Here is a 110,863-nt window from a genome sequence, read left to right as displayed (position 1 = left end):
GGGCCCGGCAGTGGAGCGGGAGGTGGTGCGCGGCATCATGTTCCTGCGCGCCAAGACACTCGCGTCCGGCCGTACCGGCGTCCGCCCCGTGGTCCTGCAGACCATGGTGGACGTCCTCAATGCCGGGATCACCCCGGTGGTCCGCGAGTTCGGTTCGCTGGGCTGCTCAGGCGACCTGGCGCCGTTGTCACACTGCGCCCTGGTCCTGATGGGTGAGGGTGAAGCGGCAGGGCCCGACGGCGTCACGTACGGCGGGCGCGGCCAGCGGCCCGTCGCCGAGCTGCTGGCAGAGCACGGCATCGAGCCGGTCACCTTGGCTGAGAAGGAAGGGCTGGCGCTGGTGAACGGCACCGAGGGCATGCTGGGCATGCTCCTCATGGCCATCGCTGACCTCCGGCAGTTGCTGGCGACGGCGGACATCACCGCCGCGCTGAGCGTCGAGGCACTGCTGGGCACCGACCAGGTGTTCCTGCCCGAGCTGCACGCCGCGCTGCGGCCCCACCCCGGCCAGGCGGCCAGTGCGGACAACATGCTGCGCGTGCTCTCGGATTCGCCCATTGTGGCCTCCCACAAAGTGGGCGACTCAAGGGTCCAGGACGCCTACTCCCTCCGCTGCGCCCCGCAGGTGGCCGGCGCCGTCCGCGACACGGTGGACCATGCCGAACTGGTGGCTACCCGGGAACTGGCGGCCGCCATCGACAACCCGGTGGTGCTCCCGGACGGCCGCGTCAGCTCCAACGGCAACTTCCACGGCGCACCCGTGGCGTACGTCCTGGACTACCTGGCCATCGCCGTCGCGGACCTCAGCTCGAGCGCCGAGCGCCGCACCGACCGGATGCTTGATCCGGCCCGTTCGCACGGCCTCCCGGCGTTCCTGGCAGCGGATCCAGGCGTGGACTCAGGCCTGATGATCGCCCAGTACACCCAGGCCGGCCTGGTCTCGGACAACAAGCGGCTGGCCGTTCCGGCATCCGTGGACTCCATTCCGAGCTCCGCCATGCAGGAGGACCACGTATCCATGGGCTGGCACGCGGCGCGGAAGCTGCGCAAAGCCGTGGAGAACCTCCGCCGCGTCCTGGCCATCGAACTGGTGACCTCGGCCCGGGCATTGGACATCCGCACCCAGCTCTCCGGCGGAGTCCTCACTCCCGGACCTGCGGGCACCGCAGTGGTGGCAGCGCTCCGCGGCGTGGTGGAAGGGCCGGGGACGGACCGTTTCCTGTCCCCGGAACTGGAAGCGGCTGACCGGTTGGTCGCCTCAGGTGACGTCCGCGCGGCGGCCGAATCCGCCGTCGGGCCGCTTGCCTGAGGCCGAAGGATCTTCAGGGCCTGCGGCGCCTGCGTCCGCAGTGCGGAATATCCGGCGCCACGGCACGCCGTGGCGCCGGGAGTGTAGTAGAACTGAAGATGTAGTGAAAGTCACATCAAAGAGGCTGTGGCGGCAGAACGATACAAAGGGGTAGAAGTTCAAATGAAAGCACGTGGGGCAGTCCTGTCGAGGCGCAATGCCCATTCCGCCGCGGTTTCCAACTGGAGGGCCCTCCAGGCCGGGGATCGTGTCGAGATCGTCAAGCATGCGCATGTGGTGGCAGCGGGGGAGGTGGAAGAGGTGTCGCAGAGCGGCAACGTCCTCTGGCTGGTGCCGGCGGGCCCGTCAGGTCCGGCGGAAAAGCAGCTTTTCCTGAAGTCCGACGGCGTGCAGGTCCGCCGCGGCTGACGGTCCGGCCAGGCAGTACCCTGGAGCAACAAGAAATCCCCGCACTCCCCATGGGAGGGCGGGGATTTTTGTGGTCTTGGTCAGGCGGCGATGGACTCGTAGGTTTCGCCGAAGGGGACTGATTCGTCCAGGGCCACCATGTAGCGGCCCGGGTGCAGCCTGGTGACCAGGATTCCGCAGGCAGCGTCCTTGGCTGCAACTTCGATCAGTTCTGCCACCGCTTCTTCCAGTCCGGCGTGGACCTGGCTGGCGCTGGAAAACTCCAGGCTGATGGACCGGGGGGCAGGTCCTTCGGCGGTCTGGGCGGTGGGAACGCGCTCCAAGGTGGCTGTAGTCATGTACTGAACTTTCTGTGTTTCGTGCCAGTATGGCTCCAACATTCTACCGACTGATGACGTTATATGTCAGATGACTGCTCTTTGGCCGGCTCCTGAAGCGGTCACAAAGCGTTCCGTTCCGGGCGCCGCGGCCTTATCGAGGACCATGGAAGTGGGTGCCCGGAGGGCCCGGAAAGCCCGTCGATACAGCTGAGGAGAACACGGTATGAAGATCATGCGCCTGGGCGAAAGCGGCCACGAGCAGCCGGCCGTGCTGGTCACCTTCCCGGAGGGCCCCGACCGGTACTTCAGCCTGCTGCCCCTCACCGCCGACGTGGACGGCGCCTTCCTTGCCGACGGCGGCCTGGAAAAGGCCCGGAAGGCGCTCGAGGCAGGGGAGCTGCCGGTCCTGGAAGGCGCTGCGGCGCTGCGGGTTGGTTCCCCGGTGGCCCGGCCCGGCTCAGTGGTTGGCATCGGGATGAACTACGCCGCCCACGCAGCGGAGTCGGGTGCGGAGCCGCCCACCATTCCCGTGGTCTTCCTCAAGCCGAGCAACACCGTTACGGGCCCGTTCGACCCGGCCCCGCTTCCGCCCCGCTCCACGCAATACGACTGGGAGGTGGAACTGGGAATCGTGATCGGCAAGGAGGCAACCTACCTCGGCTCTCCCGATGAGGCTGCCGGCTGCATAGCCGGCTACGTCACTGCCAATGACTTTTCCGAACGCGAGTACCAGCTGCCGGGGGCTGCCGGCCAGTGGACCAAGGGCAAGTCGCTCCCCGGATCCACGCCCCTGGGTCCGTGGCTGGTTCCGGCGGACCAGATCGACGGCGGCAACCTGCGGCTGCGCAGCTGGGTGAACGGTGAGCCGCGGCAGGACTCAACGTCGGCGGAGCTCATTTTCGATGCGCCCACCCTGATCCACCACTGCAGCCAGTACATGCGGCTGGAACCGGGCGACGTGATCCTCACCGGAACCCCGCAGGGGGTGGCCCTGAGCGGCCGTTTCCCCTACCTCCAGCCCGGCGACGTGGTGGAGGTGGAGGTGGCAGGCCTGGGCCGCCAGCGCCAGGAGCTGTTCCGGACGCGGGCGGCCCCTACGGCTTAGCCCGCTTTTACAGCCAGGACCGGGCAGTCCGCTTCCAGCAGGATGCGCTGGGACGTGCTGCCCATGATCAGCTTGCCCACCGGGGTGCGGCGGCGCAGGCCGATCACAATCAGGTCGGCGTTGTGCTCCTCGGCGGCGTCCAGCACTTCAGCTGCCGCGTCGTGGCCGCGGACGGGCCGCTTGACCAGGTACTGGATGCCCTGGTTGGCCAGCCGCTGCTCGATGTCGTGGATGTCCCGTTCCTGGGCGAAGCGGGTGTCCACCGTGGTCTCGCCCTTGGAGGAGTTGATCAGCACCAGGGTGCTGTTGCTCTTCCGGGCTTCGGTGATGGCCTGGGTCAGGGCAGCTTCGCCCTCGGGTGTCGGGACGTATCCCACAACGACCGTCATGGTGTCTCCTTGCTTCTGCTCGATGTGCGTGGATGGCTTTGGTGCGGCTGCTTAGTCACTGTAATCCGCTGCACCCGAGTTGGCCGGGAGCAGCGGCCTGCGCTCCGGACGGTTGCGGCGGTACACCTTGTAGGCAAAGGGCCAGAGCAGGATGAGGCCAATAATGACATAGATGCCGACGGCGATCGGCTCACCCAGGAGCCCTGCCGGGTCGCCGGCGCTCAGCTGGAGGGTCTTGCGGAGCTGCCCCTCGATCCGCGGGCCAAGGATCACGCCCAGGATCAGCGGCAGCACGGGAAGTCCGAAGCGCCGCATCATGAACCCGAGTGCGCCCAGGACCAGCAGGATCACCAGGTCGAACGCCTGCAGGTTCACCGAGTAGGCGCCCAGGGTGGCGAAGAACAGGATGCCCGCGTACAGGTACGGGCGCGGCAGCTGCAGCAGCTTGGCCCACATCGGTGCCAAAGGCAGGTTGATGATCAGCAGCAGGAGGTTGCCGATGAAGAGGCTCGCGATCAGCGCCCACACCAGGGGACCTTCGCTGGTGAAGAGCTGTGGACCCGGCTGGATTCCGTAGCTGGTGAAGGCGGCCAGCATCACGGCTGCGGTGGCATTCGTGGGCAGTCCCAGCGCCAGCATGGGGGTCAGGGTTCCGGCGGCCGCAGCGTTGTTGGCTGCTTCCGGGCCGGCCACGCCTTCGATGGCACCCTTGCCGAATTCTTCGGGGTGCTTGCTGAGGCGCTTTTCGGTCACGTAGGACAGGAACGTGGGGATCTCGGCGCCACCGGCCGGCAGCGCGCCGAACGGGAAACCGAAGGCGGTACCCCGCAGCCACGGCTTCCAGGAACGCTTCCAGTCGGACTTGCCCATCCAGGGCTGGCCCACCGGGATGGCGTGCAGCGGAGTGCGGCGCAGGTGTGCCGCCACCCAGAGGGCCTCGCCCACGGCGAAGATGGCCACGGCCACCACCACGATGTCCAGGCCGTCCGCCAGGAGCGGCTGGCCGAACGTCAGGCGGCGCTGGCCGGTGACGGAATCCATCCCCACCAGGCCGATGGCCAGGCCAAGGCCCAGGGAGGCGAATCCGCGCAGCCGCGACGAGCCGAGCACGGCCGTAACGGCCAGCAGGGCCAGGACCATGATGGCGAAGTAGCTGGGGGCACCCAGGCTGACGGCGAACTTGACGACAATCGGTGCGCAGACGGCCAGCAGGGCCGTGCCGATGGTGCCGGCGACGAACGAGCCGATGGCCGCCGTCGCAAGCGCCTGGGCGGCACGGCCCGCCTTGGCCATCTTGTTGCCTTCGATGGCGGTGACCACCGAGGACGATTCGCCGGGGGTGTTGAGGAGGATCGAGGTTGTGGAGCCGCCGTACATGCCGCCGTAGTAGATGCCGGCGAACATGATGAAGGCGCTGGTGGGTTCCAGGGCGTAGGTGACGGGGAGCAGCAGGGCCACGGTCATGGCCGGGCCCAGGCCCGGGAGGACGCCGACGGCGGTACCCAGGATGACGCCGATGACGGCGTACAGGAAATTCATGGGGGTGAGGGCGGTGGCGAAACCGTCCATCAGGGAGGACCAGACGTCCATTTAGAGGATTCCTTCCAGGAGGCCGGCCGGCAGTGCGATGCCCAGGCCGAGGTAGAAGCCGTAGAAGGTCAGCAGGGACAGGGCCACCGAGATCAACCCGTCCCGGACATAGTGGCGGCTGCCCAGGGCCAGGACGCTGCCCCAGAACAGGACCGTTCCGGAGACCACCCAGCCGGCCCAGTCGATGAGCAGGATGTTCAGGATGAAGGCTCCGGCCAGGGGCAGGACGGTTTTCCAGTCGGCGGGGTGCGCCAGGTCGACGTCCTCGCCGCCCTCAGCCTCACCTTTGCCGCCACGGAGGACGTTGATGGCCAGCAGGACGGCGCAGACCACCAGCATGCCTGCAACGATGAACGGAACCGTTTTGGGCCCGACCGGGTCAGACTTCGAATACGGGGTTACCAGGCCGTTGGCGTCGAGGAAGACGACGACGCCGGCCGCCCCGAGCAGGAGTGCAACCCCCAGCTCGGAGCGGCCTTTCAGACCTGTGGTCAGGGACGTCACGCCAACCCAAGCTTGGTCAGGACGTCCGCCACCCGCTTGTCCTGCTCGGAGAGGAAGGTCTTGAACTGGTCTCCGGTAATGAAGGCATCGGTCCAGCTGTGGGTCTTCAGCGCTTCCTTCCAGCCCGCGGTGCCGTGCATCTTCTCCAGGGCTGCGATCAGTGCCGCCTTGTCCTTGTCACTGATTCCCGGAGGGGCCACCACGCCGCGCCAGTTGGTGAACACCAGGTCGATGTTGGATTCCTTAAGCGTGGGTGCGTCCACGCCGTCAAGGCGCTTCTCGCCACTGGTGGCCAGGACACGGACCTCGCCGGATTCGATCTGCTTCAGGTACTCGCCGGCGCCGGAGGCGGCGAAGCCGAGCTTGTTGCCAAGGATCGCCGGGAGAAGGTCGCCGCCGCCGTCGTAGGAGACGAAGTTGACCTTGGTGGCGTCGATGCCCACGGCACCCGCCAGCTGCATGGGCAGCAGGTGGTCCGGTCCGCCGGGGGAGGAGCCGCCGCCTACAGCAATAGAACCGGGATCGGCCTTCCAGGCCTTCACCAGGTCATCGATGGTCTTGTAGGGCGAATCCTTGCTGACCATGATGGCGCCGGGCTCTTCGATGAGGCGGGCCAGGGGGGTGGTGTCCGTCAGCTTGGACTCGGACTTGTTGGTGTAGCTGGCACCCACAACGCCCAGGCCCATGAGCATTGCAAGGTCGCCGTTGCCCTTCTCGTTGACAATGCGGGCAAGGCCCACGGTGCCGCCGGCACCGGCGAGGTTGAACACCTCGGTATTGGTGGAGATCTTCTCGTCATCGAGGACCTTCGCAGCGGCGCGGGCGGTGGTGTCGTAGCCGCCGCCGGGGGTGTTGGGGACCATGATCTGCAGGCCGGTGATCGGTCCGGCGGCGGCGCCGGAGCTTTCCGGGCCCGTGGAGCTCTTGCTGGTGGCACCGCAGCCGGTGGCCATCAGGGCGATGCAGGCAGCGACGGCGGCAACTCGCAATGCGCGGATCTGGCGCATGTGTTCCTCTTCTCTCAAACTTCTCGCAAAAAATCTGGCCAGCATCGGCTGACTCGTGGTTCCGATGCCTTGTGGTTCCGATGCTAGGGGCGGCCGTGACGCCGATCACTCTTGTGTACGCAGAGAAAGTTGTGTTCATTGCGTTCACGTTTCCGGCATCCCACGGCGGCCCTGCTCCGGGCTTTGGGATATAGTTCCCGGTACACCACCCCAGACCCTGCGCAGATATCCTGCGCGCTACAAGGCCTCCACAAGCGCCGGACCTCCGTTGCCCTGCCCCGCAAATACCAGGAAGACCATTGTGACTCGACGACGAGGAATGTCCCTTGCGGGGCAGTACCTGCTGCTGCAGTTGCTCATTGTCCTGGCCGTGCTGGTGGGCGTGGTGGCCATCTCCCTGGCGCAGTCAGCGGCGGCTTTTGAACGGATTGAGGGCCGGCGCGCCCTGTCCGCAGCCGAAGCCCTGGGCGGCAACCCCGTGGTGCGTGAGCTCCTGCCTGAGACGGAACCGCGCGGCGGGGCAGTCCTGCCCGCGGTGGCGGAGTCCGTCCGGATCGTCTCCGGCTCATCCCGGGTGGCGCTCGCACGCATCGACCGCACAGTGGTGGCGTCCTCGGATCCGAGCCTGCTGGGCTTGCCCTTGGAGCTTGGTGCCAGCAGGGTCATGGAGGGCCGTGCCTGGACGGGCGTGGTGGGCGGGACCCCTGCGCCGTTGCTGTCCGCGCACGTCCCCGTCCTGGATGACACCGGGCGCATGATCGGGATTGCCTCCATCAGCCGGAACTATCCAACGGTGCTCGAACGCCTGGGCGACGCCGTGCCCAACCTCCTCACTTACCTGGGCGTGGCGAGCGTCCTGGGCATCGCCGGGTCCTTTTTGCTGTCGCGCCGGGTCAAGCGGCAAACCCTTGGCATGGAGCCCAGCGAGATCACCAGCCTGGTGGAAAACCGCGAGGCCATGCTGCACGGCCTCAAGGAGGGCGTTGTGGCGCTGGACCTGCATGAGCGGATCACGGTGGCCAACCACAGCGCGCGTGCCCTGCTGGGCCTCCCGCCTGACTGCGTGGGCAAGCGGGTGGCGGCACTCGCCGTCGAACCCGCACTCAAGGAAGTCCTGACCCGCGAGCAGCCCGGGCCCGACCAGTTGGTGCTGGTGGGGGACCGGCTGGTGGTGATGAACCGGGTACCGTTCCAGTCCCGCGGCCGGGTGATCGGCTCGGTGACAACCCTGCGCGACCGGACCGAGCTGTCGGAACTGGAGCATGAGCTCGGCACCACCCGCACCGCCACGGACACCCTCCGGGCCCAGGCGCACGAGTTCGCCAACCAGCTCCACGTCATTTCGGGCCTGATCCAGATCGGCGAGTACGATTCCGTGGTCCAGTTCGTCAACGGTGCCACCGTGGACCGGACCCGGCTCAACGACGAAGTGTCGGCCCGCATCAAGGATCCCGCGCTCGCCGCCCTGCTGATCGCGAAGTCGAGCCTCGCCACCGAACGGGGCGCGGCCCTGCAACTTGACCCGGACTCCGTGCTGGACAGTGTGGATGACGGGCTGTCCCGGGACCTCACCACCGTGGTGGGGAACCTGGTGGACAACGCGTTCGACGCCGTCACCGGGCTTCCGCAGGCAGCGGTCAGGGTGCTGGTGGAGGGCAAAGGGGCGGGAGACGTTGTGGTGACGGTGCGGGACAACGGTCCCGGCGTTCCCGGGGGTGCCACCGACCGGATCTTCCGCCAGGGCTTCACCACCAAGGACCCCGGTCCGGCAGGCAGCCGCGGCTTCGGACTGGCGTTGTCCCGGGCAGTGTGCCGCCGCAGCGGCGGGAACCTGACGGTGGCGAACGATAATGGTGCAGTCTTTACCGCTGTGCTGAAACGAGGGAGTACCCGGCCGTGATCAAGGTTCTGATCGTCGATGACGATTTCATGGTGGCCAAGGTGCACGCCGGCTTTATCCAGCGCACGCCCGGCTTCACCGTGGTGGGGGCCGCCCATACCGGGGCGCAGGCCGTCGCGGAAACCGGGCGGCTCCAGCCGGACCTGGTGCTGCTGGACATCCACCTTCCGGACATCAACGGCCTGGACCTGATGCAACGCCTGCGCGCTGTGGCTCCGGAGCTGGACGTGCTGGTCATCAGTGCCGCGCGCGAGGTGGAGACCGTCCGCAAGGCGCTCCGCGGCGGCATTGTCCATTACCTGATCAAACCCTTTTCGCAGACGGACCTGCAGGAGCGGCTGGAGCACTACCGGAACGCCTACCAGGGCCTCGATGCGTCCAAGGACGTGGCCGAACAGTCCGACGTGAACCGCGTGTTCGGCCTGGACCGCGCCGAACGGCCGTTGCCCAAAGGCTGCAGCATCGAGACGCTGAAGCTGGTGGAGGCAGCGTTGAACGCCGCCACCGGAGACGTGTCGGCGGCGGAAGTGGCCGAGGAACTTGGAACCTCCCGTGTCAGCGCCCGCCGCTACCTTGAGTACCTGCACGATGAAGGAACACTGGACGTGCGGCTCAAGTACGGGGTGGGACGGCCCGAACGGCGGTACGTGCTGAAGGCCTGACGGGACCATCGCCGTGGGCGCGTTGCGCGGGCCCCGCCGCCTGGGACCAGCTCTTAGCGCAGCAGCGTGTCAATCAGCCGGGCGGCAGTCCTGGCGGTCCGGCCGTCAATGTCGAACACCGGATTCAGCTCTGCCACGTCCAGGTGCAGCAGCTTCCCGCTCCGGGCCACCTGCCGGCAGACGGCCGAAATGACGGGCAGCGGGACACCGTAGGCTGCGGGCGCACTGACGCCGGGGGCCACCGCGGCGGGCAGGACGTCAAGGTCGATGGTCAGGTACAGGACGTCGATGTCCGCCAGGAACTCCGCCACGAAGTCCCGGGTCCGGTCCGCGTCGCAGTCTTCGTCCAGCAGGTAGCGGACCCCCAGTTTGTCCGCGGTGTCGAACAGGACCCGCGTGTTGTTCGGCTCCGAGATGCCGGCGACGGCGTACCGGAATTCGCGTCCGGCGTCCGCCTCCGCGCGGGCCATCTGCAGGAATGGCGTGCCGGAACTGGGCACCGCCTCGTCCCGGAGGTCGAAGTGCGCATCAAGGTTTAGGACTCCGAGGCACTGCCCGCTTTGGACAGCCGACGATGCGCTGACACCGAGGTAGCTGGCATAGGCGGTTTCGTGGCCGCCGCCCAGCACCACGGTTTGGTGGCCGGCATCCAGCAGTTCCACCAGAACCTGGCCAAGCCGTTCCTGGCCGGACTCGAGGTCTTTCCCGGACACCACCACATCGCCTGCGTCGGCCACGGTACGGTCCAGGTGGAAAGCCAGCGGACCCAAGGCTTTCCGGAGCGCCGCGGGCGCGGCCGCCGCGCCTGTCCTGCCCTTGTTGCGGCGAACCCCCTCATCGCTGGAAAAGCCCAGCAGGGCGGCGGGCCTGCGTCCGGGCGCGGCGGCCTGCAATTCATCGGAGGCATTGACCGCCTGCCACCAGCGGCGGTGGCCGGGCCCATCGCCGTCGAACCTGCCTGTCCAGGGCTGGGGCGGGACGTCGACGGCGGGAAGCTGGAGGGACATGCTCCAAGCTCACCGCATGACGGGGGCGAAAACCAGCGCGGCCGCCGTCGTCCTGTCCGGAATCCAAGAATCCGCAGGCGCCGGGCATTCGCGGGGGAACGGCCCGCCGGTGGTTGCGGGGGATAGGGTGGGACCGGGCCGCTCCGCAGGCGCAGGCAATGGCTGCGGGCCGGCAACGAAACAATTCCAGGCTGGAGAGCCCATGTTTGAAGCCCCCGACATCCTTTTTGCCGCAGCCGGCCTGGCCGTCTTCATCGCGGCGGTCCTGCCCAAGCTGCTGCGCGACATTCCGCTGTCCATGCCCATGGTCTTCCTGGGCGCCGGGATGGCAGCCTTCGCGCTGATCCCCTCGCTGCCAAGTCCCAACCCGGTGGAGCACAGCGACTTTGTCATGCATCTTGCCGAGGTGTGCGTGATCATCTCCCTGATGGGCGCCGGGCTTGCCCTGGACCGCCCCGTTGGACTCCGGCGGTGGTCCACAACGTGGCGCCTCCTGGGTATTGCCATGCCGCTGTGCATCGTGGGGCTGACGTTGCTGGGGATGTGGCTCCTGGGCCTGGGGCTCGGTGCGGCACTGCTGGTGGCCGCAAGCCTGGCCCCCACGGACCCCGTCCTGGCGTCGGAAGTGCAGGTGGGTGAGCCAGCCGACCAGGACGACCACACCGACAAGGAAGACGAGGTCCGGTTCGGCCTGACGTCGGAGGCCGGGCTCAATGACGGGCTGGCGTTTCCGTTCGTCTACCTTGCCATTGCCATCAGCGTTGCCGGAGCGGACCCCGCAGCCTGGTTCGGTGAGTGGTTCGGACTGGACGTGGTGTGGCGGCTGGCCGTCGGGCTCGTCGTGGGGTTCCTCACCGGAAAGCTGCTGGCCAGGCTGTTCTTCTCGGCCCGTGCCGACAGCCTTCGGCTCTCCAACCACTCGGAGGGCTTTGTGGCCCTGGCGGCGACATTCCTGGCCTACGGACTGACCCAGATGGTGGAGGGCTACGGGTTCATTGCGGTGTTTGTCTGTGCCGTGACCATCCGCGCCGCAGAACGCACCCATGGTTACCACCGGGTGCTGCACTCCTATGTGGAGCAGCTGGAGCGGCTCCTGACCGTGGTGATCCTGGTCCTGCTCGGCGGGGCCATCGCCCGCGGGCTGCTGGCAGGGATCGGGCTGCCGGAACTGCTGGTGGCTCTTGCCTTCCTCCTGGTGGTCAGGCCGCTGGCCGGCTGGCTGGGCCTGCTGGGAGGCAAGACCGGTCCACGGGAACGCGTGGCACTGTCCTTCTTCGGCATCCGCGGAATCGGGTCCCTGTACTACCTGGCCTTTGCGTTGGGGGAAGGCCACTTCACCGACCAGGCACGCTGGCTCTGGTCCTTTGTCGGGCTGGTGGTGGCCCTGTCCATCGTGATCCACGGAGCCACCACCTCGCCCCTGATGAACCGGCTGGACCGTTTGCGGCAGCGGAAGGCGCTGGCCGTCTCCGGTGACGAGGGGCTCGCCCCCAACACCCCGGTGTAGGCGCCCGGCCGGCAAAGCCCCGGGCAAAGCGAAAGGGCTGGTACGGCGGACGCCGCACCAGCCCTCTTCCTTGGACGGGGGTTACTTCATACCCAGGGCCGCCTCGATGGGGCCGATGGCGAAGAACAGCGCGAACGCTGCGGCCACGGCCCACATCAGCGGGTGGATGTCCTTGATCCTGCCCTGGACGGTGCGGATCAAAACGTAGGCAATGAAGCCTGCGCCCAGGCCGTTGGCGATGGAGTAGGTGAAGGGCATCAGGGTGAAGGTGAGGAACGCGGGGATGGCGATGCCCCAGTCCTGCCAGTCGATCTTGCCCACCTGGGAGACCATCATGAAGCCCACCACCACCAGCGCGGGGGCCACGGCCTCAAACGGGACCAGGTTGATCAGCGGAGTGAAGAACATGGCCACTAGGAACAGCAGGCCGGTGACGATGGACGCCACGCCCGTGCGGGCGCCCTCGCCGATGCCGGCGCCGGCTTCAACGTAGATCTGGTTGGAGGAGACGGAGGCGCCGCCGCCGATGATGGCGCCGAGGGCGTCCACCTGGAGTACGCGGTCGACGTCGGGAATGTTGCCGTTCTCGTCCACCGTGCCGGCTTCGTTGGCCAGGCCCACCATGGTGCCCATGGCGTCGAAGAAGATGCTGAGCAGGATGACGAAGGCCAGCAGGGTGGCGGCCACGAAGCCCAGGTGCTCGAAGGCACCGAACGGGTTGGCCTTGCCGATCAGGGAGAGGTCCGGGGCAGCCCAGCCGGAGAACGCCGGGGCCACCAGGGACCAGCCCTGCGGGTTGAAGTTCTTGCCGTCGAAGCTGGGGCCGATGTGCAGGGTCGTCTCGAGGATGACGGACAGCACGGTGGAGGTGATGATGCCGATCAGGATGGCGCCTTTGACCTTGCGCACCACCAGGGCGATGGTCAGGATCAGGCCGAACACGAACACCGCGGTGGGCCAGCCCAGGAGCTTGCCTTCGAAGCCCAGGCCAACCGGCACGGTGGTTCCCGCGACGTCCGGGATGCGCCGCACGAACCCGGCGTTGACCAGGCCGATCAGGGCGATGAACAGGCCGATGCCCACCACGATGGCCGTCTTGAGCCCGTCCGGAACGGCTTTGAAAACGGCGGTGCGGAAGCCGGTCAGGACCAAGATCAGCATGGTGACACCGGACAGGACCACCAGGCCCATCATGTCCGGCCACGTCAGTCCGGGGTTGGTGGCGACGGTGACGGCCACGAAGGCGTTGACGCCAAGGCCGGTGGCCAGGGCGAAGGGATGCCGTCCCCAGGCCCCCATGAGGATGGTGAGGACGCCGGCCACCAGCGCGGTCACGGCGGCGACGGCGGTGAAGCCCAGCGTGGTGCCGTTGGAGTCCGCGCCGGACAGGATGAGGGGGTTCAGCACCACGATGTAGCTCATGGCGAAGAACGTGGCGAACCCGCCGCGGATCTCGCGGGAAAGGTTGGAGCCGCGCTCCGTGACCCTGAAATACCGGTCCAGGGCAGAGCCTTGCTTAAGCATTAGTCCTCCGGGGAAGTGTGTGGGGATACCTGCATCCTAAGGGAGCAGCGGGGAGTGGGCAGGCAATTTCGCCTAGTCTGTAAGGAAGCCAACACGAGGAGCAGCCCGCAATGCGCCAAGTCCCCCGCCAGTTGCTGAGCCTGGTGCTCGGTATGTTTGTCCTTGCAGGCGCTGCACTGGGCCTGGCCGCCCCGGCCTCCGCCCATGATGCCGCTGAATCAACCAGCCCGGCGCAGGGGGCTGCACTGGCTGCTCCGCCCGCCGAGGTTTCGGTGACGTTCAGCAACAAGCCGCTGGGCATCGGGTCGTCCTTCTCCGTCAAGGACGCCGGTGGAACCGAATGGGCTGACGGCTCCGTGCAGATCGTGGACAATGTGGCCATCCAAAAGCTGCGGCCGGGCGGCCCGGCGGGAACGTACACGGTGGCGTGGCGCGTGGTCAGCTCGGACTCACACCCCATCGAGGGAACCTTCACCTTTTCGGCGGCGTCCGGCGCCGCAGCGTCAGGGACGCCCTCCGGGGGAAGTTCGACGGCGGCCGGGGCGGTCCCGGGCATGGGCACCGCACAGCCGGGAACCACGGAAGAGCCGTCGGAGCCCGCGGGCGCCGGCGAGCCGTTCCAGTGGAGCATTGTGATTTTTGCGGTGGTCGCCGTCGGACTGCTGGTAGCGCTCGGCGTCATTGCCAGGCGCAGGCTCACCGGTGATGGCGACGCCGGGGAGGACGGGGAGTAGTCCCGCCCGCCGGGGCGGTTAGGTCCTGCCGGGCGCCTAGCCGGCGGACGCTCAGCAGGTGAGTACCGCAAAGCCGCCCGCGGCCGGGAAAGCGCCGCCGGAGAGCTGGCCGTTGGACGCCTGTCCGCTGGCCGGGTTGACCTTGGCGGAGATGGCCTGGCCCACGGTCTTGGCCTGGCGCAGAACTTCCTTGGGTGATGGCGTGATGAGTTCGCCCACGCCTACCAGGTAGATCCCGATGGCCCGCATGGCGGCTGCCACGTTCCGGCCCACGGCAATGCCGAAATCATTGAGCATGCGCCGCAACTGGCTGTGGGCGCAGCGGGTGAGCACAATGTGGTCTGCCACCAGGATGCCGGTGGGAGTGTGTACCTGCCACTGCGGTGCCGCCTGGTCCGGCGTTTCAAGCATGGTCAGCTGGACGGCCCGGGTGGTATTCCGGACATCCACGCTGTGGCTGGCGGCGTAGTTGCGCAGGTGGCGCAGGATCTCGTTGCGCTCCCGGAGGGTATCGCTGTCCGCCGCGTCGCAGCGCTGCAGTGAAGTAGTGTTCGCCGGCTGCGCCTGGCCGAGGATATCGAGGCCGTCCACCACGATGGAGTCCACCCCATGGCGGCGCAGTTCAGCGGCCACGGCCAGCCCGGACAGGCCAGTGCCAATGACCACAGTGGTGGTCTGTTCGGTCCCGGCATTCCCAGGCGTGCTTGACACTACAGTTTCCCTCCTTTGGAGCTTCGGCAGGTGCCGGCGTCATCGCCGGCTCGCGTTCCGTTACCCCCAAGTACGGCCGCAGCGCATGGCTCGGGACCGTCCTGGCAGGAAGATGCGGTTGGCGTCCCGGACCAACAATGTCCTGAAGACTACAGAACAAACGCGGCCGTGGATAGCCCAATGGAGAAAACAATTCCGTCCCGTGAAGGCGCTTTCCGGAAACGGTCCGAAAGCCTGTGGATAACTTCGCCCACCTGCCCCTGAACAGGCTTGCTAAGCATCAGGGGACGGAGAATAGTGGGGAGCAGGAGCGGTCCTGTTCCTGCCGGCGCCGGTGGTGTGCCGGGTGCGTAGGAAGCGGCCCGTTTTCTGGCAGAATAGCCGCAACATCAGGCGTATCGCGAGGAGGCGGCCCCCATGGGCTCACGAGAGTTGCATCCGGACCCGGCCCAGGACGGTGGCGGCAGACGTTCCGCTCCGCAGGGCATCGTGGTCGGCGTGGATGGTTCGGACCATGGCCAGTGCGCGCTGGTGTGGGCCGCGCGCGAAGCCCAGCGCCGCGGGCGTCCCCTCCATATCGTCACCGCCTACTCCGTACCGATCTTCGCCGCGTCCGGCCTGGACGGGGGTTACGCCACCGTGGACGACTCCGTGATCCGCGAAGGTGCCGAGGCCATTCTCCGGCAGGCACTGGAAAAGGTCGCAGCGTACGACGTCGACGTCACTTCCGCGGTGGAGAACGGCGACGCCGCAGGAGTCCTGCTGGAGATCTCCGAAACCGCTGAACTCCTGGTGGTGGGAACCCGCGGCCGCGGCGGCTTCGTGGGACGGCTCCTTGGTTCCGTCAGCAGCGCCCTGCCCGCCCACGCCAAGTGCCCTACCGTGACGGTCCCCTTGTTCTGCTCGGACCGGCTGGGCGAGGCCACGGAGGACCGCCGCGTCAAGGCTGAACAGGCCAAGTCCGGCCACCGGCCGGTGGAGAACGTGGTGGTGGTCGGTGTGGACGGCTCCGAGCAGGCCCGCGTCGCCGTCCTTGAAGCAGCCGACCAGGCCGAGCGGCTCGGTGCCTCCCTCCGCGTGGTCTGCGCCGTTCCCCAGTACAGCGGCTCCCTGGCCTGGGTTCCCGCACCCATGGACCGCAAAGCCCTGTTCGACGATATCCGCGTCACCCTGGAAGCCGGCATGGCATGGCTCCGCAGCCATTACCCCAGGCTGCAGGCAGAGTACGAATTGAAGGACGGCTCGCCGGTGGACGTGCTCGTCGAGGAAAGCCGGCACGTTGAGCTGGTGGTGGTGGGTACCCGCGGCCACGGAGGCTTCACCGGAATGCTGCTCGGATCGACGTCCGACGGCGTTCTCCACCACGCAAAGGGCCCTGTCATGGCTGTCCCGGACCGGGAGGACCCCCGCCTGGTGGACCGTGGACGGTTCGGTCCCATCCTGGGCGACGCCGCGTAGACCGCGCATTTCCCGGGCAGCCGGCGGAAGACCGCGGACATGATGCAGCGCACCCCAACCGATGACGGATCCGGCGGGTTGGTGCTGGACCTCACCCAGCTCAACGCCGGAATGCTCGCGCTGGTGGGCGGCAAGGCTGCCAACCTTGGAGAGCTGTTGTCGGCCGGGCTGCCGGTTCCGGAGGGGTTTTGCCTCACCACCGCCGCGTACCGGCAGGCTACCGGTGCCCCGGATGAACTTCTCCCCGCACTGGCCGGTGTATACGCGGCCCTGGGGGATGAACCGGGGCTCGGCGGGGCGTCACCCAACGTGGCAGGACTCGCCGGCACCGCCCGCGCCGCCATCCTTGCCGCTCCCATTCCCGCGGAAGTTGCCCAGGCGGTGGAGCACGCTTACAAGGCCATGGGGTCCGACGTCCCGGTGGCAGTAAGGTCTTCGGCCACCGCGGAAGACCTGCCTTTCGCCAGCTTTGCCGGCCAGCAGGACACCTACCTGAACGTGGTGGGCACCGCCGCGGTGCTGGATGCCGTCCGGCGGTGTTGGGCATCGCTGTGGACCGACCGCGCAACCGCGTACCGGGCAACCCTCGGAATCGACCCGGCCGCCGTGGCGCTCGCGGTGGTGGTCCAGCGGATGGTGGCCGCGGAGACTGCGGGCGTGATGTTCACCGCGAATCCCGTCACCGGCAGCCGCCGGCAGGTGGTGATCGACGCCAGCCCGGGCCTGGGCGAGGCCGTAGTCTCCGGCGCGGTCAACCCGGACCACTTCGTGGTGGATGCACTGACCGGAAGGGTGCTGGAAAGCACGCCTGGCGACAAAACCGTGGAGATACGGCCGGCCGCCGGAGGCGGGACTGAGCTTCGGGAGATGCCGGGCCGCCAGGGTGCCGCCTGCCTCACGGACCGGCAAGTGGCCGGCCTGGTGCGGCTGGGGTTGCGGGCCGGGGAACATTTTGGTGCCGCGCAGGACACCGAATGGGCGGTGGACGGCGATGGCGCCTTGTGGCTGACTCAATCGAGGCCCATCACCACGCTCTATCCGGTCCCCAGGAGCAACGGTGCCGCCGGCCGGATTCGCCCAGGTTCCACCGCCGGCGGGACCCGGGCTTACCTCTGTTTCAGCCTCGCACAGGGCCTCACCCGGCCGCTTACACCGATGGGCCTCGCGGCTGTCCGGCTTATCGCCTCATCGGTGGCCACCGCTGCCGGTTTTCCCGTTCCCGCCCCCCGGGGAGGACCGTCCCCGTACGCCGAGGCGGGGCAGCGGATCTACATCGACTTCACCACGCCCATCCGCAGCAGCGTGGGCCGCCGCCTCGTTCCGCGCGTCTTTGACATCATGGAAGCCCGGACGGCAACGGTCATGCGGCAACTGTTCTCGGACCCCGCCTTCTCGGTGACCACCAGGACGCCTTTCGGGCTGCTGCGGCACGTTGTGCCCGCGGCGGTCCGTGCAGAGGTGCCCGCCAACTTCCTCCGTGCGTTGTTCCGGCCCGGGGCGGCCTTCCGCAGGCTGGACCGTTTCATCGGGGAGTTCGACGCGTCCCTGGCTCCCGGTGACGGTGCCACCGCACTGGCACGCCTGGACCATGCCGAGGCGCTGGTGGGCTCGCGCCTGTTCCCGATCGTTCCGGCGATCCTTCCGCTTCCCGCCCTTGGGTTCGTCATGCTGGGTGTTGCCGGAAAGCTGCTGGGCGGGGATGCCTGGGATGAGCTGCAGCCCGTGATCCGGGGCCTGCCCAACAACGTCACCACGGAAATGGACCTTGAACTGTGGCACTTGGCGCAGGCAATCCAGGAGGACGCCGAATCACGCACCGCCCTGATGGAGGGCGACCCGGCCGCCCTGGCTGCCGCCTTCCAGGCGGGCCGGCTGCCGGCGCGCCTGGACACGGGCGTGGCAAGGTTCCTGGATAGGTACGGCCACCGGGCAGTGGGCGAAATCGACGTCGGACTCCCGCGGTGGTCGGAGGAGCCGGCCCACATCCTGGGGATCCTTGCCAACTACCTGCGGCTGGACAATCCAGCACTGGCACCGGACGCCCAATTCGGCAAGGCTGCCGAGGACGCGGAGGCGCAGGTGGGCCGGCTTGTGGCCAGGGCATCCGCCCGCGGCAAGATCCGGGGCTGGCTGGTGCGTGCCGCGCTCCGCAGGGCACGGCTGTTCGCCGGACTGCGCGAGCTGCCGAAGTACCAGCTGGTGGTGGCCCTCGGGGAAGTCCGGCGCCAACTGCTCCTGGTGGGCAACGAACTGGCGCAGGCGGGAACGGTGGAACGGCCCGACGACGTATTTTTCCTGGACTTCGCCGAGGCCCGGCAGGCCCTGGCCGGAACAGACGGGAACAGCGGGGCTGCCGTCCGGGACCTGCGGACCCTCGTGGCGGCGCGGCGCCAAGACTATGCCGTGGAGCTCAGGCGCCGGCACATCCCCAGGGTATTGCTCTCGGACGGCACGGAACCCGAAGCGGTGCGTACCGCCGTCGGAATCGCAGGGAACGGAAACCTGCCCAGTGGAACCCTGGCCAACGGAACCCTGGCCGGCAGCCCGGCCTCGGCCGGGAGGGTGACCGCTGCGGCACGGGTCATCCTGGACCCGGTTGGAGCGCGCCTGGAACCCGGCGAGATCCTGGTTGCCCCGTCCACGGACCCGGGCTGGACGCCGCTGTTCCTGACGGCAGGAGGACTGGTGATGGAGATGGGCGGGGCCAACTCCCATGGCGCCGTCGTGGCCAGGGAATACGGTATTCCCGCGGTGGTCGGGGTACCGGATGCCACCGGCCTGATCAGCACCGGCCAAACAATAACGGTCGACGGCGGTGCGGGAACCGTCGTGCCGGAACGCCCCGGTAACCCCCGGAATGGACCCGTTCCCAAGGGCACGGACCCCCCTGAGCGGGCGTAGTCTTGGACTATGGGCTCCAACAGGCTGGATTCCGGCGGACAGTCTCAAAACATCCACGTGCAGCGAAGCAGCACCAAAAGCCGCAAGGCGTGGCTGCGATGGCTTCCGGCCGTCGTGGCTCCGGCGGTCATCGCCTCAGCAGCCCTGGTCGGGTCCCTCCCGGCCGGCGCCAGCAACCCGCTCCCAGCCAAGACGCCGGCCCAGGTCCTGGAGTTGGCCGCCAGCCACCAGGTGCGCACATTCTCGGGCACGGTGGAACAGTCAGCTGACCTGGGCTTGCCGGAACTTCCGGCCGCCGGGAAACCATCCGGGTCCGCGTCCGGTCCTGCGTCCGCCGGCAGCGTGGCTTCGGTAATTGAGCTCCTGACGGGCAAGCACACCGCGCGCATCTACGTGGACGGCAAGGACAACGCCCGCGTACAGGTGATGGACCAACTGGCCGAACGGGACGTGGTACGCCACGGAAACGACGTCTGGTTCTACTCCTCAAAGGACAACTCCGCAGCCCACCTGGCCGTGCCCCAACGCACCGGGGACCCTGCCCACACAGCGGATCCCGCGCTTCCGAACGACCCGCACGGCACACCCGGGATGCACACTCCCGCTGAACTGGCCCAACAGTTCCTGTCAAAGGTGGACCCGGGTACCGCCGTTTCCGTGGGCCCGGATGTATCCGTTGCGGGGCGTGCCGCCTACAACCTGCTGCTTGAGCCCCGCACGGACGGGACGTTGGTGGGCAAGGTGGCCATCGCCGTCGACGGTGAGAGCGGGATGCCATTGTCCGTCACGGTGACGGCACGCGGCGCGGATAAGCCTGCCCTCGCCTCCGGGTTCACCAGCTTCTCGCTGGACGCGCCGGACCCGTCAGTCTTCGGCTTCAGCCCGCCCCCGGGCAGCACGGTGAAGGAGCTCCCGGTCCCGGACAAATCCCACGATCCCGCCAACTCCCATGATCCCGCCGATGCCCATGGCCCGGGCGCCATGCACGGTGATGCCAAGGGGAATGTGGCCGTCACCGGCACCGGCTGGGAGACGGTGGTGGGCACGGCGGCTGGATCCGCTGCGGCGGCCGAACCACTGCTCCAGGACCCGCTGCTGTCCCAGGCCGCCATCGCCGTACCCGGCGGCCGGCTGCTTTCCACGGCCCTGCTGAATATCCTGGTGACCGACGACGGCCGGATCTTCGCTGGAATGGTGCCGCCTGAGGGGCTGCAGGCCGCAGCAGCAGCGCGGTAGGCATTGGACGGACGGGGGAGTGGCGGCCGGGCCGGAGCACGCCAGGTGACCGCGGAGCTGGCGATTGAGACCCGGGGCCTCAGCAAGCACTTTGGCCAGCAGGCCGCCGTCGACCAGGTGGACCTGGCCGTCCCGCACGGGACGGTCTTCGGATTCCTGGGGCCCAACGGGTCCGGGAAGACCACCACCATCCGCATGCTGCTGGGACTGGCTGCCGCGTCCGCCGGTACCGTGACGCTGCTGGGCCAGGAGATGCCGGACAAACTCCACGAGGTGTTGCCGCGCGTCGGCGCCCTGGTGGAGGGCCCCGCGTTCTATCCGTTCCTGTCCGGCGCCGCCAACCTCCACCGGCTCGATTCCGCCAGCCCGCACACTGTGCCTGCCACGCGCAAGGCCCGCGTGCAGCAGGCCCTGGAGCGTGTAGGCCTGGAACACGCGGCGGGGAAGCGCGTGCACGCGTACTCCCTGGGAATGAAGCAGCGGCTGGGCATCGCCAACGCACTGCTTTCGCCCCGGGACCTCCTGGTCCTGGACGAGCCCACCAACGGCCTGGATCCGCAGGGCACCCGCGAAGTCCGCAACCTGGTGCGCTCGCTGGCGCACCAGGGCACCACCGTTTTTGTTTCCAGCCACCTGCTGGCCGAGGTGGACCAGATGTGCACCCACGCCGCGGTCATGAGTGCCGGCAAGCTCGTGGCACAGGGCCCGCTGGCCGAGCTGCGCCAGGCTGGAACTACGCGCCTGCGGCTGGTAACACCCAACGGCGGTGCGGCGCGGCAGGTCCTGGCGGGGCTGGGGCTGGTACCCGGGCAGGGGGAGGCCGAAGCGCAGGCTGAACGTCCGGGCCGCCCAGGCCAGCAGGGGCTGCCGGAACCACGGCGGCCCCAGCCGGACGGGGAGACCATCGTGGCCGCGCTGGATGCAACCGGGCAGCCCGCGGTGCTGCCGGAGGACGTCGTGGCGCGCCTGGTCCAGGCGGGGGTCCGCGTCCGGGGCTTCGCCGTCGAACGTGAAAGCCTCGAGGACCGCTTTGTTGCCCTGACCGGGGAAGGATTCGACGTTGCCCAGTAGCGTTCCCGCCGACATTCCGGAAACCGCCAAGACTGCCCCGGCCGCCTCAACGCCGCGCAGCTCAGGTCTGTCCCTCCTGGGGTCGGAACTCAAAGTGCTGTTCGGGCGGCGGCGGACCTGGGCGCTGCTGCTGGCGCTCGCCGCCATCCCCATACTCATCGCAGTGGCCGTAAAGGTTTCCTCCGCGGTCCCGCCGGGGCGGGGCCCTGCATTCCTCGACCGAATCACCCAGAATGGCCTGTTTGTGGCTTTCACCGCCATGCTGGTGTCCGTCCCGTTGTTCATGCCGCTCGCGGTCGGGGTGGTGGCTGGCGATACGATCGCCGGAGAGGCCAGCCTGGGTACCCTCCGGTACCTGCTGGTGGCGCCGGCCGGGCGGGTGCGGCTTCTCCTGGTGAAGTACGCGGGGGCACTGGCCTTCTGCATCGTCGCTCCGTTGACCGTGGGCCTGGCAGGTGCGGCCATTGGGGCTGCACTGTTCCCCGTGGGCCCGGTGACCCTGCTCTCCGGAGGTGTGGTCCAGCCCGGCGAAGCCTTCCTGCGCATAGTGCTGATCGCCGCCTACCTGGCCCTGTCCCTCGCCGGACTCTCGGCCATCGGGCTGTTCCTGTCCACGCTGACCGTCGTTCCGGTTGGGGCGATGGCCGCCACGGTGGTGGTGTCTGTGCTTTCCGAGGTCCTGGACCAGCTTCCGCAGCTGGAGTGGCTGCACCCGTGGCTCTTCAGCCATTACTGGCTTGGTTTCGCCGACATGCTGCGCCAGCCACTGGTGTGGGACTCGTTCGGCAGCAACGCCCTGCTCCAGGCCGGCTACGTGGCGGTGTTCGGGGCGCTCGCGTATGGCCGGTTCGTCACCAAGGACATTTTGAGCTGACGACGGCGGCGGGAGCCTTCATAACCTGCAGCCCCAAGGCCGCAGCCCCAAGGTCGCAGCTCAGTAGCGGGCTGCGTACGGGTACAGGTCCATGCCCACCATTGAACTGATGGTGGAAACGGTGATGCCCTCCTGCGGGTTCAGCGCCTGGACCACCTGGCCGTTCCCCAGGTAGATGGCCACGTGGTAGAAGTTCGGGGCGGAACCCCAGACCAGCAGGTCGCCTCGCCGGGCCTGCGAAATCGGAACGTGGACCGGGGCTGCCGCGTACTGCTGGGATGCGGTGCGCGGAAGGTACGTACCGGCCGCGGCGAAGGCATTCTGCACCAGGCCCGAGCAGTCGAAACCATACGGCCCTGTGCCACCCCATTGGTAGAAGTACGGTGCGCCCACCTTGCCCAAGGCGACGGAGATGGCTGCCTCATACGTGCCTGAGCTTGCAGGAGGTGCAGGTGAAGGTGCAGGTGCAGGCGCAGGGGCGGGTGCAGGTGCCGGGGCAACCAGAGCAGGAGCGGGTGCCGGTGCGGCGGGGGCAGGTGCCGCGGCAACGGGTGCCGGCGCGGGTGCAGCGGGCGGCGCGGCAGCCACCGGTGCGGCAGGGGCGGGGGCTGCCGGGGCCGGCGCGGCGGGAGCGGGAGCCGCGGGGGCAGCCACCTGGCCGCCGCCGTTCTGTCCCGCACTGTTCTGGCTCGCGGCCTGGTCCTTGGCTGCCTTGTCCTGCGCTGCTTTATCGGCAGCTGCTTTGTCGGCGGCCGCGGACAAAGCAGCAAGGCGTGCCTCTTCGCGTTGCCGGTCAAGGGCATCCACCCGGGCGGATTCGAGCGCCACGGTGGTGTTGCGGAGCTGCGCCAGTTGATCCACCAGGACGGTCCGCTGCGCCTTTGCATCGGCGACCGCCTTGGCCTGCGCGGCGTTGGCCTCCTCCGCCTGGGATTTCCGTTGCTCGGCGGTCTTCGCTGCGTCATCGGCAGCCTTGGTGGCGTCCTCCGCCGCTGCGGTCAGGGAGCGGTAGGCGGTGGCCGCGGCGTCCGCAGCTTCGAACGCGCGGCTGCGGCTGGCGGAAAGGGCCTCAAGGGTGGCGGCCTGCTGGAGGCTGTCGGTGCCGCTGGCCAGGGTTCCGAGGGTGGGGTTCAAGCCGCCGTTGCGGTACAGATCACCGGCGAGCTGCCCTACCTGCTTCCGGGTCCTGTCCTGCTGGTCGCGGGCCGACGCTGCTTTGGCGGCGGCAACGGAAGCCGCTTCAGTCCGCTGCTGCAGTTCCACGAGTGCTTCACTGTAGGAATTGTTAGCCTGCATGGCCACCGCGAACGCCGCCTGCTGGGCAGTGGACGCATCCGCCAGAATCCGCTCGATCGCGGTGACCTGATCCGCCGTGGCGGACTCACTTGCCTTTGCGGCGGCGATGTCGTCCGGGGACGGGATCTCGGGTGATGCGGGAAGGGCCACGGGTGCGGATGGTGCCGGCACCGCCAGTGCGGGCGGGGCCACAGAGGCAAAGAGTACGACGGCGGCGCACAGCGCAGCAGTCCTGCGGCCGGATCCGGGTAAAGCCATCTGCAGAGACCTCGCAACGGTAGGGCTGGGAGTGAGGTTCTGGATGCGGCACGACGGTGCCCCTCAGCTGCTCGCCAGCAGTCCGAGGTTACGTGACGATATGCACATTGGCAACAGCAGTCACATCAATAACATAAACCACAATCATGTCATTCCTCGCGGAATTTCATGGGGGTGTGTCGGGGTCAGGCGTGCTGGTGTTCCTCGTGTTCTGAATGGCTGGCAGGCTCCAGCTGGAAGGTGCAGTGGTCCGTATCGAAATGGGAACCCAGGCAGGTGATGAGCTTGTCCAGCAACTGGTCGGCGCCCCGGGCGTTGAGCACCCCATCCTCCACCACCACGTGGGCCGAGAAGACGGGAACACCTGACGTGATGGTCCAGATGTGGATGTCGTGGACGTCGGTCACGCCGGCTACCGACAGGATGTGCTCGCGGATCATCTGGACTTCCACTCCTTTCGGGCTGGCCTCCAGCAGGACGTCCACCACGTCGCGCAGCAGGCTCCAGGCGCGGGGGAGGATCATCAGCGCAATGAGGACGGAGGCGATGGTGTCGGCTGCCTGGAAACCGGTGGCCATGATGACCACGGCTGCGATGATGACGGCCACCGAGCCCAGGAGGTCGCCCAGCACCTCCAGGTAGGCGCCGCGGATGTTCAGGCTCTCCTCCTGCGCCCCACGCAGGATCAGCAGCGATACCAGGTTCGCCACGGCGCCGAGGATTGCGGCGAACAGCATGATGTCCGTCTGTACCTCGGGGGGTGCGCCAAAGCGGCGGATGGCCTCCGTGAAAATCACCACGGAGATCACGATCAGGATCAGCGCATTCGCCAACGCCGCGAGCACCTCTGCCCGCTGGTAGCCGTAGGTCCGCTGGTCACTCGCCGGGCGGCCGGCGATCCAGGCGGCAAGCAGGGCGATGGTGACACCGGCCGCGTCGGAGAGCATATGCCCCGCGTCCGCCAGCAGGGACAAAGACCCGGACAGTACCGCGCCGACGATCTGGATGACCACAACGCCGAGCGTGATCCCCAGGACCGCCACCAGCCGTTTCCGGTGCCGCCCGGTGGCAGTGATTCCGTGGCCGTGGTTGTGGTCGTGTCCCATGCCTACAAGGCTAGCCCCAGCCCAGCTCGTGCAGCCGGTCGTCGGAAATCCCGAAGTGGTGGGCGATCTCATGGACCACGGTGACGGCCACTTCGTGGACCACCTCGTCCCGGGAGGCGCAGATTTCCAGGATGGGTTCGCGGAAGATGGTGATCCGGTCCGGGAGCGAGCCGGCGTCCCACCATGAATCGCGTTCGGTCAGGGGGACGCCTTCGTACAGTCCCAGCAGCACGGTGTCCGGGTCTTCCCCTGGGCCCGGCACGTAATCGTCGTCGATGAAGACTGCCACGTTGTCCATGGCGCGGGCCAGCCGGTCCGGGATGCCGTCCAGGGCATCCTGGACGGCGGCCTCGAATTCGTCGGCTGACATGGTGAAACCCGACGGTTCATGCTGCCCGTCAGGAATGATGGGCAGTCCCGGCGGAAGGCTGGCTGGCATACCCCGACTCTAGCTGGCTGGCCGGCCCGGCCCGTTGCGGGAGGGGCGCGTCCTGCGCCGGGTCAGTCCCACTCCCACCAGGCAGACCAGCCCGCCCACCAGCCCCCAGGCTGTGGGGATCTCCCCGAGCAGCAACCAGGAGATGAGCACTGTGGTCCCGGGCACCAGGTAGGTGGTGGCAGCCAGCTTCCCGGCGTCCACCAGCGAGAGCGCGTATGCCCAGGTTGTGAAGGCGATTGCAGTGGGAAACACACCCAGGTACGCCAGCGCCCAGGTGGCCTCCGGAGGGGCGGCCTGGACTTCGGACACCAGCTGCCCGGCGAACGGCAGGCAGCACACTGCGCCCACGATGATGCCGAACCAGGTTGCCTGCGCCGCCGGGAACTTCCGCACCACCGGCTTCTGGATGATGACGCTGACTGCGGCGAGCACCGCCGCGAGGAGGCAAAGCGCCACGCCTGCCAGGTCCGCCGTCGAACTTTCCCCGGGGCCGCGCGGCTGTCCGGAACCCAGGGCGATCAATGCAACCCCCGCGAACGCCACCGTGCTGCCGATGAGCAGCCAGCGGGGAAAGCCCTCTTTGAGGAAAATGCCGGCCATGATGGCCACCAAAATCGGGTTGACGTTGATCAGCAGGGCGCTGGTGCCGGCATCAAGGATGTGTTCGGCGGCGTTCAGGGCAACGTTGTAGCCGCCGAACCACATCACGCCATAGGCGAGGATGGGCAGCCATTCGCGTCCCTTGGGCAGTATCCGGCTCATGAGCAGTTGCGGCACCACCAGGAAAGCGAGGACGACGGCGGCAACCGCCAGCCTGCCGAGCGTCAGGGATCCGGGGGAGAAGTGCGGCCCGATGGCGCGGATGCCGACGAACGCGGAGGCCCACAGCACCACGGTAACCACCATGGCCGCCACGCCAAGGGCCTTCACGGGTGTGGGTGCTGCAGCGGGTGAAGCCAGGGGCTGGCGGGCGGGGCTGGTGGAAGGCATGAGTCAAATGTACGGCTGCTGCAGGCACCGAACTGGCGGAAATCGGCCATGTGGGTGCCCCCGGGCTAGGATGCGGACCATGTCCTCTCCTTCGGTTCCCGGCCGTGACACCCCGCGCCTTGTCAGGAAGATCATCTGGATCGCGCTCGCCCTCATCGTCCTGGGCGGCGTTGCCTGGTACGCGATCTTTGCCGCGACGAAGCCCCAGCAGGCGGCGCCTCCGGCCGCGGATGCTGGGCAACTTGTTCGTGCCGACAGCCACCGCCTCACTGCGCCTGCCGAGGAGAAGGCCCAATTGGTGGAGTTCTTGGATTTCGAGTGCCCATCCTGCGCTGCGGTCCATCCTTTCGTGGAGGAGCTCAAGGCGGAGTTCGGGGACAGGATTACCTTCGTCAACAGGTATTTTCCGCTCTCTGCACACCCCAATTCCGGCCCGGCAGCCCTGGCAGCGGAAGCGGCCGCGCAACAGGGCCAGTACCAGCAGATGTCCGCCAAGCTTTTCGAAAGCCAGTCCCAGTGGGCCGGCAGCCAGCAGTCCCAGGCGCCGCTGTTCCGCACCTACGCTGGGCAGCTGGGCCTGGACCTGGCGCAGTTCGATGCGGTCGTGGCGGACCAGGACACCGAGGAACGCGTCCTGGCCGACATCGCGGACGGCAATGCCCTCGGTGTCAACGGCACACCCACGTTCTTCCTCAACGGCGAGAAGCTCACGCTGTCCACCAAGGCGGACTTCCACCAGAAGCTGGCAGACGCCGTGAAGTAGCGGCGTTCAGCCCCGCTGACGGTTCCAGGCGCAGCCTAGCCCTGCGAAGCCCAGGCGAGGAGCTTGTCCACCGGCCACGTGGTGATGATCCGGTCTGCCGGAACGTTGTTGCGGGCTGCGCGTTCGGCGCCGTACTGCAGGAAATCCAGCTGCCCGGGGGCGTGGGCATCGCTGTCAATCGAGAACAGGCACCCGGCTTCCAAGGCCAGCTGGATCAGGGCATCGGGCGGGTCCTGCCGCTCCGGGCGTGAATTGATCTCCACGGCGACGTTGTGCTCCGCGCACGCTGCGAAGACTTCCTTGGCATCGAAGTCCGACGGCGGCCGCGTTCCGCGCGAGCCTTCGACCAGCCGTCCGGTGCAGTGGCCCAGGACGTTGGTCCGCGGGGCCGTGATGCCCCCAAGCATCCTGGTGGTCATGGTCTTCCGGTCTGCCCGGAGTTTTGAGTGGACGCTGGCCACCACGATGTCGAGGCGGTCCAGCAGGTCCGGTTCCTGGTCCAGCTCGCCCGATTCCAGGATGTCCACTTCGATCCCGGCCAGGAGCCGTGTGCGGCCGCCATTGCTGTTGATGCCTGCCACCACGTCCAGCTGGTCCCGCAGGCGTTCAGGGGATAGTCCGTTGGCGATGGTGAGGTTGGGCGAATGGTCGGTCAGGGCCAGGTACTCCCTGCCCAGCACCTCTGCGGCCGCCACCATCAGCTCAATGGGGGAGCCGCCGTCGGACCATTCACTGTGGCTGTGGAGGTCTCCGCGCAGGGCCCCGCCGATCTCTGCGCCGCCGGCTGCAAGCGGCTCGGCGCCCTTCTCCCGAAGGTCCGCCAGGTACTCGGGGACCTGGCCATCCACCGCCTGCCGGATCACCGTGAAGGTCCGGTCCCCGATCCCCTTCATCGATTTGAGCCGCCCGTTCCGGGCACGCACGTCCACTTCCGCCGGGCCGAGCGCGCCGATGGCGGCGGCTGCCTTTCGGAAGGCCTGGACCTTGAACGTGGCCGCACGTCCGCGCTCCAGCCAGAAAGCGATCTCGTTGAGCGCATCGACGGCATCCATCCGTCCATCTTGACCCGTCCCGGGGCCAAACGGCGGGGTTTTTCGCCGATTTTGGAATATTCCGGGTTAGCCCCTATAGTTTTAGAGTCCAGTTCGGAGAAACGCAGAGGACAAAGACGGAAAGCCCCGCTTGACGCCTTTTATTTTGTTCCGAACGGGTTCTGGCCCCCATCGTCTAGCGGCCTAGGACACCGCCCTTTCACGGCGGCGGCACGGGTTCGAATCCCGTTGGGGGTACGCAAGGAACTGGTCAAGCAGGCTAAAAAAGTCTGGTAGGCTGGAAGCCTTGAAAAAAGCGGTAGAGATACTGCAAAAGCAAGAAACGCAAGGCCCTGTAGCGCAGTTGGTTAGCGCGCCGCCCTGTCACGGCGGAGGTCGCGGGTTCAAGTCCCGTCAGGGTCGCTCTGATTGTTGGAAGAGATTCCGGCTGTCATGGTGACTAGTCACCTAGGCTCTGTAGCTCAGTTGGTAGAGCGTTCGACTGAAAATCGAAAGGTCACCGGATCGACGCCGGTCGGAGCCACCACTGGGAAGCATCAGTTCTTCGGAACTGGTGCTTTTCTGCTTTAACACCGGCCTTGGCAACCACCGACCCGGTTTCCGGGCTGCCGCGTCTCGACCTGCCGTCACGCATGGGTTGCAGTCCTGTGGTGAACGCAACATCGCAGCCACCGCCTAAAGAAATCTCTGGCACCCGGCGAAACATTTGACCTCTGCTGAAGGAATATGGCACGCGCGCGCCTTGGGTTGTGTAAGCGCTTGCACTCTACTCGCCGGTAACCGGATTTGGCTTATGAAACAGGGTTTGAACTGCCCGTTCCACCCCGTCTACGGTGGAGCGCGGCCGGAGGACAGCATGCTTTCCAACGGCCGGCCAGGCCCTACCCAGGCCTGTCTCTCCCGCAGCACAACGGCGTCCCCGATGACGCCTGAGGTGTTGCCGGGGCCGCGGTGTGTTTCGGGAGCATGGGCACACGCCCGCCTTCCACGAAAAGTCATAACTCCGCGAGAAGAGCAAGAATGCACAAGCACCCCCAACCCCGGCTGCTGCGGTGGCGCACCGCCGCCGCAGCGCTGGCGGCGACCCTGGCCGCCTCGGCCTTCCTGGCCGTCCCCGCGGCACAGGCCAATGAGCCCTCCGACCCTCCTGCAGTCCAGCAGATGCCTGCCCCCACGCCAGGCTTCCCCCTGCCGACGCAGCACACGCAGCAGGCCTTCGACCCGGCGTCGGACTTCACCTCCAAGTGGACCCGTGCGGACGCCAAGCAGATCATGGCGCAGAGCGACTCCACCGTCCAGCCGGGCACAAACTCCATGAGCCCGGACGTCACCATGCCGGAGATCCCGCAGGACTTCCCCACCATGAATGACGACGTCTGGGTGTGGGACACCTGGTCCCTGACGGACGCAAACGCGAACCAGGTCAGCTACAAGGGCTGGGACGTCATCTTCTCCCTGGTCGCTGACCGGCACGCCGGATACGGTTTCGACCAGCGCCACTGGAACGCCCGGATCGGGTACTTCTTCCGCAAGACCAACGCTGATCCGGCCAAGGACAAGTGGAACTACGGCGGGCACCTGTTCCTGGACAACACGTCCATCGGAAACACCGAGTGGTCCGGTTCCACCCGCCTGATGCAGGGCAACCACGTGAACGTCTTCTACACCGCCACCACCTTCTACGATGTGGCCGAGCGGAACGCCGGGGGCGGCGGAATCGCCCCCGACGCGGTCATCGCCAAGGCGTTGGGAAACATCCACGCCGACCAGAACGGCGTTACCTTCGACGGCTTCCAGCACACCAAGCTGCTTGAACCGGACGGAAAGATGTACCAGACCAAGGCGCAGAACGCCGGCTTTGCGTTCCGCGACCCGTACACCTTCCAGGACCCGGCCCACCCCGGCAAGACCTACATGGTCTTCGAAGGCAACACCGCAGAAAACCGCGGCGACTACCAATGCAAGGCCGAGGACCTGGGCTACCGCCCCGGGGACCCGCACGCAGAAAGCGTCACGGACGTCCAGAACAGCGACGCCTTCTACCAGACGGCCAACGTTGGGCTGGCGGTCGCGGACAACAAGGACTTGACCAAGTGGTCCTTCCTCCCTCCCATCCTTTCCGGGAACTGCGTGAACGACCAGACCGAACGCCCGCAGATCTTCATCCAGAATGAAAACGGCAAGAACAAGTACTACCTCTTCACCATCAGCCACCAGTTCACCTACGCGGCAGGCATGCGGGGTCCCGACGGCGTCTACGGGTTCGTGGGCAACGGGATCCGTTCGGACTACCAGCCCATGAACAACAGCGGCCTGGCCCTGGGCTCGCCCACGGACCTGAACCTTCCGTCCGAGTCTCCGGAGGCACCCACACCGAACCAGAACGGCCGGCAGTTCCAGGCATATTCGCACTACGTGCAGCCCGGCGGCCTGGTGCAGTCCTTCATCGACAACGTCAATGGAGTCCGTGGCGGTTCCCTTTCGCCGACGGTAAAGATCAACTTCCGCGACGGCGTGTCCCAGGTGGACAGGACGTTCGGCCGGAACGGACTGGGTCCGTTCGGCTACCTGCCCACCAACGTCAGGGTCGGCGGCGAGGGCCTCTACAAGTAGGCCGAGGCGCCGCGGCAGTACCAAGCAGAACGTGACCCAGGCGGGGAGCCCCACGGCTCCCCGCCTGGTTCCTTTAACCGCTTTCAGTCAACCACTCCTTGACCCGGGTCGCGTGCAACGGCGCCGACGGGTTTCCAGCCCATCTGTCGCAGCCTGGGGATAGGGTGGAACCAACAGAAGGGGGAGTGCCTGATGGAATACCAGAACCCACAACCCGTGGTGCCCAACCGTCCTGCCGCCAGCCCGGCTCCCGGCCCGGGCCGGACAGTCATTTCCGAGACCGCCGTGGCAAAGGTCGCGGGGATCGCCGCCCGCGCGGTTCCCGGCGTCTACTCCCTGGGGTCGGGCCCGTCCCGTGCCTTGGGCGCCATTCGCGACGCCGTCGGCAGCTCCGACCACGCCGCCGGCGTCCACGCGGAAGTCGGCGAAACACAGGTAGCCGTCGATATCACCCTGGTGGCCAGCTACGGAACGCCCCTGCACGCGCTGGCCAACGACGTCCGTGCCGCCGTTTACCGCGCGGTCGAAGAGCTGGTAGGTCTGCAGGTGATCGAGGTGAACGTCGAAATCACCGACGTCTACGTCCCACCGCCGGTAAAGACGGCTACTCCGGCCGCTGCCGAACGGGAGGCGCTGCTGTGAACCTCACCGTGGCAGGCACGGCCATGGGCGCATTCGTGGCGTTCATGTCGCTGCAGTTCGGCCTTTGGGGCTTCCTGGTTTCCCTTCTCTTCATGGCCGTTGGAGCCCTCCTGGGCCGTGCCGCCGAAGGAAAGCTGGACCTGCGCGGCATTTTCGATGCCATCATCGGCCGGCGCTCGTCCTCATGAGCTCGCCCGCGCCCGTTGTGCGTGCGCAGGCGCTCAGCGGCCATAACCGGATCAGTACCCAGGCTTTGACCAGCCTCGCCAAAGCGGCGGCTGCGCAGGCGCTGGGCGTCGACGCCCAGGACATCCGTGCGGACTGGACGGACGACGACGGCCTGCTGGCTTTGTCCCTCGTGGCCCCCATCAGCATCCCGCCGCTACAGGCCGTGGCAGCGGACCGGGCCAGAATTGGCGCCGTTGGAGGATCCATCTGGGACCGCACCGTGAAAGCCAAGGAGAGCATCCTGGCAAAAGTGTCGGAACTGAGCGGTTCACAGGTAAGCCGGGTGGATATCCGCATCAGTGGGGCAAGGATCAGTACAGAAGGGCGGGTACGGTGAGCAGCAGCGTGGGAAGCCGCCGGGCCGGCAGCGGATCCCGGAGGGGCAACGGCCCGGACATGCGCAGGGTGGTCTACCGCGAGACACATTCCGGCAGGGCCGTTGTGTCGGTTGTGGCCGCCGTCCTGGTCCTGGTGTTTGCCGGTTACGGAGTCCTTGAATCCGGTGTGCACGCGGTGGGGCAGCCGGCGTGGCTGGTGGAGCCGCAGGTGGCGGCCCAGCGCATCGTGGACCTTCCCGCCGGGATACCCCCGCTGCTGCTGGCGGCAATCGGCGCCGTGCTCGCCATGCTGGGATTGATTTTCCTGCTTAATGGGATCCTCCCGGGGAAGCGCGCGCGCCATGTGCTGGCCGGCGCGTCCGGCGAAGGACTCCCCGCCGTGGTGGTGGACGACGAGGTCATCGCGTCCTCCCTGGCCCGCCGCGCACGCCTCGCCGCCAATGTCACGCCGGACCAGGTCATGGTGGTTCTCTCCCAGCGGCAGGTGCTGGTGAATGTCCGCCCTACCTCCGGCGTCCCGGTAAACCCGGAAAGGGTACTTGAGGCCGTACGGGATGAGCTGGACCAGATGTTGCTGGAACCGGCACCCGTTCCGCGCGTCAATGTGGCGCCCTCGGGGGTGATCGGGGCATGAACAGCACCCCGGTACTGCTCAACCGCATCCTGCTCACCGCGCTGGGCCTGCTCCTGCTGGGGGCCGGGCTCCTCCTGGTGCTGCTGGCCACCGTTCCCCCCGTGGGCGCCTGGTGGCATTCGTGGTCTTCCGGGGCCTGGGGTGGCATCAACCGGGTGTTTGATTCCACCCGTTTCCCTGGGCGGCCGGAAAGCTGGTTATGGATCGTAGTGGCCTTGGCCCTGCTGGCACTGATGGGGCTCATGGTGGCCTGGATGGCCCAGCAGGGCAAAGGCAAGTCAAGCCTGCTGGCCGCCGAATACGATCCCGGTGAGACCGCCGGCGACGTGCGGATCGGTGGCGGGGTGGCAGAACAGGCTCTCCGGCATGCCCTCGAAGGGCGCCCGGACCTCGCCGGTGCCACCGTCACCACCTACGAGGTCAAGGGAGCGCCCGCCTTGAAGGTCCGGCTCCTGCCGCGCCAGGGCGTGGCCCCGCACCTGCTGGCCGCCGAGGTCGCCGGACTCGTGGACGCCCTGGAGGCCGTGGTGGGCAAGGAGATTCCCGTCCTTATCCACATCGGCGCCGGGGCACGGACACGCTTCGGCAGGGCTGAGCGCGTCCGTTGACATGCCGCCGGAGGGCGTCCGGGCGCAAGGATTCTACCTGCCGCCCATGAGGTACACGGTGGTGTCCACGGGAACCTCCCGCATGCCGGTCCATTCGTCGGAGGGTTCGGGGCCGCTGGAGAGCACCACGGCCAACCCCTCGGGCACGGGGGCGGAAGCAAAGCCCATGTTGGACAGGACCGTCACGGCTCCATTCCGGAACGCCAGAAGGCCGCTGTCCGGAGCGTGTTCATCCGTCCACTCCACGCTGCCGCTGCCCAGCTGTTGTGCCGCCCGAAGGGCCAGGGCTGCCCGGTACAGCTCAAGGGTTGAGCCGTCCTCGCCGTCCTGCAGGTCGGCGGCCAGGGGCCCGAAGCTTTCCGGCTGGGGGAGCCACGGCCCTGGCGCCTGCCCGGACAACTCACCCGAGAACCCGTACCCGGGTTGGTCCGCAGTCCATGGCAGCGGGACCCGGCAGCCGTCGCGGCCGATTTCGGCACCATGGGTTCGGAAGAATGTGGGGTCCTGCCGGGCCTGGTCAGGAAGTGAAGTGTGCTCAGGCAGGCCCAGTTCCTCGCCCTGGTAAAGGTAGGCGGAGCCAGGCAAAGCCAGCGCAACCAGCGTCGCGGCGCGGGCCCGCGCCAGGCCCAGGGCAGGGTCGGGCTGTTCGTCGGCCGCCCCGATGCCCTTGGGGAACGTGGTGGGATCCTTGAGCCCGAACCGCGTGGTGTGCCGCACGGTGTCGTGGTTGCTGAGCACCCAGGTGGACGGAGCCCCCACGGATGCTGCCGCCGCCAGGGAGGCGTCGATGGCGTCAGCCATGCGTTCGGCATCCCAGCCTGCCAGGAGGAAGTCGAAGTTGAAGGCCTGCTGCATTTCATCCGGCCGGACATAGCGGGCCAGGCGCTCGGCCGGTTCCACCCAGGCCTCAGCCACCATCATGCGGTCTCCGCCGTACTCCGCCAGGACGCGGTTCCAGTCCCGGTAGATGGCGTGGACGCCGTCCTGGTCGAAGAACGGAGACGGCGGATACATGGGGGAAACGGCCCTGTGGGGTTCTTCTGCGTCGGTGTGGGCATGGGGTGCATCCCCGGGCAGATGGCTCTCCAGAGGGGGAGCGGAGGTTCCCTCCACCATGGCGGCAACGCCGTCCCAGTCCGGAAGTCCCGCTTCCTTTACCAGGCCGTGGGCAACATCCACGCGGAAGCCGTCGGCCCCGCGGTCCAGCCAGAAGCGCAGTACCGCACGCATTTCCTCCTGGACCTCCGGGTTGTCCCAATTCAGGTCCGGTTGCTTGGTGTCGAAAAGATGGAGGTACCACTGGCCCGGCGACCCGTCCGCCTCCTGCACGCGGCTCCAGGCCGGCCCGCCGAACACGGATTTCCAGTTGTTGGGAGCCCGGCCGCCGTCTCCCGATCCCGGCACCTCATCCTTGCCGTCCCTGAACATATACCTGTGCCGCGCAGGGCTCCCCGGGGGTGCCGCCAACGCCTCCCGGAACCAGGCGTGCTCGTCAGAGGTGTGGTTGGGAACCAGGTCCACGATGACTTTCAGCCCGCGTCGGTGAGCTTCCTGCAACATGGCGTCGAAGTCTTCCAGGGAGCCGAAAAGCGGGTCGACCTGGCGGTAGTCGGCGACGTCGTACCCGCCGTCTGCCTGCGGCGACTTGTAGAACGGGGAGAGCCAGATGGCATCCACTCCAAGGGCCTCCAAGTAGGGAAGCCGGCCCGTGACGCCGCGGAGATCGCCCATGCCATCACCGTTACCGTCCGCAAACGACCGGGGATAAATCTGGTACACCACGGCGTCCGCCCACCACGCAGAGGGGGCTGGGTCCGGCACCGGAACGGCTGGATCGGTCATTTGGTTCCCCTCTGATAACTTTTTGATGTAAACGCTTGCATTGCAGACAGCAACCTTACTAGTGTGACTGTCACCACATCAACCTCACCTAGCAAGCGCACTGTCGACTTACTTGTCACTCAGCGAGGAGCTTCAAGCTAATGAAAACCCCGAGATTCCTGCTTCCGGCTGCCACAGCCGGCATTCTGGCCCTGACGTTGTCCGCCTGCGGCGGCGGAGGTGGAGGCGGTACCACAGGCGGTGGCAGCGACGCTGACGCCAACCTCGATTCCCGCGGCCCGATCACTTTCGTGCAGGGCAAGGACAACAACAATGTGATCCGCCCGCTCATCGATAAGTGGAATGCAGCCCACAAGGATGAGCAGGTCACTTTCAAGGAGCAGACCGACCAGGCAGACCAGCAGCATGACGACCTGGTGCAGCACTTCCAGGCCAAGCAGTCGGACTACGATGTGACGGACGTGGACGTCGTCTGGACCGCTGAGTTTGCGGCCAAGGGCTGGCTGCAGCCGTTGAAGGACAAGATGGCTGTCGACACGAGTGCCATGCTTCCGGCAACGGTGAACAGTGCCACGTACAAGGGCACCCTGTATGCCGCTCCCCGCACTTCAGATGGCGGTATCCTCTTCTACCGCAAGGACCTGGTCCCCAACCCGCCCAAGACCTGGGACGAGATGATGGGCATGTGCTCCATTGCCCAGCAGAACAACATTGGTTGCTACGCCGGACAGTTCAGCAAGTACGAGGGCCTCACCGTCAATGCCTCCGAGGCCATTAACTCCGCCGGCGGCTCGGTCCTGGACAAGGACGGCAAGCCGAGCCTGAACACTCCCGAGGCAAAGGCTGGTTTGGGGAACCTGGCCAAGGCGTACGCCGACGGCAACATCCCGAAGGAAGCCATCACCTACAAGGAAGAGGACAGCCGGCAGGCCTTCCAGAGCGGCAAGCTCCTGTTCCTGCGCAACTGGCCATATGTCTACAGCCTGATGAGCACTGAAGGGTCTTCCGCGGTCAAGGACAAGTTCGGCATGGCAGCTCTTCCGGGCAAGGACGGCCCGGGTGCCTCCTCGCTGGGCGGCCACAACACCGCGATCAGCGTGTACTCCAAGCACAAGGCCACCGCCCTGGACTTCGTAAAGTTCCTGACGTCCGCCGAGAGTGAGAAGTTCTACGCCACCCAGGGCTCCCTCGCTCCGGTCCTCGGATCGCTGTACTCGGACCAGGAGTTGGTTGCCAAGCTGCCTTACCTGCCGGTCCTGAAGACGTCGATCGACAACGCCGTTCCGCGTCCCGTGACGCCGTTCTACCCGGCTGTCACCAAGGCAATCCAAGACAATGCCTACTCCGCAATCAAGGGAGAAAAGTCAGTGGAAACAGCACTTTCTGACATGCAGAAGTCCATCGAATCCGCCGGTGCGGGATCGTAGTTCTGCCATGGCAACCGAACTAGGCCCGACGCCGGTCAAGGCACCGGCGTCGGGCGGGACCCCCGTCCACCGCGGGCCCAAGGGCGTAGGGGAGGACAACAGGATCGCCAGCCAGGGCCGCTGGGCATCCTGGCTGCTCGCCCCCACCATCATTGCCTTGGGCACCGTGATCGTTTACCCCATCATCAGCGCCATCGTGATGTCCTTCCAGAAGGACGCCGGCCTTGATCCAGCCACCGGCCTGTTCACCGCAGGCGGCCCGGCAGGCATCCAGAACTACGTGAACTGGCTCGCTCAGCAGTGTTCAGCCCCGGCAGGCGGAACAGTCGCCTGCCCGCCAGGCACGCTGGGAGGCCAATTCTGGTCCGCCACCGCTACAACCTTCTTCTTCACCATCGTCACGGTGTCGCTGGAAACTGTCCTGGGCTTCTGGATGGCCATGATCATGGCCCGGGAGTTCCGCGGACGCAGCCTGGTCCGCGCAGCTGTCCTGGTGCCGTGGGCCATCCCCACGGCGGTAACGGCCAAGCTCTGGTTCTTCATCTTCGCCTTCGAGGGCATTGCCAACAAGCTGTTCAACACCACCATCCTGTGGACGGGCAGCGAATGGCCGGCCAAGTGGGCCGTGGTCATAGCCGACGTCTGGAAGACCACGCCGTTCATGGCGCTGCTGATCCTGGCGGGCCTGCAGATGATCCCGGCGGAAGTCTACGAAGCCGCGAAGGTTGATGGCGCCACTGCCTGGCAGCGGTTCCGCCTGATCACGCTTCCTTTGGTCAAGCCCGCACTGATGGTGGCCATCCTGTTCCGTACCCTGGATGCGCTGCGCATGTTCGACCTGCCGTACATCCTCACCGGCGGGGCCAACAACACCACCACCTTGTCCATCCTGGTGATCAACCAGATCAGGCAAGGATTCAATGCGGCGGCTGCCCTGTCCACCATCACGTTCATCATCATCTTCCTCGTCGCCTTCATCTTTGTCCGCTTCCTCGGGGCCAACGTTGTTGAGCAGAGCGGCGCCACAGGAAAGGGGAAGAAATGACCACGGCAACAGCAGACGCCTCGGCGCTGCGGGCCCAGCAGGACAAGGGCCGGAAGGCCGCCCAGAACCGGGAAAAGTGGGCACAGGGGCGCACGTACATCAGCGCCCTGGTCATCCTGCTTTGGTGCCTGGCCCCGGCCTACTGGATGGTGGTGACGGCGTTCCGCGAGGTCGGCTTCACCTACGACACCTCGATCCTGCCCAGCCATGTCACCCTGGACAACTTCAAGACCGCCTTCGATACGTCCTTTGGCAACAGGTTTGGGCAGGCGCTGCTGAACAGCGTGTTCATCGGCGGCGTGGTGACGTTGGTGTCCCTGCTGATTGGCGTGTTCGCCGCGTACGCCCTTGCCCGCTTGAACTTCAAGGGCAAGTTCCTGGTCCTCGGCTTCATCCTGGGTGCATCCATGTTCCCCGGCGTTGCCCTGATCACCCCGCTGTTCCAGCTGTTCACCAACATCGGCTGGATGGGTACGTACCAGGCGCTGATTATCCCCAACATCTCCTTCGTGCTCCCGCTGACGGTCTACACCATGACCTCGTTCTTCCGGGAAATGCCGTGGGAGCTCGAGGAATCAGCCCGCGTGGACGGCTGCACACAGGGCCAGGCATTCCGCAAGGTCATCATGCCGCTGGCTGCTCCGGCAATCTTCACCACCGCAATCCTGGCCTTCATCTCCTCGTGGAATGAGTTCCTGATTGCCAGCCAGCTGTCCAGCGACGCAACCCAGCCGGTGACGGTGGCCATCGCCAACTTCGCCGGTGCACAGCCCAACCAGATCCCGTACACGGCCATCATGGCCGCGGGCACCATCGTCACCATCCCGCTGGTGATCCTGGTGCTGGTCTTCCAGCGCAAGATCGTAGCCGGCCTCACGGCAGGTGCGGTCAAGTGACGGACGCCGGTTCCCGCCCCCGGACCCCGGGGGCGGGAAACCGCAGCCGGTTGGTCCGCTCGGGTGAGGACTTCGACATCATCATCGGCTTCCTTGCATTCTGGGCGCTGGTTCTCCTGGTGATCACTGTGTGGATGGAAGTTACAGCCCAGCCTGCCCTTGGATGGGCGCTGGGCCTCCTGGCCACCCTGCTGGCCCTGTATGGCATGGTACGGCTGCGCCGGAAACTTCCAGCCCGACGATAGGGAAGTCGACGCCGGTTACCGGCGGCTGTGACCTGGGACGCAGCCGCCGGGCCGGTTATCACTGCCCGTCTCCGGAATGGAAAAATACAAGGCCGGGGGTAAACGCAGGGCCAGCCGGCCCTACGCCGAAAAGGAGTTAAAAGGGGGACACGGTGGCACGGACAACGGAAAGGTCCCAGCGCGGCGGCCATAACGGCGTCAGCATCGAGGACGTGGCGGCCGCCGCCGGAGTCTCAACAGCCACCGTTTCCCGTGCGGTCCGCGGACTGCCCAGGGTCTCTCCAGCCACCAGGGAGAAGATCCTGGAAGTGGCCGGGAACCTGGGCTACGTGGCCTCGTCCTCCGCCTCCGGACTGGCCACGGGGCGCACCAAAACCATCGGCGTCCTGGCCCCGTTCGTCAGCCGGTGGTTCTTTTCCAAGGCTATCGAGGGCGCAGACCGCGAACTGCACGCCAGGCACTACAACCTCTCCCTCTTCAACCTTGGCGGCCACGGGAGCAACCGCGAGCGGCTCTTCAGCAAGACCATGGTCTACAAGCAGATCGACGCCCTGCTGGTGCTCTGCATGGCCCTCAGCCACGATGAAATTGAACACCTGCAAAAGATCGACATCCCCCTGGTGGTGGTCGGCGGGCACGTCGAGGAGTGCCCCTACATTGGCATCGACGACTACGCTGCAGCGTCCACAGCGGTCCGGCACCTGATCGATTTAGGCCACCGCGACATCGCCCTGCTGCATGGCGACGACGAGACAGACCTGAACTTCGACGTTCCCCGGGTCCGCATCCTGGCATTCAAGGATGTCATGGCCGCCGCCGGGCTGCCCACCCGGCCGGAGTGGGACGAATGGGGCGACTTCACCGTGCGCAGTGGCCAGGAGGCCTTCCGCCGGCTGTGGTCGGGTCCGGGACAGAAGCCGACGGCCATCTTTTGCGCCTCGGATGAAATGGCCATGGGCGTCATTTTCGAAGCCAACCGCATCGGCGTCAGCGTCCCCGGCGACCTGTCCGTGGTGGGCATCGACAACCACGATTTCGCCGCTGCCATGGGTTTGACCACCGTGGGGCAGCGCCCGGACGAACAAGCCGAACTGGCTACCAAGATGCTGCTGGATGAACTGGACGGCCAGGACGGGGCCGTGCGCTCCGCGGTGGCGCCCCATGAGCTCATCATCCGGCGCACCACGGCGCCTCCCCAAACCTGACAGATCCCGCCCGTAAAGATTCCACGCTGACAGAGCGGATGTGAAACAGCCGCCCTGAACAACCAGGAACCTGGCGTCCGCTACGAAGCGCGGGCCAGCTGCCGGATGGGGATCCAGCGTGAGGCCAGCCGCCGGTAGGCCGCGGCGGCGCCGGTCATGTCACCCTCGGCCAGGCATTCGATGCCCAGCCTGATGTCCATGGGGGACTCGTCCGGGTACACCTTGTCAGCCACGGCCCCGTAGTCCAGTTCAACCATGGAATTCACGTGGAACAGTTCCAGCCACTCCGTTAGCTGCGCCAGGTCATCGAGCATGTCCAGGTCCGGGGCGGCGAGGGCCAGGTTGGCCACCGCGTAGCGGGCCCGCTCCAGGGCATCGGTGATGGGCGTCCAGACGCGGACGGTGAGGATGCGCCCGGCGGCTTCCACCACGTCCTTGCGGTCGGACTCCATGAACAACGAGAACCAGCTGAACGGAATGCCCCAGGTTGAGGCCCGGGTATGGACGCGGACGGAACCGTCACGGGCCTTCACCAGGTCGATCCGCTCCTGGTGCCGGTCCCGCTGCTCCTCTGGGATCAGCAGCTCAGCCAGTGGGCCGTGGATTCCCTCCATCAGGGCGTTCGCGGCCAGCCCGGCGCGGAGGACCAGCTGGCTGGGGCAATACAACAGGACTGGCTCAACGCCGGCGTCAGCACCGTCGTCGGCCGTTCCACCGTCCGGCCCCGGCGCGGTGGTGACACGCACCAGGTCGGTGCGTCCGGTGGGGAAGGGGTCCCCGCCGGAGCGTGTGATCCGGCCCAGCGAGGCGAGCAGTTCAGCGTTTTCGACGGCGGCGCGGGACACAGCCTGCGCGCCAGCCGCCGCGATGGCCGGACGCTGTTCTTCCGGGAAGGCCTCCAAGGGCTCGTAGACGCGCAGCGTGGAGGAGAAAGGCAGGCCGGCCTGGCCCCGGTAGAGGTTCCCCGTCACGACGGTCTCCTTGCATGGGTGCCGGGCGCGGTCATCAGTCAGCCAATTCCACCAGCACGGGGGCGTGGTCAGAGGCGCCCTTGCCCTTGCGTTCCTCGCGGTCGATCGAGGCGCCGGTGACGCGGGCGGCCAGGGCGGGGGAGGCCAGGATGAAGTCGATCCGCATGCCTTCCTTCTTGGGGAACCGTAGCTGGGTGTAGTCCCAGTAGGTGTAGACGCCCGGGCCGGGGGTGTAGGGGCGCACCACGTCGGTGTAGCCGGCCGACTCGAAGGCGTGGAAGGCCTCCCGTTCCGGCGGGCTGACGTGCGTTGCCCGGTTGGCGATGAACAGGTCGATGTCCCAGACGTCATCGTCGAACGGCGCGATGTTCCAGTCGCCCATCAAGGCCACCTGCGCCTGGGGGTTCTCCGTGACCAGAGCCTGGGCGTGCGTCTTGAGGCTTTCGAGCCACTTGAGCTTGTACGGCATGTGTTCGTCGTCCAGGGAGCGGCCGTTGGGGACGTAGAGGCTCCAGACGCGCACGCCGCCGCAGGTGGCAGCCATGGCGCGGGCTTCCTGCACTGGATCCTTCCCGGCCTTGCCGAACGAGGGCTGGTCCAGGAAGGTCCGTTCCACGTCCTCGAGGCCCACCCGGGAGGCGATGGCCACGCCGTTCCACTGGTTCACCCCGAAGTGGGCCACCTCGTAGCCCATCCGTTCAAAGAGTTCCCACGGAAAGTTGTCGTCCTTGCATTTGGTCTCCTGGATGGCCAGGACGTCGCAGTCGCTGCGCTGGAGCCAGGCTTCAACGCGGTCGGCGCGGGCACGGAGCGAGTTCACATTCCAGGTAGCTATCTTCACGGTTCCTAACTTACCTTGGCGGCCGCGCGCCGGGTAAAGCCCCCGCGCCCCCGGGTCCCGCCGTCCGGCCATGGTTGGTCCCGGGCAGCAGGCGGCGGGTATATTCGCACCAGAATGGCCTGGATCACACGCCCGGCCACCATGCGAAGGAGCACCAGCCGATGACCGCAGCCACGGGCACCACAACGGACAGCAGCGCAGGAGACGGCGACGCGGAGGTGCTTTTTGGCCACCGCGGCCGGCTCGGTGTGATCACCCTCAACCGGCCCTGGGCCGTCAATGCGCTCACCGCGGGAATGGTGGACCTGCTCCTGCGCCAGCTCACCGCTTGGGCCCCGGACGACGACGTGGCCGCCGTCCTGGTGCAGGGCGCCGGGGAGCGGGGCCTGTGCGCGGGCGGAGACATCGTGGCCATCTACCGGGACATGCTGCACGGCGGAACCCAGACTGCTGACTTCTGGCAGACCGAGTACCGCGTGAACTCGCTCATCGCCCGGTACCCCAAGCCGTACGTCGCCCTCATGGACGGACTGGTCCTTGGCGGCGGGGTGGGGATCTCGGCGCACGGGAACGTCCGCGTGGTCACCGAACGGACCCGGATGGGGATGCCGGAGACCACCATCGGGTTCGCGCCCGACGTCGGCGGCACCTTCCTGCTGTCCCGCGCGCCGGGCCAAACGGGAACCCATGCGGCCCTGACCGGGGCACACCTGGACGCGGGGGATGCCTTGTTCCTGGGCCTGGCCGACCATTACGTCCCCTCGCACGCGCTGCCCCGGCTGGTGGCGGCGCTTGAGGACGAAAGCCCGGAAGCCGCCGTCGCCCGCTGCGCTGAACAGCCTCCGGCCTCGGCACTGTCCGGGCAACGGGACTGGATCGATGCCTGCTACGCCAGCGACGATGCCGGGGAAATTGTGGCCCGGCTCCGCGCCTGGACCGGGCCGGGCCGGGAAGATGCCACGGAAGCGGCGGACACCATCGAAGCCAAGTCACCCACCTCGGTCAAGGTCACCCTGGCGTCCCTGCGCCGGGCCGCAAACCTAACCCTTGATGAGGCCTTGGCCCAGGAATACCGGGTAGGAATCCGCCTCCTGGCCGGGCCTGATTTCCGCGAGGGCATCCGCGCCCAGGTGGTGGACAAGGACAGGAACCCGCAGTGGAAGCCGGCCACGCTGGCCGAGGTGCTGCCGGGCCAGGTGGACAGGTTCTTCCAGCCGCTGGACGGCCCGGAACTGGACCTGCAGCCTGGGCCGGACCTGGAAGTGACGGATCTGGAAATAACGGAGGCGGACCATGCCTGAAAACGGCAGCGTGGCATTCCTGGGCCTTGGCCACATGGGCGGTCCCATGGCCCTGAACCTCGTCCGCGCCGGTTACCGGGTGACCGGGTTCGACGTGGTGCCCGCAGCCATGGAAGCAGCCCGGGCGCAGGGTGTTCCGGTGGCGGCCAGCGCCGTCGAAGCACTTGCCGGCGCCGACGTGGTGCTGACCATGTTCCCCAGCGGCCGGCACGTCCTGGACGCCTACCGGGGCACCGCCGGACATGTCGGAGAACCGGGCGGGCCCGGACTGCTGGCCGTCGCGCCACCGGGAACCATGTTCCTTGACTGCTCCACCATCAACGTCGACGAGGCACGGGAAGCTGCCCGGCTGGCCATTGAAGCCGGCCACCGTGCTGTTGATGCCCCCGTTTCCGGCGGCGTGGTGGGAGCCGAGGCGGGCACGCTGACCTTCATGGCCGGCGGCGAAGCGGCAGGCTTCGAGGAAGTGCTGCCGCTCCTGGAGGTCATGGGCAGGCGGGTGGTGCACTGCGGCGCCCACGGAGCCGGGCAAGCCGCCAAAATCTGCAACAACATGATCCTGGGCGTCTCGATGATCGCGGTCAGCGAAGCGTTCGTGCTGGGGGAAAAGCTGGGGCTGACGCACCAGGCGCTGTTCGACGTCGCTTCTGCCGCGTCGGGGCAGTGCTGGGCGCTGACCACCAATTGCCCCGTACCTGGACCGGTGCCCACCAGCCCGGCCAACAGGGACTACCAGCCCGGTTTTGCCTCGACCCTCATGGCCAAGGACCTTAACCTTGCCGTGAACGCCTTGGACAGCACCGGGGTGGCGGGACAGATGGGAGCGCTCGCTGCCCGCATTTACGATAGGTTTGCCGCGGAGGGCGGAGCGGGCCGAGACTTCTCCGCCATCATCACGGACATCCGCGGCGCATCGGAGCGGCAGGCCGGGGATGGCCCCGCAGGGGCCGGTGGCACGGAGGTGCCGGGCCGGCGTCCGGCCACAACAGCACACGACGACGGGAGTCCCGAATGACGGAGTACGCCAACATCCTGGTGGAGCAGCAGGGCAGGGTCGGGCTGGTGACACTGAACAGGCCCGCGGCATTGAATGCGCTGAACAAGGCCACGATGGAGCAAGTGGTGGCCGCCGTGACGGCCATGGATTCCGACCCCGGAGTAGGCGCGGTGGTGATCACGGGCTCCGGAAAGGCCTTCGCCGCGGGAGCCGACATCAAGGAGATGGCGGACCAGGGCTACATGGACATGTACGTCGCGGACTGGTTCCGGGGGTGGGAGGAGCTCACCCGCCTGCGGATCCCCACCATCGCGGCGGTGTCCGGCTTCGCCCTGGGCGGCGGCTGCGAACTGGCCATGATGTGCGACCTGATCATCGCCGGGGACAACGCAAAGTTCGGCCAGCCGGAAATCAACCTTGCCGTCCTCCCCGGCATGGGCGGCTCGCAGCGCCTGACCAGGGCGGTGGGCAAGGCCAAGGCCATGGACATGATCCTCACCGGACGGTTCATCGACGCGGAGGAAGCGGACCGGTGCGGGCTGGTGTCCCGGGTGGTTCCGGCGGCAGAGGTGGTGTCCGAAGCACTCAAGGTGGCCGGCGTCATCGCCGAAAAGTCAAAGCCCGCGGCAATGGCGGCCAAGGAAGCCGTAAACGCTGCTTTCGAAACCGGACTGGCCCAGGGAGTGGTGTTCGAACGGCGGCTCTTCCACTCCCTGTTCGCCACAGAGGACCAGAAGGAAGGCATGGCTGCGTTCACCGAAAAACGCCAGCCGGAATTCAAGCACCGGTAGACCTGGCCAGATGACGTGGAGAACCGTGGCCGCAGCCGGCCCCGCTGAAGGACTCACGGGAATTGTGGGCTTCGCTGCCAGGGCCATCGACACGCTGGGCGAGTGGGGCGTGGGGGCCTTTACCTTGGCGGAGACCGTAGTGCCTCCCATCCCCAGCGAGGTGATTCTTCCGCTGGCGGGGTATCTCGCCAGGCAGGAGTCCCTGAACCTCCTCCTCGTCTTTGCCACCAGCACCCTGGGCGCCTACCTCGGGGCTCTGTTGCTCTACCCTGCTGGGGGCAAAGCTGGGCCTGCAGCGGTCCATCCGCTGGCTGTCCAGGCTGCCGCTGGTAGACAGCGAAGACTTCGAGCGTGCCGCTGGCTGGTTCCGCCGGCATGGCAGGTCCTCCATCTTTTTCGGCCGTCTGCTGCCCGGGGTCCGGAGCCTGATCTCACTGCCGGCAGGCGCTGCGGCCATGCCGCTGGTTACATTCACCGCTTTCACCCTTGCCGGCAGCGGGCTGTGGAACGGTGCCCTCATTGGGCTGGGCTACCTCCTGGGCACCCAGTACCAGCTCATTGAGAAGTACCCCCGGTTCCTGAACTATGCCGTCTATGCGGCCTTGGCCGTCGCCGTAGTGCTGCTGGTCATCCGGCGGACCAAGCGGACCACGGCGACGCGGGAAGATTCCAGGCGCTGACTGCGGCCTCCTGGCCGCCTAGAGGTTCCGTGCCGCGAAGCTGTGGAGGGCCTCCCGGACGAAGCGGGCCCCCTCGACACCGCCGTAATTCGCGGCGAAACGGGGGTCCGCCACGTACATGTCGGCCAGCCCGGTGACGTATCCCCGGATATCGCCGCCGCTTTCAGCGGCAGGTGTTCCCGGGATGGACTTCAGCCACGCCACATGCCGCCCTGCCAGTTCGCGGGCTTCCGGCCCGTCCGCAGGTACGCCCGCAGCCGCGGCCGCCGTCCAGTCCCGGCCAAGCTCCTCCGCCTGGGACTTCCACTCCCGTTTCTCCGCGGCCCCCATGCCGCGCCACCACGAATCGGATGCCGCATAGGCGTCCTTGCCCCACCGTTCTTCAACTTCATCCTTGTACTGCGTGTGGTCGAAGCCCTTGAACATGTCCTCCGCCATCAGATGGCCTCCTGCGTTTACTGTTTCGATGGTTTGCCGCACGGACTCAGCCTGCCGGGCCAGCCGCTGCTGCTCCTGGCCCAGCCACTCCAAATGCCGGCTCAGCGCTGCCACTGGATCAACCTCGCGGTGGAAGACTTCCGCGATCGCGGGCAAACCCAGGCCCAGTTCGCGCAGCAACAGGATGCGCTGCAACTGGAGGAGGGCGGCGCCGTCGTAATAGCGGTAGCCGTTGTGGCATACCCGGCTGGGCTTCAGCAGGCCGATGTAGTCATAGTGACGGAGCGTGCGGCTGGTGGTGCCGGCGAGCCTGGCAACGTCCTGGATGGACCATTCCCTGCCGCCGGTGTTGGAAAAATCCTGCATGCTGCGAGCCTAGGGCTTGACGCTGCGTCAACGTCAAGGTCAACGGCGCCGGGTCTTCAGCCGGCCCGGCGGTCTCGTGGGGCCCGGTGCCGGGCCTGCGCCACAAGTCGGGTGAACGCGAAAACAAAGATGGCTTCAATGAGCACCATGAGGCCCAGCAGCAGCCACTGCTGGCGGCTGAAGAACACGATGCATCCGGTCAGGGCCAGGACGGTTCCCAGGGCGAGCGCATAGACGGCGAAGCCAACGGCCACACGGGCGCTGCGGACCCCGGTCCGGAACCCGAAGCCGTGCGGCTCCCCGCCGGGCTGCCCGGGGATGAGGTCCGGCGCTGCTGGACCGAGGGAGTCGAACTCCTCCCACGGGTCCCTGTCCTGGTCCTGTCGCGTCATGAATCAATTATCCCAAATACGGGAAGCCGAAGAGCTGCGGCACAAAAAAGCGGCTCCTCCAACTGACGTTGGAGGAGCCGCTGGATGGGGTCCCGGCCAGCGCCGGAGGCCGCCGAAGACTTAGAGAGGGCGGATGTTCTCTGCCTGCGGACCCTTGGGGCCCTGGGTCACATCGAATTCGACCTTCTGGTTCTCGTCCAGTGAGCGGTAGCCGCTGGTGGCGATTGCCGAGTAGTGGGCGAATACGTCAGCGGACCCGTCATCGGGGGCAATGAAGCCAAAACCCTTTTCGGCGTTGAACCATTTAACTGTGCCTGTTGCCATGGCTGCATTCCTTCATGTGACTCTGATTCTCTCCCCGGGGATCGTCCCGGAGTGTGCGGGAGTTAGTCCCCCACAAACCCCAACGTACGGGGCGCAGGCTCCGGGTGCAAGGGTATGCGCCATAAAGTGCCGTCAACGCATGCCCTCGCGCCGGATCGCGGTGGCGATGGCGGCCGCCCTGGTGTCCACCCCGAGCTTGGCGTAGATGTGCGCCAAATGGGTTTTGACCGTGGCCTCGGAGATGAAAAGCCGCCGGCCGAGTTCGCGGTTGCTGAGGCCTTCGGTGAGGAGGCCCAGCAGCTCGGCCTCCCGTGGGGTCAGGACTTCGTCGGGATTGCGGAGCTGCTGGAACAGCCGGGATGCCACCGGCGGGCTCATCACGCTCCTGCCCACGGCCGCCCCCCTGATGGCGGCGAAAATCTCCTCCGGGGCAGCATCCTTCAACAGGTAGCCCATGGCGCCGGCATCCACGGCGCGGACGATGTCGGCGTCGGAGTCGTAGGTGGTGAAAACCAGGATGGCCTGCCGGCCGTTGAGGTCCCTGATCCGCCTGATCGCTTCGAGCCCATCCATGCCCGGCCCCATGGCAAGGTCCATCACCACCACCGAGGGGGAGATCGCCTGGGCGAGTCGCACGGCATCCTCCCCGGAGCCGGCCTCGGCCACCACCTCGATGTCCGGTTCCGTGCTGAGCAGTGCGCGCAGTCCGCTCCTGACCACCAGGTGGTCGTCCACCAGCAGGACGGTGATGCTGTTCATGCGCCCGGCTCCATCGGCAGCTGCGCCGCCACGATTGTTCCGTCGCCGGGGGCGCTTTGCACGGAGAATGTTCCGCCCAGCTGCTCCACCCGCTGCCGCATGGCCCGCAGCCCATAGCCTCCTGCGTGCGACGGCGGAGCTGCCGCCGCCGGATCGAAGCCGGCGCCGTCGTCGTAAATGTCCAAAGTCACGGCGTCCGGCAGGAAGCCCAGCGTTACCGTGGCCGCCGACGCCGCAGCGTGGAGCAGGATGTTCGACGCCGCGCTTTGCACCACGCGCAGCAGGGCGTGGCGAATGTCAGCGGAGACCGGCCGCAGTTCACCGGTCACCAGCAGCCTGGTCCCGGGAACGTACTGGCGGGCGGTGGCCAGCAGCGCCTCCGGCAATGGAACCGATTCCAAACCGGGCGAGGCCAGCTCATGGACCAGGCTCCGGGTCTCCGCCAGGTTCGCGCGGAGCAGGCTGGTGGCCTGGAGAAGGCCCTCACGGGCTGCCGCGCTGGGCCATCCGCGGCTGGCGGCCTCAAGCAGGAGCAGGCTGCTGGCGAGGCCCTGGGTGACAGTGTCATGGATTTCCCGCGACACCCGCTCCCGTTCGGCAATGGTGCCCGCCCGTCGCTCGCTGGCGGCCAGTTGGCCCTGGGCCAGGGAAATGTCCGCATGCAGGCGGCGCTGCTCCTCGGCGTCGTGCTGGATCCGGTCGTAAATCAGTGTCAGCATGACGCCCACGGCCACGGGCCCCAGAAGCATGGCCAGGTCGGTACCGTTGCCCAGCCGGAACAGGCCGGCGGCGGTGGCGAGTGTGATGGCGCCGGCCAGGATATAGGACGCGGCACCGCGCAGGGCGCTCCTGCAGAGGAAGAAAAGAGCAAAGGAACACCACGCGAAACTCGGTGCAGCCACAACCAGGACCGCCCAGACCGCCACCAGGGCAACCATCCACGGGGTTCCGCGGCGGTCCTGTACCGAGAGCAGGGCCACGACGGCGTAGAGCAGGCAAGCGGCAATCGCGAGCCCCAGGACCAAGAGATTGTCGGCCGGGGTATGCCGCATGACGTACCGGACCACCGAGGCCACCAGGAGGACGGCGAAGCCCAGGTGGACGGCTGCCTCGATGTTGCCCAGCCGGCCTTTGGCATTGCGAAGCAGCGGACGGCGGGATCCGGCGCCCTGACCGGCGGCGGCCTGGGCTGGCCCGGTGCGTTGGGGGGTGGCTCAGGCGGGCATGCTGGATCCGGATCTGGTGGCGGGAAGTGCTGCCTTCCATGCTAGGGCTCACCGGTTGTCCGGTGCCTCATCCTTTTGGCTGATACGGCTGGCTTTTCGTCGGAGCCGGGACCAGACGAAGGCCCGATGGAAGGGCCCGTTCTTCCCGGAAATATGGAAACCGGCAACACGATCCCTTTCTGACCTAAGGAAACACCTTGAAGAAGTCCACCAAAGCCCTCGCCGCCGCCGCTGCCGGAGCCCTCCTGATCACTGCCGGAGCAACGGCTGCCGCCAACGCCGGTACCGCGGGCACTGTGGAAGCACCCGTCGTCGTACCTGCCGTTGATGTCCAGCCGGCTCCGGAAACCGTGGTGCAGCAAAACCGCATTGCCGCCGGTGCCTCCGCCCAGGCCGTCACTGCTGCGCTCGCAAAGTGCCAGGCCGATAAGCTGCCGTTCGTCACGGTGGCCCTCGTTGACCGCTTTGGTACCGTCCAGGCTTTGCTCCGGGGTGACAACGCCGCCGCCCACACCATCGAAGCGGCAAAGCAGAAGGCCTATACGGCAGCCGCGTTCGGGGCCCCCACCAGCGAGTTGGCCAGGCGCGTCAACGGCAACGGTCCCCTCGATCGCTGACCTGCCGGGCACCCTGTTCCTCGCAGGCGGTGTCCCACTGAAGGTCAACGGTGTTTCCGTGGCCGGCATCGGCGTCGGTGGTGCCCCTGACGGCGCCCTCGACGAAGCCTGCGCGGCGGCCGGTGCAGAGGCCATCGCCGGCGCCGCGAAATAGGCTGGACGCATGAGGCCTGGCAGCACCGCAGCACTCATGGCCGTGGCCGCGCTGGGGTTGCTCCTGGCCGCGTGCCAGGCCAGTCCCGGCCAGCCGCAGGGAGTGGATACCCCGCCACCGGCTGCCTCGGTCAGCCCAAGCCCCGGCGCAGGTGCCGGGACGCCCGCGCCGCCTTCCCCTGCCTCCCCACCGGCGCCGTCTCCCGCGGACCAGGCCCGGCTGGACCAGGACCTTATCGCCGCCGCCAAAGCCAACAACGCCCCGTTGGTGGCCGAACTCATCGGCCGGGGTGGCAACGTCAACGCCAAGGACCCGATCCAGGACTCTGCGTTCCTGTTCGCCGGAGCTGAGGGGCTCAACGACGTCCTGCAGCTGACGCTGGCCGCCGGGGCAGACGTCACCAGCATCAACCGCTACGGCGGGACGGCGTTGATCCCGGCCAGCGAGCACGGACACGTGGAAACGGTGAAGGTCCTCATTGCGGCGGGGGTCCCTGTCAACCATGTCAACAACCTTGACTGGACCGCCATGCAGGAGGCCATCCTGCTCAACGACGGCGGGCCGCGCCAGCAGGAGGTGGTGCGGCTGCTGCTGGCGGCCGGCGCAGACCCCGGAATCCGCGACCCGGAAGGCCGGACGGCGCTGCAGAACGCTGAGCGGCTCGGTTATTCGGAGATAGCCGCCGTGATCCGCGGCCGGGGTTAGCCCGTTGGCGTGCCGGACCGCCGGGTTTCCCCCCTTTGCCGGATAACGACGACGGCACGCCGCACTTTTGGTGCGACGCGCCGCCGTCGGGCTTGGAAGCCGGGGGATTCAGCGGGCCCTTGGCTCAGACGGCTTCCAGGACGCTGACGTAGTTGGCGATGCCCACTCCGCCCATGTTCTGCACAGCCGCCCGGCGCGGCCCCGCGAGCTGCATGTCACCGGCTGTACCGGTGAGCTGCATGGCGGCGATGACGTGCTGGGAGACCCCTGTGGCCCCCACGGGGTGGCCCTTGGCCTTAAGGCCGCCGGAGACGTTGATGGGAAGCGTCCCGTCCTTGAAGACCCAGCCTTCCTCGATGGCACGGGCGCCCTCCCCGGGCTCTGCCAGGCCGATGGCCTCGTACATGAGCAGTTCGGCGATGGTGAAGCAGTCGTGCACCTCGGCGAAGTCCAGGTCCGCCAGGCCCACGCCGGCCATCGCCATGGCCCGCTGCCATGAGGTGCGGGTTGCGGCGAACGCGGTGGGGTCGCGGCGCTCGGCGGGGAAAAAGTCGTTGGCCTGGCCGAAGCCCGCGAGCCGGACCGGGGCGGTGGCGCCACCGGTGGGGGAGACGGACAGCACGACGGCGGCGGCACCGTCGGAGACGGGCGAACAGTCGGTGCGGCGCAGCGGGTCCGCCACCATGGGGTTCTTGTCCGAGACGGTGCGGCAGAAGTCCTCGCCCAGATCCTTCCGGAGCTGGGCGTAGGGGTTGTCCACGCCATTGCGGTGGTTCTTCGCCGCGATGCTGCCCAGGACGTCGGAGACCGGCCCGTACCGCTTCTCGTAGTGCTTCGCGACCTCGGCGAAAAGCCCGGTGAAGCCGGTGGTGGAGGGCTTGCCGGCCATGTCATAGTCGGCGCCGAGCAGGGCCGCTCCCACCACGTCCGCACCGGCATGGGTCATCTTTTCAGCGCCGATCACCAGGACGGTCCGGGCGGTCCCGGCGAGCAGCGACTTGGTGCCCTGTTGGAAGGCGGCCGACCCGGAGGCGCAGGCGTTTTCCACCCGGGTGGAGGGTACGTTGGCCAGGGCGGGAGAGACCTGCAGGGCCAGCGAGGATGGGAACGCCAGCGGCATCATGCCCGAATTGAACTGGCCGATGTAGATCTCGTCGATCTGGCCGGGCTCGATTCCGGCGTTGCCGATCGCTTCGGTGGCCACCTGGACGATCAGGGACTCAAGGGTCTCCTCCGCCAGCTTGCCGAACCGGCTGTGGCCCCAGCCGGTGAGCAGGACGTCCTTGCCAAACTGTTCCTTCAGGCTCATGCTGCCACTTCCTCGTTGTCGAGCCGGACCTCAAAGCCGGCGTCGGTCTTTTCCCGGATTTCCTCGACCGTGACCCCCGGTGCCAGCCGGGTCAGCGTCAGCTGCCGCCCGCCGTCGGCCGCCTTGAGCAGGTCGAACACGGCAAGGTCGCTGATGATCCGGTCCACGCAGCTGAGCCCGGTCAGCGGCAGCGTGCACTCGCGGACGATTTTCGCGGTGCCGTCCTTGGCGTTGTGCTCGGTGAGGACCACGACGCGCGGAGTTCCGGCCACCAGGTCCATGGCGCCGCCCATGCCCTTGACCATCTTGCCCGGGATGGTCCAGTTGGCCAGGTCGCCATTGCCGGAGACCTGCATGGCGCCAAGGATGGCCACCTTCACGTGCCCGCCGCGGATCATGCCGAACGAGGTAGCCGAGTCGAAGATGCTGCCGCCCGGCAACACCGTGACGGTCTGCTTGCCGGCATTGATCAGGTCTGCGTCCTCCTCGCCCTCGAAGGGGAACGGCCCCATGCCCAGCAGGCCGTTCTCGCTCTGCAGGACCACCCGCACGCCCTCGGGCAGGTTGTTGGCCACCAGCGTGGGAATGCCGATCCCCAGGTTCACGTAGTCGCCGTCGTTCAGTTCCGCGGCCGCGATGGCAGCCATTTCATCCCTGGTCCATCCCATGGGGTTTCTCCTTGGTCTTCTAGCTGTTCTCGTTGGATTAGTTGGGTATTACCGGCGGCACGAACTCGAACGTCATGCCCAGCAGCCACGCGAGCAGCAGCACCACCGGCAGGTGGAACAGGAACTGCTGGAACGTGAAGCCCACCAGGTCCCGGGCGCGCAGGCCCAGCACCGCGAGCAGCGGGAGCATGAAGAACGGGTTGACGAGGTTGGGCAGGGCCTCGGCCATGTTGTAGATCTGCACGGTCCAGCCAAGGTTCATGTTCACGTCCGTGGCGGACTGCATGACGTAGGGCGCCTCCACCAGCCACTTTCCGCCGCCGGACGGGACGAACATGCCCAGGATGGCCGTGTAGATGGCGATGATGACGGCGAACGCCCCGTTGCCGCCGATGCTGGTGAAGAAGTGGGCCAGGAGCTCGGATACCGACAGGCCGCCGGCGCCGGTGGCCTTGGTCAGGATGGCGGCCATGGCGGCATACAGCGGAAACTGCACCAGGATGCCCGCCGTGGCCGGGACCGCCTTGGTGACCGACTGCAGGAATTTGCGCGGAGTCCCGTGCAGGACCAGCCCCAGCATCAGGAAAACCAGGAGGTAGCCGTTGAGTGAGCTGACCACGCTGAGGATGGGCAGGGTCAGCAGCTGGGACACCAGCCAGCCGAGGGTGAGCACGCCGGCCAGGATGGGCAGGACCCTGCTGTATTCGAGCCATTCGCCGGGCCGGGACTTTTCGGCCGGCGGCTCGGGCTGGTCGTCGAGGTCGACGCCGAGATCGGCCGCCGTTTTCACGGCGCTCCCCGTCGGCGCCGAGAAGTGCGCGATGACGGTGGTGAGGACCATGAGGATGAGCAGGGTCAGCAGGGACTGCCAGGTGAAGATGGTGGTGCCGAAGTCCAGGACGCCGGTGACCTTCAGCAGCGCCGGCGGAATGGAGGCCTTGGTGGCCTGCAGCTGTGCGGCGGAGGAGGACATGCCCAGGGCCCAGACGGCACCCAGGCCCATGAAGGCTGCGGCGCCCAGTGCCCGGTAGTCCACGTGCAGGTCTGCCCGCCGGGCCACCGCCCGCGCCAGGAGCCCGCCGAAGATCAGGCTCAGGCCCCAGTTCACGAATGACACGGACATGGAAAGGACGGCCACGAAGCTGACGGCGGTGCGCGCGGAGTTGGGTACCTGTGCCAGCCGGTCAATCAGCCTGGCCACGGGCGGCGACGTTGCCACCACATAACCGGTCAATACCACCATGGCCATCTGGAGGGTGAACGCCGTGAGGTCCCAAAACCCGTTGCCGAAGGAGTCCACCACTGCCTTGGGTGAAGCGCCGATGGCCAGCGCCGCGATGGCCACCAGCACGACGCCGGCGAGGGCAAAGATGTACGCGTCAGGAAACCACTTCTGCGTCCAGCCGGCCAGCGTTTCAGCCATCCGGGCCAGACCCTTCTGGCGGACGTCCGGGTGGTCGGTTTGCGTGGTGGTCATGAGGGTTTTCTCTCCGTTGAGTGCTGTGGATCAGGGCAGGCGTGGGCCCGGTCAGGCGGAGACCAGGCCGGTCCGCGGCCGGACTGTGCGCTGCTCGATGTCCTTGACCCGGTCCGTGGCCTGCACCAGCCGCTGGACAAAGACGCCGGGCGTGGCGATGTGGTTCGGGTCCAGGTCGCCGGGCGCCACGATCACTTCGGCCTCGGCGACGGTCAGGATCCCGGCCGTGGCCACCACCGGGTTGAAGTTCCGGGCCGTGAAGCGGTAGATCAGGTTGCCGTCCGTGTCCGCGGTGTGGGCGTGGACCAGGGCGACGTCGGCCACGATGGCGCGCTCGCGGACGTACGTTTCGCCGTCGAACACCTCGTGCGGCTTGCCCTCGGCCACCAGGGTGCCAACACCTGTCTTGGTGTAGAAGGCAGGGATTCCGGCGCCGCCGGCGCGGAGGCGTTCGGCCAGGGTGCCCTGCGGCGTGAATTCGACCTCCAGCTTGCCGGCGAGGTACTGCTCGGCGAACAGCTTGTTTTCGCCAACGTAGGACGCGATCACCTTGCGGACCTGGCCTGCTTCGATAAGGATGCCGAGCCCTTTGCCGTCCACGCCCATGTTGTTCGACACCACCGTGAGGTCACGGACGCCGGAATCGCGGACGGCCTCGATCAGGTCGGCCGGGATGCCGCTCAAGCCAAACCCGCCGACGGCGAGGGTGATGCCGTCCTGCAGTGCCCCCTCCAGGGCGGTGGCGGCAGAAGCCTGGAGTTTCTTCATGACGTCTCCTCGTTGAGCGCAGTAGTCCACTTTGTGGACGCTTGGGATCTGAGTTTGGAGACTACGGCCGCCGGGAAGAACGTGTCAAGAATCACTGATAAATGCCTTACAGTATGGACAGTAGGCCGAAAAGCATCCATATTGTGGACAAAGGGGAAGTGATGGCATCGACGCCGGTGCAGGGCGCCCAGGTGGTGGCGCGGATAGCGGGGCTGCTCCGGCTGGTGGGCCGCAGCGCCGAGGGAATGCCGCTCGCGGTCCTGGTCCGGGAGTCAGGCCTTACCCGGCCAACGGTCCACCGGCTCCTGACCTCGCTCGCCGCGGAAGGCCTGCTGGACCATGATTCCGTCACGGGCAACTGGGTCCTGGGCCCGGAAATCCTGCTCATGGGCTCGGTGGCGTCAGCCCGGTTCCCGATGGAGGACATCGCCCGGCCCAGCCTGCGCAGGCTTGCACAGGCAACGGGGGAGAGCGCCTTCTTCTCCATCCGCCGCGGCAATGAGACGGTGTGCCTGCTGCGTGAGGAGGGCACGTTCCCCGTCAGGTCCTTTGTCCTGCACGAGGGAGTCCGTTTCCCGCTGGGCGTCGCGTCGGCCGGGACCGCCATCCTGGCCTTCCTGCCCACGGATGAGCAGGAGGAGCTGCTGGGCCGGTGGCCGGAGCACGCCGGAGCCTTCGCCGCGAACCACACGACCGATCTTGTCCGAAAGAACCTGGCCCGGACCAGGCTGGCCGGCTACTCGGTGAACCCGGGGCTGGTCCTGGAAGGAAGCTGGGGGATGGGTGCCGCGGTGTTCGACAGGTCCGGGCGGCCCGCCTGGGCGTTGTCGCTGACGGGCATTGAACCGCGGTTCAAGCCCGAACGGCAGGAGGAACTGGGCGGCCTGCTGATGGCGGAGGCCCACCGGATAACGCAGCAGCTGGGCGGGGGAGCGGACGGCGGACGGCGCACCCGCTGAGCCTCCCCGGCTTTGCCCGTGAACGACGACGGCGGGCCACGCTTTTCAGGCGCGGCCCGCCGTCGTACTCCCCGAAGGTGGGGAAAATCAGCAGAAGGGGCGGGCTACAGCCCGGCGCGGGGCTCCACGGGACCTTCGCCCTTCCACCACGTGTCAAAGATGGTCACCGGCACGGTGCGCTTGTGGCGGGTCCGGAGGTATTTCTGTTCGATGGACCCGGCCACCGCGTCCGGGACCTCGCGGCCTTCAAGGTAGTCGTCAATCTGGTCGTAGCTGATGCCCAGCTCGTCCTCATCCGTGCGGCCCGGCCGGTCATCCAGCAGGTCCGCGGTGGGCACCTTCTCCCACACGCGGGCCGGCGCACCCAGTTCAGCCAGGAGGGCCCGGTTCTGCCGCTTGTTCAGGCCGAACAAGGGCAGGATGTCGGCGCCGCCGTCGCCGTACTTGGTGAAGAAGCCCGTGACGGACTCCGCGCCGTGGTCGGTGCCGATCACCAGGTAGTTGAACTCCCCGGCCAGCGCATACTGGGCGATCATCCGGGTGCGGGCCTTGGTGTTTCCCTTGTGGAAGTCGGAGATTTCCGAGCCCACGGTCTTCTCGAACTCGTCCTCGAAGCCGTCCACCGCTGCCGAGATGTTGAACGTCCACTCCGTCTTGGCCTTGATGAAGTCCAGGGCTGCCTGGGCGTCCTCCTCATCGTGCTGGACGCCGTACGGGAGGCGGACCGCAACGAAGTTGGCCTCTACGCCCTCAGCCCCAAGCTCATCAACCGCCAGCTGGGCAAGCCTTCCGGCGAGCGAGGAATCCAGGCCGCCGGAGATGCCCAGGACAAAGCCCTTGGTGTGGGTGGCCTTCAAATATTCCTTGAGGAAAGTGACGCGTTTGCGCACCTCCCCTGCGGGGTCGATCCGGGGCTGAACGCCCATTTCTTCAATGATCTTGGCCTGGAGTTCGCGCATGCTGTCCAGCCTAGCCAGCGCTGTCAACAACCCTCAACTGTTCCGGGCGGCCCCTGCGCGGCGTAGCTTTATGGCATGGAGCGGACGGGATGTGCCGTGGTGGGCGGTGGCCCGGCAGGAATGATGCTTGGCCTGCTGCTGGCACGGGCCGGCGTGCGTGTTGCAGTCCTGGAAAAGCACCGCGACTTCCTGCGGGACTTCCGCGGCGACACGGTGCACGCGTCCACCATCCGGCTGATGGACGAACTGGGCCTGGGCGCCGGATTCCGGGCCCTGCCGCAAAGCCGGCTGGACAACGTCGCTGTTCCGGTTCCCGGTGCCGGGCTGGTCACGCTGGCGGCCTTCGACTCCCTGAAGCCCCCGTACAACTACGTGGCCATGATGCCCCAATGGGACTTCCTAAATTTCCTCGCCTCAGCTGCCGCCGCGGAGCCGACGTTCACCCTGCTCATGGAAACCGAGGCCACCGGCTTGGAGTTCGACGGCGGACGCGTCACCGGTGTGCGCTACCGGTCCACCGGAGATACCGCCGATGACGGTGAACGCGTGCTGCATGCCGACGTTGTGGTGGCCGCCGACGGCCGGCATTCGGTGTTGAGGCAGGCAGCCGGACTGCGGGCCCGGGAGTATCCGGTGCCGTTCGATACATGGTGGTTCAGAATTCCCCGCCACCCCTCGGAGCAGGGCGACGCGGCGGGCGTGGTCCCCTCGCTGGGAAACCGGGACGCCATGATTGCGCTTAATCGCACCGACTACTACCAAATGGGCTACCTCGCGCCCAAAGGCTCGGACGCCAGGATCCGGGAAGGCGGCGTGGAACGGTTCCGCGAAAGGGTGGCAGCACTGCGTCCCGACCTCGCCGACCGGGTTGATTCGATCCGCAGCGTGGCAGACCTGCATTGGCTGGACGTCAGGCTGAACCGGCTGCAGCGCTGGTACATCGACGGGTTCCTGTGCATTGGCGATGCTGCGCACGCGATGTCACCCGCGGGCGGGGTGGGCATCAACCTGGCCATCCAGGACGCAGTGGCGGCCGCGGAACGCCTGGCCCCTGACCTGCGCCAGGGGAAGGTGCGGACCAGGACCCTGGCGGCAATCCAGCGCCGCCGCCGCATGCCCACGGTAGTGGTCCAGGCCGTGCAGCGCATCATGCACCGGGTGGTGTTCGTTCCACTCTTCGCGGGGACATTGTCCGGTGACATGCTCGCCGGCAAGGCCCCGTTCTCCGTCCAGCGCATGCTTTTCTTCATCCTGCGCCACAACCCCGTGGTCAAACGTGTGCTGCCCCGCGTCATCGCAATCGGACCGCGCCCAGAGCACGCCCCAGGGTTCGCCCGCCCGCTCACGGTCCGCCCACCCACTAAACTTGGGGCCATGACTTCGCCCACTGACACTGCGGTAGACACCGCAGCTGCCCGCGCCCGACTGCTCGAACTGATCAAGGAACTCGCCGTGGTCCGCGGCAAGGTGATCCTCTCCAGCGGAGCAGAGGCGGACTACTACATCGACCTGCGCCGCATCACCCTGCACCATGAGGCGTCCAAGCTGGTGGGCCAGGTCATGCTGGCACTGGCGGACGACGCCGGCATCGACTTTGAGTGCGCCGGAGGCCTCACCATGGGTGCCGACCCCGTGGGCACTGCCGTCATGCACGCGGCCGTCGACGCCGGCCGCACGGTTGACGCGTTCGTGGTCCGCAAGGCCCAGAAGTCCTACGGCATGGGCCGGCAGGTGGAGGGCCCCTCTGTTGAGGGCCGCAAGGTGCTGGTCCTGGAGGACACGTCCACCACAGGCGGCTCCGCGCTGACCGCAGTGGAAGGCGTCCGGAAGGCCGGCGGCAACGTCGTCGCGGTGGCCGTGATCGTGGACCGGGATACCGGCGCCAAGGAAAAGATCGAAGCCGAAACCGGCGTTCCCTACCTGTTCGCATTCGGCAAAGACGAACTGGGACTGGCCTGACGCCAGGGGAGCCGGCCAGGTCCGGCTCCGGGGACGCATTTGGGTCTGGTTGTTGGCTCGCCGCTGAAGACTGCAATATCATATGCGTTAACACTTTTCAGTTGCTTGGAGATCCTGCATTTTGCTCCCCCCACAACAGCCTTTGAGCGCAACCGACCAGGTCCAGAACCTCATCCTGGAAAGCGCCGACTTCGAGGACTTCCTCAACGAATTGGCGCGCTTCTCCGCGCACCAGATGGCAGGCGACGGCGACGACGCCCTGTGCGGCATCACGCTGCTCCGCGACCGCAAGGCTGCCACCATTGGCTGGAGCAGCGAGACGGCCCGGGAAGTCGATGAAATCCAGTACTCCCTGGCCCAGGGTCCCTGCCTTTCCGCGGCTCAGGACGAACGTGAAGTCTACGTCCCGGACCTCCTGCAGGAGGACCGGTGGGGACCGGATTACGCGTCCGCGGTTGCCTCCCACGGCCTGCGTTCGGTGCTTTCCCTGCCGTTCAACCTGCAGGGCGAGGCCAAAGCTGCGCTGAATCTCTACTCCGACGCCCCGCACAAGTTTGATGGGCGGGCCGCGGACAGGGCACGGGACTTCACCCGCGAGATCTCCGAAGCGCTGCGGCTCGCTGTCAGGTTCTCGCTGCACGCAGACAGTGCATCCAACCTTCGGGCCACGCTGGAATCGCGGACCATCATCGACATCGCCATCGGCATTGTCATGGCGCAGAACCGGTGCAGCCAGGAAGCCGCCGTCGAAATCCTCACGGAGGCCTCAAGCAACAGCAACACCAAACTGCGGGACATCGCCAAGTCACTGGTGGATTCGGTGGGCGGCGCCGGTGCGCGCACCCACTACCAGGAGCCTGGAAAGGTCAGCCCCGGTCCGCGCGCCTGAGCGGCAGGTTGTGCGGCGGCCCGGCGGGAGTTACGCTTGCGGAGGTTGAGCCGTCGGCCATAGAACCTCTTTTGGAGTACCTATGGACCGCGCGCTAGACGCACTCGTTAACCTTGATGTCCCTGCCGACATCGTCCGGATTGAAGTCCGGGGAGCCCTTCACCACGAATCCCGTGCTGAATTGGTCCACATCATCCGCCGCGTCCGGAGGATGGGCATCCGCTGCCGCATCTGCGTCGACCTCTCGCGGGCTGAACTTGTCGAATCCTCCGCCCTGGCCGGACTGCGCAGCGACCTCAACGCCATGGACACCAAGTCCTTGCTGGGCGTTCCGGCCGCGGGGGTCTCCCTCCAGCTCACGCCTGCGGCCCACGACTGGGCGGCGGGCGAAGCTTCCAGCCGCCGGCCGCTCCTGATGGACGACGACGTCAGGGAGCTCTTTCCGGGCGGCGACTTCGCAGGCGAATTCCCGCAGCTGCCGGTCATGTGGATCGAAGAGCTGTACGGACGTCCGCTGACCGAATACACCGACCAGGAACTCCTGCTCGCCAGCGACTCCGCCTTTGCCCTCCTGGACAACCCGGAGGCACCCGACGGCGCCGACCTGCTGGGCCGCTACAACGACATCGGACTGGAAATCCTCCGCCGCCAACAGGAACCGCAGGCACCCTTCCCGGCCACCGAAGGACAGGCCGCCAGCTGATCCCGGCGTCACCGAACGGTTACACACGTTCATTGCGGTGCCGCGTTTGGCTGGGCTTACGGTAGGACTGTGCCGTATGAGGGGGAGGTCCATCCGCAGGGCCGGCGCGGGGTCTCCGACGCCCGGCTGCTGGCGGAAGCCGCTGCTCTTAAACGCTTCTCACGGCGTTCATTCCTGGCCGGAGCCGGCGCGTCCGGACTGCTGGCCGCCGACATGCTGGTGACCCGTGAAGTGCAGTCGCAGCGCCGGACCACCCGGATCCTGTCCGTTGCCGATGACTTCGCCGACGCCTACTACCCGGACGCCAGCTGGTTCCTGTTCCCCGGGTACAAAACCAGCTGGGAAGAGGCGCAGTGGATCCTGAACACGCTCCGGGGTTCCCTGAACAAGCGTGCCCGGCTCGCCGCCGTCGGATATTCCAACCTGGGGCTGAACGTCTCCGAGGTGGTCGCCGCGATCGCCGACTACGTTGCCGCTGAGAAGATCACCAAACTCTTCTTTTACGGGCACAGCTTCGGCGGGATGCTTGCCACCCAGGTGGCGGCCCGGCTCCTGGCCCTGCAGGGCCTCCAGGTGCAGTTCATCCTCCTTGACTCCAGCCCGTACAGCGCCCACGACGTCCTGGACCAAAGCTGGTTCGACGGCGTTGTGTTCCTCTACGAGAGCGGCGTCAGGTTTCCATCCACCCTCCGCGGCGGGTATGAACTGGGGGAGCGGATCATCCACAAGGACGAACGGAGCTGGCGGCAGATCCTCAACCAGACACTGGAGCAGCTCTCACCCATTGCCCCGTCCAATGTCCTGGTCCAGACGGAGTCCGCCTACATCTACCACTTCGAGGGACGGCAGTTCGCCGGGCAGCTCGGCACGGCCAGGATGGCCTACCTGGGCAACCCGAAGGACGCCACCGTCGACTACGAAACCGCATCCGAAACCTGGGCCGTGGTCTACAAGGACAACATGGTTTCAAGCAGCCTTCAGACCACCGGGGCAGTACCCGCCCATGCCAGCCCGGGCTGGAATCCGCAGATCTACCGGCCCCTGGTCACGGGACTGCTGGACGAGTACTTCCCGCTGCCCCGGGGCGGAACCCGGGTCAGTATCTTCTAGATCTGGTTCTTCAGGTCCGCTACGGAGTTGAGCACCTGGTTGGGCCGGAACGGGTACGCGGCGATGTCGTCCTTGTGCGTGATGCCGCTGAGGACCAGGACCGTGTGCAGGCCGGCCTCCATGCCGGCGATGATGTCCGTGTCCATCCGGTCACCGATCATGGCCGTGGTTTCCGAGTGTGCGTCGATCTGGTTCATCGCAGACCGGAACATCATGGGGTTCGGCTTGCCCACGATGTACGGTTCGCGGCCGGTGGCCTTGGTAATCAGGGCCGCGATGGCACCAGTGGCCGGCATGGGGCCGTCCTTGGAAGGGCCGGTTGCGTCCGGGTTGGTGGCGATGAACCGGGCGCCGGCGAGGATCAGGCGGATGGCCATCGTGATTGCCTCGAAGGAATACGTGCGCGTCTCGCCGAGCACCACGAAGTCCGGGTTCTGGTCGGTGAGGATGAAGCCTGCCTCGTGCAGCGCCGTCGTCAGCCCTGCCTCGCCGATGGTGTAGGCACGGTTTCCGGACTCCGCCCCGCCGGCGGAGACCTGGTCCTTCAGGAACTGGGCCGTGGCCAGGGCTGACGTCCAGATGTTCTCCTCCGGGATCTCGAGGCCGGAGGCACGCAGGCGGGCTGCGAGGTCGCGGGGCGTGAAGATGGAGTTGTTGGTCAGCACCAGGAACCGCTTGGACGTATCCACCCAGCGCTGGATCAGCTCGGCCGCGCCGGGAATGGGCTGGTTTTCGTGCACCAGGACGCCATCCATGTCCGTCAGCCAGCACTCGATCTCCTGGCCGCTGCGGTATACCGCGGGGTTGCCTGTTACCTGGTCCTCGTCTGCCATGCCTGCCTCCGCCTGTGATGGTTGCCCGAAGAGTCCAGTCTAGTGTTGAAGGGTGAACCAAACGCCCGGCATGACAGACGAACCCGACCACCAGCCCGGGGAGGCCGAACCCGCAAAGGCGGAGGTCGGCGTCGGGCCCTGGGAAGGGGAACTGCCGGAAGGCGACCACTGGGACCCTGACCTCCTGGCCGACGGCGACCGGCGCAATGTGCTGGACAAATACCGCTACTGGAAGCATGAGGCGATCGTCGCGGAGCTGGACTCCCGCCGGCATAACTTCCACGTGGCCATCGAAAACTGGCAGCACGACCTGAACATCGGCACCGTGGTGCGCACCGCCAACGCCTTCCTCGCCAAGGAAGTCCACATCATCGGCCGACGCCGGTGGAACCGTCGCGGCGCCATGGTCACCGACCGCTACCAGCACGTCCGCCACCACCCCACCGTTGAGGACTTCGTGCAGTGGGCGCAGGGGGAGGGACTCGCGATCATCGGGATCGACATCTTCCCGGACTCGGTGCCCCTGGAGACCTACGAGCTGCCGCGCGACTGCGTACTGGTGTTCGGGCAGGAGGGCCCGGGCCTGACCCCGGAAGTCCACCAGGCCGCCGCCGCCACCCTGTCCATTGAGCAGTTCGGCTCCACCCGTTCCATCAACGCCGCGTCCGCCGCGGCCATCGCCATGCACGCCTGGATCCGCCGGCACGTCTTCAACCAGCACCCGGGGGCGTAACCCAGAGCACTCCCAGCCCGGGAATGGCTAGGATGGTGCCAAGCCGTAAGCGGTCTACTTGAGGGTCATCCACCCACAGACGAAACTCAGCAGAGGAGCCAGCATGCCCATTGCAACCCCAGAGATCTACGCCGAGATGATCGACCGCGCGAAGGCCGGCGGATTCGCCTTCCCCGCCGTCAACGTCACGTCCTCGCAGACGCTGAACGCAGCGCTCCGCGGCTTCGCCGAGGCAGAGTCCGACGGCATCGTGCAGGTTTCCACCGGCGGTGCCGCCTACTGGTCCGGCGCCTCCACCAAGGACATGGTTGCCGGTTCCCTGGGCTTCGCGGCGTTCGCCCGCGAAGTGGCAAAGAACTACGGTGTCAACATCGCCCTGCACACGGACCACTGCCCCAAGGACAAGCTGGACGGTTTTGTCCTGCCCCTGCTGGCAGCCTCCGAGGCTGAGGTGAAGGCCGGCCGCAACCCGCTGTTCAACTCCCACATGTGGGACGGCTCCGCAGAGACCCTGCAGGAGAACCTGAAGATCGCCCGCGACCTGCTGGCCCGCACCGCCGCCGCCAAGATGATCCTCGAGGTGGAGATCGGCACCGTGGGCGGCGAGGAAGATGGCGTGGAGAACGCCATCAACGACAAGCTCTACACCACGGTGGAGGATGCCCTGGCGACCATCGACGCCCTCGGCTCCGGCGAGAACGGCCGCTACATCACCGCCCTGACCTTCGGCAACGTGCACGGCGTCTACAAGCCGGGCGGGGTCAAGCTGCGCCCGGAGATCCTCAAGGACATCCAGGCCCAGGTGGGTGCCAAGATCGGCAAGGACAACCCGTTCGACCTCGTGTTCCACGGCGGCTCCGGCTCCTCCGACCAGGAAATCGCCGACGCCGTTTCCTACGGCGTGATCAAGATGAACATCGACACCGACACCCAGTACGCCTACACCCGTCCGGTGGCTGACCATATGTTCAAGAACTACGACGGCGTCCTGAAGGTTGACGGCGAAGTGGGCAACAAGAAGACCTACGACCCCCGCGTCTGGGGCGCCTCCGCCGAAGCCGGCCTGGCAGCCCGCGTGGTGGAAGCCACCAAGCAGCTCGGTTCGGCCGGAAAGACCTTCTAAATGTCGGATGAGTTCCGCAAGGACCTGATGGGGCCGGAGCCCACGCTCCTGCCTGCCGAGACTGAGGTCAACGCGCAGTTGGAGGCCGGGCACGAGGCCCTGGACCTGGTGGAAAAGCACCCCACGTCCTCGCTGCTCTGGGCCGTGCTGGCTGAGGAGGCGTGGACAGAAGGACGCACCATCGACTCCTACGCCTACGCCCGGGTTGGCTACCACCGGGGCCTGGACGCGCTGCGCCGCAACGGCTGGCGCGGCGTTGGTCCCATCCCGTGGGAGCACGAGCCGAACCGCGGTTTCCTGCGCGCGCTCTACTCCCTGGGCCGGGCGTCATCGGCCATCGGCGAGGCCGACGAGCCGGAGCGGATCGAAAAGTTCCTCAACGATTCCGATCCCACCGCGAAAGCGGCCATCGAGGGCTAGATTCGAATAATTACGACGACGGCAGGTCACCTTCCCAAGGAAGGTGACCTGCCGTCGTCGTAGGTTGAGCCTGCCGAAACCCTAGGCTTTACGGGCGATGCCTGTGCGGGCCATGGCGTCGGCGTAGGCCGCGCGCATGTCCTCGAGGTACTCCTCCTGGCGCGCGGGGGAACCGGCGAACGCACGGCCGCTGAGGGAACGCACCTTGTAGGTCTTCAGGCCGCGGCGCCACAGCAGCGGAACTTCGGTCTTCAGGAGTGCATTGGCCAACCGGTTGGCTTCGGTTCCATGCGCCACGATGACCGAGGCGCGGGGCACCAGGGCCAGGAACTTCAGCAGCGGCTTCAGGCCTGCCTGGATCTGGTCCGGGGTGAACTTGCCGTTGGCTTCGCCGGTGACGTGCCAGGGGTGGACGTTCCACGGCATCACGAACTCGGGGCGCAGGCCCAGCTTCCACTGGAGCCCCAGCATGCGGGTAGCCGCGTCCTGGTCACCGGCCGTGATGAATCCGGACGGGTCCGCCTCGCCGATGTTGGAGAACAGGCTGATGATGCGGCATTCGTCGACGTCATGCATCGGGTCCACATAGGGCACCACGGTTCCGGGCTTGGCCTCCTGCAGGGAATCACACAGTTCGTTGACGGCTGCAACGCTGGGTTCGTAGCGGCGGCTCATGAGCTGTTCGTGGAATGTTTCTGGGGCCAGGGCTGTCATGAAGTGCTGGGTCTCCTGCGGGGATTGGCGTTGCTGCCGCCACGGAAATGGGCACGCGGGGGCGCGACACCTCAGCGGCGGTTGATTGGGGTGGGCCAACTCCGGGTCGGCCTTGTCCAGTTTACCAAGCCCCCGGGAACGGAAACGCCGGTCCCGCGAATCCGCCACGGCGGAACACGGAACCGGCGGGTTCCCGCTTCGCCTCTTGCAGCTACCAGAGGCGGCTGGTGGCGCGGCGGGCGCCCTCGCCGAGGGCCTCCAGCTTGGCGAAGGCGATCTGGGGGTGCACCCTGCCGCCCAGGCCGCAGTCGGTGGAGGCGATGACGTTTTCGCGGCCCACGACGTCGGCAAAACGGACGATGCGGTCGGCAACGAGGTCAGGGTGTTCCACCACGTTGGTGGCATGGGACACGACGCCCGGGATGATGATTTTGCCCTCGGGGAGCTTGGTGTCCTCCCATACGCGCCATTCGTGTTCGTGGCGGACGTTGGCTGCCTCGAAGGAGTAAGCGCCGGCGTTGACCTGCAGCACCGAGCCGATGATGTCGGCGAACGGGATGTCCGTGGTGTGCGGGCCGTGCCAGGAACCCCAGCAGACGTGCAGCCGGATCTGTTCCTGCGGCAGGTCGCGGAGGGCCCAGTTGGTGGCCTCCACGCGCAGCTGGATGAACTTCAGGTAGTCCTCCAGGCTGGGCTCGGGATTGATCTGGTCCCAGCTCTCGGCGAGGGACGGATCGTCGAGCTGCACCGTGAGGCCGGCGTCGACGATGGCCTTGTATTCCTCCCGCATGGCATCGGCGCAGGCGTAGACAAGTTCCTCATCCGACTTGTAGTACTCGTTGGCCACGCGGGCGCAGGAGCCGGGAGAGAGGGATGCTACGAAGCCGTCGGACAACCCGGCGGCGGCGAGGCCGGTCTTCAGGTTCTTGATGTCCGATGCCACCAGGTCCTGGCCCGTGTAGGTCAGGGGTCCGGCGATCTTGGGCTGGGTCACGCTCTTGCGGTGGGACAGGATGCCCGAGGAGGGGTCGTTGTAGGCCTCGTTGAACGCCTGCCGGTCGCGCCGGTCGGGGAAGGAAGTCAGGACAATGTTGCCGGGGGAGGAGCGGTGCACCTGGGCATCGGCCCAGCGGTCCACGTTGGTTGGCTCCAGGCCGCCCAGCCGTGCGAAGGAGTAGTTCCACCAGGCACCGTAGTCCACGGAGTTGGCCATCGTGTGCCCGTATTCGCCGTCGTTGGGAATGTCGATGCCGAGGTCCTTCTGGCGCTGGACCACATCCACCACGGAGGTTTCAAGGAGGTCCAGGAATTCCGGGGTGATGCCATCGGTTTCCTTGGCGGCATTGGCGGCGATGAGTTCAGGGGTGCGGGGCAACGATCCGGCGTGGGTGACGCGGATGTGGTCGGTGTTCAGGGGCATGCTGGAATCTTCCTTTCCATCGGTCCTGGCAGTAGCACCTTCGGCCCGCAGGAATCCTGCTGGACCGTGGTTGCTGCGGCGTCATCGAGCCAGGTCTCTCGGCCGCTCCGGATGGTTCACTCTCAGATAAATGGAGAGACCCGCCTTGGGGCAAGTCTGCGCCGCTTTATGTCGCGGCTCCTTGCGGGCGGCTTCCCTGCTATGCACTCGGGCAGCGCAGCAACGGCTACCTGATCAAGCAGACCGTCACCACGCTGACCTCCACGGCCGCGGCGGGCCACAACAGTGGACAAAGTGCCCTATCGGCTAAACTTGGGTGGTAAGAGCCCCGGAACTCTTGCTTCGTTGCGCCGTGCTGCGGCTGTGCGAAGGCCGGTCTGTTCGGGGCATTCTCATGAACGGCGCTGCATGGGCCTGCCACCTGGTGGCCGGGCCCGGGCGGCCCGAACGAATGGGGGAGGATCCCATGCCAGCAATTGTGATCGTAGGAGCCCAGTGGGGCGACGAAGGAAAAGGCAAGGCCACCGACCTGCTGGGCGGCCGTGTTGACTACGTCGTCAAGCCCAACGGCGGCAACAACGCCGGGCACACCGTCGTCGTAGGCGGTGAAAAGTACGAACTCAAACTTCTGCCGGCAGGCATTCTTAGCCCCAACGCCGTTCCCGTCATCGGCAACGGCTGCGTGGTGAACCTGGAGGCCCTCTTCCAGGAAATCGACGGACTCCAGGCGCGCGGCGCCGACACCTCAAAGCTGCGGGTCTCCGCCAACGCCCACCTGGTGGCGCCCTACCACCAGGTGCTGGACAAGGTGACCGAACGCTTCCTGGGCAGCCGGGCCATTGGCACCACCGGCCGCGGCATCGGTCCCGCCTACATGGACAAGGTGGCCCGGCTGGGCATCCGCGTCCAGGATGTCTTCGACGAATCGATTCTCCGCCAGAAGGTGGAAGGCTCGCTGCGGCAGAAGAACGAACTCCTGGTCAAGGTCTACAACCGCCGCGGTGTGGTGGTGGACGAGATCGTGGAGTACTTCCTGTCCTTCGCCGAGCGGCTCCGCCCGTTGGTCATCGACAGCACCCTGGTCCTGAACTCCGCGCTGGACGAGGGCAAGGTAGTCCTGATGGAGGGCGGCCAGGCAACATTCCTGGACGTGGACCACGGCACCTACCCGTTCGTGACCTCCTCCAACCCCACCGCCGGCGGCGCCTCGGTGGGCTCCGGCATCGGCCCCACGCGGATCTCCCGCTCCATCGGCATCATCAAGGCCTACACCACCCGCGTTGGTGCCGGCCCGTTCCCCACGGAGCTCTTCGATGAGATGGGCGTCTACCTGCAGAAGACCGGCGGCGAATTCGGCGTCAACACCGGCCGTCCCCGCCGCTGTGGCTGGTACGACGCGGTCCTGGCCCGCCACGCCTCCCGCGTCAACGGCTTCACGGACTACTTCGTCACCAAGCTGGACGTCCTCACCGGCATCGAGCAGATCCCGGTATGTGTCGCCTACGACGTCGACGGCGTGCGGCATGACGAGATGCCCATGACGCAGACCGAGTTCCACCACGCGAAGCCCATCTTCGAGTACTTCGACGGGTGGACCGAAGACATCACCGGAGCCCGGACGCTGGCGGACCTGCCGGAGAACGCGCGCAATTACGTCCTGGCGCTGGAGAAGCTTTCCGGAACCCGGTTCTCCGCCATCGGCGTTGGCCCGGACCGGGACCAGACCATCGTGGTGAACGACCTCATCAACGACTGACGACTCCTCCCGGAACGGGGGGATGACGACGGCGGCAGGCCACCTATTGCAGGTGGCCTGCCGCATGTTTTTGGTGGCGGAAAACGAATTTACACAGGCTTAACGCGCGCGGTCTTGTGAGGCTTCCGGTGCCGCCGCCAGACTCGTCTGTACCACCTGGTGCCCAAGGAAGGATCGTCATGGCCGGAAAATTTGAAGCCTTCGTCGACGCTGATTCGTTTTTCCGGTTCCGGCTCCTGGCTCCGGACGGGGCCGTGATCGCCGTCTCCGGCCCTTTTGAGGACAAAGCCGCCGTGGTGGCGGGGATAGCCGCGGTTCGCGAATGTGCCGGAACCGGCCTGGTGACCGACCTCTGTCCCGCCGGGGCCGTCTCCCGTCCCGCGCCCGTACCCGCAGCAGCTGCTGCCGCCTTGCCGGCGGAGCTGCCCGCCGCCGTCGTACCCGTATGCGGCGAGGAGCGCACGCCCGCCCTGGTGCACGCCTTCGTGCTGGCAGGGGCACCCCGCAGGCACGCCAGTGTGCCCCGTTGGACCAGGACAGCAACCCGCTGAAAAAGATTTCGAACTTTTTTTGAAAAGGCGTAACCCCCCGGGCAGCCGGAGCGATTACCTCTATGAAGCGCCGGCCTGGAACCTGTCCCCCATCACGTTCCAGGCCGGCTCTTTTATCTTTCCGCAAGGGTGGCTGCCCAGGCTTCGCCCGTCACTGGCCCCGGCCGTGGCGCTTCGGGCTGTGCGGTTACTGGCGGGTAAAGTGAGGGCAGCGTTCCGGATGTACTGAACGCTGCCCTGCCACCACCCTTCTTGACGGAAAGCACCACGTCAGTGACCGATGCACAGACAGACGAGGCCCCGGACCAGCCAGTTTCCGGGACCGCTGCCTTCAGCCTGGTTTATAAGACGTACGCATCACAGGTTCTGGGCTATCTCACGGCCCGGGGAGTCGAGGATCCGGAGGCCGCCATGCAGGAAGTGTTCCTGTCCGTGCTGCCACGTCTCGGTACCGTGCGGGGAGGGGAGTCGGGGCTGCGGACCTTCATCTTCTCTGTTGCCCACGCCCGGATGGTGGATGACCACCGCCGCCAGAGCCGGACTCCGGTCAAGCTGTCCTTCGAGCCCGAGCTCGACCAGCGCCAGGACACGTCGGCGGAGAAGGAAGCCCTGCAGCGCATCGAACCCCGGGAAGTCCTCAGGCTGTTGGACGGGCTGCCCCAGGACCAGCGGGACGTTCTGTCCCTGCGCCTGGTGGCCGGCCTCACGGTGGAACAGACGGCGGAGACCATGGAAAAGAGCGCTGGTTCGGTGAAGCAGCTGCAGCGGCGCGCATTGCTGAAACTCCGGGAACTTGCCGCAGTGAAGGAGTACCTCGCGCCATGACGCCTGCCCAGGATAACCTTGCCGCCCTTGTCGACGACATGCTGCAGGACGTCGGCTTCGAACTGGATGCGGACCTTCGCGGGGCCCTCCATTCGCTGGGCGCCCTGGCGTCCGTGCCCACGCCCGAGCCCATCGGGGAGCTCGCTGCACTGCTCACGGCAGCCGGGCCCATCCTCGGGGAGGGCCCCGTACCCGGCGGCGCGCCAGATGCCGCAGCCGGAGAACGTGAAGTTGGGCAGGACGATGAGCCTCCCGCCGATGAACTGGCCCGCCGCCGCCGCAGGCACCGTCCCACCACGCTGGGGCTTGTGCTGGTGGCCGGAATGGGGCTGGGAGTTGGCGGGGTAGCCGCCAGCTCCACACCTCACGGGAGCAGCCCCGTGGAGCAACTGCTGGAGGATTTGTCGCCCTGGAGCAATTCGGTGGGCGGTCCGTCGGCCGCGGGCTACGGCTTCCGTGCTCCCAGGCTGGCTTCCGACGGAGAACTTGCCGCCGGCCCGGAGGCTGCGGCCGGTGGGGCCACCGACGCCGCCAACCTTGCCTCCCGCCTCCTGCCGGACCACGACGGAGCTCCCCGGCACACGGGGCATGTGCACACAGGCACGCCGCACTGTGCCGGCCCGGTCAACCACGAAGCAGCCGGCGGGATGTGTACGCCTTCCGGGGCAGGGGCTGTCCCGCAGGGCAACGGAGCCGGCCGCGGCAGGGACGACCAGGGAGCTGCGGCGGAAGAAGTGCCGGCAGGACCAGCCGCCGCAAACCAGGGGAAGGCGGGCACCCCGGCTTCAGAGACTGCGGCCGCAGCGGCAGGTGCGGCCAACGGGCCGGCAAAACCCGCCGCCGGAGTGGTCCAGGGCCAGGCAGGTCCCCAGGGCGCGGGGCAGGGAAACGTTCCGAAGCCCACATCTCCGGCGAAATAGTCGAAACAGCAACAGCGGGCCCGTTGAACGGACCCGCTGTTGTCTTCTTCAGCAGCTGGTCAGGCCATGACCTGGCGCTTGGAGGAAATCACGCCGGTATCGAAACCGGCCAGGTGCAGGCCGCCGTGGAAGCGTGCATGCTCGATCTTCACGCAGCGGTCCATCACCACGTTCAGCCCTGCGGCTTCCGCGCCTGCCGCGACGCCTTCGTGCCAGGACCCCAGCTGCAGCCAGATTGTTTTGGCGCCGGCGGCCACGGCCTCGTCAAGGACGCCCGGAAGGTCGTCGTGCTTGCGGAACACGTCAACGATGTCCGGGCTCTCCGGCAGGTCCGTGAGGGATGCGTACGTGGGCTGCCCCAGGATCTCCTTGACCACCGGGTTCACGAAGTACACCTTGTAGCGGGTGGAGGAGAGCAGGTACGTGGCCACGAAGTAGCTGGCCCGCGACGGCTTGTCAGAGGCTCCAACAATGGCGATGGATTTCGCCTGCCGGAGCAGGGCCAGCCGCTCAGGTGCCGACGGGCCGGACCACTTTCGTTCGGCGGTGCTCATGCGTTTGCTCCGATCGTGCAGGAATCCTCGGCTGAACCGGTCAAAGCCTGGGTTTCGACAGGCTCAACCAACGTGCTGGACGCCTCGGTCAGTGCCTGGTCCAGGTCCCACAGGATGTCCTCGATGTCCTCGAGGCCCACTGAGATGCGGACCAGGTCCTCCGGCACGCCCGCGGATTCCAGCTGTGCCGCATTGAGCTGCTGGTGGGTGGTGGAGCCGGGGTGGATCACCAGGGTCCGGGAGTCACCCACGTTGGCCAGGTGGGAAGCCAGCTGCAGGGACTCGATGAACTTCTGCCCGGCAGCGCGCCCGCCCTTCACCCCGAACGAGAAGACCGATCCCGGGCCCAGCGGCAGGTACTTCCGTGCCCTGTCGTAGTGCGGGTGGGAGGGCAGCCCGGAGTAGTTGACGTAGGCCACCCGGTCATCGTTTTCGAGCCACTCGGCCACGGCCCGCGCGTTCTTCAGGTGCTCGTCGAGGCGCTGCGGCAGCGTCTCGACGCCCTGGAGCAGCTGGAACGCCGACTGCGGCGACAGGGCCGGGCCGATGTCGCGCAGCTGCTCGCTGCGCAGTTTGGTGAGGAAGCCGTATTCGCCGAAGTTGCCCCACCAGGAGACGTTGCCGTAGGAAGCCACGGGTTCGGTCATGGTGGGGAACTTGCCGTTGCCCCAGTTGAACCGGCCGCTTTCCACCACCACGCCGCCCAGTGTGGTGCCGTGGCCGCCCAGGAACTTCGTAGCGGAGTGGATCACGATGTCGGCGCCGTGCTCGATCGGCCGCACGAGGTACGGCGTGCTCAAGGTGGCGTCGACCACCAGGGGGATGCCGGCTTCGTGTGCCACCTTGGCCAGCCCCGCCAGGTCCTGGACCTCCGACGACGGGTTGGCCACCACCTCCACGAAGATCGCCTTGGTGTTCTCCCGCACTGCCGCGGCATAGTCGGCGGGGTCGGTTCCGGCAACAAAGGTGGTGTCCACGCCGAACCGGCGCAGGGTGACATCGAGCTGGGTCACGGTGCCGCCGTACAGCTGGGAGGCTGCCACGATATGGTCCCCCGCCTGGGTCAGGGCGGCGAAGGTGATAAACTCCGCTGCCATGCCCGACCCCGTAGCTACCGCTCCGATGCCGCCTTCGAGGGACGCGATGCGCTCCTCGAACGCCGCGACGGTGGGGTTGCCGATGCGGGAGTAGATGTTGCCGTACTTCTGCAGCGCGAACAGGTTGGCGGCGTCGTTGGTGTCCTTGAAGACGAAGGACGTGGTCTGGTAGATGGGTACGGCGCGGGCGCCGTGCTCGGCGTCGGGGGTGCCGCCGGCGTGCAGGGCGCGGGTGCGGAACCCGAAAGTGCGCTCAGCCATCAGACAGCCACGGCTTCGGCGGCAACCGGGGTTCCGGACAGGTCCAATTCGGTGCCGTTCCTGCGGGCCAGGTCCGCCTCAAGCTCCCGGACGATCGGCAGGATGTCGCGGCCGAACGCCGCCACCTCCTCCTGGAAGTGCAGGTAGCCGGTGAGGAACAGGTTCACGCCGATCTTCTTGAACTCCACGATGCGCTCGGCAATCTGCTCCGGGGTGCCGATGAGCTGGGTCTTGAAGCCGTCGTTGTACTGGACCAGGTCCTCGAAGGTGGAGTCGGCCCACATGCCCTTGCCGTCCTTGGTGGAGGCACCGGCTTCCTGCACCGCGTCGCGGAAGCCCTGAACGGCGGGTTTGTGCGCCTTTTCCACGATCTCGCGCAGGGTGTCCCGGGCTTCCTTTTCGGAGTCGCGGGCGATGACGAACCCGTTGAGGCCGAACCGGGGAGCAGCCAGCGGCCCTTCGGCGCCGCGGCCGGTTTCGCCGGCAGCGGCCACCACGCCGGCGATGTTGTCCTTGAAACCCTCAAGGTCCTTGCCGTTGGAGAAGTACCAGTCCGCCACGCGGCCCGCGGTGGCTTGGGCCGCCGTCGAGTTTCCGCCGAAGAAGATCTCGGGGTGGGCGCGGCCGGGAACGTCCACGGGGGCCGGGTTCAGGGTGAAGTCGGTGATGTTGTAGTACTTGCCGGACTGGCTGTAGTCCTTTTCGGTCCACAACCCGCGCAGGACGTTGATGAATTCCTCGGTGCGGACGTAGCGCTCGTCGTGCTCCAGCCACTCCAGGCCGAAGTTGGTGAACTCGCTCTTCAGCCAGCCGGAGACGATGTTCACGGCGGCGCGGCCGTTGGAGATGTGGTCGGCTGTGATGATGTACTTCGCCAACACTCCCGGGTGCCACATGCCCGGGTGCACTGCGGCGATGACCTTCAGGCGCTCCGTGGCGGCCAGCAGGGCCAGGCTGAACGAGGTCGCCTCGTGCTGCTTGTCCGCGCCGTAGGAGGCGGCGTACCGGGTCTGGGTCAGGGCGTACTCGAAGCCGGATTCCTCGGCGATGCGCGCCAGCTTCCTGTTGTAGTCGAAGTCCCAGCCGGTGCGCTGCTCGATGGTGGATACCACCAGGCCGCCGGAAACGTTGGGCACCCAGTAGGCGAACTTGAGGGGCTCGGAGAGACGGGCGACGTTGCTGATGTCTGTCATGATTCTTCCTTCGTTAGGGCCCGCTGGCGCAGGACGTCCTGGATGCCGGCGATGGCCGGTTCGTTCTGGAGTGAGGTGGTGTCGCCCAGGACTGTGCCTTCGAACAGCTGGGTGAGCAGCCGGCGCATGATTTTGCCGCTGCGCGTTTTGGGAACATCGGGGACCACGACGACGTCGCGCGGCTTGGCGATGGGGCCGATCTCCTTGGCGACGTGGTTCCGGAGGTCGTCGATACAGTCTGCCGGGGCCCCGGCCTTCAGGACGACGAAGGCAACGACGGCGTGGCCGGTCTTCGGGTCCGCCACCGGGCAGACGCCGGCCTCCACGACGTCCGGGTGCGACACCAGGGCGGATTCGATCTCGATGGTCGAGAGCAGGTGGCCTGAGACGTTCAGGGTGTCATCCACGCGGCCCAGGATCCAGATGTCGCCGTCGGCATCGTACTTGGCGCCGTCGCCTGCCAGGAACCAGCCCCGGTCCGCGTACTTGCTCCAGTACGAATCGAAGTAGCGCCGGGGGTTGCCCCAGACGGTGCGCGCGATGGCGGGCCCGGGGGAGTCAACCACGATGTTTCCCTGGACGCCCGGCGCAACGGTATCGCCGCCGTCGTCCACGATCCTGGTGCTGACCCCCGGCAGCGGGCGTGCCGCGCAGCCTGGCTTGAAGCTGGTGTCCGTGGGTGCGGGGGAGAGGATGGTGGCACCGGTTTCGGACTGCCACCATGTGTCCACCACCGGTGCGGTGCCGGCACCCACATTCTCGCGCAGCCAGCGCCAGGCCTCCGGGTTGACCGCTTCCCCGACGGTGCCCAGCAATCGGATGGAGGACAGGTCGTAGGTGTCCGGGACGCCGTCCGGGAACCAGCCCATGAGAGACCTGACCAGCGTGGGCGCGGTGTAGTACTGGGTTACGCCGTACCGTTCGATGATTTCGAAATGCCGGCCCGGATGGGGGGTGTTGGGCGTGCCCTCAAAGATGACCTGCGTGGCGCCGTTGGACAGCGGCCCGTAGATTTCGTAGGTGTGCGCCGTAACCCAGGCGAGATCGGCCGTGCACCAGTGCACGTCCTGGTCGCGGAGGGACGGGTCCGGGTTGCTGAAGAGGTGCTCGAAGCTCCACGAGGCCTGCGTCAGGTAGCCGCCGGAGGTGTGCACCAGGCCCTTGGGCTTACCGGTGGTCCCGGAGGTGTACATGATGAACAGCGGCGTCTCGGCGTCGAAAGCCTCCGGCTCGTGGACGTCCGGGGCGTTTCCGACGACGTCATGCCACCACACGTCGCGGCCTGCGGTCATGGGGACGGCAGCCAGGTCGCCGGCAGGGGTGGTGCGGTTGACCACCAGGACGTGCTCGATGGCATTGTCCCCGGCGACCGCGGCGTCCGCGTTGTCCTTCACAGGAACAGCCACGCCGCGGCGGAACTGGCCGTCGGTGGTGACCAGGAGCTTGGCGCCGGTGTCCTCCACCCGGAACTTCAGCGCTTCGGCCGAGAAACCGCCGAACACCAGGGAGTGGATGGCGCCGATCCGGGCCACGGCAAGCGTGATGATGACTGTTTCGGGGATGACCGGGAGGTAGATGACCACGCGGTCGCCCTTGGTGATGCCCAGGGCCAGGAGCACATTGGCGGCTTTGGCCACCTCGCGCTGGAGCTCGGCGTACGTGATGGACCTGCGGTCGCCCGGCTCGCCTTCGAAGTGGAGGGCCACCTTGGCGCCGCGGCCGGCCGCGACGTGGCGGTCCAGGCAGTTGGCCGCCACATTGAGCCGTCCGCCTTCAAACCAGGTGATGCCCGGTCCGCGGCCGGCTTCCGGGTCCGCCGGATTCCAGCGGTGCGCAGTGTGCCACGGGGTGTCCCAGTCCAAGCGCAGCGCCTGCTGCTCCCAGAAGGCGACGTTGTCCGGGTGCACCCCCGCGTTCAGGTCCATCGTTTCAGAGGCGCTCAAGCCCATCGTTTCACTCCATCGGTCCTGGCGGTAGCACCCGACGGAGGCAGCGTTCCGGAAAAGCCAGTTCCGGATATCCGTTGCTGCGGTCCTTGCTATCGCCGGGGCGTTGGGGCGCGTCCGGCGACCAGGGTTGCTGCGGCGTCATCGATCCAGGTCTCTCGGCCGCTCGGGATGGTCAAAGACCACTACACAGCAATGAATCGGCGAGAGCAAACTCTCGCGTCTGCCGCGTAATATTCATTCACAGCGTCCATTGGCGCCCCCGATCATTCTTTTATTCGACCGGACGTGACTCCAGGTGTGGAGCGTAGGCTGATCCCATGGGCCACACGAACGATCCTGCAGTCATTGAACGGCTTATGCGAACCAAGGGCCGGTGGGCCATCGTGGGCCTGACCACCAATGAGTGGCGCTCAGCCTATGATGTTTCGCTGTTGATCCGCGACCGGCTGGGCATGGAAATCATCCCCGTCAACCTGCCCGGCGATGCTGTCCACGGCGAACCGGGGTACCGCACCCTGGCCGACATTCCGGCGGAAAAGCAGCCCATCGACGTCGTGGATTGCTTTGTGAATTCGCAGAAGGTGGGCAGCGTGGTTGACCAGGCCATTGCCGTGGGCGCCAAGGCCGTGTGGATGCAGCTGGGCGTCATTGACGAGGCGGCGGCGGAGCGCGCCAAGGCGGCCGGCCTCGATGTGGTGATGAACGCCTGCCCTGCCCAGGTTGCCTGGAAGTACGGGCTTTAGGGCTCCCCTAACCCCGGCGCTTCAGCAATTCCGGATAATGCCGTTCGGTGACGTCCGGGTGCGCGCGCATGCGCCCCTTAAGCATGTTCAGGCCGAAGGATGCCAGCAGCGGGTTGGCGGGATCGTCCGTGATGCCGCGGGCCGCCGCTTTCAGCTCAGGCGCCAGGGGGACGGGCTCGATGACAGCGTCGAGCCGTGGCGACCAGAAGAACGGCACCGAGTAGCGGTCCACGCCCGGCGGCGGGGCCTGGACGCGGTGGATGGTGGCCGCCAGGTAACCCTCGGTGGCCACTTCCAGCATCTCCCCGAGGTTCACCACCAGCGCGCCCGGGAGGGGCTCCACCTGCAGCCATTCGCTGGTACCGGGCGGCAGGACTTCAAGGCCGCCTACGCCGTCCTGCAGCAGGAGCGTCACGAACCCGTAATCGGCGTGGGATCCGACGCCCTGGTCGCCGGCTTCCTCCACCACACCGCCCACGTAGTGCACCAGCTTGCCCATCCACGCCGGAGTGTCCCGGAAGGGTTCATCGAAGTAGTCCTCCGGCAACTGGAGCGAAACCGCGATGGCCCGCAACAGTTCCATACCAACCTCTGACATGAGGTCGGCCCATTCCATGGCGGCGGGCTTGAGCCCGGGAAACGCTTCGTCGGGCCAGAGGTTGGGCCCCTGCAGCAGCCAGTAGGGCTGGTCCTCCGGGTAGTCCGCCACCGGTCCGCGCTCGGGGGAGTAGTCGATCTGCTCCCGCGCGTCCGCCCGGCCCTGGGTCACTTCGGTGCCCATGCGGGTGTAGCCGCGGAAGTGCGGCGAGAGGCGGTTGTCCAGTTTCATCCGCTCGGCAAGGGGAAGGTTGAAGAACTGCCGGACAAGGTCCAGCAACTCTTCAGCCTGGCCGGGTCGGCCGCCGTAGCCGGTGATCTGGAAGAAGCCCACGTCATGGGTGGCATGCCGCAGCTGTTCGATGAATTCCGGGCTGAAGGTTCCGTAGGGCTGCCGTGCGGAACTCAGATCCAGAACAGGAATGGCTCCCTGGTCGCGTGACATCCTCGCAGACTAGCACCGTACACGCGTGCTTTATAGGCTTCCTCCATGGACCCCAACGCGCTGCGGACACTCTGCCTTTCGTTTCCCGGTGCCTACGAGGATTTTCCGTTTGGACCGGAAACGTCGGTCTTCAAAGTCCGGTCCCAGATCGCCGGGGGCGCCCGCCACGAGGCGAAGCTGTTTGCCCTGTCATCCATGGACGAGGACGACTTCTACGTAAACCTGAAGTGTGAACCGGCCCTTGCCGTGCAGCTGCGGGCAGTACATCCGGCGATTACCGGCGCATGGCACATGAACAAGACCCATTGGAACGGTGTCCGCCTTGACGGATCGCTGCCGGACGGGATGGTCCGGGACATGGTGGAGGACTCCTACGACCTCGTGGTGGCAGGCTTGAGCCGGAAGCAGCAGGAACAACTGGGGTGGGCACGCCTCGGGAAGGCAGGCAACGGTGACTGACAAGGCAACTGCCCGGCTCGAATACCCGGGAGTGGGAAGCACCGAACAGGGGAGCGCCCCCGAGGGGTATGACCGTGTCCTGGAAGAGGTTCGCCTTGGCACTGGGCTGGACACTTACCGGCGCGTGGCGGACGGCATCCTCGCCTGGGAACTGCAGCGGCGGGCCGGGCTTCGGGTCCGCACCGGCTCACCGCGGGCCGTGCCGGGGGCACACGTGGTGAGCGGATTCGGCGTCGGGCCTTTCCGCCTGCCGGCACCCTGCCGGGTGGTGTGGGTCCATGAGCCGGTGCCGGGTGAAATTCCGCAGTCGGCCGGTTTTGGCTACGGCACTTTGCCCGGCCACCCTGCCCGCGGGGAGGAATCCTTTGAGGTGGAGATCAACAGCCAAGGCGAGGTGTGGTTGCGGATCCGGGCGTTCAGCAGGCCCGCCAACTGGTTCTACGCCGCCGGCGGACTGGTGACCCGCGCGGCGCAGCGCTACGTTACTTCCCGGTACATTGAAGGGGCACGCAGTCTCGCCGCGGAAGGAAAATTCCAGTGATCTTTATCGTCGTCAAGTTCAAGGTCAAGCCCGAGTGGTCCGAGCGCTGGCCGGAGCTCGTGGCGGACTTTACCGAAGCCACCCGCAAGGAACCGGGCAACCTCTGGTTCGACTGGTCACGCAGCCTGGATGACCCCAACGAATACATCCTGGTGGAAGCCTTCCAGGATGATGCCGCCGGCGACCACGTGAACAGCGACCACTTCCAGAAAGCCATGGCTGACATGCCGCAGGCCCTCGTAGAGACGCCGAAGATCATCAGCCGGCAGCTCGACGGTGATGGCTGGGACCTCATGGGCGAGCTCACCATCAGCTAGGAACTTCCATGTGGATCGGCTGGACCGAGTTCGATGTCCTCCTTGGCGACGTACACAGCCTCAAGGAGAAACGGTCCGTCGTCAGGCCGCTCCTGGCCGAACTCAAACGCCGCTTCGAGGTCTCCGTGGCGGAGGTGGGGGACCACGGCCAGTACCGGCGCACGCAGCTCGGCGTCGGGCTGGTGGCGGCGGACCGGGCGCACCTCGTGGAGGTGCTTGCCGCCGTCGAACGCTTCGTGGCAGGCCGGCCGGAGATCGAGCTGCTCAGCGCCCGCCAGCGCGAGCTCCACAGCGAGGACTAGCCCATCGCCACCCTCGCCTCGCAAGCTCGGCCAGGGAGCCCTGGCGGCGTGGGCCCACCCGTCGATTGCTCCGTAAACGCCCTTTTGGCGCCTCAAAAGGGCGTTTACGGAGCAATCGATGGAGGATGTGGATAACTTCTGCGGACCTGCGACTCCTTCTGCTCTGATGTAGCGATGAAGACTGCACATCCGCTTCCTGAAGTACTTGAGGGCCGGCCGTTCACTGCGGCTGAGGCGGTAAGGGAGGGGGTCTCAGCCAAGCGCCTGAGGCATCGTTCCCTCAGCAGGCTTGGTAAGGGCATCAGGGCAGACGGCCCGACGGCGGCGCTCCCCTTGGGCGCCAGGGTCCGGCCGTTCATCGAAGTCAACGAGAGGTGCGCTGCGTCGCACTTGACGGCGGCTGAGCTTCATTCACTGCCGCAGCGGCGCCAGGACGGGCCCTTTGACGTTTTCCACCTCATCCGTCCCGAAGGCGCAGCCCACCTGGACCGGCCCCACGTCATCGTGCACCGCATGAAGCTGTACGAGGACGAGGTCATGGCAATTGACGGGATTCCGGTGACAACGCCGGAGCGGACGTGGCTCGACATGGCCGAGCTGCTGTCAGTCGACGAGCTGGTGGCCATGGGGGACGCCTGCGTTCGCGTTCCGCGCCTCGAATTCGAGGGCCGAAGCATGCCGCTGTGCAGTATGTGGGATCTGCAGCGGACGATTGACAGGCACCGGGGAAAGCGGGGCCTCCGGAAGGCAAAGGAGGCCCTGGAACTCATCCGGGTCGGAGCGGATTCGGCCCAGGAAACCATGCTTCGGCTCGCGATTGTGCGCGCGGGGCTGCCCGAACCCGAGTTGAACGTCCCGATCATCACTGAAGACGGCGCCAGGCATCACGAACCGGACCTGTCCTACCGCAAATACCGGATCGGCATCGAGTACGAGGGCGAACACCACGGCGACGCCAGCCAGATCGCCAGGGACATAGCCCGCTCCGAACGGTACGCCGCCCTGGGGTGGACGGAGGTCAGGATCTCCAAACGCCACATGGTCAACGATGCAAAGCCCGCCGCCGCCAAGGTGCTGGTTGCCCTGGCACAGGCCGGCTGGCGGAGGAACCCTTAAAAACGATTGCTCCGTAACCGCCGTTTTGAGGGCTCAAAAGGGCAGTTACGGAGCAGTCGACGGGTGGTGCCGGTGGAGATTAGCCGAAGTACTTCGGCAGCGTCCCTTCATGGGCTTCACGGAGGGCGTCGAGGGACAGGCCCTCCACGCCGTTGATCTCCAGCTTGCCGCTGGCCGCGTCCACCACGCCGATGCGGGTGTGCGCGAAGCCGCGGGCGGTGCACATGTCCGTGAACCGGATTTCCTCCGACCGCGGGACGCCCACGATGGCGCGGCCCTGTGACTCGGAGAAGAGCGCGGTGAACAGGTCCACGCCGTCCCGGTCAACAACATCCTGAAGCGCAATCCGGGCACCCACGCCGTAGCGCAGCGAGGACTCGACCAGCGCAGCCGCGAGGCCGCCCTCGGAGAGGTCGTGTGCGGCGTCGATCATGCCGTCGCGGGAAGCGTTGATCAGGATCTCGCCCAGGGCGCGTTCCGCCTCAAGGTCGACCTTGGGCGGCTGACCGCCCAGGTGGCCGCGCATGTTGGCCCATTCGGAACCGTCCAGCTCGGCAGCGGTGGTGCCCAGCAGGTAGATGGCCTGGCCGTCCTCGCGCCAGCCCGACGGCGTGCGGCGGGCGACGTCGTCGAGCTTGCCCAGCACTGCCACCACGGGGGAGGGGTGGATGGGCGTGGTGCCCGTCTGGTTGTACAGCGAGACGTTGCCGCCGGTGACCGGAATGCCCAGCACCATGCAGGCATCGGACAGGCCGCGGATTGCCTCGGCCAGCTGCCACATGACGTCCGGGTCCTCGGGGGAGCCGAAGTTCAGGCAGTCGCTGACGGCCATGGGGATCGCACCCGCGGTGGCCACGTTGCGGTAGGCCTCGGCCAGTGCCAGCTGCGCGCCGTGGTACGGGTCCAGGTAGGTGTAACGGCCGTTGGCATCCGTGGCCAGGGCGACGCCCAGGCCGGACTCCTCGTCAACGCGGACCACGCCGGCGTCGTCGGGGAACGCCATGGAGGTGTTCCCGCCGACGTACCGGTCGTACTGGTTGGTGATCCAGGCCTTGGAGCACATGTTCGGTGAGGCCACGAGTTCGGTCACGGCCGCAGCGAGCTCGGCCGGGGCGGCCGGGCGGCCGGCATCCTGCACGGAGCCGGTGAACGTATCGGCCTGGACGGAATCCTGCCACTCGGGACGGGCGAACGGGCGGTCGTAGACCGGGCCGTCGTGCGCCACGGTGCGGGGATCGACGTCGACAATCACGTCGCCTTCCCAGGTGATGATCAGGCGGCCGGTATCGGTCACCTCGCCCAGCCAGGAGTACTCCACCGCCCACTTGTCCATGACGGCCTCGAACGCTTCCACGTTCTCCGGCGTGACCACGGCCATCATCCGTTCCTGCGACTCAGACATCAGGATCTCGCTCGGGGTCAGCGTGGGGTCGCGCAGCAGGACGGAGGTCAGCTCAACCTGCATGCCGCCGTCGCCATTGGAGGCAAGCTCCGACGTGGCGCAGGAGATGCCCGCAGCGCCGAGGTCCTGGATGCCTTCCACCAGGGAGCCCTTGAAGAGCTCCAGGCAGCACTCGATGAGGACCTTCTCGGCGAAGGGATCGCCCACCTGGACGGCGGGGCGCTTGGAGGGCTTGGTGTCGTCAAAGGACTCGGAGGCCAGCACGGAGGCGCCGCCGATGCCGTCGCCGCCGGTGCGGGCACCGAACAGGACCACCTTGTTGCCCTTGCCGGAGGCGTTGGCCAGGCGGATATCCTCGTGGCGCATGACGCCGACAGCCAGGGCGTTGACCAACGGGTTGCCCTGGTAGACGGAGTCGAAGACCATCTCTCCACCGATGTTGGGCAGGCCCAGGGAGTTGCCGTAGCCGCCGATGCCCGCCACCGCGCCGTGCATGACGCGGGCGGTGTCCGGGTGGTCGATGGCGCCAAAGCGCAGCGGGTCCATGACGGCGACCGGGCGGGCGCCCATGGAGATGATGTCGCGGACAATGCCGCCGATGCCGGTCGCGGCGCCCTGGTAAGGCTCAACGAACGACGGCGAGTTGTGCGATTCGATCTTGAAGGTCACGGCCCAGCCGTCCCCCAGGTTGGTCACGCCGGCGTTTTCGCCGATGCCCACCAGCATGTCCTTCTTCATTTCCTCGGTGACCTTCTGGCCGAACTGGCGCAGGTGGTTCTTGGAGGACTTGTAGGAGCAGTGCTCGCTCCACATAACGGAGTACATGGCCAGTTCGGCGCCGGTGGGGCGGCGGCCCAGGACCTTGACGATCTCGTCGAACTCGTTCTGCTTCAGGCCGAGCTCGGCCCAGGGCAGCTCGGTGTCCGGAGTCTTGGCTGCGTTCTCGACGGTGTCGATGTTGAACTTCTTGGTGGTTTCGGTGGTCACTTGTCGCCTCCCACAATCTTGTTCAGTACGGAGGTGAAGAAGCCGAGGCCGTCGGTATCGGACCCGCCGATGCCGTCCAGCGATTCGGGGCCGAAGCCCGGTTCCACGGCGTGCTCCGGGTGCGGCATGAGGCCCACCACGTTGCCGGCGGCGTTGGAGATGCCGGCGATGTCCCGGCGGGAACCGTTCGGGTTGAAGCCCACGTAACGGAAGACGACTCGGCCCTCGGCCTCAAGGGCGTCCAGGGTTTTTTCGTCGGCGATGTACTGGCCGTCCTGGTTCTTCAGCGGGATGGTGATTTCCTGGCCGGCCTGGTAGTCCAGCGTCCACGCGGTGTTGGTGTTCTCCACGCGCAGCACCTGGTCGCGGCAGAGGAACTTCAGGTGGTCGTTCTTGATCATCGAGCCGGGCAGCAGGTGCGACTCGGTGAGGATTTGGAAGCCGTTGCAAATGCCCAGGACGGGCAGCTTGGCGTCGGAGTTGGCGGCGTCGATGATCCTGGACATCAGCGGCGCGAAGCGGGCAATGGCGCCGGCGCGGAGGTAGTCGCCGTAGGAGAAGCCGCCGGGAATCACGACGGCGTCCACATCACCGAGTTCGGTGTCGCCGTGCCAGAGCTCGACGGCGGTGGCACCGGCGAGGCGCACGGCGCGGGCAGCGTCCCGGTCGTCAAGGGTTCCAGGGAAGGTGACGACGCCGATGCGGGCGCCGGCGAGGCGCGGTTCCGCCGCGACAGCGACAGCTTCGCCGATCAGGGGAAGTTCAGTCATCTCAGGCCTCGACGACCTCGACGTTGACGACGTCCTCGATCACGGGGTTGGAGAGGAGGGTTTCCGCGGCGTCGCGGGCCTGGGCCAGGATTTCCTCCGTCACCTCGCCGTCGACCGTCAGTTCGAAACGCTTGCCCTGGCGGACAGAGCTGAAGCTGGTGAAGCCCAGCCGGGGGAGAGCGCCAACGATTGCCTTCCCCTGGGGGTCCAGAATCTCGGGCTTGGGCATGACGTCAACAACGATCCGGGGCATCCGGCAACTCCTGTGCGTGAGCTTGGGTAAGGGCGCAGCGGAGTGGTGCCGTCTCACGCCGTACCGGTGTGTCGGGGACATGGTGGACGGGCGCTCCGCGAGCTTGCCCTATCATTCTACCGGCACGGGCGCATCCCTCTGAATTCCCGTGGGCCGGGGGCGGCGCCGCGCAAAATACCGCAACCGACGAGGCTGATGTGGGTCTGGTTCTGGAGTTGCCGCAGGGCCTTCACTAGGATTGCTGGATGGCTGAGAATTCGAAGTCCGTGTTGTTGCCGATGGTCGCCGCTGCCGTGTTCGCCGGCCTGGGCCGCATGGTGTTCCAGAAGGTGAAGGCCGACCGCCTGGCCCGCGAGACGCGGGTGGCCGGGCCGGTGGATGAGAAGACCAGGCAATGGATCAGTGACGTGGTGCGCACTCCCCGTCATTAGCCGGCAAACAAACTCCCCTCGTCGCAGGGCGTCCTTCGGGGCGCCCTTTTTGCGTGCCTGGGCTTTTGGCCGCCGTATGACAGGCAAAAATTTCCTAAATGTGCTCTATGTCATATCGCGCTCTCAGTCTGTACCCTGTGAACAGTCTGGTCTCAGCTAATTACAAAACCTGTAATTTCCTCTGCAGTGCCAGTCATTCGGGGCGCCCACCACTCTGGGCGGCACATCGTGAAAGGGTTGCACGTGAAATCAACTGGAAAGAGCCCCTTGCGGGCTGGGGGACTCCGGAAGGCGGCCGCCCTGGCCGTCGGGTTGCCCCTGATCCTCAGCTCGCTGGCAGTGGGGCCCGCTTCGGCGGCGCCTGACCTCCAGGGCGCCGGAAACGCCTCCTCCGGCGCCGAGGAAGGCCAGTTCAAGGACGGCAGGTACATCGTGGTACTCGCCGGCCCGGCTGCGGCGGCCTATGAAGGCGGAACTGCCGGCCTGGGCGCTACCAAGCCGCAGCAGGGCAGGAAGCTCGACGCGGGCAGTCCCAACTACAAGGCCTATGACGCCCATCTGCGCAAGCAGCAGCGCGACGTTGCAGCTGCGCAGGGAGTGACGCCCGCCAAGCAGTACACCGCGGCCCTGAACGGGTTTACGGCGGAACTGACCGCGGCGCAGGCGGGAGCCCTGTCCAAGGACAAGCGTGTCATGGTGGTGGCGCCGGACGTCGAGAACAAACCCGACTACACCACCACCGACTTCCTCAAGCTCACCGGTCCTGATGGGGCGTGGGCCAAGCAGTTCGGGGGCGAAGCCAACGCCGGCAAGGGAGTGGTGGTCGGGGTTATCGATTCCGGCTATGCCCCGGACAACCCCTTCCTTCAAGGGGAACCGTTGAAGCCCCTGCAGGGTGAGGCGCAGGTTGGCGTTCCCTACCGCACCGGCGACGGCAAAATTGCCATGCTCAAAGCGGACGGCACCACATTCGAGGGTGAATGCCAGAAAGGCCAGGGAACGGGGGCATCTTTTGACGGATCACTCTGCAATTCCAAAGTCATCGGGGCCCGTTACTTCGCGGATTCCTTCCTGCAGTACGTAACACCCGGAAACCGTGCCCCCGAAGAGCAGATCTCACCCGTGGACGTGGGAAGCCACGGCACCCACACGGCCACCACGGCCGCCGGCAACGCCAATATCGAGCAGGTGATCGACGGGGCCAGCTTCGGCAGGAGCTCCGGCGTGGCGCCGGCCGCCAAGGTTTCGGTCTACAAGGTCTGCTGGGAGGACACCAACCCGGACACCGGCGGCTGCTACTCCTCCGCTTCGGTTGAGGCCGTGGACGCAGCCATCAAGGACGGAGTGGACGTCTTGAACTACTCCATCTCCGGAAACAACAACAGCACCACCGATCCCGTGGCGCTGGCATTCCTGAACGCCGCCGCCGCCGGCATCTTTGTCTCTGCCTCGGCAGGAAATTCCGGTCCCACGGCCTCCACCGTGAACCACGCCTCGCCATGGCTGACCACGGTGGCCGCCGCAACCTTTCCCAGCGACCTGGTGGGCACGGTCAAGGTATCCGACGGATCGCTGTACCGCGGCGCTTCGATCATGAAGTCCGAGCCGGCGGACAAGCCTGTGGTCCTGGCTGCTGCTGCCGCCGCTGCCGGTGCGGCCAACCCCAACCTCTGCGGCCCGGGAACCCTTGACGCCGCCAAGGTGGCCGGCAAGGTTGTGGTCTGCGACCGCGGTGTGGTGGACCGGACCGCCAAGAGCCAGGAAGTCCTGGACAAGGGTGGCGTGGGCATGATCCTGGTGAACCTCACCAGCAGCTCCGAGGATGCTGACAACCACGCTGTCCCCACCGTCCACGTCAACGCGCCCAAGAGCCTGGAACTGAAGTCCAAGCTCGAAGCGAATCCGGCGCTGACCGTCAGCCTGGTCAAGGGCGACCTGACGGGGCTCCCCCCGGCAGCCGCGCCCCAGATTGCGGGCTTCTCGTCCCGCGGGCCCACGCTTGCGTCCGGCGGTGACCTGCTCAAGCCTGACATTTCGGCCCCGGGTGTCAACGTCCTGGCCGGCGTCTCCACCATCGGCAACCACGGCGATCAGTTCGGTTTCATGTCCGGCACTTCCATGGCAGCCCCGCACATCGCCGGGTTCGGTGCCCTGGTGCTGGGCAAGCAGCCCAAGTGGACCCCCGCCATGGTGAAGTCCGCCATGATGACCACCGCGTACCCGCTGGTGAACGCCGATGGCACGCCCAATACCGATCCCTTCCAGGGCGGCGCCGGCCACATCGACTCCGCCCGTGTCCTTGATCCCGGGCTGGTCTACGATTCAGGCATCCAGGACTGGCTCGGCTTCCTCAACGGACAGGGCGTGGAAACCGGAGCGCCGCAGGCAGGCACCATCGCTGCGCGCGACCTGAACGTTCCCTCGGTTGCCCTGGGCAGCCTCGTCGGTGAAGTCCAGGTCAAACGCAAGCTGACCGCGCTGGTCCCGGGCATGTACCGTCCCGAAGTGAACATGCCCGGCTTCAACGTCAACGTCGAACCCAAGGCATTGAACTTCGCCAAGGCCGGGCAGACCCGTGAGGTGACCCTCACCATCCGGAACGTTAGCGCCCCTGTGGGCAAGTTCAGCACCGGCAGCCTCACCTGGAAGGGGCCACGGACGGTTGGCTCACCGATCGCCATCCGGCCCGTTGACGCCCAGATCGCTCCGTCGTTCTCCTTCAGCTCGGCCACGGGCACCGGGAGCGGATCGATGAACCTCGTATCCGGCTCGGACAGCCCCATCGCCGTCGGAGTAGAGGGTCTGGCACCCCTGAGCCAGACCGCGATCACCAAAACCCCGGGAGCGTACGCTCCCACGAACGACGCGCACAACGCCCTGCTCCAGGTGAAGGTGCCGGCCGGCGCCTCGTTTGCCCGGCTGGGCATTCAGGCGCAGTCGAACGACGTCGACTGGGACATGGTGGTCTACGCACCGAACGGATCCGGGGGCCTCACAGCCACCCAGGTGGCAACGGCATCGGCCAGTGAGTTCCTGGACCTCGAATCACCCCGTCCCGGGACCTACTATGTGGTGGCGAACCTGTACGCCACCCCGGACAACGGGCCTGCCACCGCTTCGGTCCAGGCAGTCTCCTTCGCCGGTGACGCCGGCAACCTGACGGTAAATCCGAACCCCATCGTGGCGCCGAACGGAACCGCCACCTCGGCCACGCTCAATTGGACGGGACTTTCCGAGGGGTCCTACCTCTCCCGGCTGAGCATTGGCAGCAACGGCATCAAAGCTTGGGTGAACGTGCAGGTGGGAGCGGGCTCCGCCTCCGCCCCGGCCGGCGCTCCCCAGCTTGGCCTGGCACAGGAGGTCCCCGCCACCTGACCGGGAAGACATGGGGGGAGGTCCCGGGTGGTCGCCAGGCCACCCGGGACCTTTTTCGTTTCCGCACCGCGGTCCCGGCGGAGAGAGCTAGGTGGCAGTCCCGCCCAGCAGGGGACCCATGGCATTCCACCGCGCTATTTCGCAGCCGTCGGTACGGGTGAAGGTTGAGTGGACGTCCCGGCCATGGAACGTTCCGGTGACCACAGCGATCTGCGGACCGCCATACTGCTGCGTACACAGCCTTGGCGGCCCTGGCTGAGGGAAGAAGACGTTTTCGCCGAACCGCTCGACGGCGGCCAGGGCGGCCGCAGGCTCAGGCATCGTGGTCCCGGCATCCGGATGGCCGTCCTTGGAGACCAGCCGGAATACGTGCTCGGGTGCCTCGGGGTGGTCCCGGATGCTGATGGTCAGGTCGATCACCGGCCCGCACCCCCGGCGATGGCTCCAAGGTCCGCTGCCAGCCGGCCGCGCAGGACCCCCGCTTCGGCTGCGAAGGCGCGCTGGTGCTCAACGTAGGCCGCCTTGCCGCTGGGCGTCTCAATGGGGATGGCGGGGTAGCCCCAGTCGGCGAGGTCATACGGGGACGCCTGCATATCCATGGCCCTGATCCGCCACGACAGTTCAAAACAGTCCATGACCAGCTCACTGGACAGCGCCGGCAGCAGTTTGTAAGCCCACTTGTAGAGGTCCATGTTGGCATGCAGGCAGCCGGGCTGCTCCAAGTGCCGTTGGGTCTCCCTGCTCGGGGAGTGCTCGTTGAGCGGGATGGCGTCCGGGGTATAGAACCGGAAGGCGTCGAAATGGGTGCAGCGGATCCTGTTGTCTTCCACCACCTTGTCCGTGCCCGTCGCACCCAGCCGCAGCTGCAGGTATTCGTGGCGGAGGTCAAACTTGTCCTGCCGGTAAACCATGGCCCACTCATGCAGGCCGAAACAGCCGAATTGGGCCGGCCGGGCCGAGGTGCCTCGGAGGATGATGCCGGCGAACGCCATCGCGTCGCTCCGGTCCGCCAAAAAGGCGTGCCGGTCGAAGGTGGCCGCCGTACTTCCCGCAGGCAGGCCCAGGGAGCCTAGCTCGCCGTCGTCGAGCTTCCTGTAATGCTTCCAGCCAAGCCGTTCGGCAGCCTGGGCGCCGGTGAGGACCGCGCCGGCGCCGGGGTGCCAGCGCTTCAGCTGCCCTGGTTTCTGCGTGTAGTAGGTGAAAAGGAAATCCTCCACCGGGTGCTTTTGTCCTGCAGACCGGCGGGCCAGGTAAGGATCGGCGTAGCGGCTGACGCGCTGCAGGTGGGCTTCTTGCCTTGCCCGCGCAGTGTCGGCCGCAAGGACCTTAAGAGGCTCCACCGGTTGCGCCCAATACGTCCTTGGCAGCGTCCCACGCGCTGATCTCGCATCCGTTGGTCCGCGCAAACGTCGAATCTACGGCGACGCCGTCCACCATGCCCGTGACGGTGGCTGTTTGGGGGCCGCCGTACTGCTGGGTGCAGGGCCGCGACGTCCCTGCCGGGAGCGGGGCCAGGATGCCTGGATTCGCTTTCAGGGCGGCGCAGGCGGCAACGCCGTTCGGATGGCTGCTTTCGGCGGCTGGAGTGCCCGCGGAACAAACCAGGGTGTAGTCGACCTCGGGGGCGCCCGGTGAGGGAATCACGGTGATGGCGAGCTCGGCATTTCCCTGTCCCGGGCCCTCGGCCGGCCGCGACGTGGCGGGGGCTGGCGCCGGTACCGAGGTTTCTGTGTCCGGAGAGGGGGCGGCAGGGCCGGCCGGGGAGGCCTCCGATGTCGTGGAGGGCGCTGTCGACGCGGACGTGCCATTGTCGGGGGTGCCGCTGCAGCCCGAGACCAGGCCGGCGGCAACGGCCAGGAATGCTGCGAGCATCCGGAATTTCGGCATCAGGCCACCTCCCCTTCGTCCAGTAATTCTAGTCGCTTGGCATGGGGCTGGCAGGCCGTCGCCCTGCCGCGGGCAGTCACTGGGAGGTGGCGGCGATCAGCCCCATCATGGATGCGTGCAGTTCGGTGACCTGGTCCCGGGTCAACCCCAGCCGTTCCATCATGGTTCCCGGTACCTGGAGCGCCTGCTCCCGCAGGGCGGCGCCTTTGGGAGTCAGCTCCACGGCCAGGGCACGCTCGTTGCCGTCCACACGGCGCCGCGTGATCAGCTCCGCTGCTTCCAGCCGGCGCAGGAGCGGAGAGATGGTGGCCGGCTCCTGGGCCAGGGCCGTACTGATGTTCCGGAGGGTGCGCGGGCTCTCCTCCCAAAGGCAGAGCATCACCAGGTACTGCGGATGCGTGAGGTTGAGCTTCTCGAGTACGGGTTTGTAGGCACCTACAACACTGCGGGCGGCCACCGTCAGTGCAAAGCACAGCTGATGTTCAAGCAGCAGGTCTTCGTCGGGTGCCGGGTTTGTTGCTTCCGCGTCCGTTGCCGTCGTTGCAGTCATTTGCCCTCCAATTGTTAGTGCACTAATCATTAGTGTACATTTGTTGTAGCCGGCAGTGAGTGGAAGGAACCTCTTCATGGGCAAGGACAGGACCGCGGACAAGGGCAACGCCTCCCAGCGCTTCATGCGCGCCACCGGTAAGTTGCGGGCCGTTTTCGGGCCTGCCAACCGGAGCGCCCTGGCACACGACATGACTGAAGAGAACCGCCGCCTGTTGGCCCAGCGCCAGGCGGAAACCCAGCAGTGGGAGACCATCACCAGGCCGGACGGCAGCACCTATGTGGTGCCGAAGAACCCCGAGGACCGCTCCCTTCGGTAGCAATTCCGCCGCCCCTCCGCCGGAGCCTTTTTGCTGTGCCGGGCATAAAATGGGGGCATTGGCTCCTGACGGAGACCGGCGGCACTTTCGCCCGATATTCGGGAAGGGGGTGGAAAACAGTGGCACATGTCCTTACCAGTTTCATGGGCCTGACCGAGCGGCTCCGCTTCGTTTTTGGTCCCGCCACCCGACTGGACGCCGATGCGCCCGTGGTGCACAAACATGACGAATTTGAACAGGCCTCCGAAGAGGACCTGTCTCATTTCGTGGTGGAGACCGATTCGACCGGCCACCACTACGCGGTGCGCCGCGAAGATTTGGAACGCGAAACCTAATTTTTCCCGGTCGCTCCCGGGCACGGAAAAGCCGGGCTGTCCTTCTCCTTTCACGGGGAGGGACGGCCCGGCTTTTCCGGTGGTACCTAGCGGCCGGTGCCGCCGTAAACTGTCACTTCGCTTTCGGTGTCGAGCCCGAACGCCTTGTGGATGACGCGCACGGCCTCATCCAGCAGGTCGGCGTGCGTCACCACCGAGATGCGGATCTCCGAGGTGGAGATCATGTTGATGTTGATGCCGGCGTCTGACAGGGCCTTGAAGAACGTGGCGGAGACGCCCGGGTGGGACCGCATGCCGGCGCCGATCAGCGACAGCTTGCCGATCTTCTCGTTGTATTCGATGGCTTCGAAGCCAATCTGGTCCTGGGCGGCGTGGAGCGCGGCCAGGGCGTCGGCGCCTTCAATGATGGGCAGGGTGAAGGAGATATCCGTCTTGCCGGTGCCGTGGGTGGACACGTTCTGGACGATCATGTCGATGTTCGAGTGGGCGTCGGCGATGACCTGGAAGATCGCGGCGGCCTTGCCGGGAATATCGGGGACGCCGACCACGGTGACCTTCGCTTCGGAACGGTCGTGCGCAACGCCGGAGATGATTGGCTGCTCCAAGGCAACTCCCTCTTGAGTGGTGATCTTGTCGTCGGCGCTGGGGATGACCCAGGTGCCTTCATGCTGGCTGAATGAGGAACGGACGTGCAGCGGTACGCCGAACCGGCGGGCGTACTCGACGCAGCGCAGGTGCAGGATCTTGGCGCCCGAGGCAGCAAGTTCCAGCATCTCTTCGCTGGAGATGGTGTCGATCTTCTGGGCTGACGGGACAACCCGCGGATCGGCGGTGAAGATGCCGTCCACATCCGTGTAGATCTCGCAGACGTCCGCCTCCAGGGCCGCCGCCAGTGCAACTGCGGTGGTGTCGGAGCCACCGCGGCCAAGGGTGGTGATCTCATGGGTGGCACGGCTCATGCCCTGGAAGCCGGCAACGATGGCGATGTTGCCCTTGTCCAGGGCGGTGCGGATCCGGTGCGGGTCGACGTCGATGATCCGGGCTTTGCCATGGATTCCGTCGGTGATCATGCCTGCCTGTGACCCGGTAAAGGACTGGGCCGAGGCGCCAAGCTTGTTGATGGCCATGGCCAGCAGTGCCATGGAGATGCGTTCACCAGCGGACAGGAGCATGTCCATTTCGCGGGCGGGAGCTGAATCGGTGACCTCCGCGGCGAGGTCCAGGAGTTCGTCCGTGGTGTCGCCCATCGCCGAGACGACAACCACCACCTCGTTGCCGGCCTGTTGGGCAGCGACCACCCGCGCGGCCACGCGCTTGATTCCGGCAGCGTCGGCAACGGAGGAGCCGCCGAATTTCTGCACAATGAGCTGCTTGGTCACCGCGCCGGCAGCGGATGCCGTCTGCGGCTGTGTTGCGTTGTGCACTTCGGTGGTGGGCGTACTCATGCGCATACCTTCATTGGGTCAATTGGAGTTTGGAGGCCAGGCGTCCCGGCGCCGGGTGGGCGCGGCAATCCTTGGGACAGTTTATCGCCGTGCCCGGAGGGACGTTGAATTGTGACCACATTCCGGCCATGGTGGGCGTTTGCCGGACACCGCGGAACTGCGCGCGCCGATGGCTGGAGGCCGATCGATGCGCCGCATATCACGGCTCTGGACACGCCGGCCACGCTGTCCGACGATGGGACTATTCTGAACCGGATGGCGGTGGCACGCCGGACACCGCCGGAGGAGGCCCCATCCGGGGAAAGGCGTTGCGCACGTGGCTGACGAGTGGCACATACCTGATCCGCAACTGCCCAGGCCTTACTTTGAACCCATCGGGGACCCCGCCGGTTTGGAGCCGGCGGACGATGACGAGGCTGGGACGCAGGCCCGTCCGGTGTTCAGACCGGTGCTGCGGGCAGCAGCACTCGACTGGTGGTCGTCGGTGCGTACGCTTCATTTCTGGTTGGCTACCCTGGGTGCTGCCATCGCCATATGGCTTGTGGTCGGGATGGTTCTCTTGCTGTCGCCGGGTGCGGACGAGGCCGCCGATTGGATGCCGGCGTCCGCCTACCTGGTGGCGGCATTGCTGCTCCCGGCCGCATCAGCATTCGTCGCAATGCATTGGGCTACGGCTCGGTGGCACCCGTCCCCGCGGCGGGCACAGTCCCCGGGCCTGGTGGGCCGGATCCTTTCTTCGATCATGCGCAGCATGGTATTCGTATTGCTCGTCCTGGCCGCCCTGTTGGTGCAGGCGGCGCTCTCCCGGCAGCCCGGGGCGCGGGCAGTGGCCTCCGCCGCTGTTGCGGGACTGGAGGCCGTAATTTTCAGCGGCATGGGGGCTGCGGTGGCATCCATGGTGCGGAGCCACACCTGGGCTGTGGCCGCAGGGTGGTTCGTGGCAATCTTCCTGGTGGCCGGCGGCATCGGAACTTGCGTCCTGCTGCTCCCCACTGTCAGATCGGAGGAACCGGTAACCGTGGCGATGAATGTGCAACGTGGGCAGAACGGCATCGTCATGGCTTATGAATGCTCCAGCGTTCCGGCAGGAACGGCGGAGGTTTACCGCACGGACCGCATCATGTGGCTGGCCGCCTCAAGCCCCATCGTGGTGTTCGTTATGCTGGCCGCGGAGCAGGACGCCGGCAACGAGCTCCTTGGCTGGGTTTCGACCCGGCTGCAGGAAGCGGCCGACGGGACCCAGGTAGCTTGCGTAAACGGAGAGCCCTTGAACAGCGATGCGGCCCGCATGCCGTTGGTGCAGCCGGCCTGTTGATTCAGGGCGGCCTAGCGGGATTGCTTGTCGTTGGGGCTCAGATGATGTCGAGGGGGCGCCGGGTTCCGTCGGGACAAGCCGGAAGCGCGTGATCGGGCAGCGGGCCGGCCAGCCTCAGCCCAGGGCGTTGCGGCGCCCCTCGAAGGCGCGGCCAAGGGTGACCTCGTCGGCGTACTCCAGGTCACCACCCACGGGAAGGCCCGAGGCCAGGCGGGTGACTGCGATACCGATTGTCTTCAGCATGCGGGCCAGATAGGTCGCCGTCGCCTCACCTTCCAGGTTGGGGTCGGTGGCGATGATCACTTCCTGGATTTCGCCGTCGTTCAGCCGGGTGAGCAGTTCACGGATCCGCAGTTGTTCCGGCCCCACGCCGGCGATGGGATTGATGGCCCCGCCCAGGACGTGGTACCGGCCGCGGAACGAACGGGTGCGCTCCACGGCCAGGACGTCCTTTGACTCCTCCACGACGCAAATGACCGCGGGGTCGCGTCGCGGGTCGCGGCAGATGTTGCACAGCTCCTGTTCCGTGACGTTGCCGCAGACGGTGCAGAACTTCACCCGTTCCTTGACGGTGGTAATTGCCTCGACCAGCCGCTTCATGTCCTGGGGATCGGCTTCAAGGATGTGGAAAGCCAGCCGCTGCGCGGATTTGGGGCCCACGCCCGGAAGGCGTCCGAGCTCATCGATCAGCTCCTGGACGGCACCTTCGTACACTTTTTCCTCTTTAGCTTCGTGTGGATAGCGGATGGATCAGTCAGTTGGCCGTGCGGGGCAGGCACCACAGCCGTCAATAGCGTGGCGTCACAGGGCTTCCGTCCAGGGACCGCTCCTCGATCAGTTTTCCGCCCAAAATGCGTTCGACGGCGGCCCGCCCGAATACGCCCGATTCCTCGATGGTTTCATCGTCGGCGCTAGGGATGTCCTGAACGTACGCGCTTGGTGCGGCAGCGGCCCTGGCCGGTGCCTTGGCGCGTCCAGCCTCCGCTTCGGGGCTGTTGGATAGCCGCTGGTAGAGGCTTTGCCGCGTTTGGGTCGGACCGGCGGCAGGGGCAGCAACCGGCGCGGCAGCCGCTGGCTGGGGACGGGTGGGCGCCGCCGCGGGCGGTGCCACCGAAGCCGGGGCGACGGCGGCCCTGGCAGTTTCGGCCTGAGCAACAGGGGAGGGGGCAGCAGCTGCCATGGCGAATTCGGGAACCGGAGCGCGGTCAGGGGACGGCGCCTGGTAGGTTCCCGAAGCCGGATCAGCAGGGTCGGAGCCGGAACCCGGACCCGGAGCCCAGGACGGCGCCGTGACGGCTGCCGCCGCGGCAGGGGCCACGGGTATGGAGGGCGGCACCTGGGCGGTTGCGGGTTCGTAATGGGGGACGTCGGCCGATGCCCCGATGTTGTCATTCACCGAGCCCGAAGCCGGAGCGGCACCCACGTTGCTCTTGTCGCCCACCACCCATACGCCGGGTGCCTGCTCCACGGCCCTGGTCCAGGGATCGTGGGCGGCGTCGGCCTGCGGGGCGTCGGAGCGGGAAGCGGTACTCGAGCCCGGGGCGCCGGAGGGAGTGTCCTGGGTGCGCGTGGCAGCTCCCGGGCGGGCGCCGGCTGCCGAATGCGGGACACCAGTGGCGGGGGACAGTGATGCCGTCCGGCCGCCCGGCCGCGCCGAAGGCTCCCAGTCCATGGGAGGCTCCTCATCCAGCGGGGGAGCATCCTCATCCCGGGGCGGGCCCCAGTCGTCATCGGAATAGGAGTAGTCACCCCCTGCCGACGGGTAGGCGGCCTGCGCGGCGTCCGTGGCGGACGGCCGGGCAGCAGCGTTCCGGCCGTTGACAGACTCGCGTCCGGACACTGGCCCCTGGATGGCGGGAGCGGAGGCCACTTCCGTGCTGCTGCCCCCGGCCGGGGCGGCAGCAGAGGGAACGACGGCGGGTGCCGCGGCCGGGCCGGCGGCAACGGCGGAGCTGCCCGAGCGGGCGGCAGGGGTGGTGCTCCCGGCGCTGGAGCCTCCGGCGCCGGCTGGGTTCCCCGCATTCCCGCCAAGCGGCGCCCCGGAGACAGCCGCGCTTGCAGGAGCCTGCGCAGTGGGTGCTGCCCCGGCAGGCGCAGGAGCCAGCCCCCAGGCAACGTCAGCTGAATTGGCCGGAACCACCGGGCTGGCGGGTACTTTTGGGTTTGGCTCAGAGCTCGCCTGGCTGGCGCCGCCGGCAACCGCCTGGATCTGGCAGTCGATACCGACAGTCTTGTGGATGGCCTGGCGCAGGTTGTCCGAGTGGTCCGCCCTGCCGAAGGCGCCGGCAAGCCCGGACGTGGTGAAGGACAGCGTCAGGACACTGCCGTCGAACCCCTGGACCTGCGCATTGGGCTCAACGAGGGCCCAGGTGCTGCGCTTTATTTTGGACAGTGCCTGCAGGACGTCCGGCCAGGCCCGGCGTAGGACCTCCACGTCGCCCATGGCCGGGGGAGCAGACGGTACGGGCGAGCCGGGTGCTTGCTGGTCCGCGGCCGGGACCTGGCGGGCAGGTGCCTGCGGTGCAGTCTCGGGCCGCGGCGCTGGGTTGGCTGGCGCCGCTGGGGGCGTTTGCCGCGCGGCCGTGGGGGTGCCTGGAGCGCCCGGGTCCTGAGGCGCCCGGATGCGGGCCGGTTCCTCGACGGGCCAGTCGCTGGTGCTGACGCGCGGCGGCGTCAGCGGGCTGCGGGGGCCGTCACCGGCAGGATTGTCCTGCCGCTGAACTGAAGCGGGCGTCGACGGAGCTGCCGGACCGGCCGGAACGGGATTTTCGTGCCTTCCCTGGGCAGGTTGGTCTGCGGCAGATGAACCGTTTCCGGCCTGTGAAGGTGCATGACCGGCAGGCGCAGGCTGCCCCGCTGCGGATTCTTCGGGGATGGCCGGGGTTGGCACCGACTGCGTCGTCATGGACCGGGACGGCGGGGCCTGCGCCGGAGAGCCCTCCGATGGAGACGTCTGCGCTGGAGAGCCCTGGGCGGCCGGCTCCTGCGGACGCTGGGAGTCCGAGGGGGCGTCCGCGCGGGCGGCGGCTGGAGCCGCCTGGAGCGCCGCTGGTGCCGCGGGCTGGGCGGGCGTGGCCATTGCGGGGGCACCGACGTCGGTCCCTGCGTAGTTCAGCCGCCTCTCCACGCGGTCGATCCGTGCGGCCATGCCCCGTTCGTTCTGCTCGGAGCTGGGGAGCAGGATCCGGGCGCACAGCAACTCCAGGTGCAGCCGGGGTGACGTGGCGCCGGTCATTTCGGTCAGGGCCGTGTTGGTGACATCGGCAGCCCGTGAAAGTTCGGCGGCGCCAAGGTTGTGGGACTGGTTCTGCAGGCGGGCGATCTGGTCTGCGGGCATCCCGCGCAGGATGGCGTGGGCGCTTTCGGGCATGGCCTGCACGATGATCAGGTCGCGGAAGCGCTCCAGCAGGTCCTCGACGAACCTTCGGGGATCGTGGCCAGTCTGGATGACCCGGTCCACGGCGCGGAACACGGTGGCCGCGTCGGAAGCGGCCACGGCCTCCACGACGTCATCCAGGAGCGAGGCATGCGTATAGCCGAGCAGGGCCACGGCGAGCTCGTAATCCAGCCCGTTGGGTCCCGCACCTGCCATGAGCTGGTCCAGGACGGAGAGGGAGTCACGGACGGAACCGCCTCCGGCGCGGATCACCAGAGACAGGACGCCAGGGGCCACGGGGACGTTTTCCTGGCGGCACAGGAGCTCAAGGTATGCCATCAGGGGCTCAGGCGGTACCAGCCGGAACGGGTAATGGTGGGTCCGGGAACGGATGGTCCCGATGACCTTGTCCGGCTCCGTGGTGGCGAAGATGAACTTGATGTGTTCCGGCGGCTCTTCCACGATCTTCAGCAGGGCGTTGAACCCGGCCGAGGTAACCATGTGGGCTTCGTCGATGATGAAAATCTTGTAGCGGTCCCGAACCGGAGCGTAAGTGGCCCGCTCGCGGAGGTCCCGCGCGTCGTCAACACCGCCATGGCTCGCGGCGTCGATTTCGATGACGTCAAGGGAGCCTGAGCCGCCGCGGGCCAGCTCCACACAGCTGGGGCAGGTTCCACAGGGGGTGTCCGTTGGCCCCTGGGCGCAGTTGAGGCAGCGGGCCAGGATGCGGGCGGACGTGGTCTTGCCGCAACCCCTGGGGCCGGAGAAGAGGTAGGCGTGGTTGACGCGGTTTTTTCGCAAAGCCGTCATCAGGGGCTCGGTGACGTGCTCCTGCCCGATAACGTCTGCGAACGAGTCGGGACGGTATCTGCGGTACAGGGCGGTAGTAACTGTCACGAAGAAAACCCTACCAATCCGGGCTGACATCATGCCGCCCTGTGGGGGAATAGTAAAGACCCCCCATGCACCCGCCAGAGCCCGTCTACCCTTGCTACCTTCCGGTCCTGGGGGAGTTCAACAGGATGACGCCACATGAGGGGCCGTCAGATACTTTACCCGAACATGCTGTCCGACTCGAATCGGCGCCTGCCGCCGCAGCCGGAGCGAACGCACGGCCGGTACGTGGCCGAAGAAGCGCAGTGCAGGCATGGATTTCCATTGCGCATCTCTGCCCCACCCGCGATCATGGGTATGTACACCGATTGGGGCAATCTCAAGGTTGTGAGCTGCGTGGCCTGGCGTAACGGAACGGACCCGGCAGTTCAACGGTGCACCAGGGAATGGGCGCATTGGGGGCGTCCATTTCCAGATTAAAAGACACCCCCGGCACCCGCTCGCCGGGGAGTGCGGGTGCCGTCCAAAACGCGCGCCGGAGGAGCCAATTGGGCGATGCGGAAAACTTCAGGTAATCTAGTACCTGCTTTTGATTCAGAAGCAGTTGGAGAATTCGCCTAGCGGCCTATGGCGCACGCCTGGAACGCGTGTTGGGTTAACGCCCTCGGGGGTTCAAATCCCCCATTCTCCGCCGGTCAAGAACCCGGCCCCGGTAACCCGGGGCCGGGTTCTTGCTATATGCGGAGCCTACAGGCCCCGAAACTGGGGATCAGGCCGCGTCTGCCAACGGTTCCCCAAGCCGCCTTAGGCGCTTCCTCGCTGCCGTTTCGCTGGGACCCATCCGCCTCAGCGGGCCGCCAAGGGCAAAATGGACGACGACGAGCACCGCCTTGGTTGCCAGCCGGACCGGCAGTGGAAACGGGCCAAGGCGTGGAACGGAAAGTCCCAGCATGTGCCGGTACCGGGGTTCCAGGCTGTACACGGCACCAGCAAACAGGATCCGGTATCCAGGCTTCAGCAGGGGATGCAGCGGCGCATTGCGGATGAACTCCACAGTTTCCTTGACCCGCGCGTCCGTACGCAGTTCGCCCCCTTCGTACCACCGTTCCAGCTGGCCGTGAAGCTGTGCTTCCGTCAGCGGCGGGTCTTCCACTCCCATCAGCATCCCGGCCTGGGCCCATTCCCGGACGTACGCGTCGGTGCCGCCAGGGATGGGCTTGCCCCAGATCTTGTGGGCTGCGAGGAAGCCATCGGTGAAGGCCAGATGGATCCAGTTGGCCAGTCCGGGATCGTTGGCACTGTAGGGGCGTACCCCGCCGTCGTTGTCCTGGTAGGTGCCTTGAACGGGCTCATGCAGGTGGCGGACACGCCGGGTTGCCTCCTCCGCGGCCGCCGTGGACCCATAGGTCACCGTGAAGATCCAGCGGATGGTGTTGGCCAGCCGCCGCAGGGGATCATCGCGGAAGTTGGAGTGCTCGTGGACCCCCGCCAGCGCGCCCGGATGCAGCGACTGCATCAGCAGCGTGCGGATACCACCCACAATGGGCGTCATGGAGCCGTGCACCGCCCAAACCGCGGAGCCGGGCAGGTGGTAGCCGGGGTCGTCCCCTTCGGCCAGCTTCAGCGTCCAGTCCGGCGGGGCGTCGGCCCTGCCGGAGAACGTCTTCTTGATCTCGTCCTGCCAGGTACGAAGGACATTGCGCATGAGACATTGTTGCCCATTTCCGCCGGCACGGCCGCTCCGGTGGGGAAGCGCGGCCTCCCACCCCCTAACGGCCCACAAAAAACCCGCATACTCCAGCTTTGGGGTTTCCACCCCTGCGGTCCTGTGGTCCCATGGGACATACCGTCGAGACAACGCGCGGCAGGACACGTCCTGGAGTCAGTGAATTGGGCAAGAATTCAGTGCCCGGCAACCGGAAGCCGGCCCAGCACACCCTTCCCCCTGTCGCCCGTGCCGTCGCCGCCGCCGGTGTCCTGGCGGCATCTGTTTATGCCGTGAACCTGTCCGCAGGCTCCGCTGAGCCGCCGCAGTTTGCCCGGTCGGTTTCCGAAACAGGGGCCACCCCCGGCGCTGCTGCCATGGACGGAATTTCCGGAACGGTCAACGGCCTGGAACCGGATAGCGGACCAGCTTCGTCCGCGGCAGGCCACCTGGGTGCCGCGCCCCCTCCGCCCACCATACTTTCCAGTCCCCAGGCCACGTTGGCCTTCCCGCACACCGCGATCGGCGGCGCGGACCCTGGCACAGCGGCAGCCCTGACTGTTGGCCCTGCCGGCGCGGGCAGGCCCTTGGCTGGATTCCTGATGGCACCCCTGCAGCTCCTGAGTCCGAGTTCGCCGTTCGGTTTCCGGGTGAGTCCGATCAGTGGGTCGGCGGGGGACTTCCACCTGGGGCAGGATTACGCAGCGCCGTGCGGGACGCCGGTTTATGCAGCTGATTCCGGTGTTGTGCGGGCAGCCGGCTGGCACCCCTGGGGAGGTGGAAACCGGATAGAGATTGACCACGGCGACGGGCTCATCACTACCTATAACCACCTGGAATCGATCGGTGTGCACACCGGTGACCAGGTGCGGGTGGGGCAGGTCATCGCCCGTGTGGGCACCACCGGATGGTCCACGGGCTGCCACCTGCACTTTGAAGCCGTCCTGAACGGCCGCTACACGAACCCCCTGAGGTGGACCTTCCTCCAGCTGCGGGCGATAAGCCAGTCCTTCCCGGCTGACATGGTTTCCTATGCGCCGGGCACAGGGTTGTCCGGCGGCCGGATCAGCTGGACCATTCCCCTGCAGATCGATCCGGGTGACGGACTCCCTGCGGCCGGCCTGCAGGCTTCGCCCTTCCCGCCGCTCCCGGTCCCGGGGCCGGCGCCCTCACCGTCCCAACCGACGGGCATTGTGCTGCCGCCACCCGACGTGCAATTGACGACGACGACCCCGCCAAGTGCTGCACGGTCGGACAGTGCCGCGCCGCCGCCGTCGGACCCGGCAAGCCCATCGCCGTCGCCTGCTGCGTCGACGGATCCTGCACCGACTGATCCTGTAGGCCCAACGCCGTCCCCCACGGAACCGGCTCTGACTGATCCTGTAAGCCCGTCGCCGTCGCCCACGTCACCGACGGAACCTGTGACGCCCTCGCCGTCGCCCACGTCACCGACAGAACCTGCACCGACGGAACCTGCGCCTACTGACCCGGCAAGCCCGTCGCCCACGTCACCGACGGAACCTGCACCGACGGAACCTGCGCCTACTGACCCGGCAAGCCTGTCGCCGTCGCCGACCGAACCCGCGCCTACTCCCACGCCCGTCGAGCCCGAACCCGCCCCCGTGGAGGCGGCACCTGTCGACCCGGCCCCTGCTCCCGTGCCCGTCACTGCTGAGCCCGTTCCTGCGCCAGTGCCCGTTGAACCCGTGCCGGCGCCTGTTGACCCCGTGCCCGTCCCGGCACCCATCACTGCCACGCCGGAACCCGACCCCACTGTTCCACCCGCGGAACCCGCCCCTTCGCCAACTCCCGCCGTGACCGAGCCATCCCCAACGGCACCCCCGCCCTAGGAAATTTTTTGCGCCGGACCCGTACGGCCCGCCGCCGGCACCGAATACCCTGCATGAGCAATTTCCTGCTGTCGCGCCGCCCGCGACCCCTCTATCCGATCCCGCTGATCCTGAACGACGGCACCAGGACACATTTCGGCCAGTTCAAAGGGAAGGTGGTTTTGGTGGTCAACGTGGCCTCAAACTGCGGCTTCACGCGACAGTACGCCGCACTGGAGGCGCTCTACGGGAAGTTCCATGACCGCGGGTTCGAGGTCCTGGGCGTCCCGTGCAACCAGTTCGCTGGGCAGGAACCTGGAAGCGACAGCGACATCGCGGACTTCTGCGAACGGAACTTCGGCGTCACATTCACCCTGACAGCCAAGGCCGACGTCCGCGGCCGGAACCAGCACCTGCTCTATTCCGAACTCACCAGGTTCAAGACAGGGCTGCTGCCGGGGCTGGTGAAGTGGAATTTCGAGAAGTTCCTGGTCAACCGCGAGGGGGACGTGGTGGCCCGGTTCGCCCCCACCGTGGAACCTGACTCGGAAGAGGTGACAGACGCCATCGAACAGACGCTGGGATAAACGGGCAGTGGGCCGAATCCGGCCTGCAAAAGCACAGTTCTTTTAACTTTTTCCACATCAGCCACGGCGATTTACCCCATGTTTGCCAAATGTCTGATTGGATAAATATTACTGAAGGGTACAAGGGAAGAACGGCTTCCCACCAACCATAGAGGTAGCAATGGAGCACATCGAGGCCGAACACCCCCGGCCACGCCACTTCCTACTCCACCTGAGCGATCCCCACCTGTTGGGAGGTCCGGAACCCCTCTACGGAATCGTCGACAGCGAAGCCAGGCTTGCCCAGCTGTTCGACGAAGTCAAAGCGTCAGGGGCCCGGCCTGAGGCCGTTATCTTCACCGGTGACCTCGCCGACAAGGGTGACGCCCAGGCTTACGTAAAGCTGCGGGCCATCGTCGAGCCGGCCTGCAAGGAACTCGGAGCCCAGGTCATCTGGGCCATGGGAAACCATGACGACCGCGCCAACTTCCGCCGGGGCCTGCTGGACCAGCCCGGCAGTGACGAGCCCGTGGACCATAGTTACTTCATCAATGGCCTTCGTGTCATTACCCTGGACACCACTGTGCCCGGGTTCCACCACGGCGAACTGAGCCCGGCGCAGCTGGAGTGGCTGGCCCGCCAGCTGGAAACCCCTGCACCGGACGGCACCATCCTTGCGATGCACCACCCCCCGGTTCCGTCGGTGCTGGACCTTTCGGTACTCGTGGAACTGCGCGACCAGGCTTCGCTGGCAGCGGTGGTGCGCAATTCGGACGTCCGCACCATCCTGGCCGGCCACCTGCACTACTCCACCACGGCGAGCTTTGCGGGCGTGCCCGTCTCGGTCGCTTCGGCTTCCTGCTACACCCAGGACCTGAACGTACCCGTGGGTGGAACACGTGGCCAGGACGGGGGCCAGGCCTTCAACCTGGTGCACGTGTACGAACACACCATCGTGCACTCCGTGGTGCCCATGGGCAGTGCGCCCACCGTGGGCGAATATGTCTCCCCGGAAGAGACGGCCCGGCGGCTGCAGGCTGCCGGCGTCCGGATTCCGGAGACCACCAAACAGCGCGGCAGCACCAAGCTCGGCGCACCCAGCCGGAGCTAGGATCGTTGCTCCGGCCGGCCCGGCTGCCGGACCGGCCCGGGCAACGCGTGCGGACTACTTTTCCCAGGGTGCCTTGATGGGGAAGTACCGTTCCAGGAAGTCCGTCACCACTTCGGCCCGCTCATCGGCGCTGACCTCAGGAAAACTGCCGTCGTTAAGGCAGAAGAAATCCATGTTCCGCTTGGCCAGCAGCTTGGGCAGGTACTTCAGGCCCGAGCGCATCGTGGTGTCCACGTAACGCACCTTGGCCGCCGTCTGCGTGACGGCCCGGCCCGTCAGCAGGGCGTAGTAATGGTAGAAAGAGTTGGTCACGGAGATGTTGTCCGCTGCCCGGAAGCGGCTGGCAGCGGTCTTCCGGAACTCTTCCGGGAACTCCTCTTCCATCTGGTCCACGACGCTCCGCCGCAGCGGCGCGGCGGTGTGCTCCAGGTGGCGGGTGGTGATCCGGCCAAACCGGTTCCAGAGGAGCTTGCGGTTCACCCGGGCCGCGTTTTCGAACCCGCTGCGTTCGGCGTCGTTTTCGCCCAGGCCGATCCTGGTTTCAGCCTCGATGAACTTGGTGATGCCCCCGGGGGTGAAGAACATGTCCGGGCCCACCGGCCGGCCGAAGAACATGTCGTCGTTGGAGTAGAGGAAGTGTTCGGACAACCCCTCGATGTTGTGCAGCTGGCACTCCACGGCCTGCGAGTTGTGGGTTGGCAGCACCGAGGGATCTGAGAAGAACTCCTCGCTGCGGACGATCGTGACGGACGGGTGGTCCGCCAGCCACGCAGGCGCGGGGGAGTCAGTGGCGATGAAGATGCGCCGAATCCACGGCGCAAACATGTACACGGACCGCAGCGCGTACTTGAGTTCGTTGATCTGCCGGAACCGGGCCTCGTGGTCGTCGCCTTCGCCCAGGACATGTCCCTTTTGCTGGGCGCGGCGGGCCGCGATGTATTCGGGGGAGCTGCCGTCCACCCAGGAGAACACGATGTCGACATCGAAGCTGATATCGCTGGCGTGATCGGCGAACATGTTCTCGATGGTGGGCCAGGTGTGGCCATACCGTTCCACGGTGCCGCGGACCGCATCCTGGCGCAACAGCGTCCGGCGGGTCAGCGAGTTCTCGATGGGGAGGATCAGCTGCTCGCCTTCAAAGGCCCACAACTCGATCTGGACACCGGCGGAGGCGCCAAACTCAAAGCCGCCCACGGGTTCCACCCGCGGCCGGTAGAGGCGGAAGATGCGTCCCTGCCGGTTGGGCGAGAGCTCGCCGTCCGCCACCAGGACGGAAGTCTTCTTCTTGGCGTCCACGGTCATGGAATAGAAGGGTTCGTCCCGGCAGGCATCCACCAGGGCGGCCCGGAGTTTCTTCCGGTCCTTCCAGTCCAGGGCCACCACCGGCCGGTCGTTGTTGCCGCGGACAAGGAGGTACGAAAGGCCGGCGTTGGCCAGGACGTTGCGCAGGAACAGCAGGTCTTCCACCATGGCCTGGTAGGGGGTCCGGGTGTCGTTGATCAGGGCGTGGCGGCCCTTGTGCCGGATGACGTCGGGGCGGTGCTTGAGGCGTTGCTCAGCCGCTGCCGATGTGATTTCGGCGTGAAATTGTTCTTCCACGGACGGTTGGGCGCCGTAGTAAACCTCGTCCTGGACCGGTGCTTCTGTAATGGTTGTCTCCGTGCTGGTGGTAGTGGGCATTCTTACCTGCATGATAGTCCTGCCCGGGTAACGGAAGGTTTCGTGGCACAGCGGCGGCGGGTGAGTCGACTGTCCGCCCGGCAGCGGCTCAGGCGCCCAGCGCGTCCCGCCACGCGTGCAGGAAGGCTCCGCCGGCGTCGTCGTGGATCACTGTGTCCTCCAGCCCCAGGTCCGCTGCCGTCAGCACCGGATACGGCTTGCTGGGAATACCGTCCGCCGGGCGCACATCGACGTGCTTCACCGGATGGTCGTTGTGGTGCAGCCAGTCCGCCATGGCGTAATCGGTGCGGGAATCGCCCACCGTCCGCCACGCCTGGGGCGTGATGCCCTGCGCTGCCAGGAGCTCCACCGCGCGGCTGGCGCCCAGGTCCTTCCCCAGCCGGATGGACTCAATGTCGGTGGAAATGATGGTGGGATCCACCCGGTAGTCCACCTCGTCGTCGGAATTTGGTGCATGGTGGTCCAGCCGGACCACACCCAGCCCGTGCCGTGCCATGAGTTCCATGGCCTCCGCATCGAATAGTTTCTGCTCGGCCAGGTAGTCGGCGCTGGGCACGTTGATGTGCTGCTCCACGGACACCATGGCGCGCTTGGTTTCGTCAAAGAACATATGGGCGGCGTAGTCCTCCGCCACCAGCCGGCGGATGTCGTCGCCGTAGGCTGCCGGCACGGCAAGCTCCCGGTCCACGTGGATGGGGCCCGGCCCGGCCGAGGTGTAGCTGAACCAGACCGCGCCCTTTTCGCAGACGGCGTGGATGACAGTTCCCGCCGGGATGCCCGCCGCGATCATGGGTTCCATGACCTGTTCGCGGATAAAGGCGTCGGAACGTCCGGTATTGAAGATGACGGGGATGCCCGCAGCGGCGAGGGCCACCAGGTCAAGGATGATGCCGGGCTTGACGTCACGTGTCACCGGACTGGCCACCGGCCCGTCCACGTCCAGCAGGAGGGCCAGAGGCGGCTCCGCCGGCTGGCTGGTTCCGGGCGCGGACACGGCAGGGGACTCGGAGACTGTCATGGATCCATTCTGTCAGCAGGACCGGCGCCGTTCCGCGCCCACCGGCGGCACGCCCGCGGATCGGATGGTCACTGTTTGGCTACAACCTGCCGCGCGCCAGCCCTGCCACTTTCGCTGGGGCACGGCGGTGCCTACTGTTGCATGGTGATATTCAAAGCTGTGGGCGAGGGCCGCCCTTACCCCGACCATGGTTACAGCACCCCCAAGCAGTGGGCGTCGCTGCCGCCGCGGCCGGTCCGGCTGGATGAACTGGTGACCACCAAGCGCACCCTGGACCTGGAAGCGCTGCTGGCGGAAGACTCAACATTTTTCGGCGACCTGTTCCCGCACGTCGTGCAGTACCAAGGAACCCTCTACCTGGAGGACGGTCTCCACCGGGCGGTGCGGACCGCCCTGCACCAGCGCACCGCGATCCATGCCCGGGTCCTGGTGCTCGATGGCTAGCAAACGGCCAAAGGACCCCAGTGTCCTGCACGGCCACCACGTTGTTACCGGCCCTGAACTGCGCGCCGCCATGGAGGCGGCCAGGGACGCCGACGAAACCGCCCGGGTACGGCGCCGCGTGCTGCACGGGGTGGTGCTGGTCCTGCTGATCGGCCTGATCGCCGCCGGCATCATCCTTGCCATGGCCATCATCAATGGCCGGCTGAAGCTGCCCTCCGCGGAGCCCGCTCCTGCCCCGGTGTCATCCTGCCCGGCTTCGATGTACGACTACGTGCCGCCGGACAAGGTCAACCTCAACGTCTACAACTCCACCAGCCGGCCAGGCATTGCCCGGTCGGTGGCGGACGAATTCCTTGCACGCAAGTTCGTGGTGGGGAACGTGTCGAACATCAACGCCGGCTACCGGGGCGTGGCCGCCGTGGTGTCGGGTGCCGCAGGGCAGGCCTCGGCGTTCACGGTGCAACGCCATGTGCCCGGCTCGGACTACTTCCAGGACGGAAGGACCGATGCCAGCGTGGACGTGATCCTGGCACAGGACTACAAGGCGCTCGCCCCGGCAGACCTGGTGGACCAGACGCCCGGCAAGCTCAGCTGCCCGAGGGAAAACCGGCGCACCGCGGACACGGACAAGCTGCCCGTCATGCCTGCCGCCGCTCCGACGCCCTGACCGAGGCCGGCCGGACTCAGCCGGCCACCGCCGGAAGCTTGGCCACCTTCACCGGCTGCCCGTCGTCGTCGAACCGTGCACCGGCACCCAGCTGGATGAACCGGACGGTCCGGGCAACCCGCGCCTCCAGCTCAGCCGGCTCGTCGCTGCCCCGCGCCGCGCTGGACGACAACGTGCCCAGGATCAGCTGGGACTGCTGGCCCACGTCCGCCACCGGCAGGTACCCCTGCTCCATGCCGTCGCGCAGGATGCCCTGCAGCAGGACGCTGAGCTCGCCCACATGGTCGGAGAGCTTGGCAAAGGACGACGGCGAAAGCACCGCCCCCATGGCAGGGCCCGGCGGGAGGTGGCGTCGGCTGAGGTCGACCACCTGGGCGCGGACGTACAGGGCCAGCCGTTCCACCGGGTTACCAATCCGGTTCAGCGATTCGCGCAGTTCGGTGAGGAACTTCTCGGTCTCGTCCAGGGCATAGGAGATCAGGAGTTCTTCGATATCGGCGTAGTAGTTATAGACAGCGGTGCGGCCCACGCCTGCGTGCCGCGCCACGTCCGTCATGGTCAGCCCCGGAAGGCCATGGGTGAAGAGAAGCTCGCCAAAAGCGGTGAGGATACGTCGCTGGGTGTCCGCGCGCTGTTCGGCGTTGCTCGCCGCTGAAATCCTGGGCATACAGACACTTTACCGCCATGTGTCAGTAAAAGGAGCTAAATGGCGCACCCGTCGGGTCCGCAGGCTTCGGCGTCGGAGGAATTGACGAGGACCAGGGGGTTGGCGTCCTGCCAGGCCTGGGTGAGGGCAGCGGTGAACGTCTCAGTGGGCTGGGCGCCGGACAACCCGAATTTGCGGTCGATCACGAAGAACGGGACCCCGCTGATGCCCAGGCCCCGGGCCTCCTGGAAGTCGAACCGGACCTCGTCCGAGTACTTGTCCGTGGTGAAAAGTTCCTCCACCTCGCCTGCCGGCAGGCCGAGATCGTTGCCCAGCGACGTCAGGTACTCCCGGCTCCCGATGTCCTTGCCGTGCTCGAAGTGGTCGCTGAGGAGGCGCTCCTTGGCCGCGTCCTGGCTGCCATGGGCTGCCGCCAGGTGGATCAGGCGGTGGGCGGTGAAGCTGTTGGCCACCACCACCTGGTCGAACCGGTAGTCAAGGCCCTCACCCTTCGCCTGCTGGGCCACATGCTCGAACATCTGCGACACCTGCTGGGCGGGCATGCCCTTCCGGCTGCTGAGGTACTCCAGCTCGGTGCCGTCATAGTGCTCCGGCAGGGTGGGATCAAGCTGGTAGCTGCGCCACACCACGTCCACAGAGTCGCGGTGGGGGAACGCTGCCAGGGCAGCCTCAAACCGGCGCTTGCCGATAAAACACCACGGGCAGGCAACATCTGACCAGATCTCAATCTTCATGATCTGCACAACCTGCAGCCCCTGGCCGCCATTCCGGGGACCGCTATGAGATGCCCCACACAGCGGGTCTTGTGGCCGGACCCATAAAGCGGAATAGTCGGAGCAGAGGTCAAGCAGTGGGCCCTTCGAAGCTCAAAACACCGACGGAAATCGGTGGAAGAGCGCCCGGCCAGCTGGGGAGCCCGGCCTGTCAAACCTGGGAGGCCAGGAATGCGGATTGGACTTGTCACCGGGCCGTGGATTCCGGTCCCGCCGGCAACATACGGTGGAACCGAACGCGTGGTGGACACGCTGGCCAGGGGCTTCGCCGCAGCCGGCCACGAGGTGCTGCTGGCCGCACCCGCGGACAGCACCTGCCCCGTCCAGCTCGTCCCCGGAATGCGGCCCACCGATTACGGCGGCCTTGGAACCACCCTCTCCGAGCTCAGCCACGTGGCCAGGGCCTACGAGGGGCTCCAGGACGTGGACATCATCCACGACCACACCCTTGCCGGCCCCCTGTACCTGCACCGGCCGGCCGGTGTGCCGGTGGCCACCACCATTCACGGTCCCATCCACGCCCAGGCGGCGGACATCTACCGGGCTGTGGCCCGGAAAGGTGCCGTCATTGCCATTTCCAGGGACCAGGCCTCACACGCCCCCGACGTCCCGGTGACCCGCGTGATCCACCACGGCATGGACCTGTCGGCAGTGCCGGTGGGGTCCGGGGCCGGCGGCTACCTGTGCTTCGTGGGCCGGTCCTCGCCGGACAAGGGGCTGCTGGAGGCGATAGCCATCGCGCGGGAGGCCGGACTGCACCTGAAGATCGCGGTCAAGATGCGGGATCCGGAGGAGGTGCACTACTTCCGGGACGTCGTGGAACCCATGCTCGGTCCGAACGAGGACTTCGTGGGCGAAGTGGACGACGCCGCGAAATACCGGCTGATGGGGGAGGCGTTGGCCTTCCTGAACCCCATCCAGTGGTCCGAGCCGTTTGGGCTGGTGATGATCGAGGCCCTGGCCACCGGCACCCCGGTCATCGGCACCCGGATCGGATCAGCCCCGGAGATCGTCAAGCACGGGCGCACGGGGTTCCTGGGAAAGACCGCTGAACTGGCCGGCCTGGTTCCGGCAGCAGCGGGCCTGGACAGGGCCGAATGCCGCCGGGCGGTGGTGGACGGGTTCAGTGCCGACCGGATGGTCGCCGAGCACCTGGAACTCTACAGTGACCTCATTGAAGGGAGGACGCCCCCGGGGGTTCCGCACGGTACCCGGTTGCACCAGAATCGATAGGGGCAGAAATGCTTCCCCGATCCCCCGGGGCAGCTTCCGCGACAGAAGGAGTCTTTTCCATGACCGCCTGGAACGAAGACATAGAGGCAGCCGGCTCAGAGTCGGGGTCGGTCACCGTACTGGAGGGCTCCTCGTTCTGCATCTCCTCCGCCACCGGGGACATCAACCCCGAGGCAGGCACGAACGGAGTCTTCTACCAGGACACGCGGATCGTTTCCCGCTGGGCGCTGAGGATCAACGGATCGCCGCGCGAACCACTGTCCGCGCAGCGGCCGCAGCCGTTCGAAGCCACCTTCGTGGGCCGGGCAAAGTGGCCCGGCGGCAGGTTCGACAGCCCCCTGGTGGTCCGCCAGGTCCGGCACATCGGTCCGGGCCTGCAGGACGACATATCGCTGGAAAACTTTGCCTCCGAACCGGTCGAATGCGAGATCGAACTGCTGGTCGACGCGGACCAGGCAGACCTGTTCGACGTCAAAGGCGGACGCACCACGGGATCAGATGACACCACCAGGACAGTGTCCGAAGGCCGGCTGATTATCGAAGCGGAGCGCCATGGCCAGCAGCGGGGCTCCGCCATCGGGGCCCGGGGCGCGGAAGTCACCACCGAAGGCCTGCGTTTCCGTGTCACCGTTCCGGCCCGGGGCAAATGGGCCGCCAGCGTGATCGTGGTGCCGCTGGTGAACGGCGAGGCACCCGAGAAGCCCTTCAAGGAGGGGCAACTGCCGCACCACCGGGAAGGTGTACAGCGGCACCTGGCCTGGGAGGAAGGCGTTCCCCGGATCAGCATCCAGGACGCCAGCCTCCAGGACCTGCTGAACCGGAGCCAGAGCGACCTGGGCGCCCTGCGGATCTTCGACGCCCACCACCCCGAACGGGCAGCCGTGGCCGCGGGCGCACCATGGTTCATGGCCCTGTTCGGGCGGGACTCGCTGCTGACCTCCTACATGAGCATGATGGTCAACCCCAACCTGGCGCTGGGAACGCTGCAGACCCTGGCCGGAATCCAGGGAAAGAAGGTGGACCCGGACTCGGAGGAGGAACCGGGCCGGATCCCGCACGAGGTACGGCTGGGCGTGACGGCGGGGCTTTCCCTGGGCGGAAGCGCCTACTACGGCACGGCGGACGCCACACCGCTCTTCGTTGCAGTCCTGGGCGAGCTGAGCCGCTGGGGACTTTCCCGGGAGAAGATCCAGCCGCTCCTGGCGCACGCCGACCGTGCCCTGGAATGGATCGAAAAGTACGGCGACCGGGACGGCGACGGGTTTGTCGAATACCTCCGCGCCAATGATCATGGCCTGGTCAACCAGGGCTGGAAGGACTCCTGGGACGGGATCAATTTCGCCGACGGTACCATCGCCGAAGCCCCGATCGCCCTGTGCGAGGTCCAGGCCTACGTCTATTCGGCCTACCTGGGCAGGTCCCTGCTGGCGCACTGGAGCGGTGACACAGCCCTGGAGATGCACTGGGCGGACAAGGCCGCGGCATTCAAGGAGGAATTCAACAAGAGGTTCTGGCTGCCGGACAAAGGGTACTTCGCCGTGGCGCTGGACAAGGACAAGCGGCCTGTCGACGCCCTGACCTCCAACATCGGCCACTGCCTGTGGACCGGCATCGTGGATGAGGACAAAGCCGCATCCGTGATGGAACACCTGATGTCGCCGCAGATGTTCACAGGATGGGGCATCCGCACGCTGGCTTCCGATATGGGCGCCTACAACCCGGTGAGCTACCACAACGGCTCCGTCTGGCCGCACGATACGGCGCTGGTGGCCACCGGCCTGATGCGCTACGGATTCGTGGACGAAGCCAAGCGGG

107 protein-coding genes, 4 tRNA genes, 1 other RNA gene, 4 pseudogenes and 1 riboswitch (2 of these 117 only partly in view) are annotated in these 110,863 nt (G+C 66.8%); of the genes and pseudogenes, 65 read left to right on the top strand and 51 right to left on the bottom strand.

Going from position 1 to position 110,863, the window contains the following annotated elements; translation table 11 throughout:
* Positions 1-1,309 carry the 3' portion of a histidine ammonia-lyase gene (hutH, locus tag AC1DIP_RS12045; protein WP_477733861.1) on the top strand. It extends 284 nt beyond the left edge of the window, so only the last 1,309 of its 1,593 coding nucleotides appear in the window; the start codon falls outside the window, past its left edge; it ends in the stop codon at positions 1,307-1,309.
* A gap of 162 nt (positions 1,310-1,471) precedes the next feature.
* Positions 1,472-1,717, top strand: a complete 246-nt coding sequence (locus tag AC1DIP_RS12040; RefSeq protein ID WP_476208926.1) for a hypothetical protein — start codon at positions 1,472-1,474, stop codon at positions 1,715-1,717.
* Between the two features lie 80 nt (positions 1,718-1,797).
* On the opposite strand, the gene AC1DIP_RS12035 is transcribed toward AC1DIP_RS12040, so the two are convergent.
* Positions 1,798-2,055, bottom strand: coding sequence for a hypothetical protein (locus tag AC1DIP_RS12035; RefSeq protein WP_477733860.1), 258 nt, complete (start codon positions 2,053-2,055; stop codon positions 1,798-1,800).
* Positions 2,056-2,260: 205 nt separating this feature from the next.
* Between AC1DIP_RS12035 and AC1DIP_RS12030 the strand changes: the two genes are divergently transcribed.
* Entirely contained in the window at positions 2,261-3,142 is an 882-nt protein-coding gene (locus AC1DIP_RS12030; protein ID WP_477733859.1) for a fumarylacetoacetate hydrolase family protein, read from the top strand.
* Here AC1DIP_RS12030 and AC1DIP_RS12025 read toward each other — a convergent pair.
* The 4 genes from AC1DIP_RS12025 to AC1DIP_RS12010 are packed head-to-tail and all read right to left on the bottom strand — an operon-like array spanning position 3,139 to position 6,632.
* A complete protein-coding gene (locus tag AC1DIP_RS12025; RefSeq protein WP_477733858.1) occupies positions 3,139-3,531 on the bottom strand; it encodes a universal stress protein in 393 nt (130 codons plus the stop codon). The two genes, AC1DIP_RS12030 and AC1DIP_RS12025, sit on opposite strands and share 4 nt — an antisense overlap.
* 51 nt (positions 3,532-3,582) lie before the next feature.
* Positions 3,583-5,121: a tripartite tricarboxylate transporter permease gene (locus AC1DIP_RS12020; protein WP_477733857.1), complete on the bottom strand. Its 1,539-nt coding sequence runs from the start codon at positions 5,119-5,121 to the stop codon at positions 3,583-3,585.
* Entirely contained in the window at positions 5,122-5,625 is a 504-nt protein-coding gene (locus AC1DIP_RS12015) for a tripartite tricarboxylate transporter TctB family protein (protein WP_476208934.1), read from the bottom strand.
* A complete protein-coding gene (locus AC1DIP_RS12010) occupies positions 5,622-6,632 on the bottom strand; it encodes a Bug family tripartite tricarboxylate transporter substrate binding protein (RefSeq protein WP_477733856.1) in 1,011 nt (336 codons plus the stop codon). The genes AC1DIP_RS12015 and AC1DIP_RS12010 overlap by 4 nt, the downstream gene beginning before the upstream one ends.
* A gap of 319 nt (positions 6,633-6,951) precedes the next feature.
* Here AC1DIP_RS12010 and AC1DIP_RS12005 point away from each other — a divergent pair, with 319 nt between their 5' ends.
* Together AC1DIP_RS12005 and AC1DIP_RS12000 are read left to right on the top strand one after the other, a co-directional pair.
* Positions 6,952-8,532 (top strand): sensor histidine kinase, encoded by a 1,581-nt coding sequence (locus AC1DIP_RS12005; RefSeq protein ID WP_477733881.1) that lies wholly within the window; start codon positions 6,952-6,954, stop codon positions 8,530-8,532.
* The gene (locus tag AC1DIP_RS12000) at positions 8,529-9,194 is read left to right on the top strand and encodes a response regulator (RefSeq protein ID WP_141158352.1); all 666 of its coding nucleotides are present in this window, start codon (positions 8,529-8,531) and stop codon (positions 9,192-9,194) included. The genes AC1DIP_RS12005 and AC1DIP_RS12000 overlap by 4 nt, the downstream gene beginning before the upstream one ends.
* A 53-nt stretch (positions 9,195-9,247) precedes the next feature.
* Here AC1DIP_RS12000 and hutG read toward each other — a convergent pair whose 3' ends face one another.
* Positions 9,248-10,201: a formimidoylglutamase gene (hutG, locus tag AC1DIP_RS11995; RefSeq protein ID WP_477733855.1), complete on the bottom strand. Its 954-nt coding sequence runs from the start codon at positions 10,199-10,201 to the stop codon at positions 9,248-9,250.
* 202 nt (positions 10,202-10,403) lie between these two features.
* Between hutG and AC1DIP_RS11990 the strand changes: the two genes are divergently transcribed.
* Entirely contained in the window at positions 10,404-11,708 is a 1,305-nt protein-coding gene (locus AC1DIP_RS11990) for a cation:proton antiporter domain-containing protein (protein ID WP_476208941.1), read from the top strand.
* An 81-nt stretch (positions 11,709-11,789) separates the two neighbouring features.
* Here the strand turns inward: AC1DIP_RS11990 and AC1DIP_RS11985 are convergent, their stop codons facing one another.
* Positions 11,790-13,232: a solute carrier family 23 protein gene (locus AC1DIP_RS11985; protein ID WP_476208942.1), complete on the bottom strand. Its 1,443-nt coding sequence runs from the start codon at positions 13,230-13,232 to the stop codon at positions 11,790-11,792.
* A gap of 110 nt (positions 13,233-13,342) precedes the next feature.
* Here AC1DIP_RS11985 and AC1DIP_RS11980 point away from each other — a divergent pair, with 110 nt between their 5' ends.
* Complete coding sequence (locus tag AC1DIP_RS11980) at positions 13,343-13,966, top strand: copper resistance protein CopC (protein WP_476208944.1); 624 nt, start codon at positions 13,343-13,345, stop codon at positions 13,964-13,966.
* 51 nt (positions 13,967-14,017) lie between these two features.
* Here the strand turns inward: AC1DIP_RS11980 and AC1DIP_RS11975 are convergent, their stop codons facing one another.
* Positions 14,018-14,677, bottom strand: a complete 660-nt coding sequence (locus AC1DIP_RS11975; RefSeq protein ID WP_476208946.1) for an NAD(P)-binding protein — start codon at positions 14,675-14,677, stop codon at positions 14,018-14,020.
* Positions 14,678-15,094: 417 nt separating this feature from the next.
* Here AC1DIP_RS11975 and AC1DIP_RS11970 point away from each other — a divergent pair, with 417 nt between their 5' ends.
* From AC1DIP_RS11970 to AC1DIP_RS11950, 5 genes are read left to right on the top strand one after another with little or no spacing between them, the layout of a single operon-like run.
* Positions 15,095-16,135 (top strand): universal stress protein, encoded by a 1,041-nt coding sequence (locus AC1DIP_RS11970; RefSeq protein ID WP_476208948.1) that lies wholly within the window; start codon positions 15,095-15,097, stop codon positions 16,133-16,135.
* Positions 16,136-16,174: 39 nt separating this feature from the next.
* A complete protein-coding gene (locus AC1DIP_RS11965) occupies positions 16,175-19,036 on the top strand; it encodes a PEP/pyruvate-binding domain-containing protein (protein ID WP_476208950.1) in 2,862 nt (953 codons plus the stop codon).
* A gap of 9 nt (positions 19,037-19,045) precedes the next feature.
* Complete coding sequence (locus AC1DIP_RS11960) at positions 19,046-20,272, top strand: LolA-like protein (RefSeq protein WP_476208952.1); 1,227 nt, start codon at positions 19,046-19,048, stop codon at positions 20,270-20,272.
* Positions 20,273-20,317: 45 nt separating this feature from the next.
* Positions 20,318-21,343, top strand: a complete 1,026-nt coding sequence (locus AC1DIP_RS11955; protein WP_477733854.1) for an ABC transporter ATP-binding protein — start codon at positions 20,318-20,320, stop codon at positions 21,341-21,343.
* Positions 21,333-22,217 (top strand): ABC transporter permease, encoded by an 885-nt coding sequence (locus AC1DIP_RS11950; protein ID WP_477733853.1) that lies wholly within the window; start codon positions 21,333-21,335, stop codon positions 22,215-22,217. Before AC1DIP_RS11955 ends, AC1DIP_RS11950 begins: the two co-directional genes overlap by 11 nt.
* Positions 22,218-22,277: 60 nt before the next feature.
* Here AC1DIP_RS11950 and AC1DIP_RS11945 read toward each other — a convergent pair whose 3' ends face one another.
* From AC1DIP_RS11945 to AC1DIP_RS11930, 4 genes are all read right to left on the bottom strand, one after another.
* The gene (locus AC1DIP_RS11945; RefSeq protein WP_476208956.1) at positions 22,278-23,771 is read right to left on the bottom strand and encodes an NlpC/P60 family protein; all 1,494 of its coding nucleotides are present in this window, start codon (positions 23,769-23,771) and stop codon (positions 22,278-22,280) included.
* 185 nt (positions 23,772-23,956) lie between these two features.
* Entirely contained in the window at positions 23,957-24,877 is a 921-nt protein-coding gene (locus tag AC1DIP_RS11940; protein ID WP_476208958.1) for a cation diffusion facilitator family transporter, read from the bottom strand.
* A gap of 10 nt (positions 24,878-24,887) precedes the next feature.
* Positions 24,888-25,316 carry a metallopeptidase family protein gene (locus AC1DIP_RS11935; RefSeq protein ID WP_477733852.1) on the bottom strand — a complete coding sequence of 143 codons (429 nt, stop codon included), beginning with the start codon at positions 25,314-25,316 and terminating at the stop codon, positions 24,888-24,890.
* 9 nt (positions 25,317-25,325) lie between these two features.
* Positions 25,326-26,306, bottom strand: a complete 981-nt coding sequence (locus tag AC1DIP_RS11930; RefSeq protein ID WP_477733851.1) for a DMT family transporter — start codon at positions 26,304-26,306, stop codon at positions 25,326-25,328.
* Positions 26,307-26,376: 70 nt separating this feature from the next.
* Between AC1DIP_RS11930 and AC1DIP_RS11925 the strand changes: the two genes are divergently transcribed.
* Positions 26,377-27,069, top strand: a complete 693-nt coding sequence (locus AC1DIP_RS11925; RefSeq protein ID WP_477733850.1) for a DsbA family protein — start codon at positions 26,377-26,379, stop codon at positions 27,067-27,069.
* Between the two features lie 35 nt (positions 27,070-27,104).
* Here the strand turns inward: AC1DIP_RS11925 and AC1DIP_RS11920 are convergent, their stop codons facing one another.
* Positions 27,105-28,121, bottom strand: a complete 1,017-nt coding sequence (locus tag AC1DIP_RS11920) for a PHP domain-containing protein (RefSeq protein ID WP_477733849.1) — start codon at positions 28,119-28,121, stop codon at positions 27,105-27,107.
* Between the two features lie 164 nt (positions 28,122-28,285).
* Here AC1DIP_RS11920 and AC1DIP_RS11915 point away from each other — a divergent pair.
* From AC1DIP_RS11915 to AC1DIP_RS11875, 9 genes are all read left to right on the top strand, one after another.
* A tRNA-Glu gene (locus AC1DIP_RS11915) sits at positions 28,286-28,358 on the top strand.
* 91 nt (positions 28,359-28,449) lie between these two features.
* Positions 28,450-28,523: transfer RNA gene (locus AC1DIP_RS11910), tRNA-Asp, on the top strand.
* 48 nt (positions 28,524-28,571) lie between these two features.
* Positions 28,572-28,647 (top strand) — tRNA-Phe (locus tag AC1DIP_RS11905).
* Between the two features lie 494 nt (positions 28,648-29,141).
* Positions 29,142-30,734 (top strand): glycoside hydrolase family 68 protein, encoded by a 1,593-nt coding sequence (locus AC1DIP_RS11900; protein WP_477733848.1) that lies wholly within the window; start codon positions 29,142-29,144, stop codon positions 30,732-30,734.
* A gap of 192 nt (positions 30,735-30,926) precedes the next feature.
* The gene (locus AC1DIP_RS11895) at positions 30,927-31,376 is read left to right on the top strand and encodes an Asp23/Gls24 family envelope stress response protein (protein ID WP_476208968.1); all 450 of its coding nucleotides are present in this window, start codon (positions 30,927-30,929) and stop codon (positions 31,374-31,376) included.
* A complete protein-coding gene (locus AC1DIP_RS11890; RefSeq protein ID WP_477733847.1) occupies positions 31,373-31,564 on the top strand; it encodes a hypothetical protein in 192 nt (63 codons plus the stop codon). The genes AC1DIP_RS11895 and AC1DIP_RS11890 overlap by 4 nt, the downstream gene beginning before the upstream one ends.
* Positions 31,561-31,941 carry a hypothetical protein gene (locus AC1DIP_RS11885; RefSeq protein ID WP_476208971.1) on the top strand — a complete coding sequence of 127 codons (381 nt, stop codon included), beginning with the start codon at positions 31,561-31,563 and terminating at the stop codon, positions 31,939-31,941. Before AC1DIP_RS11890 ends, AC1DIP_RS11885 begins: the two co-directional genes overlap by 4 nt.
* Positions 31,938-32,576, top strand: coding sequence for an Asp23/Gls24 family envelope stress response protein (locus tag AC1DIP_RS11880; RefSeq protein ID WP_476208973.1), 639 nt, complete (start codon positions 31,938-31,940; stop codon positions 32,574-32,576). The genes AC1DIP_RS11885 and AC1DIP_RS11880 overlap by 4 nt, the downstream gene beginning before the upstream one ends.
* Positions 32,573-33,184 carry a hypothetical protein gene (locus tag AC1DIP_RS11875; protein WP_476208975.1) on the top strand — a complete coding sequence of 204 codons (612 nt, stop codon included), beginning with the start codon at positions 32,573-32,575 and terminating at the stop codon, positions 33,182-33,184. Before AC1DIP_RS11880 ends, AC1DIP_RS11875 begins: the two co-directional genes overlap by 4 nt.
* Before the next feature lie 33 nt (positions 33,185-33,217).
* Here the strand turns inward: AC1DIP_RS11875 and AC1DIP_RS11870 are convergent, their stop codons facing one another.
* Entirely contained in the window at positions 33,218-35,026 is a 1,809-nt protein-coding gene (locus AC1DIP_RS11870) for an alpha-amylase family glycosyl hydrolase (RefSeq protein WP_476208977.1), read from the bottom strand.
* A gap of 140 nt (positions 35,027-35,166) precedes the next feature.
* Here AC1DIP_RS11870 and AC1DIP_RS11865 point away from each other — a divergent pair, with 140 nt between their 5' ends.
* The 5 genes from AC1DIP_RS11865 to AC1DIP_RS11845 all read left to right on the top strand — a co-directional run bounded on the left by AC1DIP_RS11865 (position 35,167) and on the right by AC1DIP_RS11845 (position 39,844).
* Entirely contained in the window at positions 35,167-36,453 is a 1,287-nt protein-coding gene (locus tag AC1DIP_RS11865; protein ID WP_477733846.1) for an ABC transporter substrate-binding protein, read from the top strand.
* Positions 36,454-36,460: 7 nt separating this feature from the next.
* A complete protein-coding gene (locus tag AC1DIP_RS11860) occupies positions 36,461-37,498 on the top strand; it encodes an ABC transporter permease subunit (RefSeq protein ID WP_476208981.1) in 1,038 nt (345 codons plus the stop codon).
* A complete protein-coding gene (locus tag AC1DIP_RS11855) occupies positions 37,495-38,394 on the top strand; it encodes a carbohydrate ABC transporter permease (RefSeq protein ID WP_477733845.1) in 900 nt (299 codons plus the stop codon). Before AC1DIP_RS11860 ends, AC1DIP_RS11855 begins: the two co-directional genes overlap by 4 nt.
* Complete coding sequence (locus AC1DIP_RS11850; RefSeq protein WP_476208985.1) at positions 38,391-38,639, top strand: hypothetical protein; 249 nt, start codon at positions 38,391-38,393, stop codon at positions 38,637-38,639. Before AC1DIP_RS11855 ends, AC1DIP_RS11850 begins: the two co-directional genes overlap by 4 nt.
* Positions 38,640-38,791: 152 nt before the next feature.
* Positions 38,792-39,844, top strand: a complete 1,053-nt coding sequence (locus AC1DIP_RS11845; RefSeq protein WP_476208987.1) for a substrate-binding domain-containing protein — start codon at positions 38,792-38,794, stop codon at positions 39,842-39,844.
* A gap of 80 nt (positions 39,845-39,924) precedes the next feature.
* Here the strand turns inward: AC1DIP_RS11845 and AC1DIP_RS11840 are convergent, their stop codons facing one another.
* Together AC1DIP_RS11840 and AC1DIP_RS11835 are read right to left on the bottom strand one after the other, a co-directional pair.
* Entirely contained in the window at positions 39,925-40,815 is an 891-nt protein-coding gene (locus AC1DIP_RS11840) for a DUF8083 family protein (RefSeq protein WP_477733844.1), read from the bottom strand.
* 34 nt (positions 40,816-40,849) lie between these two features.
* Positions 40,850-41,656 carry an exodeoxyribonuclease III gene (locus AC1DIP_RS11835; RefSeq protein WP_476208991.1) on the bottom strand — a complete coding sequence of 269 codons (807 nt, stop codon included), beginning with the start codon at positions 41,654-41,656 and terminating at the stop codon, positions 40,850-40,852.
* 161 nt (positions 41,657-41,817) lie between these two features.
* Between AC1DIP_RS11835 and AC1DIP_RS11830 the strand changes: the two genes are divergently transcribed.
* From AC1DIP_RS11830 to AC1DIP_RS11815, 4 genes and pseudogenes are all read left to right on the top strand, one after another.
* The gene (locus AC1DIP_RS11830; protein WP_477733843.1) at positions 41,818-42,957 is read left to right on the top strand and encodes an enoyl-CoA hydratase/isomerase family protein; all 1,140 of its coding nucleotides are present in this window, start codon (positions 41,818-41,820) and stop codon (positions 42,955-42,957) included.
* Positions 42,950-43,972 (top strand): 3-hydroxyisobutyrate dehydrogenase, encoded by a 1,023-nt coding sequence (mmsB, locus tag AC1DIP_RS11825; protein ID WP_477733842.1) that lies wholly within the window; start codon positions 42,950-42,952, stop codon positions 43,970-43,972. Before AC1DIP_RS11830 ends, mmsB begins: the two co-directional genes overlap by 8 nt.
* Positions 43,969-44,745, top strand: coding sequence for an enoyl-CoA hydratase (locus tag AC1DIP_RS11820; protein ID WP_477733841.1), 777 nt, complete (start codon positions 43,969-43,971; stop codon positions 44,743-44,745). Before mmsB ends, AC1DIP_RS11820 begins: the two co-directional genes overlap by 4 nt.
* A 10-nt stretch (positions 44,746-44,755) precedes the next feature.
* Positions 44,756-45,425: pseudogene (locus AC1DIP_RS11815) on the top strand (DedA family protein).
* 18 nt (positions 45,426-45,443) lie between these two features.
* Here the strand turns inward: AC1DIP_RS11815 and AC1DIP_RS11810 are convergent.
* The 5 genes from AC1DIP_RS11810 to AC1DIP_RS11790 form a co-directional block, all read right to left on the bottom strand.
* Positions 45,444-46,229 carry a MerR family transcriptional regulator gene (locus AC1DIP_RS11810; RefSeq protein WP_477733840.1) on the bottom strand — a complete coding sequence of 262 codons (786 nt, stop codon included), beginning with the start codon at positions 46,227-46,229 and terminating at the stop codon, positions 45,444-45,446.
* 56 nt (positions 46,230-46,285) lie between these two features.
* Complete coding sequence (locus AC1DIP_RS11805; RefSeq protein WP_477733839.1) at positions 46,286-46,621, bottom strand: hypothetical protein; 336 nt, start codon at positions 46,619-46,621, stop codon at positions 46,286-46,288.
* A gap of 120 nt (positions 46,622-46,741) precedes the next feature.
* Positions 46,742-46,945, bottom strand: a complete 204-nt coding sequence (locus AC1DIP_RS11800; RefSeq protein ID WP_009357211.1) for a cold-shock protein — start codon at positions 46,943-46,945, stop codon at positions 46,742-46,744.
* Between the two features lie 132 nt (positions 46,946-47,077).
* Positions 47,078-47,704 carry a response regulator gene (locus tag AC1DIP_RS11795; RefSeq protein WP_476209013.1) on the bottom strand — a complete coding sequence of 209 codons (627 nt, stop codon included), beginning with the start codon at positions 47,702-47,704 and terminating at the stop codon, positions 47,078-47,080.
* The gene (locus tag AC1DIP_RS11790) at positions 47,701-48,756 is read right to left on the bottom strand and encodes a histidine kinase (protein WP_476209014.1); all 1,056 of its coding nucleotides are present in this window, start codon (positions 48,754-48,756) and stop codon (positions 47,701-47,703) included. Before AC1DIP_RS11790 ends, AC1DIP_RS11795 begins: the two co-directional genes overlap by 4 nt.
* A 371-nt stretch (positions 48,757-49,127) precedes the next feature.
* Between AC1DIP_RS11790 and AC1DIP_RS11785 the strand changes: the two are divergent.
* Together AC1DIP_RS11785 and AC1DIP_RS11780 are read left to right on the top strand one after the other, a co-directional pair.
* Positions 49,128-49,701, top strand: a pseudogene (locus tag AC1DIP_RS11785) (GlcG/HbpS family heme-binding protein).
* A 9-nt stretch (positions 49,702-49,710) separates the two neighbouring features.
* On the top strand, positions 49,711-50,406 hold the full coding sequence (locus AC1DIP_RS11780; protein ID WP_477733838.1) for an ankyrin repeat domain-containing protein: 696 nt from the start codon (positions 49,711-49,713) through the stop codon (positions 50,404-50,406).
* Positions 50,407-50,530: 124 nt separating this feature from the next.
* Here AC1DIP_RS11780 and AC1DIP_RS11775 read toward each other — a convergent pair whose 3' ends face one another.
* Genes AC1DIP_RS11775 through AC1DIP_RS11760 form a run of 4 tightly spaced genes read right to left on the bottom strand, consistent with a single transcriptional unit; the run spans position 50,531 to position 54,628 of the window.
* Entirely contained in the window at positions 50,531-51,715 is a 1,185-nt protein-coding gene (locus AC1DIP_RS11775; RefSeq protein ID WP_477733837.1) for an acetyl-CoA acetyltransferase, read from the bottom strand.
* On the bottom strand, positions 51,712-52,383 hold the full coding sequence (locus tag AC1DIP_RS11770; RefSeq protein WP_477733836.1) for a CoA transferase subunit B: 672 nt from the start codon (positions 52,381-52,383) through the stop codon (positions 51,712-51,714). Before AC1DIP_RS11770 ends, AC1DIP_RS11775 begins: the two co-directional genes overlap by 4 nt.
* 37 nt (positions 52,384-52,420) lie before the next feature.
* Complete coding sequence (locus AC1DIP_RS11765; protein WP_477733835.1) at positions 52,421-53,860, bottom strand: short-chain fatty acid transporter; 1,440 nt, start codon at positions 53,858-53,860, stop codon at positions 52,421-52,423.
* 51 nt (positions 53,861-53,911) lie between these two features.
* Positions 53,912-54,628 (bottom strand): CoA transferase subunit A, encoded by a 717-nt coding sequence (locus AC1DIP_RS11760; RefSeq protein ID WP_477733834.1) that lies wholly within the window; start codon positions 54,626-54,628, stop codon positions 53,912-53,914.
* Between the two features lie 161 nt (positions 54,629-54,789).
* Between AC1DIP_RS11760 and AC1DIP_RS11755 the strand changes: the two genes are divergently transcribed.
* Complete coding sequence (locus tag AC1DIP_RS11755) at positions 54,790-55,587, top strand: IclR family transcriptional regulator (protein ID WP_477733880.1); 798 nt, start codon at positions 54,790-54,792, stop codon at positions 55,585-55,587.
* A gap of 104 nt (positions 55,588-55,691) precedes the next feature.
* On the opposite strand, the gene nadE is transcribed toward AC1DIP_RS11755, so the two are convergent.
* Positions 55,692-56,546, bottom strand: coding sequence for an ammonia-dependent NAD(+) synthetase (nadE, locus tag AC1DIP_RS11750; RefSeq protein ID WP_477733833.1), 855 nt, complete (start codon positions 56,544-56,546; stop codon positions 55,692-55,694).
* A 75-nt stretch (positions 56,547-56,621) separates the two neighbouring features.
* Here nadE and AC1DIP_RS11745 point away from each other — a divergent pair.
* The 5 genes and pseudogenes from AC1DIP_RS11745 to AC1DIP_RS11725 form a co-directional block, all read left to right on the top strand.
* A pseudogene (locus AC1DIP_RS11745) lies at positions 56,622-57,824 on the top strand (FAD-dependent oxidoreductase); the annotation flags it as partial.
* A gap of 96 nt (positions 57,825-57,920) precedes the next feature.
* Entirely contained in the window at positions 57,921-58,505 is a 585-nt protein-coding gene (pyrE, locus tag AC1DIP_RS11740; RefSeq protein WP_168223241.1) for an orotate phosphoribosyltransferase, read from the top strand.
* Positions 58,506-58,647: 142 nt separating this feature from the next.
* Positions 58,648-59,394, top strand: a complete 747-nt coding sequence (locus tag AC1DIP_RS11735; RefSeq protein ID WP_476209025.1) for an ANTAR domain-containing protein — start codon at positions 58,648-58,650, stop codon at positions 59,392-59,394.
* A gap of 82 nt (positions 59,395-59,476) precedes the next feature.
* A complete protein-coding gene (locus AC1DIP_RS11730) occupies positions 59,477-60,097 on the top strand; it encodes a hypothetical protein (protein WP_476209027.1) in 621 nt (206 codons plus the stop codon).
* Between the two features lie 69 nt (positions 60,098-60,166).
* Entirely contained in the window at positions 60,167-61,207 is a 1,041-nt protein-coding gene (locus tag AC1DIP_RS11725) for a thioesterase domain-containing protein (RefSeq protein WP_477733832.1), read from the top strand.
* Here the strand turns inward: AC1DIP_RS11725 and AC1DIP_RS11720 are convergent.
* A complete protein-coding gene (locus AC1DIP_RS11720; RefSeq protein WP_476209030.1) occupies positions 61,204-62,040 on the bottom strand; it encodes an HAD-IIA family hydrolase in 837 nt (278 codons plus the stop codon). The genes AC1DIP_RS11725 and AC1DIP_RS11720 overlap by 4 nt on opposite strands.
* Before the next feature lie 70 nt (positions 62,041-62,110).
* On the opposite strand from AC1DIP_RS11720, the gene AC1DIP_RS11715 reads away from it, so the two are divergent.
* From AC1DIP_RS11715 to AC1DIP_RS11705, 3 genes are all read left to right on the top strand, one after another.
* Positions 62,111-62,773 (top strand): TrmH family RNA methyltransferase, encoded by a 663-nt coding sequence (locus AC1DIP_RS11715; protein WP_477733831.1) that lies wholly within the window; start codon positions 62,111-62,113, stop codon positions 62,771-62,773.
* Positions 62,774-62,876: 103 nt separating this feature from the next.
* On the top strand, positions 62,877-63,896 hold the full coding sequence (gene fbaA / locus AC1DIP_RS11710; RefSeq protein ID WP_324644005.1) for a class II fructose-bisphosphate aldolase: 1,020 nt from the start codon (positions 62,877-62,879) through the stop codon (positions 63,894-63,896).
* Positions 63,897-64,316, top strand: a complete 420-nt coding sequence (locus AC1DIP_RS11705) for a DUF3151 domain-containing protein (protein WP_477733830.1) — start codon at positions 63,897-63,899, stop codon at positions 64,314-64,316.
* Positions 64,317-64,397: 81 nt separating this feature from the next.
* Here the strand turns inward: AC1DIP_RS11705 and AC1DIP_RS11700 are convergent, their stop codons facing one another.
* Both AC1DIP_RS11700 and AC1DIP_RS11695 read right to left on the bottom strand, forming a co-directional pair.
* Positions 64,398-65,030, bottom strand: a complete 633-nt coding sequence (locus AC1DIP_RS11700; protein WP_476209035.1) for a uracil-DNA glycosylase family protein — start codon at positions 65,028-65,030, stop codon at positions 64,398-64,400.
* A gap of 211 nt (positions 65,031-65,241) precedes the next feature.
* Positions 65,242-66,450, bottom strand: a complete 1,209-nt coding sequence (locus AC1DIP_RS11695) for a cobalamin-independent methionine synthase II family protein (protein WP_476209037.1) — start codon at positions 66,448-66,450, stop codon at positions 65,242-65,244.
* A 13-nt stretch (positions 66,451-66,463) separates the two neighbouring features.
* Positions 66,464-66,568: riboswitch (SAM riboswitch) on the bottom strand.
* 348 nt (positions 66,569-66,916) lie between these two features.
* On the opposite strand from AC1DIP_RS11695, the gene AC1DIP_RS11690 reads away from it, so the two are divergent.
* From AC1DIP_RS11690 to AC1DIP_RS11675, 4 genes are all read left to right on the top strand, one after another.
* Positions 66,917-68,206 (top strand): adenylosuccinate synthase, encoded by a 1,290-nt coding sequence (locus AC1DIP_RS11690; protein ID WP_476209039.1) that lies wholly within the window; start codon positions 66,917-66,919, stop codon positions 68,204-68,206.
* 179 nt (positions 68,207-68,385) lie between these two features.
* Positions 68,386-68,757: a DUF1508 domain-containing protein gene (locus AC1DIP_RS11685; RefSeq protein ID WP_476209041.1), complete on the top strand. Its 372-nt coding sequence runs from the start codon at positions 68,386-68,388 to the stop codon at positions 68,755-68,757.
* A gap of 273 nt (positions 68,758-69,030) precedes the next feature.
* Positions 69,031-69,582 carry an RNA polymerase sigma factor gene (locus tag AC1DIP_RS11680; RefSeq protein WP_477733829.1) on the top strand — a complete coding sequence of 184 codons (552 nt, stop codon included), beginning with the start codon at positions 69,031-69,033 and terminating at the stop codon, positions 69,580-69,582.
* Positions 69,579-70,502 (top strand): hypothetical protein, encoded by a 924-nt coding sequence (locus AC1DIP_RS11675; protein ID WP_477733828.1) that lies wholly within the window; start codon positions 69,579-69,581, stop codon positions 70,500-70,502. Before AC1DIP_RS11680 ends, AC1DIP_RS11675 begins: the two co-directional genes overlap by 4 nt.
* Before the next feature lie 59 nt (positions 70,503-70,561).
* Here AC1DIP_RS11675 and AC1DIP_RS11670 read toward each other — a convergent pair whose 3' ends face one another.
* Genes AC1DIP_RS11670 through acs form a run of 4 tightly spaced genes read right to left on the bottom strand, consistent with a single transcriptional unit; the run spans position 70,562 to position 75,625 of the window.
* Positions 70,562-71,056 (bottom strand): CoA-binding protein, encoded by a 495-nt coding sequence (locus tag AC1DIP_RS11670; protein ID WP_477733827.1) that lies wholly within the window; start codon positions 71,054-71,056, stop codon positions 70,562-70,564.
* A complete protein-coding gene (locus AC1DIP_RS11665) occupies positions 71,053-72,414 on the bottom strand; it encodes an O-acetylhomoserine aminocarboxypropyltransferase/cysteine synthase family protein (protein WP_477733826.1) in 1,362 nt (453 codons plus the stop codon). Before AC1DIP_RS11665 ends, AC1DIP_RS11670 begins: the two co-directional genes overlap by 4 nt.
* The gene (sfnG, locus tag AC1DIP_RS11660; protein ID WP_477733825.1) at positions 72,414-73,607 is read right to left on the bottom strand and encodes a dimethylsulfone monooxygenase SfnG; all 1,194 of its coding nucleotides are present in this window, start codon (positions 73,605-73,607) and stop codon (positions 72,414-72,416) included. Before sfnG ends, AC1DIP_RS11665 begins: the two co-directional genes overlap by 1 nt.
* Complete coding sequence (gene acs, locus AC1DIP_RS11655) at positions 73,604-75,625, bottom strand: acetate--CoA ligase (RefSeq protein WP_477733879.1); 2,022 nt, start codon at positions 75,623-75,625, stop codon at positions 73,604-73,606. The genes sfnG and acs overlap by 4 nt, the downstream gene beginning before the upstream one ends.
* A gap of 248 nt (positions 75,626-75,873) precedes the next feature.
* Here acs and AC1DIP_RS11650 point away from each other — a divergent pair, with 248 nt between their 5' ends.
* Entirely contained in the window at positions 75,874-76,299 is a 426-nt protein-coding gene (locus AC1DIP_RS11650) for a CoA-binding protein (RefSeq protein ID WP_476209051.1), read from the top strand.
* 7 nt (positions 76,300-76,306) lie between these two features.
* Here the strand turns inward: AC1DIP_RS11650 and AC1DIP_RS11645 are convergent, their stop codons facing one another.
* The gene (locus AC1DIP_RS11645; protein WP_476209052.1) at positions 76,307-77,341 is read right to left on the bottom strand and encodes a 2-oxoglutarate and iron-dependent oxygenase domain-containing protein; all 1,035 of its coding nucleotides are present in this window, start codon (positions 77,339-77,341) and stop codon (positions 76,307-76,309) included.
* Between the two features lie 45 nt (positions 77,342-77,386).
* Between AC1DIP_RS11645 and AC1DIP_RS11640 the strand changes: the two genes are divergently transcribed.
* The 5 genes from AC1DIP_RS11640 (at position 77,387) to AC1DIP_RS11620 (ending at position 80,076) form a co-directional block, all read left to right on the top strand.
* Positions 77,387-77,800: an MmcQ/YjbR family DNA-binding protein gene (locus tag AC1DIP_RS11640; protein WP_477733824.1), complete on the top strand. Its 414-nt coding sequence runs from the start codon at positions 77,387-77,389 to the stop codon at positions 77,798-77,800.
* The gene (locus tag AC1DIP_RS11635) at positions 77,793-78,341 is read left to right on the top strand and encodes a DUF1990 family protein (protein ID WP_476209056.1); all 549 of its coding nucleotides are present in this window, start codon (positions 77,793-77,795) and stop codon (positions 78,339-78,341) included. Before AC1DIP_RS11640 ends, AC1DIP_RS11635 begins: the two co-directional genes overlap by 8 nt.
* Entirely contained in the window at positions 78,338-78,658 is a 321-nt protein-coding gene (locus tag AC1DIP_RS11630; protein WP_476209057.1) for an antibiotic biosynthesis monooxygenase, read from the top strand. The genes AC1DIP_RS11635 and AC1DIP_RS11630 overlap by 4 nt, the downstream gene beginning before the upstream one ends.
* Before the next feature lie 8 nt (positions 78,659-78,666).
* Positions 78,667-78,960 (top strand): DUF503 domain-containing protein, encoded by a 294-nt coding sequence (locus AC1DIP_RS11625; protein ID WP_175319074.1) that lies wholly within the window; start codon positions 78,667-78,669, stop codon positions 78,958-78,960.
* 174 nt (positions 78,961-79,134) lie between these two features.
* Positions 79,135-80,076 (top strand): hypothetical protein, encoded by a 942-nt coding sequence (locus AC1DIP_RS11620; protein ID WP_477733823.1) that lies wholly within the window; start codon positions 79,135-79,137, stop codon positions 80,074-80,076.
* A gap of 79 nt (positions 80,077-80,155) precedes the next feature.
* Here the strand turns inward: AC1DIP_RS11620 and purL are convergent, their stop codons facing one another.
* From purL to purS, 3 genes are read right to left on the bottom strand one after another with little or no spacing between them, the layout of a single operon-like run.
* A complete protein-coding gene (gene purL, locus AC1DIP_RS11615) occupies positions 80,156-82,465 on the bottom strand; it encodes a phosphoribosylformylglycinamidine synthase subunit PurL (protein WP_477733822.1) in 2,310 nt (769 codons plus the stop codon).
* Positions 82,462-83,235 carry a phosphoribosylformylglycinamidine synthase subunit PurQ gene (gene purQ / locus AC1DIP_RS11610; protein ID WP_141158234.1) on the bottom strand — a complete coding sequence of 258 codons (774 nt, stop codon included), beginning with the start codon at positions 83,233-83,235 and terminating at the stop codon, positions 82,462-82,464. Before purQ ends, purL begins: the two co-directional genes overlap by 4 nt.
* Before the next feature lies 1 nt (position 83,236).
* On the bottom strand, positions 83,237-83,488 hold the full coding sequence (purS, locus tag AC1DIP_RS11605) for a phosphoribosylformylglycinamidine synthase subunit PurS (protein ID WP_015935902.1): 252 nt from the start codon (positions 83,486-83,488) through the stop codon (positions 83,237-83,239).
* A gap of 245 nt (positions 83,489-83,733) precedes the next feature.
* Between purS and AC1DIP_RS11600 the strand changes: the two genes are divergently transcribed.
* Together AC1DIP_RS11600 and AC1DIP_RS11595 are read left to right on the top strand one after the other, a co-directional pair.
* Entirely contained in the window at positions 83,734-83,919 is a 186-nt protein-coding gene (locus tag AC1DIP_RS11600) for a hypothetical protein (protein WP_141158233.1), read from the top strand.
* Positions 83,920-84,186: 267 nt separating this feature from the next.
* On the top strand, positions 84,187-87,294 hold the full coding sequence (locus tag AC1DIP_RS11595) for a S8 family serine peptidase (protein WP_477733878.1): 3,108 nt from the start codon (positions 84,187-84,189) through the stop codon (positions 87,292-87,294).
* Positions 87,295-87,381: 87 nt separating this feature from the next.
* On the opposite strand, the gene AC1DIP_RS11590 is transcribed toward AC1DIP_RS11595, so the two are convergent.
* From AC1DIP_RS11590 to AC1DIP_RS11575, 4 genes are all read right to left on the bottom strand, one after another.
* Complete coding sequence (locus AC1DIP_RS11590) at positions 87,382-87,714, bottom strand: serine protease inhibitor (RefSeq protein WP_476209065.1); 333 nt, start codon at positions 87,712-87,714, stop codon at positions 87,382-87,384.
* On the bottom strand, positions 87,711-88,634 hold the full coding sequence (locus AC1DIP_RS11585; RefSeq protein ID WP_476209066.1) for a 3-methyladenine DNA glycosylase: 924 nt from the start codon (positions 88,632-88,634) through the stop codon (positions 87,711-87,713). Before AC1DIP_RS11585 ends, AC1DIP_RS11590 begins: the two co-directional genes overlap by 4 nt.
* A complete protein-coding gene (locus tag AC1DIP_RS11580; protein ID WP_476209067.1) occupies positions 88,621-89,181 on the bottom strand; it encodes an SSI family serine proteinase inhibitor in 561 nt (186 codons plus the stop codon). Before AC1DIP_RS11580 ends, AC1DIP_RS11585 begins: the two co-directional genes overlap by 14 nt.
* 76 nt (positions 89,182-89,257) lie before the next feature.
* Positions 89,258-89,731 carry a transcriptional regulator, SarA/Rot family gene (locus AC1DIP_RS11575; RefSeq protein WP_476209068.1) on the bottom strand — a complete coding sequence of 158 codons (474 nt, stop codon included), beginning with the start codon at positions 89,729-89,731 and terminating at the stop codon, positions 89,258-89,260.
* A gap of 76 nt (positions 89,732-89,807) precedes the next feature.
* Between AC1DIP_RS11575 and AC1DIP_RS11570 the strand changes: the two genes are divergently transcribed.
* Together AC1DIP_RS11570 and AC1DIP_RS11565 are read left to right on the top strand one after the other, a co-directional pair.
* Positions 89,808-90,050 carry a hypothetical protein gene (locus tag AC1DIP_RS11570; RefSeq protein WP_476209070.1) on the top strand — a complete coding sequence of 81 codons (243 nt, stop codon included), beginning with the start codon at positions 89,808-89,810 and terminating at the stop codon, positions 90,048-90,050.
* A gap of 119 nt (positions 90,051-90,169) precedes the next feature.
* On the top strand, positions 90,170-90,385 hold the full coding sequence (locus AC1DIP_RS11565; RefSeq protein WP_141158228.1) for a hypothetical protein: 216 nt from the start codon (positions 90,170-90,172) through the stop codon (positions 90,383-90,385).
* Positions 90,386-90,471: 86 nt separating this feature from the next.
* On the opposite strand, the gene AC1DIP_RS11560 is transcribed toward AC1DIP_RS11565, so the two are convergent.
* Positions 90,472-91,830 carry an aspartate kinase gene (locus tag AC1DIP_RS11560; protein WP_476209072.1) on the bottom strand — a complete coding sequence of 453 codons (1,359 nt, stop codon included), beginning with the start codon at positions 91,828-91,830 and terminating at the stop codon, positions 90,472-90,474.
* A 316-nt stretch (positions 91,831-92,146) separates the two neighbouring features.
* Between AC1DIP_RS11560 and AC1DIP_RS11555 the strand changes: the two genes are divergently transcribed.
* Positions 92,147-93,145: a hypothetical protein gene (locus AC1DIP_RS11555; RefSeq protein WP_477733821.1), complete on the top strand. Its 999-nt coding sequence runs from the start codon at positions 92,147-92,149 to the stop codon at positions 93,143-93,145.
* 114 nt (positions 93,146-93,259) lie between these two features.
* On the opposite strand, the gene recR is transcribed toward AC1DIP_RS11555, so the two are convergent.
* The 3 genes from recR to ffs all read right to left on the bottom strand — a co-directional run bounded on the left by recR (position 93,260) and on the right by ffs (position 97,566).
* Entirely contained in the window at positions 93,260-93,859 is a 600-nt protein-coding gene (gene recR, locus AC1DIP_RS11550) for a recombination mediator RecR (protein WP_141158226.1), read from the bottom strand.
* 73 nt (positions 93,860-93,932) lie between these two features.
* On the bottom strand, positions 93,933-97,448 hold the full coding sequence (locus tag AC1DIP_RS11545) for a DNA polymerase III subunit gamma and tau (protein ID WP_477733820.1): 3,516 nt from the start codon (positions 97,446-97,448) through the stop codon (positions 93,933-93,935).
* 21 nt (positions 97,449-97,469) lie between these two features.
* An RNA gene (ffs, locus tag AC1DIP_RS11540) (signal recognition particle sRNA small type) lies at positions 97,470-97,566 on the bottom strand.
* Positions 97,567-97,961: 395 nt separating this feature from the next.
* Here ffs and AC1DIP_RS11535 point away from each other — a divergent pair.
* Positions 97,962-98,046, top strand: a tRNA-Ser gene (locus AC1DIP_RS11535).
* A gap of 78 nt (positions 98,047-98,124) precedes the next feature.
* On the opposite strand, the gene AC1DIP_RS11530 is transcribed toward AC1DIP_RS11535, so the two are convergent.
* A complete protein-coding gene (locus AC1DIP_RS11530) occupies positions 98,125-99,060 on the bottom strand; it encodes an oxygenase MpaB family protein (RefSeq protein WP_476209076.1) in 936 nt (311 codons plus the stop codon).
* A gap of 131 nt (positions 99,061-99,191) precedes the next feature.
* Here AC1DIP_RS11530 and AC1DIP_RS11525 point away from each other — a divergent pair.
* Positions 99,192-100,016: pseudogene (locus AC1DIP_RS11525) on the top strand (M23 family metallopeptidase); the annotation flags it as partial.
* A gap of 74 nt (positions 100,017-100,090) precedes the next feature.
* Here the strand turns inward: AC1DIP_RS11525 and AC1DIP_RS11520 are convergent.
* Positions 100,091-100,729 (bottom strand): hypothetical protein, encoded by a 639-nt coding sequence (locus AC1DIP_RS11520; protein ID WP_476211915.1) that lies wholly within the window; start codon positions 100,727-100,729, stop codon positions 100,091-100,093.
* 234 nt (positions 100,730-100,963) lie between these two features.
* Between AC1DIP_RS11520 and AC1DIP_RS11515 the strand changes: the two genes are divergently transcribed.
* Together AC1DIP_RS11515 and AC1DIP_RS11510 are read left to right on the top strand one after the other, a co-directional pair.
* Positions 100,964-101,476, top strand: coding sequence for a glutathione peroxidase (locus tag AC1DIP_RS11515; RefSeq protein ID WP_476209077.1), 513 nt, complete (start codon positions 100,964-100,966; stop codon positions 101,474-101,476).
* Positions 101,477-101,636: 160 nt separating this feature from the next.
* A complete protein-coding gene (locus AC1DIP_RS11510; protein WP_476209079.1) occupies positions 101,637-102,566 on the top strand; it encodes a metallophosphoesterase in 930 nt (309 codons plus the stop codon).
* 54 nt (positions 102,567-102,620) lie between these two features.
* On the opposite strand, the gene AC1DIP_RS11505 is transcribed toward AC1DIP_RS11510, so the two are convergent.
* Positions 102,621-104,258, bottom strand: a complete 1,638-nt coding sequence (locus AC1DIP_RS11505) for a stealth conserved region 3 domain-containing protein (protein ID WP_476209080.1) — start codon at positions 104,256-104,258, stop codon at positions 102,621-102,623.
* Between the two features lie 76 nt (positions 104,259-104,334).
* Positions 104,335-105,264 carry a hypothetical protein gene (locus tag AC1DIP_RS11500; protein ID WP_477733819.1) on the bottom strand — a complete coding sequence of 310 codons (930 nt, stop codon included), beginning with the start codon at positions 105,262-105,264 and terminating at the stop codon, positions 104,335-104,337.
* Between the two features lie 144 nt (positions 105,265-105,408).
* On the opposite strand from AC1DIP_RS11500, the gene AC1DIP_RS11495 reads away from it, so the two are divergent.
* Together AC1DIP_RS11495 and AC1DIP_RS11490 are read left to right on the top strand one after the other, a co-directional pair.
* A complete protein-coding gene (locus AC1DIP_RS11495) occupies positions 105,409-105,708 on the top strand; it encodes a type II toxin-antitoxin system VapB family antitoxin (protein WP_026264985.1) in 300 nt (99 codons plus the stop codon).
* Positions 105,701-106,375 carry a LytR C-terminal domain-containing protein gene (locus tag AC1DIP_RS11490; protein ID WP_477733818.1) on the top strand — a complete coding sequence of 225 codons (675 nt, stop codon included), beginning with the start codon at positions 105,701-105,703 and terminating at the stop codon, positions 106,373-106,375. The genes AC1DIP_RS11495 and AC1DIP_RS11490 overlap by 8 nt, the downstream gene beginning before the upstream one ends.
* A gap of 16 nt (positions 106,376-106,391) precedes the next feature.
* Here AC1DIP_RS11490 and AC1DIP_RS11485 read toward each other — a convergent pair whose 3' ends face one another.
* Together AC1DIP_RS11485 and AC1DIP_RS11480 are read right to left on the bottom strand one after the other, a co-directional pair.
* Positions 106,392-107,042, bottom strand: coding sequence for a TetR family transcriptional regulator (locus tag AC1DIP_RS11485; RefSeq protein WP_476209086.1), 651 nt, complete (start codon positions 107,040-107,042; stop codon positions 106,392-106,394).
* 35 nt (positions 107,043-107,077) lie between these two features.
* Entirely contained in the window at positions 107,078-107,776 is a 699-nt protein-coding gene (locus AC1DIP_RS11480) for a DsbA family oxidoreductase (protein ID WP_477733817.1), read from the bottom strand.
* Positions 107,777-107,986: 210 nt separating this feature from the next.
* Here AC1DIP_RS11480 and AC1DIP_RS11475 point away from each other — a divergent pair, with 210 nt between their 5' ends.
* Entirely contained in the window at positions 107,987-109,048 is a 1,062-nt protein-coding gene (locus AC1DIP_RS11475; protein ID WP_476209089.1) for a glycosyltransferase, read from the top strand.
* Between the two features lie 59 nt (positions 109,049-109,107).
* Positions 109,108-110,863: the 5' portion of an amylo-alpha-1,6-glucosidase gene (locus AC1DIP_RS11470; protein WP_477733816.1), read on the top strand. The gene runs 425 nt beyond the window's last position; 1,756 of the gene's 2,181 nt are visible here — the first part of the coding sequence; the start codon lies at positions 109,108-109,110; the stop codon falls past the right edge of the window.

This window comes from Pseudarthrobacter sp. 05T312 (genome assembly GCF_056396685.1).
This window is presented reverse-complemented; position numbering and strand designations above follow the sequence as displayed.

Excerpts from the sequence above, each read along its gene's own strand:
- AC1DIP_RS12040 (WP_476208926.1), top strand. The coding sequence starts at position 1,472 with ATGAAAGCACGTGGGGCAGTCCTGTCGAGGCGCAATGCCCATTCCGCC.
- AC1DIP_RS12035 (WP_477733860.1), bottom strand. The coding sequence starts at position 2,055 with ATGACTACAGCCACCTTGGAGCGCGTTCCCACCGCCCAGACCGCCGAA.
- AC1DIP_RS12030 (WP_477733859.1), top strand. The coding sequence starts at position 2,261 with ATGAAGATCATGCGCCTGGGCGAAAGCGGCCACGAGCAGCCGGCCGTG.
- AC1DIP_RS12025 (WP_477733858.1), bottom strand. The coding sequence starts at position 3,531 with ATGACGGTCGTTGTGGGATACGTCCCGACACCCGAGGGCGAAGCTGCC.
- AC1DIP_RS12020 (WP_477733857.1), bottom strand. The coding sequence starts at position 5,121 with ATGGACGTCTGGTCCTCCCTGATGGACGGTTTCGCCACCGCCCTCACC.
- AC1DIP_RS12010 (WP_477733856.1), bottom strand. The coding sequence starts at position 6,632 with ATGCGCCAGATCCGCGCATTGCGAGTTGCCGCCGTCGCTGCCTGCATC.
- AC1DIP_RS12005 (WP_477733881.1), top strand. The coding sequence starts at position 6,952 with ATGTCCCTTGCGGGGCAGTACCTGCTGCTGCAGTTGCTCATTGTCCTG.
- hutG (WP_477733855.1), bottom strand. The coding sequence starts at position 10,201 with ATGTCCCTCCAGCTTCCCGCCGTCGACGTCCCGCCCCAGCCCTGGACA.
- AC1DIP_RS11990 (WP_476208941.1), top strand. The coding sequence starts at position 10,404 with ATGTTTGAAGCCCCCGACATCCTTTTTGCCGCAGCCGGCCTGGCCGTC.
- AC1DIP_RS11985 (WP_476208942.1), bottom strand. The coding sequence starts at position 13,232 with ATGCTTAAGCAAGGCTCTGCCCTGGACCGGTATTTCAGGGTCACGGAG.
- AC1DIP_RS11980 (WP_476208944.1), top strand. The coding sequence starts at position 13,343 with ATGCGCCAAGTCCCCCGCCAGTTGCTGAGCCTGGTGCTCGGTATGTTT.
- AC1DIP_RS11970 (WP_476208948.1), top strand. The coding sequence starts at position 15,095 with ATGGGCTCACGAGAGTTGCATCCGGACCCGGCCCAGGACGGTGGCGGC.
- AC1DIP_RS11965 (WP_476208950.1), top strand. The coding sequence starts at position 16,175 with ATGATGCAGCGCACCCCAACCGATGACGGATCCGGCGGGTTGGTGCTG.
- AC1DIP_RS11960 (WP_476208952.1), top strand. The coding sequence starts at position 19,046 with ATGGGCTCCAACAGGCTGGATTCCGGCGGACAGTCTCAAAACATCCAC.
- AC1DIP_RS11945 (WP_476208956.1), bottom strand. The coding sequence starts at position 23,771 with ATGGCTTTACCCGGATCCGGCCGCAGGACTGCTGCGCTGTGCGCCGCC.
- AC1DIP_RS11940 (WP_476208958.1), bottom strand. The coding sequence starts at position 24,877 with ATGGGACACGACCACAACCACGGCCACGGAATCACTGCCACCGGGCGG.
- AC1DIP_RS11935 (WP_477733852.1), bottom strand. The coding sequence starts at position 25,316 with ATGCCAGCCAGCCTTCCGCCGGGACTGCCCATCATTCCTGACGGGCAG.
- AC1DIP_RS11930 (WP_477733851.1), bottom strand. The coding sequence starts at position 26,306 with ATGCCTTCCACCAGCCCCGCCCGCCAGCCCCTGGCTTCACCCGCTGCA.
- AC1DIP_RS11925 (WP_477733850.1), top strand. The coding sequence starts at position 26,377 with ATGCGGACCATGTCCTCTCCTTCGGTTCCCGGCCGTGACACCCCGCGC.
- AC1DIP_RS11920 (WP_477733849.1), bottom strand. The coding sequence starts at position 28,121 with ATGGATGCCGTCGATGCGCTCAACGAGATCGCTTTCTGGCTGGAGCGC.
- AC1DIP_RS11900 (WP_477733848.1), top strand. The coding sequence starts at position 29,142 with ATGCACAAGCACCCCCAACCCCGGCTGCTGCGGTGGCGCACCGCCGCC.
- AC1DIP_RS11895 (WP_476208968.1), top strand. The coding sequence starts at position 30,927 with ATGGAATACCAGAACCCACAACCCGTGGTGCCCAACCGTCCTGCCGCC.
- AC1DIP_RS11885 (WP_476208971.1), top strand. The coding sequence starts at position 31,561 with ATGAGCTCGCCCGCGCCCGTTGTGCGTGCGCAGGCGCTCAGCGGCCAT.
- AC1DIP_RS11875 (WP_476208975.1), top strand. The coding sequence starts at position 32,573 with ATGAACAGCACCCCGGTACTGCTCAACCGCATCCTGCTCACCGCGCTG.
- AC1DIP_RS11870 (WP_476208977.1), bottom strand. The coding sequence starts at position 35,026 with ATGACCGATCCAGCCGTTCCGGTGCCGGACCCAGCCCCCTCTGCGTGG.
- AC1DIP_RS11865 (WP_477733846.1), top strand. The coding sequence starts at position 35,167 with ATGAAAACCCCGAGATTCCTGCTTCCGGCTGCCACAGCCGGCATTCTG.
- AC1DIP_RS11860 (WP_476208981.1), top strand. The coding sequence starts at position 36,461 with ATGGCAACCGAACTAGGCCCGACGCCGGTCAAGGCACCGGCGTCGGGC.
- AC1DIP_RS11855 (WP_477733845.1), top strand. The coding sequence starts at position 37,495 with ATGACCACGGCAACAGCAGACGCCTCGGCGCTGCGGGCCCAGCAGGAC.
- AC1DIP_RS11830 (WP_477733843.1), top strand. The coding sequence starts at position 41,818 with ATGACCGCAGCCACGGGCACCACAACGGACAGCAGCGCAGGAGACGGC.
- mmsB (WP_477733842.1), top strand. The coding sequence starts at position 42,950 with ATGCCTGAAAACGGCAGCGTGGCATTCCTGGGCCTTGGCCACATGGGC.
- AC1DIP_RS11820 (WP_477733841.1), top strand. The coding sequence starts at position 43,969 with ATGACGGAGTACGCCAACATCCTGGTGGAGCAGCAGGGCAGGGTCGGG.
- AC1DIP_RS11810 (WP_477733840.1), bottom strand. The coding sequence starts at position 46,229 with ATGCAGGATTTTTCCAACACCGGCGGCAGGGAATGGTCCATCCAGGAC.
- AC1DIP_RS11805 (WP_477733839.1), bottom strand. The coding sequence starts at position 46,621 with ATGACGCGACAGGACCAGGACAGGGACCCGTGGGAGGAGTTCGACTCC.
- AC1DIP_RS11800 (WP_009357211.1), bottom strand. The coding sequence starts at position 46,945 with ATGGCAACAGGCACAGTTAAATGGTTCAACGCCGAAAAGGGTTTTGGC.
- AC1DIP_RS11795 (WP_476209013.1), bottom strand. The coding sequence starts at position 47,704 with ATGAACAGCATCACCGTCCTGCTGGTGGACGACCACCTGGTGGTCAGG.
- AC1DIP_RS11790 (WP_476209014.1), bottom strand. The coding sequence starts at position 48,756 with ATGCGGCATACCCCGGCCGACAATCTCTTGGTCCTGGGGCTCGCGATT.
- AC1DIP_RS11780 (WP_477733838.1), top strand. The coding sequence starts at position 49,711 with ATGAGGCCTGGCAGCACCGCAGCACTCATGGCCGTGGCCGCGCTGGGG.
- AC1DIP_RS11775 (WP_477733837.1), bottom strand. The coding sequence starts at position 51,715 with ATGAGCCTGAAGGAACAGTTTGGCAAGGACGTCCTGCTCACCGGCTGG.
- AC1DIP_RS11770 (WP_477733836.1), bottom strand. The coding sequence starts at position 52,383 with ATGGGATGGACCAGGGATGAAATGGCTGCCATCGCGGCCGCGGAACTG.
- AC1DIP_RS11765 (WP_477733835.1), bottom strand. The coding sequence starts at position 53,860 with ATGACCACCACGCAAACCGACCACCCGGACGTCCGCCAGAAGGGTCTG.
- AC1DIP_RS11760 (WP_477733834.1), bottom strand. The coding sequence starts at position 54,628 with ATGAAGAAACTCCAGGCTTCTGCCGCCACCGCCCTGGAGGGGGCACTG.
- AC1DIP_RS11755 (WP_477733880.1), top strand. The coding sequence starts at position 54,790 with ATGGCATCGACGCCGGTGCAGGGCGCCCAGGTGGTGGCGCGGATAGCG.
- nadE (WP_477733833.1), bottom strand. The coding sequence starts at position 56,546 with ATGCGCGAACTCCAGGCCAAGATCATTGAAGAAATGGGCGTTCAGCCC.
- pyrE (WP_168223241.1), top strand. The coding sequence starts at position 57,921 with ATGACTTCGCCCACTGACACTGCGGTAGACACCGCAGCTGCCCGCGCC.
- AC1DIP_RS11730 (WP_476209027.1), top strand. The coding sequence starts at position 59,477 with ATGGACCGCGCGCTAGACGCACTCGTTAACCTTGATGTCCCTGCCGAC.
- AC1DIP_RS11720 (WP_476209030.1), bottom strand. The coding sequence starts at position 62,040 with ATGGCAGACGAGGACCAGGTAACAGGCAACCCCGCGGTATACCGCAGC.
- AC1DIP_RS11715 (WP_477733831.1), top strand. The coding sequence starts at position 62,111 with ATGACAGACGAACCCGACCACCAGCCCGGGGAGGCCGAACCCGCAAAG.
- fbaA (WP_324644005.1), top strand. The coding sequence starts at position 62,877 with ATGCCCATTGCAACCCCAGAGATCTACGCCGAGATGATCGACCGCGCG.
- AC1DIP_RS11705 (WP_477733830.1), top strand. The coding sequence starts at position 63,897 with ATGTCGGATGAGTTCCGCAAGGACCTGATGGGGCCGGAGCCCACGCTC.
- AC1DIP_RS11700 (WP_476209035.1), bottom strand. The coding sequence starts at position 65,030 with ATGACAGCCCTGGCCCCAGAAACATTCCACGAACAGCTCATGAGCCGC.
- AC1DIP_RS11695 (WP_476209037.1), bottom strand. The coding sequence starts at position 66,450 with ATGCCCCTGAACACCGACCACATCCGCGTCACCCACGCCGGATCGTTG.
- AC1DIP_RS11690 (WP_476209039.1), top strand. The coding sequence starts at position 66,917 with ATGCCAGCAATTGTGATCGTAGGAGCCCAGTGGGGCGACGAAGGAAAA.
- AC1DIP_RS11685 (WP_476209041.1), top strand. The coding sequence starts at position 68,386 with ATGGCCGGAAAATTTGAAGCCTTCGTCGACGCTGATTCGTTTTTCCGG.
- AC1DIP_RS11675 (WP_477733828.1), top strand. The coding sequence starts at position 69,579 with ATGACGCCTGCCCAGGATAACCTTGCCGCCCTTGTCGACGACATGCTG.
- AC1DIP_RS11670 (WP_477733827.1), bottom strand. The coding sequence starts at position 71,056 with ATGAGCACCGCCGAACGAAAGTGGTCCGGCCCGTCGGCACCTGAGCGG.
- AC1DIP_RS11665 (WP_477733826.1), bottom strand. The coding sequence starts at position 72,414 with ATGGCTGAGCGCACTTTCGGGTTCCGCACCCGCGCCCTGCACGCCGGC.
- sfnG (WP_477733825.1), bottom strand. The coding sequence starts at position 73,607 with ATGACAGACATCAGCAACGTCGCCCGTCTCTCCGAGCCCCTCAAGTTC.
- AC1DIP_RS11650 (WP_476209051.1), top strand. The coding sequence starts at position 75,874 with ATGGGCCACACGAACGATCCTGCAGTCATTGAACGGCTTATGCGAACC.
- AC1DIP_RS11645 (WP_476209052.1), bottom strand. The coding sequence starts at position 77,341 with ATGTCACGCGACCAGGGAGCCATTCCTGTTCTGGATCTGAGTTCCGCA.
- AC1DIP_RS11640 (WP_477733824.1), top strand. The coding sequence starts at position 77,387 with ATGGACCCCAACGCGCTGCGGACACTCTGCCTTTCGTTTCCCGGTGCC.
- AC1DIP_RS11625 (WP_175319074.1), top strand. The coding sequence starts at position 78,667 with ATGTGGATCGGCTGGACCGAGTTCGATGTCCTCCTTGGCGACGTACAC.
- AC1DIP_RS11620 (WP_477733823.1), top strand. The coding sequence starts at position 79,135 with ATGAAGACTGCACATCCGCTTCCTGAAGTACTTGAGGGCCGGCCGTTC.
- purQ (WP_141158234.1), bottom strand. The coding sequence starts at position 83,235 with ATGACTGAACTTCCCCTGATCGGCGAAGCTGTCGCTGTCGCGGCGGAA.
- purS (WP_015935902.1), bottom strand. The coding sequence starts at position 83,488 with ATGCCCCGGATCGTTGTTGACGTCATGCCCAAGCCCGAGATTCTGGAC.
- AC1DIP_RS11600 (WP_141158233.1), top strand. The coding sequence starts at position 83,734 with ATGGCTGAGAATTCGAAGTCCGTGTTGTTGCCGATGGTCGCCGCTGCC.
- AC1DIP_RS11580 (WP_476209067.1), bottom strand. The coding sequence starts at position 89,181 with ATGCCGAAATTCCGGATGCTCGCAGCATTCCTGGCCGTTGCCGCCGGC.
- AC1DIP_RS11575 (WP_476209068.1), bottom strand. The coding sequence starts at position 89,731 with ATGACTGCAACGACGGCAACGGACGCGGAAGCAACAAACCCGGCACCC.
- AC1DIP_RS11570 (WP_476209070.1), top strand. The coding sequence starts at position 89,808 with ATGGGCAAGGACAGGACCGCGGACAAGGGCAACGCCTCCCAGCGCTTC.
- AC1DIP_RS11560 (WP_476209072.1), bottom strand. The coding sequence starts at position 91,830 with ATGAGTACGCCCACCACCGAAGTGCACAACGCAACACAGCCGCAGACG.
- AC1DIP_RS11545 (WP_477733820.1), bottom strand. The coding sequence starts at position 97,448 with ATGTCAGCCCGGATTGGTAGGGTTTTCTTCGTGACAGTTACTACCGCC.
- AC1DIP_RS11530 (WP_476209076.1), bottom strand. The coding sequence starts at position 99,060 with ATGCGCAATGTCCTTCGTACCTGGCAGGACGAGATCAAGAAGACGTTC.
- AC1DIP_RS11515 (WP_476209077.1), top strand. The coding sequence starts at position 100,964 with ATGAGCAATTTCCTGCTGTCGCGCCGCCCGCGACCCCTCTATCCGATC.
- AC1DIP_RS11510 (WP_476209079.1), top strand. The coding sequence starts at position 101,637 with ATGGAGCACATCGAGGCCGAACACCCCCGGCCACGCCACTTCCTACTC.
- AC1DIP_RS11505 (WP_476209080.1), bottom strand. The coding sequence starts at position 104,258 with ATGCAGGTAAGAATGCCCACTACCACCAGCACGGAGACAACCATTACA.
- AC1DIP_RS11500 (WP_477733819.1), bottom strand. The coding sequence starts at position 105,264 with ATGACAGTCTCCGAGTCCCCTGCCGTGTCCGCGCCCGGAACCAGCCAG.
- AC1DIP_RS11490 (WP_477733818.1), top strand. The coding sequence starts at position 105,701 with ATGGCTAGCAAACGGCCAAAGGACCCCAGTGTCCTGCACGGCCACCAC.
- AC1DIP_RS11485 (WP_476209086.1), bottom strand. The coding sequence starts at position 107,042 with ATGCCCAGGATTTCAGCGGCGAGCAACGCCGAACAGCGCGCGGACACC.
- AC1DIP_RS11480 (WP_477733817.1), bottom strand. The coding sequence starts at position 107,776 with ATGAAGATTGAGATCTGGTCAGATGTTGCCTGCCCGTGGTGTTTTATC.
- AC1DIP_RS11475 (WP_476209089.1), top strand. The coding sequence starts at position 107,987 with ATGCGGATTGGACTTGTCACCGGGCCGTGGATTCCGGTCCCGCCGGCA.